We start from the raw sequence: 113373 nt of genomic DNA, 5'->3' as shown, positions 1-113373 counted from the left end.
CCCCCCCGCCCGGCCCCGGCCCCGCACCCCGCCCCATTAACACTGACCGGCCCGACAATGCCCCCCCCCCCCCCCCCCCCCCTCCCCCCCCCCCCCCCCCCCCCCCCGCAAATTCCTCAAATACAGCAACTTATAAACTAAGGATTTATACGCCGCACGAATTGCGGGAGCAGGGCGAGCTGGATACGGCACAGTGGTTTGCCCAGGTAGAAAAAGCCTGGGAGAAACATCGCACGGAGAAGAATGAAAAAATAACGGCAACTAAATACCTCAACTGGCAGAACAAGCTCACCGACCAGGATATGGATGCGCCGTTTGTGGTGCTCTATTCGGCTTCGGGTAAAGATGCCAACGCCTACGCCCTGCGTCGGGCCGATTTGGACCTGCCGTTTTTGGCCGATAATAAATCGTATGTCTTTTCCACTTACAACGAGGAAGAAGCCCAGTATTTGGCAGCATTCCTAAACTCCAACCAGGCAAATGAGGCCATGAAGCCTTTTCAATCGACTGGCTTGTTCGGAGCCCGCGATGTGCACCGCAAAATCCTGGACGTGCCCCTACCCCGCTTCTCGGCCACCAACCCGCAGCACCAGGCCCTGGCGGCACTGGGCCGCGAAGCCGCCGCCGCCGTGGCCGCCTACGTGGCCGGTAGCGGCGTGGCCGGCACCGACTACGCGGTGGGCAAGGTGCGCCGCCACCTGCGCCAGGTGGTGCTGGCCGAGGTGCTACCCCGTATCGATGCGGCGCTGGCGGCCCTGCTACCGCCGCCCGCCGCCTAGCCCGCCCGCCCACCCCGGACCTAGAAAAAGCTACCTCGGAGGTAGCTCTTGCTAGGTCCGGGGTAGCTTTTGCTAGGTTCGAAGCAGCTTTTGCTACCTCCGAGGTAGGGGCTGCTACCCCAGAGGCAGGAGTTGCCAGTCCGGAAGCAGGAATTGCTACCTCGGAGGTAGGAAGAGCTACTTCGGAGGTAGCTTTTGCCACCTCCGAAGCAGGAGCTGCTACCTCGGAGATAGCAAAAGCTACTTCGGAGGTAGCAAAAGCTGCCCTGGAGGTAGCGGCGGCTAGTCGCGGGCGGCCTGGTTGCCCCTGGCGGCAGACCCCACCCCCGGCCCCTCCCCTTCGGGAGAGGGGAGCCTTACGCTCGCTTACGTCTGTTTACGGTCGGCTCCCCTCTCCCGAAGGGGAGGGGCCGGGGGTGGGGTTTGGCGCTAGGCCTTCTTGGCGAGGGCCGCGCTTTTACGGCGGCCGGTGGCAATGGGCAGGCTCTGGCGCATATCGTCGTAGGCGGCCTGGGCGCCGGGGGTGGCATTTTGGGCCAGCATCTTCACGTAGTTGTACACCTGAAGGGCCTCCTGGTAGGCATCGGAGCCGGCCGTCATCAGGGTCGAATCGGTGTCGAGGTCGAGGGCGGCCAGGGCCTGCTGCACGGGGGCTAGCCCGGCCAGGGCATCGGCATCGGCCACGAAGGCATCGAAGTCGAGGTAGGCGGGCCGGAAGGTGGGGTTTTGGGCGGCGTAGCGGCGGGCCTTGGCCACAAAATCGACCGAGGCCGGCCCCATCTTCAGCATGTTCTGGCGCTCGTCGGGGGTGAGGGGCGTGAGGTAGGGTTGCAACAGGGCGGCGGCCTTCTGTACATAATCGAGGGCCTTGGCCAGGTCGGCGGGCGGAATGGCGGCGGCAAACAGGTTTTGCATGAGAAAAGGGTGGTTGAATGAAGAAATGAAATAGAAGGTACGGCCAAATATGCGGCAGCGCTTTCATATTTCTACGTTCAGGCTTTTGCGTGGCTCGTGCTGCCGTCGGCCCGGCGGCCAGCCCCGCGGCAACTACGCCGGGCGCGGGCTTACTTGCCGGCGCGTTCACTCCCCAGCCATGCTTTTTTCTCGACTTCGCCCGCTCGCACTAGCGCTGCTGCTGCCCGGCTGGCCATCCTCGGCCGCTGGCCAAACCATAACGCTGCCGGCCAAGGACCCGGTGTACACCTACGTGGAGCAGATGCCCCAGCTGCCCGGCGGGGGCGGCATGGGCGCCATTATAGCCGCCGTGCAGCAGCGCGTGGCGCTGCCCGCCGGCACGGCGGCGGCCAATAACCGCGTGTTTGTCCGGTTCACGGTGGGCCAGCAGGGGCAGGTGGAGGATGCGGCTATCGTCAAAGGAGCGAGCCCCGTTGTCGATGCCGCCGTGCTGGCGGCCGTGCGGCAGCTGCCCACCTTCGCGCCCGGCCAGCAAAACGGCCGGCTCGTGCGCGTTTCGTTCACGCTGCCCATTAGCCCGCCGGGCTTGGTTGTGACGCCGACGCCAACGGCTACGCCCGAGCCTTCCACCGAAGCTAAAGACGGCAACTGGCTGCAAGACAACGACTGGCTCACCGAAACCCACACGCTGGTGCTGGGCGAGGCCGAGCGCAAGCCCGGCGAGGCCGACAGCACCTTTGCGCGGCGGGTGCTGCCACTCTCGTTTGCCTTGTCCAAGGACTTTTTGGCCGCCGCGTGGCGGCCGAGTGCTTACGGCAAGCAGCTGTTTTTCTCGCTGCCGGGCACGGATGCCAACGAGCAAGGGACCGATTTGCTAGTGCTGGACCCGTTTTCGGAGGACCTCTACGCGGTGCACACCTTCACTATTCCCGCGCTGGCCCGCTTCATTCTTGGCTCGCAGGGGGAGGCTACCACGCTCACGGCCATTTTCTTCGCCGATGTAAACCAGGACGGCCAAAAAGAGCTGCTGGCCCTGAGCAAGGGCGGCCTGGTGGAAGCCGGCGAGTGGCAAACCTATTACCAGACGCAGGTTTTCCGGTACCTGGGCCTTAGCAGCACGGGCCGGCCCCAGTACTACGAAGACACCGCCCCGCGGGCCTACCTCGACGGGCTAGCCACCGTGGCCGACGTGCGGCAGGCCCTGGCCCGGCACCAGCCCCCGCGCAAGCTGCCGGCCTCGCAAGCCGCCAAAACTGCCCGGCCCGCCCAAAAATAGCGGCGCCCCTAGCTAGCCCCCGCCGCGGCCCGGCCCGCCGCCCGCCCCGAAAAAAGGCAGCCGCCCAGAAACGTGCCTTCCAAAGCCCGGTAGCCGTGCAGGCCGCCCCCGCCGAAGCCCGCCACCTCGCCCGCCGCAAACAGGCCCGGCACCGGCTGCCCGCCAGCCCCCAGCACCCGCCCGTGCAAGTCGGTGAGCAGCCCGCCCAGCGTTTTGCGGGTAATGAGGTGCAGCCGCACCGCGATGAGCGGGCCATTGGCCGGGTCGAGCAGCCGGTGCGGCTTGGCCGTGCGGATAAGGCGGTCGCCCAGGTACTTACGGGCGCCTCGCACGGCCGTGAGCTGCTGGTCTTTGCCGAACGGATTGGTGAGCTGGCGGTCGCGGTTCTCGATTTCGGCCTGAAGGCTGGCTAGCTCCAGCAGCGGTTTGGGGGTGAGCGCATTCATGCCCGCCACGAGGTCGGGCAGGTTGTTGCGCACTACAAAATCGGCGCCTTTTTCCAGGAAAGCGCGCAGCGGCGGCGTGCCGCCGCCCCGCACCCGGCCCAGGGTTTGCCACACGCTTTTACCCGTCAGGTCGGGGTTTTGCTCGGAGCCGGAGAGGGCAAATTCCTTCTCGATAATCTTCTGGGTCAGCACAAACCACGAGTAGTCGTGGCCCGTGCGGCGCAGGTGCGCCAGGGTGCCCAGCGTGTCGAAGCCCGGGTAGAGGGGCCCCGGCAGGCGCCGCCCCAGGGCATCAAACCACAGCGACGACGGCCCGGGCAAGATGCGAATGCCGTGCATCGGCCAAATCGGGTCCCAGTTCTGAATGCCCTCGGTGTAGTGCCACATGCGGTCTTGGTTGATGAGCTGGCCGCCGGCCGCCTCGGCAATGCCCAGCATGCGGCCATCTACGTGCGCCGGCACGCCCGAAATGAGGCTTTGGGGCGCCTTGCCCAGCCGGGCGGGCCAGTTTTGGCGCACCAGGTCGTGGTTGCCGCCGATGCCGCCGGCCGTCACAATCACCGCTCCCGCGCTCAATTCAAACTCACCGGCTTTTTCGCGGCTGCTGGGCTGGCCGCGGGCTACCTCGCTGGCTACCAGCACGTCGCCGCGCACGCCGGTCACGGCGCCGTTGGTAAGTACCAGCTCATTCACGCGGTGCCGAAACCGAAATTCGAGCCGCCCGCTAGCCTCGGCCGCGCGGGCCTGGGCCACAAAGGGCGCCACCACGCCGGGCCCGGTGCCCCACGTCACGTGGAAGCGCGGCACCGAGTTGCCGGGCCCGCTAGCCCCGTAGCCGCCGCGCTCGGCCCAGCCCACCACCGGAAAAAACCCGATGCCGCGCTGGCGTAGCCAGGCGCGCTTTTCGGTGGCCGCCCACTGCACGTAGGCTTCGGCCCAATGGCGCGGCCAGTGGTCTTCGGGCCGGTCGAAGCCCGCCGTGGCCTGCCAGTCGGCCCAGGCCAGGTCAAAGCTGTCGCGGATGCCTAGCCGGCGCTGCTCGGGCGAATCAACCAGAAACAGCCCGCCAAACGACCAGAAGGCCTGCCCGCCCAGGCTTTGGGCGGGCTCCTGGTCGAGCACGAGCACTTTTTTGCCGGCGGCAGTGGCTTCGGCGGCGGCTACCAGCCCCGCCAGGCCCGCGCCAATAATAAGAACGTCAGCGGAAAGCGGTGATTTCATACGGCAAGATAGTCGGCGTGCCGACTACTTTTGCGTACACTTTTTTGGGGCTTGGGCTGTTAAGTTTGCGCCTACCCTAGCCGCCCGCCGGGCGCGCCTTTCTTATGATTCACTTTCAGGAATTTACCCTACCCAACGGCCTGCGCTGCTTGGTGCACGAAGACTTTACCACGCCGCTGGCCGTGCTCAATATCCTGTACGATGTGGGCTCGCGCGATGAGAGCCCCGACCAGACGGGCTTCGCACACTTGTTTGAGCACCTGATGTTTAGCGGCTCGGTCAACATCCCAAGCTACGACGAGCCCCTGCAGAAAGTGGGCGGCGAAAACAACGCCTTCACCTCGCAGGACATCACCAACTACTACCTCTCACTGCCGGCGGTCAACATCGAAACCGGCTTCTGGCTCGAAAGCGACCGGATGCTGGACTTGGCCTTCTCCGAAAATGGCCTCGACGTGCAGCGCAAAGTAGTGGTGGAGGAGTTCAAGCAGAATTACCTCAACCAGCCCTACGGCGACGTGTGGCTGAAGCTCAAGCCGCTAGCCTATCAAAACCACCCGTATCAGTGGAATACCATTGGTAAGGAAATCAGCCACATCGAAGATGCGGAAATGGCCGATGTGCGCGCCTTTTTCCGCAGGCACTACGCGCCCCAGAATGCTATTCTGGTAGTGGCCGGCGCCGTGGCCTTCGACGAAGTGAAGCGCCTGGCCGAGAAGTGGTTTGGCCCCATTGCGGGCGGCGAGCGCCCGCCCCGCCAGCTGCCCCAGGAACCCGCCCAAACCGAGGCGCGCCACGCCGAGGTTACGGCTGCCGTGCCCCTGAGCGCCCTTTACAAGGCCTACCACATGCCCGCCCGCCTCGACCCGCGCTACCACGCCGTAGACCTGCTCGGCGATTTGCTGGGCCGGGGTAAAAGCTCGCGCCTGCACCAGCGCTTAGTGAAAGATTTGCAGCTGTTTAACAACATTTCGGCCTCCGTAACGGGTGCCCTCGACCCGGGCCTGCTCGTGGTGAGCGGCAAGCTCAACGCCGGCGTGGCCCTGGCCGAAGCCGACCGCGCCGTGGAGACTGTCGTGGCCGAGCTGTTGCAAGCTGATGTGCCCGCCGACGAACTGCAAAAAGTAAAAAACCAAGCCGAAACGGGCTTGGTTTTCGGCGAGATTGAGCTTCTAAACCGCGCGCTAGCCCTAGCCATCGGCAAGCTGCTCGGCAACGCTAACCTCGTGAACGAGGAGCCCGCCCAGCTGCAAGCCGTGACGCCCACCGACGTGCGCGCCGCCGCCGAGCTGGTGCTGCGTCCCGAAAATTGCAGCACGCTGTATTACCAGGCGGCCGAGTAGCTGGCTAGCAGGCAGGATAAACAAAGTGCCGTGCGCGTCTGGCTAGTGCCAGATGCGCACGGCACTTTGCTTTCCCCAAGAATACTACTTAGGCGTAGCTAGGGTGGTTTTGGTGCGGCCGGCGGGCTTGGGAGCCGGGCCGTCGTAGGAGGGCGTGTTTTTACCGTTATCGGTTACGTTTACGGGCTCGCCGGGGGCAGCGTAGCCGTTGTCGCCCTTGCCGTTATCGTTGGTGCCGCGCAGCGGGTCGGCGGCGCGGGCAGCGGGCGAGGTATTAGGCACCGAGCGCGTAGTGGGCTTGGTGGTAGGCATCCGCTTCACGCGGTGCGTGGGCAGGTGCGTGGTGGGCTGGGTTTGGGCGTGGGCCACCTGCACCTGCAGGACTAGCCCCAGAGCTGCCACGGAGAGCGGGCGCAAGGAAAGCATAGATATTCGGTAAAATGAAGTGAACCGCCGCCACAAAAGCAGCCGCTAGGCCCACCTAGTACGCAAAACGGTCCCGAAAGGCTGGCTTTCGGGACCGTAGCAAAGGCAGAAAAAAGAAGAGAAAAGCCGGCGGCTAGCGCGAAGTGGAGAGAGAGGTGCTGGCTACCTCGTGGCGCAGTGGGCGCCCGTTGTAGTCGGTCGTTACGCCGTGGCCTACTTGGTTGAGGGGCATGCCGGGGGCTACCGATACGTTCATGGTGGGGCGGTGCGGGGCGCCGTTGTCAGCCTGAGGTAGCGGCTCGTTGCTCCAGCCGTTCCAGCTAGTGCTGGCGGTAGCATCGGGCTGGGCCGGGGCCACGGCAGCGGCTTTGGCAGCCGCCGCTTCAGCTTTGGCGGCGGCTTCGGCGGCACGGCGCTCGCGGGCCGTCAGGGCCTTGGGGCGGGCTATCGGGTGGCTGTAGGCGCCGGCCACGGGTTTGGCAGCGGGAACGGTTTGGGCCGACGCCGCCTCAGTGGCGAAGATGGCGACACCTAGCAGCGGAAGGAGGAAACGACGGAACATGGTAAAGAAGGAAAAGGAGTGGGAGATGCTGAATGCTGAAAAGGCTTTTGCAAAGGCGGTGCCAGACTTTGTAAAAGCCGGGAGCTGGCTACCTGGCATTGAGTTGCGATTCTTTATAATCTACTGATTTACAAAGAATTTATTTTATATCAGCCTCGAAATACCCGTCCCTTTTACATAGGCTTGCTGCCCGCCGTACCTTTGTGGGTATCATGCAGGAATCTATTTCGGGCCTAGCCGCCGAGGTGGCCGCCGCCGACGTCAGCACCGCCGCCGCCCTCGACCAGTTTCGCCTTCTCTACCTGGGCCGCAAGGGCCGCCTGGCCGACCTGTTCGACCAGCTCAAAACGGTACCCAACGAGCAGAAGCGGGCCGTGGGCCAGCAGCTCAACGGCCTCAAGCAGCAGGCCCAGGCCCGCTTCGACGAGGCCCAGCAGGCCCTCGAAGAGGCGAGCGCCAACCAGCCCGCCGACGCGGGCTTCGACTACACGCTGCCCACCGTGCCGCACGCGCTAGGCACCCGCCACCCGCTGAGCCTGGTGCGCGAGCAAATGCTGCGCATCTTCAGCCGCATTGGCTTTGCGGTGGCCGAGGGGCCCGAAATCGAGGACGACTGGCATAACTTCACGGCCCTCAACTTTCCCGAAAACCACCCGGCCCGCGATATGCAGGACACGTTTTTCGTGCCCGCCGTGGAAGGCGACGACCAGCCCAGCCTGCTGCGCACCCACACCAGCACCGTGCAGGTGCGGGTGATGGAAAACGAGCCGCTGCCCATCCGCCGCGTGATGCCGGGCCGGGTGTACCGCAACGAGGCCATTTCGGCGCGGGCGCACATGCTGTTTCACCAGGTAGAGGGCCTCTACATTGATGAGAACGTGAGCTTTGCCGACCTCAAGCAGACGATTTACTACTTTGTGCGGGAGCTGTTTGGCGAGGATATCAACATCCGCTTCCGGCCCAGCTACTTCCCCTTCACCGAGCCTAGCGCCGAAATTGACATTACCTGCCTCATCTGCAAGGGCGCGGGCTGCAATATCTGCAAGGGCACCGGTTGGGTCGAGATTGGCGGCAGCGGCATGGTAGACCCCAACGTGCTGGAAAACTGCGGCATCGACTCCGAAAAGTACTCGGGCTATGCCTGGGGCATGGGCATCGAGCGCATTACTATGCTCAAGTATCAGGTCAAGGACCTGCGCCTGTTCACCGAAAACGACGTGCGTTTCCTGCGCCAGTTCGAGGCGTTGTAGCAGCACCTTAGCGGCTAGCCCCAACTCCTAATGGAAACCCTAACTAGCTGAGCCGTGTTGCTCAGCTTCGACTTCGCTTTAAGCTTATCAGCTAATAGGTTAATAATTAAAAAAGGTCGTCATGCTGAACGCAGTGAAGCATCTCGCCCGCTTCGTTGAGCCGATTATTCAATGATGCGAGCGAGATACTTCACTGCGTTCAGCATGACAAACGCGAGAAAATATGAAAGTTAGAACGCTTAAACAAAACAAGGTCAACGTTATAACGCTGGGCTGCTCCAAGAATCTCGTCGATAGCGAGGTACTCATGGGCCAGCTCAAGGCCAACGACTTTTTGGTGACGCACGAGGCGAAGAAGTCGGACGCTAACATCGTCATTATCAATACCTGTGGCTTTATCGACAACGCCAAGCAGGAAAGCATCGACACCATTCTGCGCTACGCAGATGAAAAAGAAGCCGGCAAGCTCGAAAAGCTATACGTAACGGGCTGCCTCTCGCAGCGTTACAAAGACGAGCTGGAGGTCGAGATTCCGCAGGTCGATGCCTATTTCGGCACCCTGGAGCTGCCCCAGATGCTGAAAGTGCTGGAAGCCGACTACAAAAAAGAGCTGGTGGGCGAGCGCCTGCTTACTACGCCCAAGCACTACGCCTATTTCAAAATCGCGGAGGGCTGCAACCGCCCGTGCTCGTTCTGCGCCATCCCGCTGATGCGCGGCAAGCACGTAGACCGGCCCATGGAAGACCTCGTGACCGAGGCCAAGCGCCTGGTCGGCATGGGCACTAAGGAGTTGATTCTCATTGCCCAGGACCTGACCTACTACGGCCTGCAAGCCTACGGCGAGCGCAAGCTGCCCGAATTGCTGGAGCGCCTCAGCGACGTAGCCGGTGTGGAATGGCTGCGCCTGCAATACGCCTACCCCTCGCAGTTTCCGCTAGCGGCGCTGGATGTGATGCGCGAGCGCGACAACATCTGCCGCTACCTCGATATGCCCTTGCAGCACATTTCGGATAACATGCTGAAAACCATGCGCCGGGGCATCACGGGCCGCCGCACCAAGGAACTGGTGCGCGAGATTCGCGACCGGGTGCCGGGTATTGCGCTGCGCACCACACTCATCGCGGGCCACCCTGGCGAAACGGAGGAAGATTTCGCCGAGCTGTGCGAGTTTGTGCAGGAGTCGAAGTTTGAGCGCCTGGGCATCTTCACTTATTCGCACGAAGAGAATACTCATTCGCACACCCTGGTAGACGACGTGCCGGCCGAGGTAAAGCAGGAGCGCGCCGACCGCATCATGGAAATCCAGCAACAGATATCGCTGGATTACAACGAGTCGCGCGTGGGGCAGACGTACAAGGTGCTCTTCGACCGGCTGGAGGGTGGCTACTACGTAGGCCGCACCGAGTTCGACTCGCCCGAGGTAGACAACGAAGTACTGGTGCTGGCTACCAACGACTTGCATATTCCGCCGGGCAGCTTCGCCAACGTGCACATCACCGGCGCGTCGGACTTCGATTTGTACGGCGAGGTGGTGCGCTAGCCGCGTCAATATTGTTGGTCATGCTGACGAAGGAAGCATCTCGCTAGACTGGTAATTTCACTGATTACTACCCTAATAAGATGCTTCCTTCGTCAGCATGACAGCCGTAGTGAGTGTCCTATCGCCAACCTTTCCTGCCTAGCCGGGTTTTGGCCTGAATTCCGCGCTCACTTTTCCCTGCGCTCATGGCCGCTGCCGACTGTATTACCCTGCCCTACGCCGCTACCGGCGCCTTTTCGGGCCTGCTGACTGATTACCTGGCCCAGAAGCCGGCGCTGGCGCCTTTCTACCATCGCTTCCCGGAGTTAGCCAGCTTCGCGGCCCAAATCGAGGAAAAAAAGGCGAACTATTCGCCCGAAGCCCGCCAGCGCCTCGTAGCCGACCTACGCGCCCAATATGCCGAGCTAGGGCCTGAGGTGCCGCCCGCCGTGGCGGCCAACCTCGATTTGCTGGCCCGCGACACTACGTTTACCATCACCACGGGGCACCAGCTCAACCTGTTTACGGGGCCGCTGTACTTTGTGTATAAGATAGTTACGGCCATCAAACTGAGCCAGGAGCTGAAAGCTGCTCATCCGGAATACGACTTCGTGCCGGTGTACTGGCTAGCCACCGAGGACCATGACTTTGCCGAAATCAACCACTTCCAGCTGTTTGGCAAAACGCACAGCTGGGCTGGCCCTGGCGCGGGCGCCAGCCTCGGCGGGCCGGTGGGCCGGCTAGGCCTGCAAGGCCTGCAAGAGGAACTGCTGAGCCAGCTGCCGCCCGAGGTGCCGGCCGCCTTCCGCGCTGCCTACACCGGCAGCCAAACCCTGAGTGAGGCCACCCGCCGGCTAGCCACCAGCCTCTTCGGCAAATACGGCCTGGTGTGCCTCGACGCCGACCGGCCGGCACTGAAGCAAGCGCTTAAGCCTTTGCTGGCGAAGGAGATAAAGGAACAGTTTTCCAATCAGGCAGTGCAGGCTACCAACGCCCGCCTCACGGCCGCCGGCTACAAGCCGCAGGTGTATTCGCGCCCGCTCAACCTGTTTTTCCTCACCGATGCCGGCAAGCGCGAGCGTCTGGAGCCCGACGCCGCTCCCGGCGCCGACTGCACCCAGGTAACGGTGCGCGGCACCGCCCGCTGCCACTCGCAGGCCGAACTGCTGGCCCTGGCCGCCGCTGAGCCCGAGCGCTTTAGCCCCAACGTGGTGCTGCGCCCGGTGTACCAGGAGCTGCTGCTGCCCAACCTCGCCTACATCGGCGGCGGAGCCGAGGTGGCCTATTGGTTTCAACTGAAAGACGTGTTTGCGGCGCTGGGGGTGCCCTACCCCATTGTGCTGCCCCGCAACTCGGCCATGTACCTGAGCCGCGCTAACGCCGGCAAGCTCGCCAAGCTGGGCCTCAGCACCTTCGATATTTTCAAGCCTCTAGCCGAGCTGAAAAAGCAAGTCGGCGCGCAGCTAGGCCAAGAGGAAATTAGTCTGGCTGCGCAGCAGCAGGCGCTGGCCGCTGCCTTCGAGCAGGTGCAGGCCCTAGCCCAACGCCTCGACCCCACGCTGGTAAAAACCGTGGCCGCCGAGGCTCAGAAAGCCGCCGGCAGCCTGGCCGGCCTCGAAAAGCGCCTCAGCAAAGCCGCCGAGGCCAAGCACGAAACGGCCTACGCCCAGCTTACTGCGCTCAAAGACAAGCTCTTCCCCGACGGCGGCTTGCAGGAGCGCACCGACAACGTGCTCAGCATTTTGATTAATAACCCCGGCTTTATCGGGCAGCTGCTAGCCTGCTTCGAGCCGCTGAAGCTGGAGTTTGCGGTGGTGCAAGAGGGGTAGCGTACTTTTAAGGCCTCTCAGTTAATCTGTTCGCTTTGGCCTTTTTTCAGCAGCTTCGCCAACTTTTTACTACCCCAGCCGCGCCAATCTATGACCCCTCTTTTGGCCTGCTTGATGATTTAGGTATCGGGCCAATGTTGCAACAGCAGCAATGGAACCAGTTAGAGGCAGTGGCGGCGAAACTAATGCCCGACGACCTGACGCGGCTTCTGGACGGGCTATGCCTAACTGATACTTATAGCAAAGCCTTAGCTAGCTATAGCCGGTCGGGCGACTCAGACTTTCGTTGCTTGGCAGCGGGGGTACACGCCACTTATGTGGCCTGGCAAATTCGTGGAGGAGCTTATGCCAAGTACGTAGGCAAGCAGCAACTCGAAGGCTTCGCCAAGCATCTGAATACGGCGTATCAGCATCTTACCACCACTTTTAACTCAGCTACTTATCAGGCTGAGGCAGCAGCCCGCACCGTGCGGGTGGCTATGGGGCTAAGCGAGCCCGATTTGGCCCGGGAGGCGTTTACGCGCTGCCTGGCCTTGGCTCCTGCGCACCTGCAAGCGCACTTGTTCTACTTCAATTTCCTCACCCCAAAATGGTTTGGCAGCGAGGAAGTGCTAGAAGAATTTGGGGAGGCTGCCCCTACGCCTGCCTTGGGCCAGTTACTAGAGGCAATGTACCTAACGGAGCTATTTTCTATTCACGACGATAGTTCGGCAGCAGTGCAGCAGCAGTTTCGCAACCATTACGCCCAGCAATTAGCGCAGCTAACCGCGCAAAGCCGCCCGCTAACCGATGGCTCGCTATACGCCGTTTATTTCAACAATTATCTAGCTTGCCTAAACCATCTGCTAGGGCATCTGGCCGCGCGCAATAGCTTTTTGCAAGTCTTGGGCCGCTACATCACGCCTTATCCATGGGCTTATTTTGGCCTGGACTGGGCAGCGGTGCAGAAGCTTGTTTAGCACATCTTGGTAGGCAACTATCAACATGTTCACCGCATCTTCACAGAGCCTGGCGCTGCCCCGGCGCTGGGCTCTTTCTTTGTGGCCATGTTTCGCTCTCTGCTGCTCGCTTCGCTGTTGGTTTTATTGGCTAGGGTCAGTGTGTTGGCGCAGCCCATCAGTGGGCGCGTGACGGATGCCAACACCGGGCAGGCGCTGCCGTTTGTGAATATCGGGGTAGTGGGCAAGGCGCTGGGCACGGTCAGCAACGAGCAGGGGCAGTACGGGCTGGTATTTCAGGATAAGTTAGCCGACGATACCGTGCGGGTGTCGTACCTGGGCTACCGGCCGCAGCTACTCACGCTACGGCAGCTGCGCGCCCGGCCCGCGCTGGCGCTGAGCCCGGCCGCTGTGGCGCTGGGCGAGGTGCGGGTAAAGGGCAAAAGCCGGGGCTGGCGCGACCGCACGCTGGGCTTTAGCGGCAACTCTGAAAACTCGACGCTCAGCCTGGAGCCCAAGGACCTGGGCGCCGAAACGGGCACCGTTATCTACCTCAAGCACAAGCCAACCAAGGTACTGCAAGCCAATTTTAACGTGGCCTACAACCACGTGGGCACCGTGACGCTGCGCGTGAACCTCTACCGCCTCGACGCCAAGGGCCGCCCCACCAGCGAGAAGCTGCTGCGCCGCGAAGTGCTGGTGCGCACGGCCGTCGCGCACGGCCCCCTCACGGTAGACCTGACGCCCGATGACCTGCTGCTGACCGAGAACTTCTTCCTGTCGCTGGAGTGGGTGGGCGGGGCCGATGCCGCTGCGCTGCACAAGGGCCTGGCCTTTTCGGCGGGCATTGGCTACGCCGACAACGACATTTACTTTCGCAGCACCAGCCAGGCTAGCTGGGAGCGGATTTCGGCTGGCGCGGCGCTGGCCGGCATGCAGCCCAAGCTCAGCTTCTACGTCACGGCGCAAGACTAACGCGCTCGTTTTCCTACTGCTACCTTATGCCCGAACCCGCTACACCTTTGGGCCCCGAGGCCGTTGGGATTACGGAACGCACGCTGTTTCTCAAAATTTGGCGTCATCCAACGGCCACGCTAGGCTTCATTCTCGCCAATTGCCCCGGCGCCTACGTCACCCAACTGCTGGTGCTAGGAGGCATTGCCAGGGCCGTCGGCCGCATTAAGCCCTCCCAGGTGCACGATGCCTCATCGGCTGGCAATGCGCTGCTGCTGGCGGCACTGCTGGGCGGGGCCTTCGGCTGGGTTACCTACTATTTCTACGCCTGGGGCCTGAGTTTGTGCGGCCAGTGGATGGGCGGCCGGGCTACCGCCGACACCCTTAAAACGGTGTTGGCCTGGGCGCTGGTGCCCACGATAGTTTCGCTGGCCCCCATGTGCCTGGTTTTGGATATAAGCAGCGGCGATTCGTTTCGCCGCGAAGTCATTGACCTGCCCTTGTCCAACGAAACGCTCCTATATGCTCTGAGCGGCCTCGAGCTAGGGCTGGCAGTTTGGACGTTTTGCATTTTCCTGAGCGGGATTCGGCTGGTACAAGGCTTTGCAGTAGGCCGGGCGGTGCTGAATATGGTGTTGCCGGGGGCTACGCTAGTGCTCTTCGTTGGGGGAATAATGCTGTTGATGAAGGCGCTCGAAACTGCCGTTAATTGAGTTATGCCCATTCTCTCTAAAGCCGCCCTGCGCCGCGCCGCGCTAGCCCGCCGCCAGGCCCTGACGCCGGCCGAAGTGGCCCACCGCAGTACCCAGCTAAGCGCGCAGCTTTTCGCGCATTTTCCGGTGGCGGCGTGGCGCGGGCTACACGTTTTTTTGCCCCTGGCCAGCAAGAACGAGCCCGATACGTGGGCAATAATTCAGCGCATTTGGGCCGAAAAGCTGCCGTTGCGCCTGGCCGTGCCCGTGGTGCAGGCCGATGGCATATCCTTGAAACACTACGAATTAACGGCTATCACCCCGCTACTCGCCAACCGCTGGGGCATTCCCGAACCAATGGCTAGCCTAGCCACGGAGGTGCAGCCCGCGCAGCTCGATGCGGTGCTGGTGCCGCTGCTGGCCTGCGACGCGCAGGGCCAGCGCGTGGGCTACGGCGGAGGGTTTTACGACCGGTTTCTGGCCCAATGCCGGCCCGATGCGTTATTCATCGGCTTGACTATTTTGGATGATGCGCCGGTACCGGCCCTGGCCGATGTGCTGCCTACCGATGTGCCGCTGCACGCCTGCCTTGCGCCGGGCGGAGTGTGGAATTTTCGCTAGGGCAGCATCGAGGAGGGTAGCTGCTACTTGTGGTAGCGCGGCCGGGTGGCGGCGCTGGGTAGCGGCCTCACTCCTACCCCCTTCTCGCATGGCTGCCATCGAACCCTCCGCCCCGAAAACCGGCAAAAAACCGCGCGCCCGCAAGCACAGCTTCCGCCTCGACATGACGCCGATGGTGGACCTGGCTTTTCTGCTGCTCACGTTTTTCATGCTGACGACCACCTTCGCCAAGCCCCGCGTGATGCAGCTGCAAATGCCAGTGAAAGACCCCAACCACACTACCGATGTGCGGCCCGCGCACGCCATGACGATTATTCTGGGCAGTGGGCATCAGGCGTACTATTATTTCGGGCTAGCCCGGCCCGACGACCCTAGCGTGCCGGTGCCCGCGCTGCACACCACCAACTTTGGCCCCAAGGGCATTCGGCAGGCGCTGCTGGCGCGGGGCCGGCAGCAGCCCGCGCCAGTGGTACTCATCAAGGCGGGCCCGCGGGCCAAATACGGCGACATGGTGGATATTCTGGACGAGATGAACATCACCGGCCAGTCGAAATACGCCATCACCGACCTCACGGCCGCCGACCGCCAGCTGCTGCCGCCTAGCGAGCGGCAGTAGACTGCTTGAGCAGCTCAACGCGCTCGATGCGGGCCTGGCCCCAGGGCGCAATGCTGACGCGCACGCGCACGGCCGGGCTGGTTTTGCCGAGGCGCAGGGGGCTGTCGCCGGGCACGTAGTAGCGCTCCAGGTTGTAGCGCAGGCCGAGCGTGTGGTTGTAGACCTCCGTGACCCAGCCGCGCAGCACGGCCTGGCCGGGACTGGGCGTGAGGGTTTTATCGTAGACACCGGCCACGGTGGCGAGGCTGTCGGGGCCGGTGTTGAGCAGCACGTACACCCCTTGCCGGCGCTGCGGGGGGCTAGCCCCCCGCCAGGCCGCCAGGGGCGCTTCGGCGGCGGTGTAGCGCAGGCGCACGAAGCTTTCGTATTGCAGGCCGTGCAAATCGACGGGGCTGGTGGCCAGCCAGATGTGCTGGCCGTAGGCCGTGGTGGCGTAGCCCGCGCCGGCCACGCCCAGCACGTAGAGCACCTGGGCGGCCACCAGCAGTCGCAGCAGCAGGCGGTGAGAGGGAGAAGTGCGCGTGAGCATGGGCTAGGAAGCAGTGGGCGGCGAGCCCGGTGAAGACACGGCGGCCGCGCCCGCCGCCAGGCGCTGGGCGTTGCGCCGGCGCAGGTACCAGCTCAGGCTCAGCAGCAGCACGCCGCCAATCAGGAAAAACAGCGACTTATCCAGAAAAGCCCAGGTGAGCTTGAAGTACGCCACCATCGTGGCCACTACAAAGAGCACGGTGCCTAGTGTGAGCTGCTCGGCCTCGCCCGAGCGGTGGGCGCGGGCCAGCACCGAGCCGGCGTGGGCATACAGCACCACCAGCGTGGCAATGGCCAGCGGCAGCCCGCTAGGCAGGTAAAAGCCCGGCAGCAGCAGCAGCCAGTCGGGCAGCGACACCAAAATGCCCCGTGCCCGCTTGCCGGCCACTGAAAAAGCCAGTACCGCCACCAGCGCGCCCAGGTAGGCCAGCACCGGCGGGCGCAGCCGGTCGGCGTATTGGTCGGTTTCGCCAAATAGCGCCAGGCCGAGGGCAAACAGGTAGGCCGCCACCAGCGAAGGCCCTTGCAGGGCGCGGCCGGCGGCGCGGTTGGGGTGCCAGTCGCCAGCCGCGTAGATGAGCATGGCCGGCACAAAAAACCAGGTGATTTTAGCCTTCGACAGTGCCACCCACAGCGCCACCTGCCACAGCAAGCTCAGGGATAAGATGCTGGCCACCAGCGTATCGGGCCGGCGCCACCAGCGGTAGCCACTGCCCAGCGCCACCAGCCCAATAGTGGCGTAGCTGAACACGCCCAGCGCCTGGGTACAATACGTTTGCACTGCCACGCCAATGATAATTGGCAGCAGCGTGAGCACCTGGCTATCATACAAATAGCTCAGCAGCACGCCCACCACTACCCAGGCTAGCAGGCCGCTCACATCGTAGCCCACCAGTTGGTAGAGCTGGCTAGTGAGGATAATACTGGCCCCAAACAGCACGAGCCCCAGCCCCAGCAGGCCGTGGCCCACCCGGCGGTTGCCGCGCCGCAAAAAGTACTCCCCGCCCGCGTAGGCGGCCAGCAGGCTGCCTAGCAGCAGGCCCAGCCGCACGGCAGTGGGCAGGTTTTGCCAGTTGGCGGCCACCACGCTCAGGGCGCTCAGGCCCACCAAAATGCTGCCCAGCAGCGGCAGCAAACCCACGGCCTGCACGGCATCGGGGGGGTAGCGGGCCAGCAGGCGCTCGCGCTGGGCTTCCGTAATGAGGCCCTCGGCTACCCAGGCGGGCGTTTCGGTTTCTAAGAATTTGCGGCTCATACGGGTTGCGCTGCTACGCTGGCGGGCACGGGCAGGGAGGCCTCCACCAGTTCTTCCACCAGCGCCTCAAGGCCGTGGTACCAGTCGATGTGGGGCGAGGTGACGCCGCAGCCGCCCGGCCGGGGCGGGCAGGTGGTTACGGCCCAGCGGTAGTGGCACTGCGGACAGGTGCCGCCGGTTTCAAACGTGTTCCAGACGTGGCCGCAGCGGCACTGCCAGTGCGCCCCGCCATCGGGCTCCCACTGGCAGGCCGGGCAATAAATTTCGATAGTGGAGTCGGTAGCCATAGCAGAAAATAGAATGTTGAATGAAGTCAGCGTGTGTACTGGTTTTGCTAAAAATAGCCTTTAGGCCGTCATGCTGAGCTTGTCGAAGCATCTCTACCGCTTCAGCCAAACCGTTCAACGAGGCGGTAGAGATGCTTCGACAAGCTCAGCATGACGGCCTTACAAATCCGCAAGCACGCGCTAAGCGGGCTTGCGCGCCCGCGTCATCTCGCGCTTGCCGGGCGGGCCGGGCAGCTTTTCGGTAAGCCAGCCGGCAGCCCGCAGGTTGCGCCTAAACTGGCCCTGGGCGCAGTAGCTCACCAGCACCGCGCCAGGCGCGGCGGCGGCGTAGAGCTTGGTAAATACGTCTTCGGTCCACAGCTCGGGCTGTTTTTCGGGGGCGAAGGCGTCGAAATAGATGAGGTTGTAATAAGAGGCGGGGAGGGTCGCGGCCTGAATAGATTCCTGAATTTTGGTTACAAATCGAACCTCATCAATTACCAGCATTTCATCCCAAGGAGCCGTATGAAGTTGCTCAAACGCAGTTTTAAGGAGTGCATTATTCTGCCATTGCGGTGCTAGAGCAGCAACTATAGCCGGCAATAAAGGAGTAGTTTCATAACCGTCGTAGACAATTATGGCTTGGGCTGCTATGGCCGCCTCTAGCGTCAGCAATAGATTGAGTCCCGTGCCTAAGCCTATTTCTAGAATTCGCACTGGTCCCTCATCCGGCTGCCCCAGCCCCGCCGCCAGCAACGGGGCTAGCCCCGCCTCAATAAACACGTGCCGCGACTCCTGCGCCGCGCCGTGGTGCGAGTGGTAGTGCTCGTCGAGGGCGGGCACGTAGAGCGTGGGCGAACCGTCGGCGGTGGTGCGCACCTCTATTTTTGACTCCGTTCCTAACTGTTCATTGCTCATCTGTTAACTGCTCACTGAATTCATGCCCCGCGTAAAAGTAAGTTTGCCCGAAAGCTTTGGCTTCGCGGTGGAGATTCCCGTCCGCATCACCGACCTCAATTACGGTGCCCACCTCGGCAACGATGCCCTGCTGAGTATCCTGCACGAGGCGCGGGTGCAGTTTCTGGCTAGCCTCGGCGCGGCCGAGTTCGACCAGGCTAGCCAGCTAGGGTTCATCATGGTTGATGTGGCGATAGAGTACAAGGGCGAGGCGTTTCACGGCGACGTGCTGCACTTGGCCCTAGCCGCCAACGACCAGCATAAATACGGCTTCGACATCGTGTACCACGCCACGAACCAAGTCGGCAAGGAGATAGCCCGCGCCAAAACCGGGATGCTGTGCTTCGACTACAACACCCGCAAGCTGCGCGCCCTACCGCCCGAGCTGGCGGCTAAGCTCAGCTAGCCGCGCCGTGTTTCGCCTCGTTGTCATCACTGCGCCCACGGCCTTGTCCGAGGAGCCGCGCCTACTCGCCGCGCTGCTGGCCGCCGGCCTGCAGCGCCTGCACTTGCGCAAACCTGGTTGGCCGGCCGAAGAGCTAGCACAGCTTGTTGAGGCGCTACCGACGCATTTTCACTCGCGCCTGGTGCTGCACGGCCACCCCGCGCTGGTGCGGCGCTACGGGTTGGGTGGCCTGCACCTCACGGCCAGCCAGCGGGCGGCGGCGGCGCGCCGCCCAGCTCTGCTACCCGGCCAAACGCTTTCGACTTCTTTCCACTCGCTGGCCGAAGTCGCTCATGCGCGGCGGCGCTACGACTACGTGTTTCTGAGCCCTATTTTCGACAGCCTAAGCAAAGCAGGGTATGCCAGCAATTTTGACCTGGCTACCGTGCGGACTTTTTTACAAAAACGGGCGGCTAGCCCCACCCGCCAACCGCAGGTCGTGGCGCTAGGAGGCATTGATAGCCAAACTAGTAAGCTGGCGCGAACGGCGGGCTTTGCGGGAGCGGCAGTGCTCGGCGCAATTTGGCAAAGTCCCGACCCAGTAGCCGCGTTTCGGGAGTTGCGCGTGGGGCTGGGCTAGCGACGGGCAAAAGCGACTGGCTCGCTTCCCTGCCCTACCCCCTAGCCGCGACCAAAAAAGCCGTTCGCCCCATCGTTGCCGTATTAGGGGGTGCCAGGTCCCTTGGCGCCAGCACGGCTATTGGCGATTAAGCCAATAACCCCTCTCTACCAATCTCTTATCCCACCCCAATGCAATACGGTATGTGCTTCGATGGCAGCGTGGTGCGCGGCCGCGGCGACGATGGCCGCCCCCTGCGCTTCTCCAACACCCGCGCCACGGGCCACGCCGAGCACGCCGAGTTTCACTACCGCCGGGCGCGCCAAATGGGCCTCACCCTCTTCCGCGACACCATCCTCTGGGACGAAGCTCGCCGCCGGCCCGACTACGTCTGGCTCGACCGCCTGCAAGCCCTCAGCCACGGCCAGATAGAGCTGGTACTGAACCACTACGCCCTGCCCGAGTGGCTGGACGAGGCCAGCTTTTGGGGCGAAGGCGCGGCCGCCGCCATGTACGAGCTGAGCTACCAAGTGGCGCGGCGCTACCCAGGCGCGTTTCGCAGCTACAACCTAGGCGCCGAGCTGGGCATCTGGACCGACTGGATTGCGGCCCCCAACAACCGGCAGTGGCCCTTCGGCAACCGCTCGTGGTGGGATGTGTACCGCCAAACCAGCGCCATTACCATCGCTATCGCCAAGGGCCTCAAGGCCGGCGACCCCACCTGCCGCACCGCCATGAGCGAGCCCTGGGGCTGGGACCCCGCCGTGCCCTGGGCCGACCAGGCCCGGCCCTTCGCCACCATTCTGGGCCAGCCCGATGAGGTGGCGGTGCAAAACAACTGCTTTACCTGGCAGCAGGGCCACGCCGGCCTGCTCGACATTGTGGGCCTCAATATCTACTTCGAGCACGACATCCCCGGCATGCTGGCGGCAGCCCGCCGGTTTTTCCCCGCCCAGCACGTAGTAGTGGCCGAAACCGGCAACCTGCTCCGCCCCGACTGCCATCCGCCCGCCCTTTGGTGGGCCAAATTCGAAGCCCTGACCGAGCCCGACCTGGAAGTGAGCTGGAGCCCCGGCCTCACCATGCTCACCCACGAGCTAGGCGAGCCAATGGCCGGCAACCTGCTCAGCGAGGATGGCACCACGCACTGGCTCCGCCCCGATTTGGTGCCCGCCGCCCGGCAGCCGCGCCGGGCTAGCCCCTATCCAAGCGCCAGCGCCGCGTCCCAATCTTTCCACACCGGCTCGTAGCCCTGGCGGCGCAGCATGGCCGCAATCTCGGCCGGGCTGCGCTCATCGGAAATCTCGAACTGCTCCAACGACTCGGGCGCCACGGCGTAGCCGCCGGGGTTAGTCTTCGAGCCCGCGCTGATACTGGTGATGCCCAGTTTGATAACCTGGTCGCGGAAGACCGGGTTTTCGCGGGTTGAGAGCGACAGCTCCACCTCCTCATTCAGCAGGCGGTAGGCGCAAATGAGCTGCACCAACTCGCGGTCGCTCATTTCCACTTTGGGCTGCAGCAGCCCCTCGGCCGGCCGCAGGCGCGGGAAAGAGAGGCTGTACTTGGTCTGCCAATAAGTCTTTTCGAGGTAGTCGAGGTGCAGGGCGGTGTAAAAGCAGTCGGTGCGCCAGTCTTCCAGCCCAATGAGCACGCCTAGCCCCATTTTGTGAATACCGGCCCGGCCCAGCCGGTCGGGCGTGTCGAGGCGGTAGTGAAAGTTCGACTTTTTGCCCTTGGGGTGGTGCTTTTTGTAGTCCTCCTGGTGGTAAGTTTCCTGGTACACAAGCACCGTATTGAGCCCTTCGGGGATGAGGCGCTCGTAGTCGGCCTGGTCGAGCGGCTGCACTTCCATCGACAAATGCGCGAAGTGCGGACGCAGCGTTTTAAGCGCCTTTTCCAGGTAGTCTACCCCCACCGTCTGGTTGGCCTCGCCCGTCACGAGCAGCACGTGGTCGTAGCCCCAGTTTTTCAAAACCGCCGCTTCGGCCAGCATTTCCACGCTGCTCAGCGTGCGCCGCCTGAGCTTATTATCGAGGCTAAAGCCGCAGTAGGTACAAATATTCTGACACTCATTGCTCAGGTACAGTGGCACATACAGCTGCATAGTATTGCCGAAGCGCTTCCGCGTGAGCCGGTGGCTCAGCTGCGCCATCTGCTCCAGGTAGGGCGCGGCGGCCGGCGAAATCAGCGCCTTAAAATCGTCGAGCGTGCGGCGCGGGGCGGCCAGCGCCCGCTCCACGTCGGCCGCCGTTTTGGCGTAGATGCTAGCCTTGACATCGTCCCACGCGTGGGCTTCAAAAACGGGGCGAAAGCTCATTTTTTGTATTAGTTTCTCTGAGAATGGTCGTCATGCAGAGCGCAGCGAAGCATCTCGCTCGCTGCGTTGGTTTAGTAACCCTAGCGACACGCGCGAGATGCTTCGCTGCGCTCTGCACGACGACCGTTTTCAGACGTTTTACATGTCCAAAAACGCCGTAAGCGGCGAACTCGCCACCGCCTCCGCGTGCGCTACCGGCGCGGCCAGCCGCGCCTCGTAGGCCAGGCGGCCAGCCTCCACGGCCATTCTAAATGCGTGCGCCATCGCTACCGGCTGCCCAGCCACGGCGATGGCCGTGTTCACGAGCACCGCATCGGCGCCCATTTCCAGCGCTGCGGCCGCGTGTGAGGGCGCGCCGATGCCGGCATCGACCACCACCGGCACCTTGCTTTGGCCGATTATTATTTCCAGAAACTCCTTGGTCAGCAAGCCTTTATTGGAACCGATGGGCGAGCCTAGCGGCATTACGGCGGCCACGCCCACCTCCTCCAGGCGCTTGCAAAGCACCGGGTCGGCGTGGATGTAGGGCAGCACCACGAAGCCCAGCTCCACCAGCTCCTCGGCGGCTTTTAGCGTTTCGATGGGGTCGGGCAGCAGGTACTTGGGGTCGGGATGAATTTCGAGCTTGAGCCAGTTGGTTTCGAGCGCCTCGCGGGCTAGCTGGGCGGCGAAAACCGCCTCCTTGGCGGTGCGCACGCCCGAGGTATTAGGCAGCAGGTTGAACTGCGGGTGCCCGAGGTGGCGCAGGATGTCGTCGTTGGCATCGGCCACGTCTACGCGCTTGAGGGCCACCGTCACCAGCTCCGAGCCGGAGGCCAGCAGCGCCTCTTCCATCAGGGCCGACGAACTGAACTTGCCCGTGCCCGTGAACAGACGCGAGGTGAAGGTGCGGCCGGCGATTACCAAAGGCTGGGTTTTCATATCGTTGTTACTAGTTGATTTTTAGCTAATTCTTCCGCAAACTGCGACGCCGCCGCGCCAGGGTCCGCAGCGCCGCCAATGGCGCCCGCCACGGCCACGCCGTGTAGGCCGGTGGCCAGCAGCGCCGCCACATCGGCTAGCTCAATACCCCCAATGCCGACCACTGGCACCGCAAAGCCCGCCGCCCGGCACCGCGCCAGGAGTTCGGCGTAGCCGGCCAGCCCCAGCACCGGGCTCAGCTTTTCCTTGGTGGTGGTGAAGCGAAACGGCCCGAGCCCCACATAATCGACGCCGGCCGCCACCAGCCCTTCGATATCAGCAAAGGTGTTGGCCGTGCCGCCGATGACAAAATCTGACCCGAGCAAAGCGCGGGCTTCGGCCGGTGGCATATCCTGTTTACCTAGATGCACGCCATCGGCTCCAATTTCGAGGGCTAGCGCCGGGTTATCGTTGATAATGAGCGTGGCATCGTGGTGCCGACACACAGCCTGCGTATCCAGGGCGCGCTGCCTCCACTCGGCATAGGGCAGGTTTTTGACCCGCAGCTGCACCCAGCGCACGCCGCCCCGGCAAGCCAGCCCGGCGGCCTGGGCATTGGTAGTGATGTAGTGCAGACGACTGATTTTCATGATACTGTAAGTAAAGAATGGTAGCCTAGCCGCGTGTCATTGCTAGCCAAAAAAGCGGCCGTATAGGTCTTGCCCTGCCAGCAGGCGTCGGGCAGGTCGGCGCCCAGCGCCAGCCGGGCCAGGATGGCGGCCGACAGCACGCAGCCGCTGCCGTGCTTCTCGCCGTGCGGCAGCCGGGGGCTAGCCAGCACGTGCCGCGCTTCGGGCACTAGCAGCACATCGGTGGCAAAGTCGCCGTCGGCGTGGCCGCCCTTCAGCAGCACCGGGCACCAGGCGGCCAACGCTTCGGCGGCGGCCTCGGGGCTAGCGGCGGGCAGCAGGCGCAGCGCCTCGGGCCGATTGGGGGTGAGGAGCGCCAGCTCGCAGCAGATGGCTTGCAGCAGTTCGGCGGCGGGCCGGGCGTGAAACTCGTAGCCGGCTGTGGCCTTCAGCACCGGGTCCCAGATGAGTTGCACAGCTGGGTTATAGGCTTTGAGCCAGCGAATTAGCTCCAGCAGCAGTGGCAAACTTTCGAAAAGGCCAATCTTGATAAACTTGACCGGAAACCGCACCAGCAACAGTTGAACCTGGTCCTGAATATCGGCCAGCGGTACCCAGCTCACGCGCTCAAACGCCACGTCGTTTTGCACCGTGAGGGCGGTGCAGGCGGCTAGCCCATACACGCCGCTAGCCTCCATTGTCTTGACATCGGCCAGCACGCCGGCCCCGGCGCTAGGGTCGAAGCCGGCAATGGTGAGGGCATAGGGGCGCATAGCATTTTAAGTTATTTGGTTGCTGTTCTGGCGCCCTACCTCACCCCCGGCCCCTCTCCTTGGGGAGAGGGGAGCCACGACGGCGCAATCATGAATCGTCAGGCTCCCCTCTCCCCAAGGAGAGGGGCCGGGGGTGAGGTTGAACGGGAGGGTCTCACAGATAAATCTCGCTGCCCTTCTCCACGAACTCCCTGGACTTCTCGCGCAGCCCTTCCGCCAGCACCTGCGCCGCCGTCATTTCCTGGGTGGCGGCGTAGTCGCGCACTTCCTGCGTGATTTTCATGGAGCAGAAGTGCGGGCCGCACATCGAGCAGAAGTGCGCCACCTTGGCGCCCTCGGCGGGCAGCGTTTCGTCGTGGTACTCGCGGGCGGTGTCGGGGTCGAGCGAGAGGTTGAACTGGTCTTCCCAGCGGAACTCAAAGCGGGCCTTGCTCAGGGCGTTGTCGCGGTACTGCGCGCCCGGGTGGCCCTTGGCCAGGTCAGCGGCATGGGCCGCGATTTTATACGCGATTACGCCGTCCTTCACGTCCTGCTTGTTGGGCAGGCCGAGGTGCTCCTTAGGCGTCACGTAGCAGAGCATGGCGGTGCCAAACCAGCCAATCATGGCCGCCCCGATGGCCGAGGTAATGTGGTCGTAGCCCGGGGCAATGTCCGTCGTGAGCGGCCCTAGCGTGTAGAAGGGCGCCTCGTGGCACTCCTTCAGCTGCTTGTCCATGTTCTCCTTGATGAGGTGCATGGGTACGTGGCCGGGGCCTTCTATCATCACCTGCACGTCGTGCTGCCAGGCAATTTTAGTCAGCTCGCCCAGCGTTTCCAGCTCAGCAAACTGCGCCTCGTCGTTGGCGTCGGCGATGGAGCCGGGGCGCAGGCCGTCGCCCAGCGAGAAGGCCACGTCGTAGGCCTTCATAATCTCGCAAATCTCCTCGAAATGCGTGTAGAGGAAGCTCTCCTGGTGGTGGGCCAAACACCACTTGGCCATGATGGAGCCGCCGCGCGACACGATGCCGGTCACGCGCTTGGCTGTCATCGGCACGTAGCGCAGCAGCACGCCGGCGTGGATGGTGAAGTAGTCCACCCCCTGCTCGGCCTGCTCAATTAGTGTGTCGCGGAACAGCTCCCAAGTCAGGTCTTCGGCCTTGCCGTTTACCTTCTCCAATGCTTGATAAATGGGAACGGTACCCACCGGCACCGGGCAGTTGCGAATAATCCACTCGCGGGTTTCGTGGATGTTTTTGCCCGTGCTCAAATCCATCAGCGTATCGCCGCCCCAGCGGCAGCTCCACACGGCCTTATCTACCTCTTCCTCAATGCTTGAAGTCACGGCCGAGTTGCCGATGTTGGTGTTGATTTTCACCAGGAAATTGCGCCCAATAATCATCGGCTCGCTCTCCGGGTGGTTGATATTCGAAGGAATAACGGCCCGGCCAGACGCCACTTCCTGGCGCACAAATTCGGCCGTGATGTGGCCCGCCGGTGTGTTGGCCCCAAAGCTGTGGCCGCGGTGCTGCGTGCGCAGCGGGTCATCGGCGGGCAGCTCGTCGAAGCGCTGGTTTTCACGGATGGCGATGTACTCCATCTCGGGCGTGATGATGCCCTGCTTGGCGTAGTGCATCTGGCTCACGTTGGCGCCGGCCCTGGCGCGCAGCGGGGCCGCAATGTGCTCAAAGCGCAGGTGGTCGAGGCTGGCGTCGGCGGCGCGCTGCTGGCCGTAGGCGGAGGTAGTGCCGGCGAGTTGCTCTACATCGCCGCGCTCCAGAATCCAGCTTTCGCGCAGGCGCGGCAGGCCTTTCTTAAGGTCGATTTCGACGCTGGGGTCCGTGTAGGGGCCGCTGGTGTCGTAGACCGTCACGGGCGGGTTCTGCTCCGACGGAAAGCCGAAATCGAACTTGCGCTCGGTGTCGGCCAGCGCGATTTCGCGCATCGCCACCCGGATGCCGGGGTGCAGCGTGCCGGGCACGTAAATCTTGCGCGAGCCGGTGAGGGGCTGGCGCTCCACCAGCGTCTGCTGGGGGGCTTGGTCTTTTTTCTTCATCTCGATGGGATGGGGTAGGAAAAGAGAGGTCGGCCCGCGCCTACCCCCCCTGGGTGGCGCGAATAAGCAGGATGCGGTCGTGGGGCTGCACAGCGTGGCTGGCCCACTCCGTGCGGGGCACCACCACGTCGTTGACGGCCACGGCGAGGCCGCGCGTCTGGACCTGGCCCAGCGCGGCTAGCAAGTCAGCGAGCGGCTGGTTTTCAGTGGCTTCGTGGGCCGAATTGTTTATGTAGCAAACCATGCAACTAGCACTAGTTGGAACAAGGGAAGTCCATAAACAATAGGCGGCGCCAGCCACGGCCAGCCCCGCAGGGCCGCCGCTAGGCAGTACCAGTACTTTTCCCTTCGCCAGCATTACCTGGTTCAGGTTCGGAGGGTATCGTCTCAGCCTTGCTTGCGCAAAGCACCCCTAAAGTTTATGGTGGCGAAGGTAGGCGGCGAAAGCTGTGCGTCGGCTGAATAAGGCCGCTTTTGCCGGAATTTTATTCAATGCGGCTGAGGATTTTAACAAGTACCTGTTATGACAACCACTAGTGCTGCACCACGATGTGCATTATCGATGATATCTGCATCAGGGTGATATACTTACCCTGGCGTCATCATGAAACTCTTCGCCCTCTGGTTTCTTCTGCTTTATAGCCTAATCAATGGCTACGGTAGCCTAGCAGCGGCTCAAAATAGGTCTGATTGTACTGCATATGATTGCTTTCCTAAAAAGCCGCAGTTAGTGGGCGGGGGTGGAGGCGAAGCTATTTCAGCAACCATAGAAAAATGGCTGTCCTATCCGCCACGTGCGCTACGCGATAAAGTAGAAGGCAGGGTCTTTATTCGTATTGACATACCACCTAGTGGGGTGACGCGAAATATTATGGTAATCAAATCTCTACGACTCGACTGCGATGCGGCTGCCATGCGTGCCGTGCGTCACCTTCCACACTTTGAGCCGCGTCCTCACAGCGCAGATACTGTGCGCTATTATTTACCAATCATGTTTAAGCTGCCAGCTGCTAAGCTGCCTGACAGCAATACTGCTTCGTATCAAACGACGCTAGGCACTATCGTTGACCCAGTTGAGAGAAGTCCAGAACTGTTAAGCGGCGGTGGCGGGGCAGCTATTGTGGCAGCGGTGCAGCAGCGACTCGTTTATCCGCCACAAGCCAAGCGGGTAGGTACAGAGGGGCGGGTATTTGTTGGCTTCACTATCACCCCTGAGGGGCTAGTGAAAGACGCCCACGTTTGGAAGGGCTTCCGACCTGATTGTGATGAGGCTGCTCTACAAGCAGTACGCAAACTCCCTCGTTTTAAACCTTGTTTACAATTCGGCAAACCGGTTACGTGTGGCTACACAGTGCCGGTAAAATTTGCCTTACCTCCTAAACGTAAGCTACTGAAGTAGCTAGCGTTACTGCCAAACGGGAACCCAACGCCTTGGCTGTTTGTATCTTTGCCCTATGTTACTGGAACTCGAACTCGCCCCCGCTAAACGCGACATCCGCAAAACCTCGCCCGACGACCTCAAGGCGTTTATGGTGGAGCACGGTGAAAAGCCGTTTCGCGCCAAGCAAGTGAGCGAGTGGCTGTGGAAAAACACGGCCGGCTCGTTTGAGGAAATGAATAACATCTCGCTGAGCACCCGCGAGTTGCTAGCCCGGCACTTCGTGATAAACGGTGTAGCCGTGCAGAACCAGCAGCTGAGCAACGATGGCACCATCAAGTCGGCCTTCCGGCTGCACGATGGCAACATTGTGGAGGGCGTGCTCATTCCGCACGACACGCGCATGACGGCCTGCATCTCGTCGCAGGTGGGCTGCTCGCTCACGTGTAAGTTTTGCGCTACCGGCTACATGGACCGCAAGCGCAACCTCGACGCGGCCGAGATTTACGACCAGGTGGTGCGCATCCGCGAGCAGTGCGAGGCGCAGTATGGCACGCCGCTCACCAACATCGTGTACATGGGCATGGGCGAGCCGCTGCTCAACTACGCCAATGTGGTGGAAAGCGTGCGCCGCATCACCGCGCCCGACGGCCTCAACATGGCCCCGCGCCGCATTACCATCAGCACGGCCGGCATCGCCAAGATGATAAAGAAGCTGGCCGACGATGATGTAAAAGCCAACCTCGCCCTGAGCCTGCACGCCCCCAACGACACGAAGCGCAACGAGATTATGCCTATCAACGAGGCCAACTCGCTAGCGGCTTTGAAGGACGCCTTGCAGTACTACCACCAGAAAACCGGCCGCAAAGTCACCTACGAATACATTGTATTCGAGAACTTTAACGACGGCCTGGAGGATGCCGCCGAGCTGTACACCATCTCGAAGTGGCTGCCCTGCAAGATTAACCTCATCGAGTACAACCCCATCGAGAACGCGGCTTACCAGAACGCGGAGGCCGACAAAATCACGGCCTTCCACAAGTACTTGGCCGACCGCGGCGTGCAAACCAACATCCGCCGCAGCCGCGGCAAGGACATTGACGCCGCCTGCGGCCAGCTAGCCAACAAGGAGAAGGCCGAGGCGGCCTAGCCTTGCTTTAATTACTTGGTGGGCTTAGCCGCCTTAATGAGCATAATGTACTGCGCGCAGGAGCCCTGGGAGGGCGCGAGCATCCCGATTTTGGTATCCAGCTCGCCGCTGCGCAGCTTCTTATCCAGCTGAGCCTCTCCGTAGTACTTGAGTAGCTGGGGCGTATTCTGCTTGAATGCCTTTTGCAAGGCGGCCATCACCGTTTGCTGACGCTGGCCGGGCGACAGGCTGGCAAACGGCACCTTGGCATCGCCAAGGGCTAGCTGCGTGCACAGCGCGGCGGCAAGGGGCTGGAGTACTTTTTTTTCGGCCGCGCTCATAGCCGCGGTCTGCTGGGCCGCTAGGGCTTGCTGCCCCTGCTCGGTTTGCACCAGCCGGGTAATGAGCGGCAGCGAGGCGGGGCAGCTTTGGCCGAGCGAGATGACGACGTCTTTGCCCAGCAACTGGCCTACCTGCTGCGGCGTAAGGTTTTGACGGGCGCCTTTTTCCATCAGGGCCAGCACCGCCACGCTGTCTTGCTGCATAGCTTCGGTAAAGAGCTGCTGCGTCAGCTGCATGGCCTGCGCCGAGGTCAGGGCGGCAAACTTAGTGGTGTGGTCGTTGGTAAGCCTGGTACACAGCGCCTGGCTGAGCGTATGCACCAAGCGCAGGTGGCCCACCACGGTATCGGCGGGGGTAAGGCTGGCGTTGGCCGGGCTGGTAAAAGCCAGCATGACTATGCTGCAGCAGAGTAAAAAGTGTTTCATGGGGCCAAGATACCGGCCTGCGCTTACTTAGGGCACCATTGCCGGCTACTTGTGGGCCCGGCTGGCGGGCTGCGACCGGGCGGCCCGGGCACGCGGGGCTGGCTCCGGCGGGGCCGGGGCGGCGGCGCGGGCCGAGTCAGCCTTCAGCTGCTGCAAGCCCCGGTCTACGCGCAGGGGGCCGGTGTAGGCGGGGCACTCGTCAAACATCAGCAGGTCAATCTGCTGCCACAGCACGTCGGCCTGCCGGGGGTTGCGCCGCAGCTCGGCGCTGAAAGCGTCGAAGGCAGCCTGATAATACGTAGCCACCGGGGCGCTGTCGGCGGCGCGGTGGTAGGCGGCCAGGCGCTCCTGGGCCGTGCGCTGGCCGAGGGGGCGGGCAGTGTTCTCGGCCGCCAGCTGCTCACACAGGGCGTGGGCCACGCGTTGCAGGGCCTGCTTTTGGGCGGCCGACAGCTGGCTGACATCGACGCCCGCCATCTGGGCGCCCATCTGCGTTAGCAGCTTGCCGGCTACCGGGCAGGCGGTGGCCAGGTCGAGCACTGCCTGGATGGAAGCCCGCTGCAAGGCTGCGCTATTGCCGGGCGATTGGGCCATGAAGGCCTCGAACTCGGCTAGGTTCTGTTGCACCACCCCAATAAGCAGCTCTTGCAGCAGCGCCCGGCCCTGCGAGTTAGTAAGCACGGTGAGGTCCTGGTGCCGGCTTTCGATGGCCACCTGGGCGCAGATGCCGGCCGTGAGCAGGTGCGCAATGCGGGCCTCGCCGCGCACCGTGTCGGCGGGCGCGGGGGCCGGGCGGGGGCTAGCCTGGGCCGGGCGCGCCAGCAGCAAGCAGAGGCTGCCGAGCAGGAGCAAGTGTTTCATGGAGCCAGGATATGGGTGGCCGGCCGGCGCTAGCGCAGCTTTATTTTGCCGAAGCGAAAGGCTACATCCAGGTAAGCCGGGTAAATGCCACCGTTGTTGCGCGAGGTAAAGTACAAGGCCCCCAGGCTGCCGCTGAAGCGCGGCGAGGCGTAGCGCAGGCCCGCTAGCCCGCCAAATCCGCCGTTGCTGTCGAAGTTGGCCAGGTACGTTTCATTTACCAGCGTAAAGAGGCGCGAGAGCCGCACGTTGGCGCCTACCACCCCCACCGGCGAGCGCCCAACCCCATCGCTGGCAAAGCCGTAGCCCAGCCCCAGCGTGAGGTTGGTATCGGCGGTGCCGTAGGTGGCCAGCCCGTAGCCCAGGCCGCCGCTGCCCCCACCACTGCCCGTGGTGAAGCCGTAGAGCACGCCCGCTCCCACGCGCAGCTTATCGCTCACCGGCAGGCTCACTTTGGGCGTTACGGCTACCAGGGGCACGCCCACAAACGGAATAACCGGCACCAGCAGGCCCACCGAGATATTATCGGTCAGGCCGTAGTTAACGCTCGCCAAAAAGATGTCGATAACCTGCGCCTCGCCCTCGCCTTGGTGCAGGTTGCGGGCCGTGGGCGCAAAAAACATGTGCGTGCTGTTGCCCACGTAGTCGAAGCCGCGCCGCGCCTGCTCGGGAGTTTGGTTGGTGAGCTGCCGCACAATAACCCGCTGCACCGTTACCGTGCCCAGCTCCCGGGTTTCAAACGTGAGCGTCTGCTCGGTTGCCTCCCGCAGAATACCGCTGAACTGGGTGCCGCCCATCGTTTCTACGGTATAGGTCTGGCCGATAACCTCGCCGGGATGGCCAATAACGTTGGCCATCGGCAGCTCGGCCGTGCGCATGGGCGGGGGCAGCGGGGTAGCCGGCGGCTGCGGAGCGCCGGGCAGCGCAGGCTGCTGCGCCCGCGCCGCCAAGGCTAGTAAAAGACCCCCACAAAGTAACGGAAAGCGCATAAAAGTGAAGCAGTCGTGAAGTAGCTGGCTGCCGCCGTAAAGATGCTACCCGGCTCAGGTTAAGTTGCAAGTCTTCTTTGCGCAGCATCAGGCGCCAACACGCGCCCTTGCGCCGGCCGGGCTGGCAGCCAACCTTTTCATAAGCAAAGGCTTAAGCTGCCTGCCTAGCGCTTGCTGCCTGACTTTAGCGAGCTGGTTTTGGCCGGGGCTTTTCGGGCGGGGGCGGGCTTGGCCTTGGCCTTGGGCGCCGGGGCCGCGGCGGCCTGCCGTTCGCGGGCCATCTCGTCGCGGCCCACCTCCAAAATGTAGTTGGGGCAGACTTCCAGCATCAGCAGCGCCACTTTTTTGCCGATTTCCTCGCCCTGCGCCTCGTCTTCCATCGCGTCGTCGCCGTACTGCTCCGTTAGGGCCTGCGTGTTGCTGAGCAGCGTGCTTCCCAGCACCTGCTCTATCTGGGCGCTGCGCTGGGCCGGGGTGAGCTTGGCAAACGGCTGCTTGGCATTCTCGGCATCGAGGCGCTGGCAGGCCGCCTGCGTAATGGGCAGCAGCACGCTGCGCTCGGTGGCCGACATCTCGACGTTGCCAGCCATATGGCTGCTCCCGATTTTGGCAATGAGCGGGCCCGCGCCCGGGCAGCGCTGCGCCATTTCGAGCACCGCCTGCTCGCCAATGGTGCCGCCCAGGGCCGAGGCCTCGGCTTTGCCGGCCTTCTCCATCAGGGTGCTGAACTCAGTAAAATTGTCGCCCATCGCCCCCAGCATCAGGCGCTTGAGCAGGGCTTCGCTTTCGGCGCCGGTTAGCTTGGTCAGGTCGGCCTTCTGGCTTTCCTGGGCCAGCCGGGTGCACATGCCCGCGCTCAGCACATGGGTAAAATGGGCCTGGCCGGCCACGGTATCGATGGGCAGGGCCGCCGCCTGTGCGCGCGGGCCCGGCAGTAGCAGGCTGGCAAGTGCTGCTATACCCAGTAGTAGCGCGTGTTTCATGCGCCGAAGGTAAGGGCGGCGGCCTCGCCGTTCATACAGGGGCTAGCCGCGCCAGCTGCCGGTGCTCGGGGGGCGGCCGGTGGCTTTTTCATTTTCCGACTCACCGGCCGGCACCTCCCTTAGCTCGACGCGCACGGCGTAGGAGCGGGGCTGCACCTTCTGGCCGTAGGCATCGGCAAACTCCTGGGTGAACTCGGCGCCGAAGAAAATAATGAGCGAGGAGTAGTAAATCCAGACCAGCAGCACGATGGCCGAGCCCGCCGCCCCAAACGCCGAGCCAGGGTCAGATTTAGATATATAAAAGGAAATCAAATACTTACCCAGGATAAATAACACGGCCGTGATAAAGGCCCCAATGCCCACATCGCGCCACCGGATGATGGCATCGGGCAGGAAGCGGTAAATCATGCCGAAGAGCACGGTGGTCACGGCCAGCGACAGCACGATGTCGACCAGCCGGATGGCAATGAGCCCCACATCGGGCAGCAAGCGCTGCAAATAGCCGGTAAACACACTTAGCAAGGCGCTGATTACGAATGACATCAGCAGCAGCAGGGCCACGCTCAGAATGAGGCCGAACGAGAGCACGCGCTGCCGCAGGTACTGCCCAATACCGATGCCAGTGGTTTTCACCTTCAGGTTCCAGATGTCGTTGATGCTGTCTTGCAGCGTGACGAAGAAGGTGGTGGCCGCAAAAATGAGCGTGCCCACGCCGATGGCCGTGGCTAGCCCGCCTTTTTGCTGCAAGGTGAACTTGGCAATGCTTTCCTGGAGAAAAGCCGCCGCATCGGCGCCCACCAGGCCCTTTATCTGGCCATAAATCTGGCCCGTGAGCGCCTCGCCGCCGTAGATGGCGCTGGCCGTGGTGATGACGATGAGCAACAGCGGCGGCAGCGAAAAAATGGTGTAGTACGACAGAGCCGCCGCGTGCCGGAAGGCGTTGTTGTTGCTGAACTCGGTGGCCGTGGCCTTCACCAGAGCCAGGATATCGGAGAATTGGTAGCGCGCCATGCGGGTAGTGGTTGGGCTGCCCCGCCCGGGCCCGGGGGCCGGCGGGGCAGCAGGTACTAGCCCCAAATACGGGCGGCCCGGCTTTTTGCCCGATAATTTCTGGAATAAATGTGCTAGCCTTCCCGCAAGGTCCAGCTCAGGGTTTGGGTGGGGCCGTAGTTGAGGGCAATGGCCAGCTCGGCATCGTCGCGAAATTGCAGCTGGTGCAACTGCTTGGCTTCCACGGTCACGGTCAATTCTTTACCCGCAAAAGGCCAGGGGCTGACGACCACCGGCGTGCCCGGGCCCTCGGGCTGCCGCACTAGGTGCGCGGCGCGGCGGCCGTGCCCGAGCGGGTCCGGATAAATTTCGACGGCGCGGCCCATCTCGGGCAGCTCGTTGCGGCACAAAATGAGCGAGAGGCGGTCGCACCAGTGCAGCAGGTCGTAGGCCTGGTAGGCCTGGGCCTTGCTCAGGTGCAGCTCTTTCAGCCAGCGCTCCTGGCGGGTGCGCAGCTCGTCGAGGAAGGCCGTGGTTTCGGGCTTGCTGCCGCGCAGCGGCTCATACAGTTTGCTCAGGTGCAGGCTGGTGAGCAGGCTGCGCCAGCGCCCCTGAAAGCGGGCCGCGTGCAACACATTGGTAGCCTGCTCGATGGAAAAAGCCTGCTGCGTGAAATTGGCCGGGGCGCCGGCGGGCGTGAGGCCGTGGTGGCCGCCGCGCCCGTGCCAGGCCACCTGCTCATCGTCGTGCTGGGCGGTGGCCGCCAGCAGCCCCACCCAGCGGTCGGCAGCCAAAAACGGCGGCCAGTGCCAGGCCAGCTGCGTTGCTAAAAGCGCATGGGCTTGTTGGTAGATTATTTGCCAGCCAGTGGGGGTGGGGTTGACTATCATGCGCGGATACCGGGATTTTGTCGCAGTTTTGGGGCCACTTACGCGAAAAGCAGGAAGCTGGACCACGGAGGAAGTATTAGCTGCGCCCTATTATTTCTTTCCTTCCTCCAAATTTTATACGCTAGTTTGATGTACGCCCAGCTGCAGGATATTCTCGACCACCCCTTGCCTTCGCTGGCGGTGGTGGGCAATCTACTCATTATCGAAAGCCTGCTCTCGGTTGATAACGCCGCCGTGCTGGCCACACTGGTGAGTGACCTGCCCCCCGCGCAGCGCAAGCAGGCGCTGCGCTACGGCATTTTTGGGGCGTACCTGTTTCGGGGGCTGTGCCTGGTGTTTGCCTCCTACCTGGTGGGCTTCTGGTACCTGAAGCCGCTGGGTGGGCTGTACCTGCTATATCTGTGCTTCAACTACTTCCGCGCTACCAAGCCCGAAGAGGAGGGCGCGCCCGACAAGCAGAAAAGCTGGCTCTACCGCCGCACCATCGGGCTGCTAGGGCCGTTCTGGGCCACCGTGGCCGTGATTGAGCTTATGGATGTGGCTTTTTCCATCGACAACGTGTTTGCGGTGGTGGCCTTCAGCAACAACCTCATCTTGGTGTGCGCGGGCGTGTTTATCGGCATCCTGGCCATGCGCCTGGTGGCGCAGGCCTTCGTGGGGCTGATGGGCAAGTACCCGTTTCTGGAAACGGCGGCCTTCGTGGTTATCGGCGTGCTGGGGCTCAAGCTGGTGCTCTCGCTGCTCGAGCACTTTGCCCCGGGCCACCCGGTGAGCGATTTTTTGAGCAGCGACGCGGCCGATGCGGGCCTGACGGTGCTCACCATTGCCACGTTTGGGGTGCCGCTGCTTACCTCGCGGCTGCTGGGCTGGCCGCGCCGGCTGGGCGGCTAGTGCCGGGCTAGCCCGCCTAGCGGGCGCGGGCCTGGTCGGGGTGGCGGCCCAGGCGGTAGCTCAGGCCGAAGCGGGCGGCCAGGTTGCTGCCCAGGAACATGCCCGTAAGCCAGCTTTTTTCGCCGCTGCTGACATAGAGCTGGGCGTCGAGGGTGGCCGTGAGCCGCCGCTGGCGCCAGCCCAGCGTCAGGTTGGGCAGCAGCGTGGGGTCGGCATAGGTATCGGCCGAGCGGTCGGTCTGGCTCGGGTAGGCGCTCACGTTGGCGGTGGCCGCTGGTGGCGAGGTAAAGCCCCACACCACGTTGCGCTCCAGCCCCAGCCCCAGCACAAACTGCTGGTCGTGGGCCAGGGGCATCAGGTACCGAATGCCAAGGCGGGCCGTGCCCAGCATCGCCTGGTAGCTGAACGTGGTGTAAGACGCCTCGCCGGTAGTCGAATTGTAGGTGCGCACCACGCCTTTATTTTGAAACCCGCTCAGCGAAAGCTCGCCGTAGATGGCCGTGGTGCGGCTGGGCTGCAACAGCTCGGCGTAGAAGCCGCCGAAGGGATGCAGCTGGCCATCGGTGTGCTCGCCGGCCAGCTGGTAGGCCGCGCTTTCGAGCAGGTGGTAGCGCACCCCGCCCAGCACGCCGGCCTGAAAGGCTGCCCGCCGCCGGGGCTGGGCCAGCGCCAGCCAGCTGCGCACCGGCGCCGCGCCGGGCGCCGCGCAGCCGGCCGCGTAGGCCTGCGCCACGGCCGCCAGCCCGGGGGCCGTGAAGGGCGCCGCCCGGGCCGCCGCCACGGCCGCCGGGCAGCCGCCAAAGTACAGCTCCAGCTGGCCGTGGTAGTTGTTGCCGTCCACTATCTGCAGGCTGCCGGTGGCCGAGCGGCGCAGGTACTGGCGCTCGCTGAGGCTGAGCCAGGGCTGGCCGGGGCGCCGCAGCAGGTAATGCACGGCCCCGGGCCGCACCACGCGCCGCAGCTCGATGGGGCCGGTCAGCAGCACTTCGGCCAGCAGCGAATCGACCTGCACACTGAATATATTGCCCTCTATCAGGTCGCTGAGGTGGGTTTCGGCGGCGTGGTCGATGGGCAGGGCCTCGTAGCGAAAGTAGCGCCCGCCGGTGAAGCTCACTGCCCGCAGCTGGCGGGGCTGCAGCAGCTCGATGGGGCTAGCGGCAGTGGCGCGAAAGCGGATAAACTCGGGCGGAGTCACCCAAAATCCATTCTCAACCTCGCCGCGCAGCGTATCGCCGCTGGCGCGCACCAGCAGGCCGGGCTCGAAAGATTGGGCCAGCGCGGGGCCGGGGCCAAGAAACAACCAGGAAAGCAGAAAAAGTAGGGCTAGCCGCATGAAGAACAGGTAAACTGAGCCACGAAAATAGTGGCCAGTAGGTATTCTCATGCAGCTAGCCCCGGTGGGCCGGCGCGGGGGCTAGGCGGGCACCGGCTCGCGCAGGTGGGCCAGCATGTCGCGGGTCATTTTGGGCAGGTCAAACTCGGGGGCCCAGCCCCAGTCGCGGCGGGCGGCCGAGTCGTCGATGCTGGCCGGCCACGAGTCGGCAATGGCCTGGCGGCCATCGGGCTTATAGGTTACGTGGAAGTCGGGAATCTCCTGCTGAATGGCGGTCGTAATCTCGCGGGGCGAGAAGCTCATGGCGCCCAGGTTGTAGCTGGTGCGCACCTTAATGGCGGCGGCCGGCGCGTGCATGAGGTCGAGCGTAGCCTTGAGGGCGTCGGGCATGTACATCATGGGCAGGTAAGTGTCTTCCTTGAGAAAGCACTCAAAATCCTGCCCGGCCACGGCCTTGTGGTAAATATCCACGGCATAGTCGGTGGTACCGCCGCCGGGCAGGCTCTTGTAGCCGATGAGGCCGGGGTAGCGCAGGCTGCGCACGTCGAGGCCGTGGTGGCGGTGGTACCACTCGCACCACTGCTCGCCGGCCAGCTTGCTGATGCCATACACCGTGTTGGGGTTCATGATGGTGAGCTGCGGCGTGTGCTCGCGCGGGGTGTCGGGCCCGAACACGGCAATGGAGCTGGGCCAGTACACCTGCGGCACCTGGTACTGCACGGCCAGGTTCAGCACGTTCAACAGGCCATCCATGTTGAGCTTCCAGGCAAAGGCCGGGTCTTTCTCGGCCGTGGCCGAGAGCAGGGCGGCGAGGTGGTAAATCTGCACCGGCTGGTACTGCTGCACCAAGGCTTCGAGGCGCGGCTTATCCAGCACATCGAGCAGCTCGAAGGGGCCGCCGGCCAGGGCCTCGGGGTCTTTGGGCGGGCGCACGTCGGCGGCCACTACGGCCTCGGGCGCGTAGCGCTGGCGCAGGGCGGCGGTAAGCTCCAGGCCGAGCTGGCCGCAGGCGCCAATGACGAGGACGTTGCCGGGTGTTCGAGGGGTGGCGGGTTCGCTGGGCGAGGTTTGCATGGGCAGGCTAATCGGGGTGAGGGAGGGGTGGGAAGAGCGGGCCGCAAAGATACGGCCGGGGCCAGGGCCGGGGTTTGGGGCGGGGTGCAACGACCACCGGGCCAGCCGGTATCTTTAGCCGATGCTTACCCGGTTTTTTATACTATGTAGTGCCCTGGCGGCGCTCCTGGGCCCTATTACCCCGGCCGGTGCCCAGGCCCCGGCCGCTAGCCCCTCGCCCTACCGCAACCTGGTGCTGGAGGGCGGGGGCATCCGGGGCATTGCCTACGGCGGCGCCTTGCAGGAGCTGGAAAGCCGGGGCGTGCTGGCCCGCATCGAGCGGGTGGGCGGCACCTCGGCGGGCGCCATTCAGGCGGCGCTGCTGGCCGTGGGCTACTCGCCCGATGAGATTGTGGCCGTGGTGAACGCCACGCCCGTGCAGCGCCTCAACGACGGCCGCTTCATCTTTTTCGGCGGCACGCACCGGCTGGTGAAGCAGTACGGCTGGTACCGCGGCGATGAGTTCAGCGAATACCTCAGCGAGCTGGTGGCCCGCAAAACCCAGCGGCCTAACCTCACGCTGGGCGAGCTGCACGCGCTGGCCCAGGCACAGCCCGGCCGCTACCGCGACCTCTACACCACCGGCACCAACCTCACTACGCAGCGCACGCAAGTTTTCAGCCACGAAACCAACCCCACCATGCGCGTGGCCGACGCTGTGCGCATCAGCATGAGTATTCCGCTCTACTTCCGGGCGGTGCTGCTCGATGGCCAGAACAACGTCATTACCGGCCCGCCCGCGCCCGGCCAGCCCGTGCAGGTGCTCGTGGATGGCGGCTTGCTAGCCAACTACCCCATCGACCTCTTCGACAAGCCCCGCTACCTGCCCGCCAGCCTCGCCGCCACCGCTAGGCCCGATGCCCGCGGCAACGTGTACAACCCCGAAACGCTGGGCTTGCGCCTCGACCGCGCCGACCAGATTGCCTGCGATACCACCGCCACCGGCCGCCAGCAGCTAGCCCCCTACGCCGTCACCGATTTCAACTCCTACGTGGGTGCCCTCTACACCGTGGCCCTCGAAAACCTCAACCCCATGCAGGCGGCCGACTGGCAGCGCACCGTCAGCATCAATTTCTTGGGCTTCAGCCCGAAGATTAAACGCATTTCCAGCGCCCAGAAGCAGCAGCTCATGGCTAGCGGCCGGGCGGGCGTGCAGGCGTTTTTCAGCAAAACGCAGGCGCAGAAGTAGGTATGGCGATTATGACCTTACCCGATGCCCAGCGTGAGCTAGCCCAGGCACACGCGGCACTGGCCGCAGTTTTTGCAAAGTACCCACTGCGAGGCACGGCCGACGGTTGCCCTTGCTGCGTGTCGGCCGCCGACCACGCCGAGTTGCGCAGCGGCAACTTGCGGCGCTACGCCTTCAAAGCCATGACCACCTGGGGCAGCGAGGCAGATTTCAAGCATTTTCTGCCGGCATTGCTCTCGGCGCTTACCCCTGATTTTACTTATTATCCTGGCACTATTCACGAGGGAGCTTGCGACTTGCGGTGCTTTGCCGGCAAGCTGGCTTACGCACACTGGCAAGCCTGGCCGGCTGAGGAGCAGCAAGTCGTACTTGACTGCCTGCGCGCATGGTGGCTAGTGTGCCTGGCGCTTTTGCGAGCGGAGTTTGCGGAGTTTCTGGCGGGCCGCTCGGCCGATGGCTGGGGCAACTCCGCAGGCCCGGCCTACCAGGAGCTAGCAGAAAGTGAGCTACCACCAGCAGCATGGCTTCGGCAGCTCTGGTATGAGGCGCTGCAACCAGCCCCTAGCCAGCCGGTGGCGGCTTACGTCAAATCGCCAGCGTTCCTATTGCTCGTAGATTGGCTACATCACTTTCTCTATCGTGATGAAACCATGCCGGTGGCGGCTGGCTTTAAGCAAGCGGCGCAACGGTATCTCGAAGAAGGCTTTTTTCAATATGCCGACCTAGCACCCAAGCTAGCGCAGCGCCTTTCCGACTTGTTGTACTGTCTGGAAAATTCAACTCCGCCTGCTACTTCCGGCGCGGAGTAATTTTGTTTTACTCATAAAGCCCCACCACCCATGTACGGCACTCTTCAGGCTGACCTTCAGCACCAACTTCAGGAAATAAAAGACGCGGGCCTCTACAAGAAAGAGCGCGTGATAACCTCGCCCCAGGGCGCCGAAATAGACACCCAGGAGGCGGGCGACGTGCTTAACTTCTGCGCCAATAACTACCTGGGCCTCAGCTCGCACCCGGCCGTGATTGAGGCGGCCAAGGCTACCATCGACTCGCACGGCTACGGCATGTCGTCGGTGCGCTTCATCTGCGGCACCCAGGACATTCACAAGGCGCTGGAGGCCAAGCTGGCCGAGTTTCTGGGCACCGAGGATACTATTCTTTACGCGGCGGCTTTCGACGCCAACGGCGGCGTGTTTGAGCCGCTGTTTGACGAGCGCGACGCTATTATTTCCGACGCCCTCAACCACGCCAGCATCATCGACGGCGTGCGCCTGTGCAAGGCCAAGCGCTACCGCTACCTGCACAACGACATGGCCGACCTGGAAAAGCAGCTCCAGGACGCCGTAGCCGCCGGCATGCGCCACCGCATCATCGTCACGGACGGCTCGTTTTCGATGGACGGCACTATCGCGCAATTAGATAAAATCTGCGACCTGGCCGACCAGTACGACGCCCTCGTGATGATAGACGAGTGCCACTCGATGGGCTTTTTGGGCAAAACCGGGCGCGGCACCCACGAGTACCGCGACGTGATGGGCCGCGTCGACATCATCACGGGCACGCTGGGCAAGGCCCTGGGCGGCGCCATGGGCGGCTTCACCTCGGGCCGCAAGGAGATTATCGAAATTCTGCGCCAGCGCTCGCGGCCTTACCTGTTCTCGAACACCCTGGCGCCGGCCATTGTGGGCGCCTCGCTGCGCGTGCTGGAATTGCTGACCGAAAGCACCGCCCTGCGCGACCAGCTGGAGGAGAACACGAAGTATTTCCGCGAAAAGATGACAGCCGCCGGCTTCGACATCACGCCCGGCGAGCACCCCATTGTGCCCGTTATGCTCTACGACGCCAAGCTGGCCCAGGAATTTGCCGCCAAAATGCTTGATGAGGGCATCTACGTGGTGGGCTTCTACTACCCCGTGGTGCCGCAGGGCAAAGCCCGCATTCGGGTGCAGCTGAGCGCCGCCCACACCCAGGCGCAGCTCGACAAGGCCATCGCGGCCTTCACCAAAGTGGGCCACGAGCTGGGCGTGCTGAAATAAGCTCAACTTTATAGCAGCTGGCTACCAATAAATTAGCCATTCGCCCGCCACTTTCGTAGGAGCCCCTATTTAGCATTTGCTGCTATTTTAACCAGTGCCATGAGCCGTATTTTTTTGGTCGACGACCACACCATCGTGCGCGATGGCTTGCGGGCGTTGCTTGCCAACGAGCCCGATATCAGTATTGTAGGCGAGGCCGGCAACGGGCAGGAGCTGCTCGACCGCCTGCCCACCACCCCCACCGACGTGGTGATGCTCGACGCCAACATGCCCGTGCTCGACGGGCTAGCCACCACCCTGCGGCTGCGCACCGAGTATCCGCACATCCGCATCCTCATTCTGAGCATGCTGGCCCATGAGCGCTACATCGGCCAGCTCTTTGATGCGGGCGCGGCGGGCTACGTGCTCAAGAGTGCCGAAAAGGGTGAGATTCTGGTAGCCATCCAGACCATTATTGCCGGGCGCCAGTTTTTGTGCAGCGACCTGGGCCTGAACATGCTGCGCAAAGTGCTGGCCAAAGACGACGAGCCCGAAGAAGCCGCCAAAGCCACTCGCCTCTCGCGCCGCGAGAGCGAGGTGCTGCAATTACTCTCCGAAGGCCTCACTACCAATGAGATAGCCGAAAAGCTTTTCACCAGCAAGCGCACCATCGAAACCCACCGCCAGAACATTCTGGAAAAGACCCAGACCAAAAACACGGCCGCCCTCATTCGCATGGCCGTGACCCAGGGCCTGCTCGACTAGCCCCCACTACCCGCCAAAAGGCCCGGTCCCTTCCGCAGACAGCGGAAAGGGCCGGGCCTTTTGGCGGGGTAGCCGACGGCTTACCGGGCGGCGGCTTACTTGGCAGCTTTGGCCTTGCCTGCGGCCCCGGTAGCGCGGCCAGGGCCCCGGCGGCTGGTGAGGCCGCCTTTGCGGCCGGCCTCGCGGGCCTCGTCGGCCGTCCACTTGTGGCCCTGGCCGCTGGCGTGCGAGGCCTTGCCGCCCTCGCTGGCAATGCGGCGCTGCTCGGCGGGGTCCATGCTGGCAAAGCCCCGGCGGCTGGTGCGGCTACCGTCGCCGATGCGGGCGGCCGGGCGGGTTTTCAGCGTGAGGCCGGTGGGCTGCGAACTCAAAGTTGGTTTCATAGAACAGAAGGAAATAAGTGAGAAAAAGATGACCAGCGGGCTAAGGGCCACGCACGGTGGCCTTGCAACGGCTAAGTAGCCAACCAGGATGAGTATTTTCCTACTAAATCCTTAATTTACAATACAATTACCGACTTATACGGAGCACCTATGCGGGTTATTACGGGAAGAAATTGCGTATAATGACTTGGCGGGCGGGAAAAATACCTAGCCCCCCCGCCGGGAGGAGGGCCAGCCCACAGCCGGCGCGAAAAACCCAAGCATAAAAACAAGTATAACTACGCACGAAAAGAACGTTTTTAGCCGTTGGTAATCAACTGATTTACACCTGTATATTTGCAGCACTCCGCGCGCTTCCTTCCTGCTGCTATGAACGATACCTTTTTTTTACTCATTTTGCCCACGCGCACGCTCACCATTCACCTAGGCAGCCACCGCCAATGCGTGGGCATGAGCCTGCGCGGCAGCTGCTGCAGCGACGCCGATGCCGCCCACCTCGTGCACGGCGTGGAGCAGCTGCTGGAGCGCCACCCCGCTCACGCCTGGATTGACAGCCAGGGCCTGTGCGCCCTAAGCCAGCAGGGCCAGCAGGCCCTGCTGCGCGCCCACACCCATAGCCAGCAGGCGGGCACCCGGCTGCACTGGTGCGGCCTGCCGGCGGCGGTGCTGCACCAGCTGCACCTGAGTGGCCTGGACCAGCAGCTGGACCTGCAGCCCGCCGCCGACTTTGAGGGGCCCAGCTTTTTGCTGCCCGCCCGGCCCGCCGCCCAGCTAGGCCGGCCGGGGGCCCACTAGCAGCCACTCCTGCAGGCGGGCCTTAAGCTCGGCGGCGGCCAGCCCGCGGTGAATTTCGCCGTGGCGCACCAGGCTCATCTGGCCGGTTTCCTCGCTCACCACCAGCACCACGGCATCGGAGGCCTCGGTGAGGCCTAGCGCGGCGCGGTGGCGCAGGCCCAGGGCGGCCGGCACCTCGGGGTTTTGGCTCACGGGCAAGATGCAGCGGGCGGCCACCAGGCGGCCCCGGGCCACTATCACGGCGCCGTCGTGCAGGGGCGAGGTTTTGTTGAAGATGGCCAGCAGCAGGCGCTTGCTAGGCTCGGCATCGAGCCGGTCGCCCGATTCGGCGTAGGAGCTGAGGTCGGAGGTGAGCGTGAAGCAGATGAGCGCCCCGGTTTCCTTGCCGGCCAGGCTGGTGGCCGCCTCCACAAAGGCCGCCACGCTGGGCGCGCCGCTGGGCGGCCCGCTAGGCCGCCGCCACCACCCCAGCGGGCCGCCGCCCTCCATAGTCGCCTTGCCCACATTGAGCAAAAACCGTCGGATTTCCTGCTGAAACAGGATGATGCTGGCCAGCACGCCCACGCTCATAAACTGCCCCAGAATGGCCGAGAGCAGCCCCAGCCCCAGCGCATTTACCACCAAATACACCAGGTACAAGCTCAGCAGCCCGAGCGCGACGTTGAGGGCCACCGAGCCGCGCAGCAGCTTGTAGAGCTGATACAGCAGCCAGGTCACGAGCAGCACGTCGGCCACATCGGCTAGCCCGAGATGCAGGAAGTAAAAGGGAAACGGGAGCGACAAGGAGCGGGCGGTTGGCACCGCAAAGAACGGCCTTTGCGGCGCCTCGGGCAAGGTGGGCCGCTAGTATCTTCCGCCGGCGCTCAGTAGCTCGATGGTTTGGCGGGCCTCGGCCACGTCGTGCACGCGCAGCAGGCGCGCCCCGCCCTGCAAGGCCAGCACGTGCAGGGCCGTGGTGCCGTTGAGGGCCGTTTCGGGGCCTAGCCCCAGGGGCTTGTACACCATGGCCTTGCGCGAGAGGCCCACCAGCAGGCCGTGGCCCAGCGGGGCCAGCTCGGGCAGGCGGCGCAGCAGCTCGTGGTTGTGGGCGGGGGTTTTGGCAAAGCCGAAGCCGGGGTCGAGCAGCACGTCGGGCGGGGCCAGCCCGCCGTTAGCCTGGCGCAATGCCTCGAGCTGGTCGCGGAAAAAGCGCAGCAGCGTCAGCACAATATCCTCGTCGTAGTGGGCCAGCGCGCGCATTGTTTGGGGCGTACCCTTCATGTGCATCAGGCAATAAGGCACTTGCAGGCGGGCCACGGTGGCGAGCATGTTGGCATCGAGGGTGCCGCCGCCGATGTCGTTGATGAGGTCGGCGCCGGCCGCCACGGCCTCGGCCGCCACGCTAGCCCGGAAGGTATCGACCGAAATAAACGCCGCCGGAAACGCGTGGCGCAGGGCGGCCAGGGCGGGCAGCAGGCGGCTTTTTTCCTCGTCGGGGCTGATGTCGTCGGCGCCGGGGCGCGAGCTGTAGCCGCCCACGTCGAGGGCCGCCGCGCCGGCGGCCAGCATAGTCTCGGCGCGGTGCAGCAGGGCCGCTTCGTCGGCGGGGCCTAGCCGCGAGCCGGGGTAAAAAGAATCGGGCGTGACGTTGAGAATACCCATTGCCTGCGGCTGGCGCAGGTCGAGCAGGCGGCCGTGGGGGCTGCGCAACGAGTTGCTGAAAGGCTGATTTTGTGGAGGTTCGAGCAGAACGGGGGGACTGGCAAGCATGGGGTGGGTGGGCGGGGAGGGAAGTGCGAAGGGTTAAATATCCGGCGCTACGGGCGAACTTGCCGGGCCATCTGGCGCGGGCGCCATTTACCGCTGAGGGCGCCGAGGTTCGCGCAGAGGTTCGCAGAGCGCCTATTCATCCCTTCACGCATTCGCTCATTTCCCCTTTGACTACCCCCGAGCACTACGACCAGATTTTGAGCCGCTGCCGCGCGCTGTTTTTGGCTAAGACCCACGACTACGGCACCGCCTGGCGCATCCTGCGCCTGCCCTCGGTCACGGACCAGATTTTTATCAAGGCCAACCGCATCCGCACCATTCAGGAAACGGGCACCCAGAAAATTGCCGATGGCGTGGACGAGGAGTTCGTGGCCATCATCAACTACTGCCTCATTGCCCTCATGCAGCTGCGGCTAGCCCCTGAGGCGCCCCTCGACTTGCCCACCGCCGAGGTAGCCGCCGCCTACGACCGCGAAAATGCCCAGAACCGCGAACTGCTGCTGGCCAAAAACCACGACTACGGCGAGGCCTGGCGCCAGATGCGCGTGAGCAGCATCACCGACCTCATCCTCATGAAGTTGCACCGCATCAAGCAGCTCGAAAATAGTGGGGGCGTCGCCCTGGTGAGCGAAGGCGTGGAGGGCGGCTACCGCGATATGCTGAACTATGCCGTGTTTGCCCTCATTTTGCGGGAGGAAGCGGCCACCGCCGCCCCGCGCCCGTAAGGGGCTAGCCAGGCCGTAACGCCCTTTGCTTATCTGCTTTATGAAGATTTCCCTTCCCCAACCCATGCGCCAGGTTACCCGCTTATGCTGGGCGCTGCTGGGCATATTGTTTATTTTTTCGGGCCTCATCAAGCTCAACGACCCGGTGGGCACGGCCTACAAGCTCGAAGAATATTTTGAGGTGTTCAGCGCCGACGTGCCGGCCCTGAGCTGGCTCTTCGACCCGCTGCACAACGCCAGCCGCTTCCTGAGCGTGGCCCTAAGCTCGCTCGAAGTTATCCTGGGCGCGTCGCTGCTGCTGCGCTTTTTCCTGCGCAAAACGCTGCAGGCGCTGGTAGTGCTGCTGGTGTTTTTTACGTTTCTCACTTTCTATTCGGCTGCCTTCAACAAGGTAACGGATTGCGGCTGCTTCGGCGATTTCATCAAGCTCAAGCCTTGGACTTCGTTCCTGAAAGACCTGTTTTTGCTGGGCCTGTGGGCGGTGGTGTACTTCAACCAGAAGCACTTGCGGCGCGCCTTTGTGCGCGGCACGCCGGGGCTCATGGCCATGACTTTTATCAGTGCCCTGGCCATTGGCATTGGGGTGCGGGCGCTGGGCCACCTGCCGTATTTCGACTTCTTGCCCTATAAAGTGGGCAACAACATCCCGCAGCTGATGAAGCCGGCCCAGGCGCCGCGCTACCAGTACACCTTCGAGCGCAACGGCCAGACGATGCAGGCCGAGCAGTTTCCGACCGACTCGACCTGGAAATACAAGGCCATGACGGTGCTCAACCCGCTGCAATCGACGCCCGTGGTAACCGATTTTGTTATCACCGACCCTGAGGGCAACGACATAACCAAGCAGGTACTTACCGGCAACAAGCTCATTCTCATTGTGCAGAATACCAACAAGGCCGACCGCGACCGCTTCCCCGATTTCAACAAGCTGTTTGAGGCGGCCAGCAAGTCGCGCAAGCACATCGACGTGCTCACCATCACGAGCACGGCGGCGGGCAAGTTCGACTCGTTTCGCCACGATGTAAACCTGGCCACGCCCTACGCCTTTGCCGATGCCACGGTGCTCAAGTCCGTCATTCGCTCGAACCCCGGCCTGCTGGTGCTGCACAACGGCACGGTGGTGGCCAAGTACCACTACCACGATATTCCGGCCTTGTACCAGGTCGAGAAGGCGCTTCAGTAATTGTTAGTTGTTAATGGTCAATTGTTAATGCAGCTTAAGTAGACGAACAAACTGCCATTAGCCATTAACAATTAACCACTAATAATTAACCATTAAAAAACATGCTCTCCTTTCTTCTGCGCCGCCTGGGCCAGGGCCTGCTTGTGCTGGTGGGCGTGGCCTGCACGGTTTTCTTTCTGTTTAACGTGCTGCCCGGCGACCCGGCCGCCCTGCTGGCCGGCCAGCGCACCGACCTGGCCACCAAGGCCGCCATCAACGCCGACCTGGGCCTCGACCAGCCGCTGCCCGCCCGCCTGCTCGGGTACCTCAACGACGCCTCGCCGCTGGGGGTGCACCCGCGCGACTCGGCCGGGGTGGCGCGCTACGGCGGCGTGGCGCTGCTGCCGCTAGGGCACGAGCGCGCCATGGTGCTGAAGTGGCCGTATCTGCGCCGCTCGTTTCAGAGCAACCAGGACGTGCTTAGCCTCTTGCTCGACCGCTTTCCGGGCACCTTGTGGCTGGCGCTGGCGGCCATGCTGCTGGCGGCCGTGGGCGGCATTGCGCTAGGGGTGGCAGCGGCGCTAAAGCCGCAGTCGTGGCTCGATAGGGTATTGGTAACAACCTCGGTACTGGGCATTTCGGTACCGTCGTTTGTGGCGGCTATTCTTATCGCCGTCAGCTTCGGCTTTTACTGGAGCCACTGGACGGGCCTGAGCCTGACGGGCCAACTCTACGAAACCGACCCCTTCACGGCCCAGCGCCACCTAGTGCTGCGCAACCTGCTGCTGCCGGCCGTGGCGCTGGGCGTGCGCCCACTAGCCGTTATCATGCAGCTCACGCGCTCTTCCATGCTCGATGTGCTGAGCCAGGACTACATCCGCACGGCGCGGGCCAAGGGCCTGAGCCCCGGCCGCACGGTGTGGCGCCATGCCCTGCGCAACGCCCTCAACCCGGTGGTAACGGCCGTGTCAGGCTGGCTGGCCTCGCTCATGGCCGGCGCATTTTTTATCGAATATATTTTCAACTGGAAAGGCCTGGGCACCACCACGCTGCGCGCCGTGGAGAACCTCGATTTTCCGGTGGTGATGGGGGCCACGCTCTTCGTGGCCGCCATTTTTGTGCTGGTCAATATCGCCGTCGACATGCTGTATGCGCTGCTCGACCCGCGGGTGAAAGTGGGCTGAACTTGCTTATTGCGGCGCCCGCAATATATTTGGCGCCTTGCGCTGCACTGCGGCCGGCCAGGCTGCCGGGCGGCGCATAAGCCTCTCACCCTCTCTGTTTTAGCCCCATGGACTCGACCATTACGCCCGCTTACCCGGCCGGCGGCGCCTACGACAGCCGCCCGCAGTCGCCCACCGTCTCGGTTGGCGACTGGATTATCACCTACCTTATCATGTGCATTCCCGTAGTGGGGGTGGTGATGTTATTTGTGTGGGCTTTCAGCCGCAGCACGCCGCCCAGCAAAGCCAACTGGGCGAAGGCGGCGCTTTTCGTCACGATTATTTTTATGGTGCTCGGCTTCTTTTTTGCCGGCAGCCTCATTGCGCTGCTGTCCACGATGAGTGGCGGCCACCGGGTTTATTAACTGCCTTGCCATGCCCGACCTCCCGTCGGATATTCTACCCGCCCCGGCCAGCCGGCCCCTAGCCGGGCCGGCTGGCCATTTGTATTTGATTGGGCTGCCGGCCTCGGGCAAAACCACGCTGGGCCGCCAGCTGGCCGCCTACTACGGCCGGGGCTTTCTGGACCTCGACCACCGCATTGTGGCCGACGCGGGCCAGACCATCCCCGAGATTTTTGCCGCCGAGGGCGAAGCCGGCTTCCGGCGGCGCGAGGCAGCGGCGCTGGCGGCCGTGGCTAGCCACCCCGGCCGGCCGCTGGTAGTGGCTACTGGCGGCGGCACACCCTGCTTTTTCGACAACCTAGCCGTGCTGCACGCCTCGGGCTTTGTGCTGTGGCTCGATGTGCCGCTGCGTGAGCTGCAGCGCCGCCTGGCGCGCCGCAACCAGGCCACTACCCGGCCGCTGCTGGCCGGCACGGCCGCCGCAGCCACGCCCCAGCAAGCCCTGGCCGAGTGGCTGGCCCGAACCCTGGAGGCCCGGGCGGGGTTCTATAGCCAGGCGCGGCTGCGCCACCCCGGCGCCCCGGCCGAAGCAATGGCCGCCGCCCTCGAAGCCGCCGGCTTTCAGCCCTAGCTATTGGCAATGGCGAAACCTGCGGAGGCGTAACTTTGTAGACAAGCTGTTTTTTACAGGTAGTAAGTTAAGTTTCAGGCTTTCATTATGGCTAATCTCACCGATACTCCCGTGGCGCCCGCGCCGGTGCGGCCCAAGCACAAGGGCTCGGCCCAACTATTTAAAAACCCCGTACTGGAGCGGCTCTCGCACACGCATATCGCGCTGCCGGTCAGCATCTTTATCGCCACTGCCCTGGTAAGCCTGTACTATGGCATCACGCGGGGCTTTGTAGCCGGCTTTTCGGGACTGGGGCTGTTTTTGGGCGGGCTGCTGCTCTTCACGTTCGTCGAGTATTTGGTGCATCGCTACGTGTACCACATTCCGGCTACCACGCCGGGGCGGGCCAAGTTTCAGTACACCATGCACGGCGTGCACCACGAGTACCCCAAGGACGAAACCCGGCTAGCCATGCCGCCCATTCTGACGGTGTTTGTAGCCTCGCTGTTGTTCTTTATTTTCCGGTTTGCGTTTGGCAACTGGGCCTTCGGCATTCTGGCGGGCTTCACGTTTGGCTACGCCATGTACCTGTTTGTGCACTACGCCATCCATATGTACGCGCCGCCCAAAAACTTTCTCAAAGTGTGGTGGACGCACCACGCCCAGCACCACTACCGCCAGGATGAGGTGGCGTTTGGGGTGAGCAGCACCCTCTGGGACCACATTATCGGCACCATGCCCACCAAGCGCAGCGAGCAGGCCTAGTGCCTGGCAGCTACCAAAAAGGCGCGGCTCCCATCTGGGAGTCGCGCCTTTTTTTATATACGTATGTCGTTGCCAGTCAGCTTTATACCGAAGTGCCGTTGCCGCCGCCGCTGCCGCCGCTCATCTTGCTTACCAGCCACCAGATGATAGCGACTACCAAAAACACGGCAATGGCGCCCACCCAGATGCCACCTTTAAAAATATCGCCGATGGCGGCGCAGCCCGTGAGCGCCGACGCCAGCACGGAGAAGATAAACAACAGGGAAAGACGCGAAGTAGTCATGGGAACCAGCAGATAATGAATGGGATATGAAGCTCAGGCCACGCGGCCAGCTTATGGCTGAGTTGTACTACATCGGGCCAAAAAAGGTTGGCCGACGGCTGCGTACCCGTTTTTTGCTGCTTCCGCTACCCCTGCATCCGAAGAATATCCGCCACTTTTGCGCCTACTTATGACTGCTTCCGCCCTTACCTCCGCTTTTGAGCAGCGCTTTGGCGCCGCCCCCACCCTGCTGCTGCGCGCGCCGGGCCGCATCAACCTCATCGGTGAGCACACCGACTACAACGATGGCCTGGTGCTGCCGGCGGCCATTGACAAGGAAATCCGCTTTGCGCTACGCCTCAACGGCACCGACCGCATCCGGCTGGCGGCCCTCGACTTTGACGATACCTACGAGGTGGCGGTGGCCGACATTGCGCCCATCGGGGGCGGCCACTGGGCCAACTACCAGCTAGGGGTGGTGGCGGGCTTGCTAAAGCGCGGCGCCGAGGTGCCGGGCTTCGACTGCGCCTTCGGGGGCAATATTCCGAGCGGGGCGGGCCTGTCGTCGTCGGCCGCGGCCGAGTGTGGCGTGGCCTGGGGCCTCAATAATTTGCTGGGCCTCAAGCTCGATACTATGACGCTGGCGCACATTTCGCAGATGGCCGAGCACGAGTACGCCAAGGTAATGTGCGGGCTCATGGACCAGTTTGCCAGCCTGTTTGGCCGGGCCGGGCACGTGGTGGAGCTTGACTGCCGCTCGCTCGACTACAAGTATTTTCCGTTTGACACCAGCGCCTGCCGCCTGGTGCTCTGCAACTCGGGCGTGAAGCACGCACTCGGCGACAGCGAGTACAACACCCGCCGCCGGGAGTGCGCCAAGGGCGTCGAGATTCTGCAAAAGCACAACCCGGCCATTAAGTCGCTACGCGATGCTACGCTGGCTGATATTGAGGCGGCTAAGGGCGAAATAGGCGAGGTGGTAGAAAAGCGCTGCCGCTACGTGGTGGAGGAAAACCAGCGCGTGCAGGACCTCACCGCCCGCCTGGCCGAGGGCAAGCCGCTGGCCGAAGTGGGCGAGCTGCTTTACGCCAGCCACGCCGGCCTGCGCGACCTCTACCAGGTAAGCTGCGACGAACTCGACGTGCTCGAAACCCTGGCCCACTCGGCCCCCGGCTGTTACGGCGCCCGCATGATGGGCGGCGGCTTCGGCGGCTGCACCCTCAACCTCGTGGCCACCGACCAGGTAAAGGAATTTCTGACCTACATGAAGCAGGGCTACCACGACCAGCTAGGCCTGAAGCTGGACACCTACGTAACCACGCTGGCCGACGGCGTGGGCGAGCTGCTGAACGAGGAAGGCTAGCCAGGCTACCGCCACCGCGGCCGGCGCGGGGCGGTGCTCCGGGCCGGCGAAGGCCGGCGTTTTTTCATTCCTTTTAACTCCCCACCCCCATGTTTGACTTCACCGAGCAGCCCCACCGCCGCTTCAACCCCCTGCTTGATGAGTGGGTGCTTGTGTCGCCGCACCGCGCCAAGCGCCCCTGGCAGGGCCAGCAGGAAAAGCCGCAGCCCGAAGAGCGCCCGGCCTACGACCCTACCTGCTACCTCTGCCCCGGCAACACGCGCACGAGCGGCATTACCAACCCCAAGTACGAGCACCAGTACGTGTTCGACAATGACTTTGCGGCCTTGCTGCCCGAGGGCGAAACCGGCTCGTTTGAGGAAGGCGGCCTGCTGCGCGCCGAGGCCGAAACGGGCCACTGCCGCGTTATCTGCTTTTCGCCGCGCCACGACCTGACGCTGCCCGAGATGGAAATCGCGGAAATTCGGCGGGTGGTGGACGTGTGGACCGACGAGTTTCGCACGCTAGGGGCCGACCCGAACATCAACTACGTGCAGATTTTCGAGAACAAAGGCTTTGTGATGGGCTGCTCGAACCCGCACCCGCACGGCCAAATCTGGAGCGAGCGCACCGTGCCCGACCTGCCCGCCAAGGAAGCTCGCGCCCAAAAAACCTACTTCGACAAAAACGGCCGCACGCTGCTCAGCGATTACCTCGCTATCGAGGAGAAAACCAAAACCCGCTTCGTAGTCGAAAACGACACCTGGGTGGTGCTGGTACCCTTCTGGGCCGTGTGGCCCTTCGAAACGCTGGTGCTGCCGCGCCGCGCCGTGCAGGACCTCACGCAGCTCAATGACCAAGAGCGCGATGGTCTGGCCGATATTCTGAGCCAACTCACCATCCGGTACGACAACCTGTTCGAAATCAGCTTTCCGTACTCGGCCGGCTTCCACCAGCGCCCCACCGATGGGCAGGACTACCCCGAGTGGCACCTGCACATGCACTTTTTGCCGCCGCTGCTGCGCTCGGCCACCGTCAAGAAATTCATGGTGGGCTACGAGCTGCTGGCCAACGCCCAGCGCGACATCACCCCCGAGCAGGCCGCCGAGCGCCTGCGCGCCCTGCCGGCTGTGCACTACAAGAAGCAGGCCCCCACGCCCGCCCCGGCTGCTCACTAGCCCAGTGCAAATAGCCGCACGCAAAAGTGCCCCGGCTGCCTGGCAGCCGGGGCACTTTTGCGTAGGGGGCGGCGGCTAGGCTCGGCGGCGGTCGCGCAGGCGCTTGAGGCCATAGGCCACGCCCGAGGCCAGCAGCAGCGAAGCGCCCCCATCGATGGGCACCTGCGTGGGGTCGGGGGCGGCACCACCGGGCGTGGGACCGCCCGTGGTGGGCGCCTGGGCCTGGGCCGCGCTACCCAGGGCTAGCAGCAGGGTGGCAGTTAAAGCAAGGTTTTTCATACAGCAAAACAGGGAAGAAGCCGGCCCCACGTCGGGGCCGGCCTGGTGGGAGAAAAGATTACTGAATGACCACGCGCTGGGCGGTGGTCGAGGAGCCGGCTTGCAGGCGCAGCACGTACACGCCGGCCGCCAGCGCGCCGGTGGGCACGCTTAGGCGGGCGCCGGTGGCGGGCAGGGCGGCCGTTTGCGTGCGCACTACCTGGCCCAGCGCGTTGCAGAGCTGGGCCTGCACCTGGCTGGCCCCGGCCACGGCGGGCACCACTACCACGAAGCTTTCGTGCGCCGGGTTGGGGTACACACTTACCTCAGCGGCTAGCAAGGCTGGCGTCGTAGCCAGCGGCGAGGCCGCGCCGAACTGCAAGCTGAAGCGCCCCACAATAGTGGCCTGCGCCTCGGCCGTGCTGGCGCTGAAGGTGTAGCTCGTGCCCGCGCTCAGCCTGGTAAGCTGGCCGGTTTGGGCATCGCGCAGGTAGGCAGCGAGGCCAGCGGGCAGGTTGGCCAGGGCCGGGGCGCGCAGCGCGTAGGTGCCGGCCGCAGGCACGCCCACCGTGAGGGCAATAACCGTGGCGGCCGTGAAGGCCGGGCGGCCGTCGATGGCCAGGCTTTCGCCGCTGGCGGCCAGGCTAGCCAGGTTCAAACCAGTAGGGTTGGGCAGCTTCACGGCGTCGTAGGCAGCGTCGGTGGCAGGGGTGGCACCGGCCTCGGCGTAGGCGTAGAGCACGTCGGCAGGGCCGCTGGCCCCGCGCAGCTCTAGCTGCACCAGGGGGCGCGGGTCGGCGGCGGTGCGGTACACGGCTACCTGATTGGCGAAGGAAGTCAGGCGTTGCGCGTTGCGGAAGGCGATGGTGCCGCTGGTCTGGCCACTGCTCACCCGCACAAAAAAGCCCTGGCTGCTGCCCACGAGCGGATTGCCGCCCAGGCCATTGACGTAGGCCCGGTACTGGCCCACGTACTGGCCACTGCTTTCGAAGACATACATACTGGCATCGAGCCCCACGAGGCCCCCATCGGTGAGGCTGCGGAAATCGATAGGCGCCGGGTAGGGGTTGCCCACCAAGGCCCAGCCCGCGTCGGCGGCCGTGGCCCCGGCGTTGCGGGCCAGGGTCAGCGTTTGATTGCCCGTAGTGAGCGTGCCCGTGAAATCGACGAGCTGCGTGCCATTGATATTCACGGCGTAGCCCCGGCCCACCTCCAGCGGCGTGCTGAGGCTAGCCGGCACAAAGAAGCCCTTGTCGAAGGCCGGGTAGTTACTGCTCACCGTGGCCAGGCGGCCCTGGTCGTAGCCAAACACCGTGGGGAAAGGCGTGGTGGCGCCCGGCGTGGCCGAGGTATTGTAGCTCTGGGTGAGCACCGGCGCAAAACCGGTGGTGGCCAGGTCGGCCACGGTGCTGCCGCTCACCGGCGCGGCGTAGTGGCGGTAGCCCAGGCCCGGGTTCTTGCCAGGGTCGAGGTAGCGCTGCACGGTGGCGGCGCCCTGCACAATGCCCGTGCCCCGGTTTACAACCAGGGCCGTGCCATCTTCGGAAGACAGCAGGGTGAGGGCCTGGCCATTGAGCACGAGGTTGCCGGCCGCGTCCAGCGTCAGCAGCTCGGCCACGCGGGTGGCGGCGGAGAGGACTACCGTGCTGTCGTTGGCGGTACTCAGGTTGCGCACCTGGGCGGGCAGGCCGGTACCTGTGCGTTGGGAAGCCGTGCCATTGTAGACGTAGCTGGCATCCGTGCTGAAGCTGCGTGCGCCGGTGGTTTGCACCGCGCCGGTGGCGCCGCTGCTGCTGATACCGGCCGCGTTGCAGATGCCTAGTGTGCCGCCCGCTGCCAAGGTAAACGTGCCCGCCCCGCTGATAACGGCGCAGCCGTCGTTGAGGGTAGCGCCGGTGTTCACGGTCACGCTGCTGGTCACGGTTACGTTGCCCCCTAGCGTGGCCACGCCGGGACTGTTTACGGTGATAGAGTTGTAGGTGCCCGCCGCGATGGAAGTGGTAGTAGCTACCACGAGGTCGGGATACGTGACAGCAACTGGCGTCAGGGTCACGGAGCTTGCCAGGTTGCGGTCAATCGTGTAGGTAACATCCGTGCTACCAGCCGCCGCAAACGACGAGCCGCCCCCGCCGCCAGCAGCGGTGTTGTTGCCGTAAACGGGGTCGCCGCTGCCGCCGCCGCCGTAGTAGCCACCCCCGCCCCCGGCCCCATCGCTAGGCCCGCCGGTGCCTATGCCATCTCCTCCTACGCTACTCCGGCCGTCATTAACGGGCGAAGCGCTCCCTACCCCGGGGCCGGTTTGCGTGGCCCCACTAGCCGCGCCAACACCCGGCGCGTTCGGAATCCCTGGGTATCCCCCAACAACTGCTCTGGCATTGCCGCCCGAGCCGCCCGCCACTACGAGGGCGTTACGGCTGGCGAGATAGTCGCTGGTGCGCGTCCCTTGTCGGCGCACGTCGGTAGCCCCGCCGCCCCCGCTGGCGTCGCTGCTAAGCGCTCCGCGCCCCCCACCGTTATAGCCACCCAGATGATAATTATTAGGCCTTGGAGCAAAGCTACTCCCACTCTCGCCGGTCCCGCCCACAACCACAGTTAGTACTTCGCCCGGCGTTACGGCCACGGTAGCTTGCACTTTGGCCCCGGGGGCAGATGGCCCTAGTACCAACCCATAAGGATACGTTGTGGCCCGCTGCTCGTAGCCGCCACCCTGGCCGCCGACGGCTACTATTGCCAGGCGCGTGACGCCCGCCGGCACGGTATACGTCTGGGTACCTCCGGTGTAGGTATAGCGCGTCGAAAACGCGGCCGTGTTGGTCGTGTTCAGCAGCACCCCCACCGCGCTCGTGTTGAAGTCAGCCGTCAGCAGGTCGAGCTTGCCGTCGGCATTTACGTCGGCCGCCACAATATCCTGCGGGTGGCTACCCGCCCCAACGCTGAGTTGAGTAACCGGGCCAAAGGTGCCATCGCCGTTGCCCAGCAGCACCCCGGCGGCGTCGCTGCCACGGTTGTCGGCGAGCAGGTCGGGCCTGCCATCGCCGTTCACGTCGGCCACCGCCAGCTTAAAGGGGGCGCTGCCGGTGCCGGTGCCGTAGGGCACAACCGGGCCGAAGGTGCCCGTGCCCGTGCCCAGCAGTACCCCAACCGCCGCGCCGAAATTATTGGCCGTAAGCAGGTCGGGCTGACCATCGCCGTTCACATCGGCCACCACGATGTCGGTGGGCGCGCTGCCCGCCCCGGTGCTGAAAGACGTAGCGGCGCTAAAGGTGTTAAAGCCCAGGTTCAGCAGCACGCCGATGGAATTAGTATTTGCATTGGCCGCCAGCAGGTCGGGCCGGCCATCCCCGTTCACGTCGGCCACCGTTATCTGGTACGGATGGCCGCCGGCGCCGGTGCTGTAAGGCCTTACGGTGCGGAAGCTGTTGCTGCCGGTGCTGCCGGTGCCCAGCAGCAGCCCGGCCGAGTCGCCGTTGCTGTTAGCGGTTACTACGTCCAAATTCCCATCGCCATCCACGTCGGCTACCGCAAGGCCAATGGGCGCGCTATCCGCCCCGGTGCTAAACTCAGTCAGGTAGATGGAGAAGGAGCCGGTGCCGGTGCCCCGCCGCACCCCAACGGTATTCGTGCCCGTACTAACCGTGAGCAGGTCGGGCGCGCCATCGCGGTCTACGTCGGCTACCACAATGCCCCACGGAATGCCGGCGCCGGTGCTGAACGCCGTGACCGGGCCAAAGCTGCCGCTCCCCGTGCCCAGCTGCACGTTAACATTTTTGTTTTGCTGGTCAACCGACAGCAGGTCCAGCTTGCCATCGCCGCTTACGTCGGCTACCGCCAGGCTGATGGGCGCGCTACCCGCCCCGGTGCCGGTGGTGGCTACGGGGGCAAAGGTGGCCGGCGTTTGGGCCAGGGCCGGGCTAGCCAGCAGCCCGCTGGCCCCCAATAGCAGCCAGGCAGGCAACTGCCCGCTTCGGTGGTAGAATTTTGTTCTCATAGGGTAAAGGCGATTGGGATTATGAAAAGGAAAATTTGTTTTTCCTCAGCCACAAAGGACTGCCCCACCTTAACCTTAAAAAGTGAGCAATATCATTATTTTTTTAATCTTTAATTAAACAGGTATTTATACTCAAATCCGTTTTCTTTCTGGTTTTACCGTGGGCCGGCCGCATAAGAAAGCCCCCACTGCCAGGGGCAACGGGGGCTTTTTTATGCGGCCGGCAGGGGCTACTTCCAGCGGGCAAAAAAGGCATCGACGGCCTCGCGGTAGCCGTCGCTCACGGGCAGGGTTTCCTGGCGCACCTGCAGCGTGCCGCGGCCTACGGCGGCCACGTGGTCGAGGCCCACGATGTAGCTGCGGTGGATGCGCATAAATTTGCCGGCGGGCAGCTTTTCCTCCATGCTGCGCAGGCTGGTGAGCGAGAGCAGCGGCCGGGGCTGGCTGGCCAGGTGTACCTTCACGTAGTCCTTGAGGCCTTCCACGTAGAGAATATCGGCCAGCATCACGCGCACGAGCTGATATTCTACTTTGAGGTAGATGTGGTCTTCCACGGGCGGCGGGGCGGGGCTGGCCGGCGCGGCGGCGGCCGGGGCTACCGGCAGCCGGGGCTCGAAGAAGGCCCGCGCCTTGAGGGCCGCCCGCAGAAACTCCTCGTAGTTGAAGGGCTTCAACAGATAATCAAGCGCATCGACCCGGAAGCCTTCCAGCGCATACTGGTTGAAGGCCGTGGTGAAGATGACGCGCTGCCCGCCGCCCTGCAGCACCCTAGCCAGCTCCAGTCCGCTGAGGTCGGGCATCTTGATATCCAGAAACAGAAGCTTGACCTCGGGCTGCTCGTGCAGGGCGCGCAAGGCGGCCACGGCGCTGGCGTAGCGCCCCACGAGCTTCAGAAACGGCGTTTGCTCGATGAAGGAGCACACCAGGCCCAGGGCCAGGGGCTCATCATCGACGGCGATGCAGGAAATGGGCGCGGCTAGGGGCGCAGGTGCAGGCTGAGACATACTTCGTACTCGTGTTGGGTGGTGGGCGCGATGACGCGCAGGGTGTACTGGCCGGGATACAGCAAATCGAGGCGGCGCCGGGTGTTGGCCAGCCCAATGCCGCCGGGCTCATCGGCCTCGGGCTGGTGGTTGACAAAGAGCGTGTTGCGCACGCACATCTCGACCTGCTGCGGCCCCGGCTGGCGCAGCGCTATCGTGATGCGGCTAGGGGACGAGGCGCTGACGCCGTGCTTAAAGGCGTTCTCAACATAGGGCTGAAATAGCATGGGCGCGATAAACGGGTCGGGGCCGACCGCGTCGGCGGCGGGCGTTTCAAAAATAACTTCTACCTGGTCGGTGAGGCGCAGGTGCATCAGCTCGATGTAGTCGCGCAGGAAGCTGACCTCCTGGCTCAGGCGGGTGTGGCCGGCGGGCGTTTCGTAGAGCACGTAGCGCATCATGCGCGAGAGGCGGTGCAGCGCGGCGCGGGCCCGCTCGCCATCCAGCAGCGTGAGGGCGTAGATGTTGTTGAGGGTATTGAAGAAGAAGTGCGGGTTGATTTGGGCCTTCAGCAGCGATAATTCGGTGGCTACCTGGCGGCGCTCCAGCTCCAGGCGGCTTTCGGCGTCGCGCTGGGCCTTTTGCACGGCGGCCAGGCTAGCCGAGAGGCCTAGCACCATGAGCGTGAGCAGCAGCACGCCCGTGTCGAAGAGGGCGCTGCCCTCGGCCTCGGCGGGGCCGGGCGCAAAGTGCGGGCGCGGCGCCGACCACGGGTTGGGCGGGTCGAGCACGGCCTCGCGGCCCCTGGCCACCAGCTCAGGCACGTGCAGGCGGGTTTCGGCCTGCTGATGCAAAAACAGAATGGCTAGCCCGGCCACCACGTTCACGGCCAGGTAGGCGGGCAGGCGGCGGCCGTAGAGCAGGCGCGGGGCGGCCCAGTTCAAATTCAAGTAAAACAAGCCCACCAGCAGGCCAAACACCAGCGCCTGGGTCAGCCAGAACTCGGGAGGCTTGGGGCCGGGGTAATCGGGCTGCTGGGCCCACAGCAGCACCACCACCAGCCCCCACACCAGGGCGTGCAGCAGCAGGGTAGAAGCCGGGCGAAGGAGGCGAAGGGGCACGGGAAAGCGGGCGTTGAAAACACCTGCAAACTACGGCGGCCGCCGCACCGCGCGCCCGCGCCAATCGGCGGGCGCCGCCAACGCATCGGCGGGCGCCGCGCCCGCCCACCCGGCCGACGCTAGCCCCCCAACCGCCGACGCCAGCCCGCCAACCGCCGATTGGCCGGGCGCGCCGCCGGCTTTGCGTGGCAATTTTGAGTACCTCGTTTTCACCCTTTTACCCCCTTTCTTTTTATGCGGACTCCATTTATTTACCTGTGCTTCGGCCTGCTGATTGCCAGCAGCGGCAGCGGCTTCACCGCCTGCAGCAAGCAAGACTGCGCCAAGCCCACGGCCAGCAAGTCGGGCACCTGCACCAAAACGGACACGACCAAGACGACAACCACTACCACCGGCACGGGCGCCAACTAGGGTCGTCGGGCTTTGGCTCGGCGGGTGTCGACCTCACCCCCTAGCCCCCTCTCCTTGGGGAGAGGGGGAACTAGCTTTTAGCTCTATTCTAACTTTATAACAGATTAGTAGCTAAGTCTAAAGCTAAAAACTAGTTCCCCCTCTCCTTAAGGAGAGGGGGCTAGGGGGTGAGGTCCGTGCCCGCCGAGCCTAAACCCGCTGGCCCCCACGGCCCCGCCGCCAGCCCCCTCCCAACCGCTACTCCCATCCATTCTCCATGCCCCTCGGCTACCTCCGCATTTGGCGCCGCTGGCTGCTGCTGGCTAGCCTCCTCCTGACCACGCAGCTGGCCTGGGCCACGCACATTGTGGGCGGCGAGCTTGATTTGCAGCACCAGACGGGCAGCACCTACACGCTTACCCTGACGCTGTATTTTGACGCCATCAATGGCAACGCGGCGGCGCTCGACCAGGCGCTTACGGCCGGGGTTTTTGACAAGGCCACCAACCGCCAGCTGCAAAGCGTGGTGCTGCCGCTCACCAGCAACACCTTCGTGAGCTACACCAACCCGGCCTGCGCCGTGGGCTCGCTCAGCACGCGCAAGCTGGTGTATACCAAGGATATTACCCTCGACGCGGCTACCTACACCGGCGCCAGCGGCTACTACGTGGCCGTGGAGCGCTGCTGCCGCAACCTGGCCATCAGCAACATTATTGCCCCCGGCGCGGCGGCCCAAACCTTTTACCTGGAGTTTCCGGCCGTGGTGCGCAACGGGGCGGCGTTTATCGACTCGACGCCGCGCATCTTCCCGGCGCTGGGTGATTATGCTTGCCTTAACAACCTGTTTTACTACGACTTCGGCGGCCAGGACCCCGACGGCGACTCGCTGGCCTACGACATGGTGACGCCGCTCAACGGCCACGCCACGGCCACTACGCCGGCTCCGCTGCCCGCCGCCGCGCCCTACAGCCTCGTAACCTGGACCGCCGGCCTGAGCACCACCAACCAGATACCCGGCGCCCCCGCCCTGGGCATCGATGCGCACACCGGGCGCCTCACGGTGCGGCCCAGCCGGCTGGGTTTGTTCGTGTTTGGGGTGCGCTGCGCGGAGTACCGCAAGGGCGTGAAAATCGGCGAAACGCGGCGCGATTTTCAGCTCTACGTGCTCAATTGCCCCAGCAACAACCCGCCCGTGGTGACGGTGCAGGCCAACGGCCGCGCCTACCGCCCCGGCCGCGACACGGTGCGCCTGGTGCCCGGCGGCCCGCGCTGCCTCACGCTGCGCTACACCGACCCCGACCCTAATTCGACCCTCACGCTCACAACCCAGCCCGTCAATTTCAGCGATGCGGCCACGGCCCCGAGCTTCACCACCACGGCCAGCGGCACGGTGCGCGCCAGCGGCCAGCCCGATACGCTCTCGGCCACGCTCTGCTTTCCGGAGTGCGCCGACACCAAGGGCAAAGTGTACCTGCTCAATGTGTTGGTAGCTGATAATGGCTGCTCGCTGCCCAAGCGCGATACCGTGCAGGTGGCCTTCATGGCCGCGCCGCCGCCCAGCACCACGCCGGTGCTCACCACCAGCTTTCCGACCGAAGTGCCGGGCGCCGTTACGGTGGTGCGCGTGCCGCTGGGCCAGCCCTACACCGCCACGCTGCTCGGCACCGACGTGGCACCCAACCCGCTAGCCCTCACGGCCACCGGCGAGGGCTTCGACCTGGCCAGCGTGGGCATGACCTTCGTGGCCCAAAACGGGGCGGGCCGGGCCACCGCCACCTTCACCTGGACGCCCGCCTGCGGCGCGGCCTCGGCCAGCCCCGATGGCCTGCTGGTGCACTTTGCCCTGGCCCAGAGCACTACCTGCTCGCCGCACACGCTGGCGCGGCCCATCCGCTTCGTTATCGAGCGGCCCACCGATACGCTGGCCTTCCGCCCGCCCAACATCATCACGCCCAACGGCGACGGCCGCAACGACGTGTTTACCCTGCCCGACCTGCCGCCCGATTTCTGCGACGCCCAGTTTGCCGGCGTGCAAATCTTCTCGCGCTGGGGCCGCCTCATGTACCAGTCGCCCGAGCGCAGCTTTAGCTGGGGCGGCGCGGCGACGGCGGGCACGTATTTTTACCTCATCAGGTACACCGATGGCCGCAAGTATAAGGGTTGGCTTGAGGTACTGCCGTGAGTAGTGCCCACTATTCAATCCGGTTATAAAATTTTATTAAAAACGCCTGTCATTGCGAGCACAGCGCGGCAATCGCATCCGAATGGCTCGTCCTGATGCGATTGCCGCGCTGCGCTCGCAATGACAGACGCTCACTTAGTTACTTATCAAGTAGAACTCTTTGAAACTCAAGCCCAACATTGCCACCAGCGAAGCCGGCTTCGTCTTCAACCCGGCCACCGGCGACTCGTTTGCCGCCAGCCCGCTGGCGGCCGAAATCCTGGCCTTGCTGCGGGCCGGCGAGCCCGAAGCCGTCATTGTGGCTAGCCTGCTCGCCCGCTACGACGTGCCCGAAGCCCAGCTGCGGCGCGACCTCGCCGATTTTATGGCCCAGCTGCGTACTTTTCAACTGCTTGAGCCCGCTGCCTAGCGCCCCACTCTTACCCGTGCCCGCCCCCGCCCGCCCGCCGCTCACCGTGGCTCTCACCGGCCTTAATGCCACCGACAGCCCCGGCGCGGGCGTGGCCGTGGCGCGCGCCCTGCTGGCTAGCCCCGACTACGCCGTGCGCCTCATCGGCCTGAGCTACGAGGCCCTGGAACCAGGCATTTTCCTGCGCGAGCTGTTCGCCAAAACCTACCTGCTGCCCTACCCGGCCGCCGGCTCGGCCGCGCTGCTCGAGCGGCTGGCTTATATAAATGAGCAGGAAAACGTGCAGGTCATCATCCCCAATTTCGACGCCGAACTGCCGCACTTCATTCGCCTCGCGCCGCAGCTGCGGGCGCTGGGCATCTGCGTCTTCCTGCCCACCGCCGCGCAGCTCGATGCCCGCGATAAGCTGAACCTCACTACGTTTGGCGCCGCCCACGCGCTGCCCGTGCCCGCCACCCAGCCCCTGCACCACGCCGCCGAGCTAGCCGCCGCCGGCCAGGCGCTAGGCTGGCCGCTGGTGCTGAAGGGCCGCTGGTACGAGGCCCAGGTGGTGCCCACGCTAGCCCAGGCCGAGGCGGCTTTTGCGGGGCTAGCCGCGCGCTGGGGCCTGCCGCTGCTGGCCCAGCAGTACGTGCAGGGCCAGGAGCTGAACGTGGCCGGCCTTACCGATGGTCGCGGTCACCTGCTCAGCGCGGTGCCCATGCGCAAGCTCACCATCACCGACAAGGGCAAGGCCTGGGCCGGCATTACGATTGAGGATGAGAGCCTTACCGAGCTGGCGCGGCGCTTTGCGGCGGCCAGCCAGTGGCGCGGCGGCTTCGAGCTGGAGCTGCTGCGCACGGCCAGCGGCGAGGTGTTTATCCTCGAAATCAACCCCCGCTTCCCGGCCTGGATATACCTGGCCGCCGCTGCCGGCCACAACCAGCCGGCCGCCCTGCTGCGCCTGGCCCTGGGCGAGGCCGTGGCCGATTTCGGCCCCGTGGCGGCGGGCAAGCTCTTCGTGCGCTACGCCTGGGACTTGATAACTGATTACACTGATTTTCAGCAAATAGCCGGCCTGGGAGAGCTGTAAACACTTACTGATTACTACTTATAAAATTGTCATTGCGAGGAGGCACGACGAAGCAATCCCACCAAGATGAGCCGCTCGATTGCGATTGCTTCGTCGTACCTCCTCGCAATGACAGACAACTTATTTATTGCTGATTGACTGCTGTTTATTAACTACCTAATGCCTAAGCTCCCCTACGCCCCGCCCACGCTGCGCCGCCTCACGGCCGCGCCGCTCTCGAAGTTTGGCCCCCAGGCCGGGCCGCGCCCGGTAGCCGAGCTGGAGGGCGCGCCCGTGCCCGAGCTGCTGGCGCGGTTCGGCTCGCCGCTGTTTGTGCTGAGCGAAAGGCAGTTGCGCCGCAGCTACCAGGCCGCCGTGCGGGCCTTTGGCACGCGCTACCCGCGGGTGCAGCTGGCGTGGTCGTACAAAACGAACTACCTCAACGCCGTGTGCCGCGTCTTTCACCAGGAGGGCGCCTGGGCCGAGGTGGTGAGCGGAATGGAGCTGGAAAAAGCGCTCCAAAACGGTGTGCCTGGCCCGCAGATTATCTTCAACGGCCCCGGCAAAACCACCGCCGACCTGGCCCGCGCCGCCGAGGTCGACGCCCTCATTCACCTCGACAACTTTGACGAGCTGCACCGCCTGCTGGCCGTGGCCGCCGGCCGCCCGCACCGCCCCCGCGTGGCCCTGCGCGTGAACCTCGACGCGGGCATCTTCCCGCAGTGGGACCGCTTTGGCTTCAACCTCGAAAACGGCCAGGCCTGGCAGGCCCTGCAGCAGCTGGCCGAGGCTAGCGACCGGCTGGAGCTAGTGGGCCTGCACTGCCACCTGGGCACCTACATTTTGCAGCCCGCCGCTTACGGCGCGGCGGCCACCAAGCTGGCCGCGCTAGCCCTGCGCGCCCAGCACGAGCTGCGCCTGCCGCCCATCGGCTACCTCGATTTGGGCGGCGGCTTCCCGTCGCAGAACACCTTGAAGGGCAGCTACCTGCCCGGCCCCGACGCCGTGCCGCCCCTCGACGACTACGCCGCCGCCGTGGCCGAGGCGCTGCTCGGCGCGGGCTTCCGGCCCGACGCCCTGCCGCTGCTGGTGCTGGAGGCCGGCCGCGCCCTCGTGGATGAGGCCGGCTACCTGCTAGGCACCGTGCTGGCTACCAAGCGCCTGGCCGACGGCCGCCGCGCCACGGTAGTCGATTTTGGGGTGAATCTGCTGTTCACGTCCTACTGGTACGACCACCATATCAGCCCGGTGCGGGCTAGCCCGGCCCCGCCCGAGCCCACCGTGCTCTACGGCCCGCTGTGCATGAACATCGACGTGCTGCGCGAAAGCGTGGCGCTGCCCCCGCTCGCGGCCGGCGACCAGCTGGTAGTACACCGCGTGGGAGCCTATAACATGAGCCAGTGGCAACAGTTCATCACGCTGCGGCCCAACGTGTTGCTGCTCGACACCCAGGGCCAGCCGCACGTTATCCGCGAGGCCGAAACACTGGAGTACTTACAGCAAAACGAGCGCGTGCCGGCGCATTTAGCAGTCAGCAGCGCGCAATAACTAACATATAAACGTCTGTCATTGCGAGGAGGAACGACGAAGCAATCTTTCCTTTTTTAGTTGGATTAGTACTCCTAGCGATTAGGAAAGATTGCCGCGCTCCACTTCGTTGTGCTCGCAAGGACAGCCAATAGAAATTCATAAACTATTTAGCCGGCATCTATCAGCCACTACAAACTCCTTAAACAATATTCCAATTAATTATAAATTATTTATTATCAAGCAAATGTCATCCTACCTCCGCGCCGTTCTTCATAGCTACAGCATGCTGTTTTTCTCCCAGCACCGGGGGTTGGCGGTGCTGCTGGGGCTAGCCACGCTGGCCAGCCCCTGGGCCGCGGCGGCGGGGCTGGCGGCGGCGAGCCTGGCGGTGGCCGGGGCGCGGCTGGGCGGCTTCCGGCGCGACTACACCGACCTGGGTGCCTACAGCTTCAATGCCCTGCTGGTGGGGCTGGCGCTGCCGCTCTACTTTGCGCCGGCGCCGGCGCTGGCGGGCCTGGTGGTAGTGGGCGCGGGGCTGGCCCTGCTGCTGAGCGTGGCGCTGGGCGGCTGGCTGGGCGGGCGCGGGCTGCCGTTTTTGTCATTGCCCTTTGTGCTCACGATGTGGCTCTTGCTGGCCGCCGGCCGGCAGCTACCGCTGCTGCCCGCCGAGCCCAGTACGCTGTGGCTCAATACGCTGTACGCCGCGGGCGGCCCGCGCTTAGTGGATGGGGCCAGCTGGCTGCACGAGCTGAGCTGGCCGCCCCCGCTAGCCACCTACCTGCGCGCCCTGAGCGCCGTGCTGCTGCAAGACAGTGCCTGGGCGGGGCTGCTGGTGGCGGCGGGGCTGCTGTGGCACTCGCGCATTGCGTTTTCGTTGTCGCTGCTGGCCTTTGGGGGCGCGTGGGGGCTGGCGCACCTGCTGGGCACGCCCGATGCGTATGACCTGGGAGCCAACTACATAATGGCGGCCGTGGCGGTGGGGGCAGTGTTTGCGCTGCCCTCGGCCGGCAGCTACGGCTGGGCTGCGCTGAGCTTGCCGGTGACGGCCGTGGGGCTGGCCGGCCTCACGAGCTGGCTGCGGCCGGCGGGTGGGGTGGGGGCGGCGCTGCCGGTGCTGTCGCTGCCTTATTGCCTCACCGCGCTGCTGTTTTTGTACGTGTGGCTGCTGCGCGAAAATCTCGGTAAATACCTGGTAATCACGCCGGTGCAGCGCTACTCGCCCGAGGCCAACCTCTACGCCCACCTGGCCGGCCAAGACCGCCGGCCCGCCGACCCCACCTACGTGCCGCTGGCCCTGCCCTTCCTGGGCGAGTGGCGCTGCACCCAAGGCTACGCCGACGGCGGCCCCACTCACCAGGGCCCCTGGGGCCAGGCCCTCGACTTTGTGGTGGCCGACCCCGAGGGCCAGACCTACCAAAACGAGGGCCTGCTGCTGAGCGACTACTACTGCTACAACAAGCCCGTGCTGGCCCCCGCCGACGGCGTGGTGGAGGAGGTAATCGAGCACCTGCCCGACAACCCCATCGGCCAGGTCGATACCCGCCAGAACTGGGGCAATACCGTGGTGCTGCGCCACCGGGCGGGGCTCTATACCCAGCTTTCACACCTGCGGGCGCACTCGGTGCGGGTGCGCCCGGGGCAGGCCGTGCGGCGCGGCGAAGTGCTGGCCGCCTGCGGCAGCTCGGGGCGCTCGCCCGAGCCGCATTTGCACTTCCAGGTGCAGGCGGCGCCGGCCATCGGCTCGCCCACGCTGGCCTACCCGCTGGCCGATTTTCTGGTGCAGAAGCCGGCCAGCCGGCGCTTTCCGGTCAAAGCGGCTTTCCCCAATTCCGCGTTTTCGCTTCCTCATTTGCTGAAAACCCACGCCGTGCCCCGCGCTGGCGAGGTGGTGCGCTCGCCCGTGGTGCAGCCCCAGCTGGCGCGGGCGCTGCACCTGCCGCCCGGCCAGGTGCTGGAGGTGCGCCCCGCCGAGGCACCGCCCGGGACGGCCGGCCAGCGCTGGGAGGTTTTCACCGATGCCTATAATGCCCGCTACCTGCGCTGCCAGGCCACGGGCGCAGTGGCGTATTTCGAGCAGGATGGGGCGGTGCTGCAATTCACGGCCTACTACGGGCCGCGGCAGGCGGCGCTCTACTGGCTGTATTTGGCGGCCTACCGGGTGCCGCTGCTGCACCTGCCGCAGCCCGAGGCCGTGGCCCTGCCCCTGAGCGTGGGCCGCCGCTGGGGCCTGAGCTGGCTGCAGGATGCCCTAGCCCCCTTCTTCCGGTTTGTGCAGCCCGGCTTTTCGCTGAGTTGGGCCGATGGCGACCCCGGCCCCACGGCCCGCCACCTGCGGCTGCACAGCCAGGCAGTGGTGGCGTATTTTGGACGTGAGCACCTGGTGCAGCAAGCCGAATTGGTTATCCAGGACGGGCAGCTGGCGGGCCTCAGCGGGCAGCGAGCGGGGCTAGCCGTGAGCTTTACTATTAAGGTCGCGGTATGAAACAACAGCCTGGCTTAGCCCTAGCGTGGCGCCCCACCCCCGGCCCCTCCCCTCCGGGGGAGGGGAGCCTGATGACTACGGCCTTTAGCTTGCGGTCGGCTCCCCTCTCCCGAAGGGGAGGGGCCGGGGGTGGGGCGCCGCGCCTGGGCCTGCTGCTCCTTTTTATTTTCCTGGCTGGCCCGGTCGCCCACGCCCAGCGCCTGCTCGACTTTGCCTACGCCGACAGCCTTACCCAGGCCCTAGCCGCCCAGGGCCGCTGGGCCGCCCTCGACTCGGTGGGCCGGCAGGCCCTGGCGCTGGGCACCGACTACCCAGCCCTGCGCCGCCGGCTGGGGGCGGGCGCGCTGGCCAGCGGCCGCCCGGCCGCCGCGCAGCGCCACTACGGCGTGGCGCTGCGCGCCAACCCGCTCGATAGTGCGGCCCGGGCAGGGCTGGTAGCCAGCTACCTGGCCTTTGGCCAGGTGGGGCCGGCCGCGCTGCTGGCTGCCGGCCTGCCCGACTCGGTGCGGCGCGCCCTGCGGCTGGCGCCGCACCGGGCCATTACGTACATCGAGCTGGAGGGCAGCACCATCCAGACTGATGAGCGGCGGCGCGGGGCGGCGGGCTTTGGGCGGCTAGGGGTGAGCAGCCGCCTCAGCCCCCGCCTGAGCCTAAGCCAGAGCGTGAGCTACTACCACCAGGATATTGAGCTGGCCCGCCACGGCTACCCTGGCCAGGCCGATGCGCGCGATATCAGCCAGAGCCAGTACCAGGCGCTGCTGCTGGCGCAGCTAGCCCCGCGCTGGCAAGTGAAGGCCGGCTACCACTACATCAGCCAGAGCGTCAACCACCTGGGCTACCTGGCGCTGGCCTACGCCCGGCCCGCGCTAGTGGTGCAGGCGGGCCTGTACGCGGGCACCCTCACCGATACCGCCCGGGTGCAGGCCGATGTGCGCCTGACGGTATTTCCGGGCGGGCGGCCGGGCTTCTATGGCTTTGGGCGGGGCAGCGTGGTGGGCTCGGCGGGGCGGGCCTACCCCAATTTTTTGGCGGGCGCGGGCGGGCGGCTGCGGCCCTGGCTGTGGGCCGAGGCCTGGGGCAGCGCCGGCCGGGTGCCCGTGCTGGCCGAGGCCGACGGCACCTACGTGTACAACCTCTTCGACACGCTGGGGCGGCGCGCCGGGGCCAGCCTCCTTATCTTGGGGCCCCAGCGGCTTAGCCTGCGCCTCAGCGGCATTGCCGAACGGCGCTTGCTGGCTGATTATTACCCCACTACCTACACGCTCTACTCCCTCACCGCCCGCCTCGCATGGACCTGGTAAAGCCCGCCCTCGCCACTGCCGCCCTTGCCCTGGCGCTGCTGGCCCCGGCCCGCGCCCGGGCGCAGGCCCCCGACCTGCCCGCCGCCTTTGCCGCCAGCTACGCCGCCGAGGCCAAGGCCGACTATGCCGAGGCCATCGCGGCCCTGCGGCCCGCCTACGCGGGCATGTACGAGCAGAACCTGCGCCTGGGCTGGCTTTACTTTCTGGCCAAAAACTACACGGTATCAACCACTTACTACCAGAAGGCCGTGGACCAGCGGCCCTACGCCATCGAGCCCAAGCTGGGGCTCATCAAGCCGCTCAACGCCCTGGGGCAGGTAGAAAAGATGCTGGGCTTGTACACGGCCATCTTGCAGGTAGACCCGCAGAACACCCAGGCCAACTACTGGGCGGGCGTTATCTACCTCAACCGCAAGCAGTTTGATAAGGCGGCGCGTTACTTCGAGCGGGTGGTGAGCTTGTACCCGTTCGACTACGACACCAATATTTCGCTGGCCTGGACCTACCTCAACCTGGGTAAGAAGGCCGAGGCCCGCGCCCTCTACAACAAGGTGCTGCTCATCAGGCCCAACGATGCCAACGCCCTGGCCGGCCTGCGCCGCCTCTAGGCCCCTAGTTATTGCCCAGCCAGGGGCGCGGGGGCCGGGGACTAGGCGACACTTCCTGCAGCAGGGCGGCGGGGCCCTGGTAGCTACTGGCCGGCAGCACGTGTAGCAGCAGGTGCAGGCCCGTTTCGGCCAGCTGGGCGAGCACGGCCGGCGAGAAGCCGCACCAGTACAGGGTGCAGCCGGCTAGCCGGGCCTGCTGGTGGGCGTTGAAGATGACGCGCTGCGCCTGCCAGCTCAGGAAAGCCAGGTACCGGCAATCGACCCAGATAAAAGGCAAGCCCGTGGCTACCAGCTCCGTAACGGCCTCTTCCAGCTGCTGCGCCGTGGCGGCGCTGCTGCAATAGCCGCGCAGGCTGAGGCCCGCTTTGTTGTGCTGGTTGCTCATGCGCACGGTAAACGGCGTAGCGATTCCCATAGCCTAGGAAAAGAAATAGGTTTTAAGCGCGATTTTGTTAGACAAAGCTACGGGAAAGCTTCTACAAAAAAGCAACGGAAACGCGTATTTCTCTGCGTAAAAAACGCTGATTATCTGCTACGTAGTTTGCCCGCCAGCCCGGGCTAGCCGGGCAGGATGGGCAGCTGCAAAAAGAAGCCCGTGCCCCGGCCGGGCCGCGAGTTGATGGTGAACGTGCCGCCCAGCAGCCCCACCCGGGTGCGAATACCGGCCAGCCCAATGCCGCTGCGGCCGGGCGTATCGGCCTCGAAGCCCACGCCGTCGTCTTCCACGCTGATGTGCAGCTGGTCGTCCTCGCGCGATACCTGCACGAATACCTCGTGGGCCTGGGCGTGCTTCATTACGTTGTTAAGCAGCTCTTGCACAATGCGGTACACTGCCGTGGTGAGCAGCGCCGGCAGCGGCTCGGCCAGGCCGTGCAGGTTGAGGTCGACGGCCAGGCTGGCCGGAATGCGGCTCACCAGCTCTTGCAGCGCCACCTGCAGGCCAAAATCTTCGAGAATGCTGGGGGTAAGCTCGAACGAGATGGTGCGCGTGGCCTCAATGGCATCTTTGAGCAGCTGCTGGCCGGCGCGCACCGGCTCGGAGGAAGCCAGGGCGTCGAGGTGCAGGCGGGTAGCGTAGAGCAGCTGGCCCACGCCATTGTGCAGGGCCTCGGCTATGCGGCGGCGCTCTTCTTCCTGGGTGCTGAGGATGGCCGAGAGCAGGGCCTGCTGCTGGCGCAGCTTGAGGCGGGTGGTTTCTTCCTTGAGGCGCTCCGACTCGGTGATGTCGATGGCAAAAATGACTACTTCCTGCTGCTCCTCATCGAAGAAGCCGAAGCATTGCAGCGCCACCGTTTGCCCGTCGCGCACCACGCTGGCTACGTAGCTGTCGCGCTCGCCGCTCAGTAGGCGCTGAAAGTGGGCCGCGCTCTCGGGCCATACCTCAGCGGCCAGGCGGCCTACCAGCTCGTTTTCGCGCAGGCCCAGGCGGCGCACGGTGCGGCCGGTGTGCTCGCGGTAGCGGCCATCGGGGCCCAGGCGGGCTAGCAGTAGGGGCAGGTTTTGGAGCAGGTTGCCGAGCAGGCGGTTTTTATAGCCCAGCTCTTCTTCCACGGTACGGCGCGGGGTCACGTCGCGCACCAGGCCGGTAAAGCGCTCGGCCTGCCCGGTGTGCTCATCGTAGCTGAAGCGGCCCATGGCGGCCACGTGGCGCACCTCGCCGGTGGGCCGCAGCAGGCGGTGCTCGAGGTCGAAGAGGGCGTGCTCGCGCTCGGCCAGGGCCAGGGCCTGCGCTACGCGGGCCGCATCGGCGGGGTGCAGCGCCTCGTGCAGCCGGCTAAAGGGCACAATGGGGGCCTCGGTGCCCGGCGCCAGGCCCAGTATTTCCTGGGCGCGGGCATCCTGGTAGAGCAGGCCGGTGGCGGGTTCCCAGCCCCACACGCCGGCGCCGGCGGCGGCCAGCGCCATTTGCAGGCGGCTTTCGCTTTCGCTGAGCTGCTGCTCGCTGAGGCGGCGGGCGGTGATGTCGCGCCAGGCCACGTGCAGCAGCGCCTGGCCATTGATGAAGACGGGGTTGAACGACATCTCATCCCACACTTCTTCGCCGGCCGGGCTGTAGCGCATCCACTCGAGGCGGCACCAGCCCCGCACCTGAGCCCGTTGCGTGCACTGGCTCAGCACGTCCAGCGAGCGGCGGCCGTCGGGCTGAAACTCGGGCCAGAACGACGCCAGGGGCCGGCCCAGCGCCGCGCTTTTGCTTTTCACCCCTAGCAGGTGCAGGGCCGCCGCGTTGAGGTCGACCACGTGCAGGCCCTCCAGCAGCACCATGCCATCGCGGGCCTGCTCGAAGGTGGCCCGGAAGCGCGCCTCGCTGGCGGCCAGCGTGTCGGTGGCCTGGCGGCGGGCCGTCACATCCAGCAGCACCAGGCGGCAGCTGGCGGGGGGCAGGCTTTCGTCGTCGCCCTCGGGGGCAGCCAGGCCCTCTAGCTGGGCATAAAACGGCTCTTCCTGGGGCCCGCGCATGGCCAGCTCGATGCTGTGGCGCTGGCTAGGCGCCGCCCACAGCCGGGCCAAAAACTCGGCAAACTCGTGGCGGGCGGCGGGCGCCACAAACAGGGCCAGCCGCCGGCCCAGCAGCTGCTGGCGCTCGCGGCCCAGCAGCTGGCTGGTGCGCAGGTTTAGCTGCAGCAGCGTGCCATTGGCCGCCACGGTGCAGTAGCCCACGGGCGCAAAGTCGTAGAGGTCAAGATATTGCAGGCGGCTTCTTTCGGCCTCGGCCTGGGCTAGCAGCAGTTCCTCATACTGCATTTCCAGCTCTATCTGGTGCACTTGCAACTCCTGCACCAGGCGCTGCACTTCGGGGGCAGCATCGGGCGGCAGGCTTTCCGATACTATGCGGTGGCGCTCGGCCCGCCCGCGCAGGTGCTGCAGGGCGGCGTGCGGGTCGAGGGGGGAGGAGGCAGACGGCGACATAGCGGTAGGTATTCACAGAAAAAGACAAGACCCTGGCGCTTAGCCACTGGCCACTAGCAGCTGGCTTAACGCGAATGCCCGGCGCCAGGATGCTGCGGCCGGGGCGGCCACCCGGCCGGCCGGGTGGGCTAGCCCGCCGCGGGCGGCGTGCGCACGGCCAGCATCAGCTGGCCGGTGGCCTGGCCCTGGTGCAGCAGGCGGCAGCCGTGCAGCACCACCTGCTGCCGGCCCTGGCCCGGCAGGTCGGCCTCCAGGGCTAGGCCATTAAACTCGGCCGTGGGCACATGGGGGTCGAGCAGCAGCCGCAGTTGCTGGTGCAGCACGGGCTGCTGCCACACCCCGCCCAGGCTGGCCAGCGGCTGGCCCAGCAGCGCGGCCGTGGGCTTGCGCACCAGGTCGGCAAAGGCCTGGTTGGCACTCAGAATGCTGAGGCTGGCATCGAGGGCTAGCTGGGGCTCGCGCACGGTGGCCATCATGCTTTCGCAAAAGCGGGCGGTTTCCTGCAAGCGGGCCTCCAGCAGCTTCAAGGCCGTGATGTCGGTGAAGGTGAGCACCGCCCCGTTGATGTAGTTGTCGAGCGAGCGGTAGGGCAGCACGCGCAGGGTGTACCACTCGCCGCGCACAGTCTGGAGGTTGACCTCCACGCTGGTGAGGCGGTCGAGCACCTGCTGCACATCGCGCAGCAGGTGCTCGTAGCGCAGGCTGCTGGTGAAGTGGGCCAGCGGCCGGCCCACATCGCCGGGCAGCAGGCTGATGATGCGGCCCACGGGCGGCGTAAAGCGCTTGATGTTGAGGTCATTATCGAGAAAAATAATGGCTATCTCGGTGGCATCGAGCAGGTTCTTCATGTCGTTGGCCGTTTGGCCCAGCTCCTCGGTTTTGGCCAGGTACTGCATGTTGAGGGTCATCAGCTCCTCGTTGAGGCTCTGCATTTCCTCCTTGTTGGTCATGGCCTCCTCGTTGGTGCTTTGCAGCTCCTCGTTGGCGCTTTGCAGCTCCTCGTTGGTGCTTTTGAGTTCTTCGAGGCTGCTTTCCATCTCCTCCACGGTGGTTTGGAGGCGATGCTTGGTAAACTGCAGCTCCTTGTCGAGGGCGGCCACCACGGCATCGCGGTGCTCGGGGTCTACCTGCGGGTTTTGCTTGGCCAGGCGCACCTTGCGCGGGGTGGGCTGGTCCTCAAACACCACCAGCAGCAGGCCGGCCAGGGCTTCGGGGCCGCCCAGGTGGCGCACGCTCAGGCGCAGCAGCTGCTGGCCGGCCTCGGTTTGCACGCGCACGTTGTCCACGGTCACGTCTTGCTGGGTGTGGGTGGCGCGGTGCACGGCCCCACTTAGCTCAAAGTTGAGCTCCTCGCGGGCCATCTCAAACAGGTTCATGCCGCTGAGGCCGGGGGCGGGCTCAAGGTACTTGCCGGTGCGGCCGTTCACGTACAAAATCTCGCCCTTGGGGTTGATGACCACGGCGGGCGGGGCGTAGGCCAGGAGCAGTTTTTTTTGCACCAGGGCCGCGAAGGTGCTGTTTTGGCGGTGGTTGGAGGCGGAGGGTGACATGAGGGCCGTAGTGGGCGCCGCCGCACGGCGCGCCAAAGCAAATGGAAACTTGATGAGGTGCGGCAGCGACGCCGCCTGGCCGTTGCGCCGCGATAGCTTCCACTTCACATCCAGGGGCTGAAACAGGTCGTGGTAGCCGGTGAGGTTTTCGCTAGGCCCCAGAAACAGCAAGCCCCTGGGGTTGAGCGCGTAGTGAAACACGGGCAGCAGGCTGCGCTGCAGCTCGGCGTTGAGGTAGATGAGCAGGTTGCGGCACACCAGCAGGTCGAGCTTGGTGAAGGGCGCGTCCTTGTTGAGGTTGTGCAGGGCAAACACCACCGTGTCGCGCACCTCTTTGCGAATCTGGTAGCGGCCGTCTTGGTTCCGAAAAAAGCGGGCCAGCCGCTCGGGGCTCACGTCGCCGGCAATATTTTCGCTGTACTGCCCCACGCGGGCCGTGGCAATGCCCTGGGCCGAGATGTCGGTGGCAAAAATCTGGAGCTTGAGGTGGTGGTTGGGGGCTAGCTCATCAAAGCACTCCAGCACGGTGATGGCCAGCGAGTAGGCCTCCTCGCCCGTAGAGCAGCCGGGCGCCCACACCCGCACGGTGCTGTCGGGCGCCTTGTCGGCCAGCAGGGGCCGCAGGTGGTCTTTGAGGCTGGCGAAGGCCTCGGGGTCGCGGAAAAACTTGGTAACGCCAATCAGCAGCTCGTGAAACAGCAGCTCCACCTCGGCGGGGTTTTCCTGCAGGTAGCGCACGTAGTGGGTAAACTCGCCAATCTGGTGCGAGTTCATGCGCCGCTCGATGCGCCGAAACACGGTGTTGCGCTTGTAAAAGCTGAAGTCGTGGCCCGTTTGGTTGCGAATGAGCAGAAATATTTTCTGCAGCGCGTGGGCTGGCTGGCTGGCCGAGTCGCCCGCGGGGCTGCGCAGGGGGCGCACCGGCAGCGGGTGCTCGAAGTAGTCGAGCAGCTGGGCGGGCAGCAGCTCGGGCGGCAGCACAAAATCGACAAACTCGGTGGCCAGCGCGGCGCGCGGCATGGCGTCGAAGGTCGCCGTTTCGGGGGCCTGCACCATCACCATCCCAAAGTTTTCCATGATGAGCTTCAGCCCGATGGTGCCATCGGACCCTAGCCCCGAGCAAATGATGCACACCGCCCGCTCGCCGGCATCCTTGGCCAGGGTTTGCAGAAAAAAATCGATGGGCTGGCGGCGGCCCGCCGGCTGCGTGGGCTTGAGCAAAAACAGGCTGCCGTGCAGCAGGCTCAGGTCGTGGCCCGGCGGAATGACGTAGACGTGGTTGGGACGCACGCGCAGGCCGTCGTGGGCCTCGGCCACGGGCAGCGGCGTAAAGCGCTGCACCACCTGGGTGAGGGCCTCGCCGTGCGCGGGGTCGGGCAGGCGGTGCACCACCACCACGTAGGCGGCCCCGGTTTGGGCGGGCAGGTGGGCAAAAAACTTCTCGAAAGCTTCGAGCGCCCCGGCCGAGCCGCAAAGCGCCACCACCGGAAATTTATCGGCCGGGCGCGGCGGCCCGGTTTCGCGGGGGCTGCCGCCGGGCGCGCCCGGCGCGGGCGTTACCGACCCGGCGGCAATGGGCGCGGCCTCGGGCGGCCCGGCAGCGGGCTGGCCGGCCGGCTCGGCAAGGGGGTTCATACTCAGTATTAAGAAAGCGGCTGCGGGCGCCGGCACCCCGGCCAGCCGGCCGCCGGCCCACGGCGCCCGGCCAGGAGCCCAGCCCAAAAACGATATTAATTCTTGGCTAAATTAAGTCGGCCGGGGTGTTATCCAATTCTGGGCCGGGCGCGTACATTATTGCCCGGCCTAGCCGCCGGGCCAGCACCCTGGTGGCCCTTTTGCCCTGTATGTTTTTTGTTACCCTCCGTGGCTAGCCCTCCGCATCTTATCGTTATTGGTACTTCGGCCGGCGGCATGCCGGCCCTCACGCGCTTGGTGGCGCAGCTGCCGGCCACGCTGCCGGCCGCCGTGCTCGTGGTGCAGCACCTCTCGCCCGACTCGACGGGCGAGCCGCTGGTGGCCCGGCTGGCCAGCCACACCGCCCTGCGCTGCCAGCTAGCCACTCCCGGCGCCGCCATTGAGGCTGGCTACCTGTACCTGGCCCCGCCCGACTACCATCTGCTGGTGAAGGGCCACCACCTGCTGGTAACCAAGGGCCCGCGCGAAAACAGCTTCCGGCCCGCCGCCGACGCCCTGTTTCGCTCGGCGGCCGTCGAGTTCGACTCGCACGTGGTGGGGGTGGTGCTCACGGGGATGCTGCACGACGGCACGGCGGGCCTCGACTTTGTGAAGCGCTGCGGCGGCACCACCGTGGTGCAAAGCCCGGCCGACGCCGAATTTCCGAGCATGCCCGAGAGCGCGCTGCGCCATGTGGCCATCGACCACGTAGTGCCTATCGATGAGATGGGCGCCCTGCTGCTTCGGCTGGTGAGCGCCCCGGCCGGCTCTTTTACCCCTGTGGCGGCCATTCCGGCCGACCTGAAGCTGGAAGCCGCCATTGCCGAGCGCATTGTGGGCAGCACCGAGCAGGCCGCCCAGCTAGGGCACCAGGTGCCCCTCACCTGCCCCGACTGCGGTGGTTCGCTCTGGGAGGTAAACAAAGGCAGCGTGCTGCGCTACCGCTGCCACACCGGCCACGCCTTCACGGCCGAGGCCCTGGCCGAAAGCTCGCAGCACGAGCTGGAAGAAACCCTGTGGGTGGCCCTGCGCATGCTGGAAGAGCGCAAAAACCTGCTCAGCAGCATGGCCAGCCACGACCAGGGGCCCTGGAGCGCGCAGCAGGCCGAGCGCGTGGCCGAGATAAAGCGCCACATCAACCGCCTGCGTGAGTTTATGCTTAATGGTGCCGAGGGCCCCGGGCCGGGCTAGCGGGCGCCGGGCCAGCAAGCGGGGCCAGCAGCACAGGGCTTCGGCGCTGCTTAGCTCGTTGCCCAAGCGGCGGCTTACCCAATTTTACTAAAGCCCCGCTGCTAACCCCGGGCGCTCTGTTAACGGCTAACGGCGGGCGGCCAGCAAACGTGGCACCCGCCAGCTGCGTACTAACCCCGATTGTTCTTTTCGGTATGAAGCATATTGTGTACATCAGCCGAGCGGTGCACCCGCTCAGCGACCAGGAGTTGGAGAGCCTGCTTATGCAGTGCCGCCGCGACAACGAGCGGCACGGCATCACGGGCATCCTGTTTTACAGCCACGGCAACATTGCCCAGCTTTTTGAGGGCGAGCCGGCTATTGCCGACGCCTTGTTTGCGCGCATCGCCCGCGATGGCCGCCACTCGCACGTGCAAAAGCTCATCGACCGGCCCATTACCAGCCGCAGCTTTGCCGAGTGGTCGATGGCGTTTCACCCCCTGGCACCCGAGGGCTTTACCCTACTCCAGGGGTTTTTTCTGCCCCAGCACACGCCGCCCCTGCCCGATACGCTGAGCATTGCCGACACTACGCTGGTCGAGCTGGTGCGGCTGGCCGTCTTCGGCCCCGACCCCACCACGCCCTATCAGCAGGCCTTTGCCGACCGGCCGGTTCACTAGCCTGGCTGCGGCGCCAATTGCGCCCAGGGCTGTATCTTTCTGTTGATTCTCACTCTTTACGTAGTTGCGCTTCCTGGTGAAAGTGCAAGCCTGCATGGCCACCATTCCCTTTCCACAGCTTTTGCGCCAGCTGCCCGCCGGCGTTGCCACCCTGGAAGGCCCCGCACTGCGCTACGGCTTCGTGAACGAAGCCATGCACGCGCTGGTGGGCCCCGAAGCGGCGGGCCAGCGCATTGCCGAGCACGCGGGCAGCCTGCCCCCGGCCCTGCTCGAAGTGCTGGCGCAGGTGTATGCCACCGGCGAGCCTTACGTGGCCAAGGCCTGCGTGTGCGCCCCCGCCCCGGGCGCCGGGTGCGCCGACCCGCGCTACTTCGACCTGGCCCTGGAGCCCTACCGCGACGAGCAGGGGCAGGTAGCCGGCCTGCTGCTGCTGGCCATTGACGTGAGCGAGCAGGAAGACACCCGCCGGCAGGCCCACGAGCTGGCCCTCGTTACGCGGCGCCTCGATGCCCGCCTGCGCGTGCTCACCGAAACGGCCCCGCTCATCACCTACACCCTCGATGCGCAGGGGCGCTGCACCTACGCCAGCCCCCAGTGGTACCGCTTTACGGGCCAGCCGCCCACGGCCGACCTCACGGCCATCTGGCCGCTGCTCATTCACCCCGATGACCGCCTGCGGGTGCTCTACGAGGCCGAAACCGCCCGCCGCACCGGCACCGGCTGGAACTACGAGTACCGCCTGCGCCGCTTCGATGGTCAGTATCGCTGGCTGCTGAGCCGCGCCCTGCCCGAGGTGCACCCCCCCGACCCGCCCGCGTATTGGCACGGCGCCCTTACCGAGGTGCACGACCAGCGCGAGCTGGCCGAGGCCCTGCGCCGGGGCGAGGCCGAGCTGCGCTTCCTGGCCGACAGCATTCCGGAGCTTATCTGGACGGCCACCGCCGAGGGGTTTATCGACTACTACAACCGCTATACCGCCGAGTACTCGGGCCTGAGCAAGGACGAGCTGGGCCCCACCGGCTGGATAAGCCTGCTGCACCCCAGCGAGCAGGCCGAGGCCGCCCGCCGCTGGGTGCAGTGCGTGGCCAGCAGCGCGCCCTACGAGGGCGAGTTTCGGATGCGCCGCCACGACGGCAGCTACCGCTGGCACATCATCAGGGCCCGCAAGCTGGCCGATGGGCTAGCCCTGCGCTGGTTTGGCACCTGCACCGATGTGCACGACCAAAACCTGCTGCGCCAGGTGCTGCAAACCCAGTACGACGAGCTGGCCCGCGCCCACCACGACCTCGACACCTTCGTGTATGCGGCCTCGCACGATTTGCGCCAGCCGGCCCTCAACCTGCGCGGGCTCTTCGACGAGCTGCGGCGCACGGCCACCTTCGCCGACCCCGAGCAGGAGTTGCTGCTGGGCATGGTCGATGGCGCCCTCACCCAATTCGACACCACCCTGCACGACCTGGCCGTGACCGTGCAAACCCAGCGCGCCCAGCAAGACCCCGTGGAGGTGCTCGACCTGGGCCTGATTCTGGAAGAAGTGCTGCTAGGCCTGCGCCCCCAGGCCCAGGCCCGCGACGCCCAGCTCGACATCGACGTGGCCGAGGCGCCGGGCCTGGTCTACGGCCGGGCCAACCTGCGCTCGGTGGTGCACAACCTGGTGAGCAACGCCCTCAAATTCAATCACCCCGACCGGCCGCCGCACATTGTGCTGCGCAGCTACTACACCCCGGCCGGCGAGCCCGTGCTGGAAGTGCGCGACAACGGCCTGGGCATGGAGCTAACCGACCCCCGGACGCCGATATTCCAGCTTTTTGTGCGCCAGCACGCCCACATCGAGGGCACGGGCGTGGGGCTGTACCTGGTGCAGCGCATTGTGCACAGCCACGGCGGCCACGTGGAAGTAGCCAGCACTGTGGGCGAAGGCACCACCTTCACCATCTACTGGACGCTGCCATCGTAGGTATTTTTATTTGATAACCAAGCAATTGATAAGTAGCAAATGCCCTTGCCTGCCCGCCTGCGGCGGGCGGGGCGGCCGGGGCGCAGAAGCGTTGCGTCGATAAAGTCCGCTGGCATCAACTCGCGGCTGCCTGGAGGCGGCCGGGACGCAGAAGCAGCGCGCCGGCCGGCTTCCTGGGTAAGCCAGCGCCCGGGGGCAGCTACGCATCGCGGGGGGGGCCGCAGCTACGCGGGCCGCCCGGCTGGCTCGCCAACCTCCCGGCGGTGAGCCGCCCCTAGCAGGCGCGCCACCAGGGCCTGCCAGTGCCTGCCTACCGTGGCCCAGCTAAAGCAGGCGTGGTGGGCGCGGGCGGCACAGGCCGCCGCGTTGGCGCGGGCTAGCAGCGGCTGCTGCACCAGTTGCAGCAGCCCAGCGGCGAAGGCCGCGGGGTCGGGCTCCTGGCCGGTAAATACTTCGTCGAGAAAGCGGGCGCCCGCCACGGGCACCCAGGCCGGGGCCGTGCCCCAGATTTCGCGCAGGCCGGCGTGGGCCGGCAGCAGCTGGGCGCCGCCTTGCTGGGCGTGCTCAAAGGCAATGAGCCCGAAGCCCTCGCCCAGGGCCGAGCTCACGCCGATTTCGCAGCATTGGTAAAGCGCCGTGAGCTGGGCCTCGGCCCAGGGCCGGGGCAGCTCGTCTTCGGTAAACACCACGTGGGCCCGCAGGCCCAGGCGGTCGCGCTCGCGGCGCAGGTCGAGGCCCGGGCGCTGGGGCGTGCCGTGCAGCAGCAGGGTAGTAGCGGGCGCGGCGGCCACCACCTCGGCAAAGGCCCGCAGCGTCAGCTCGGGGTTTTTGCGCAGGTCGTGGCGGTTGGCGTTCAGCACCCAGGTGTGGGCAGCGTGAGCGGCTAGGCCCGGCAGCAGCTGCGTGCGCACTTGAGGCCGGGGCAGCGGCGCCAGGCCCGCCGCCGGGGTTTCGACGCCGTGGTAGAGCCACGACACCGGGCACCCCGGCCCCAGCGCACCGGCCAGGGCGACGGCGCCCGCGGCGTGGTAGGCCACCACCTCGGTGCAGGCCAGCAGCCCGGCCAGCCGGCTAGGGTCGTGGATGGCGCCCTCTACCGGCACGTAGGCCACGAGCGGGCCCGCGTAGCCATCGCGCCGCAGGCGCGCCGCCTGCCAGGCCGAGAGCGTGCCCACCCCAATCAGCAGCACCGCCTCGGGCGGGGTGGCGCGCACCCACTCGCGCAGGGCACTGGTGCAGGCCATATCAAAGGGGTTTTCGGCCTGCCCCGCCCACGTGTCGCCGGCCTGGGCCAGCCCCACGCCCAGCACCTGCACCCGGTGCCCGGCCTCGGCCAGGGCCGTGGCAATGCCAATGGCCACCCGGCCAAAGCCCGTGGGCCGGGCGGTGTGCGAAACAAGCAGAACGTGCGCCACGCTAAAGGGAAAAAGCAAAGAGCGGGACATCGCCTGAGGCCCCGCTCTTCCTGAAAAAATGGCTGGGCCGGGTGGCTACAGCTTGGCAAACAGCGGCAGCTCGGCCACGCACACGTCGGTTTCGGGGGCGGTGCCGTGGTGCTCGGGGCCCATCACCAGGTGAAAGGCGCCGGGAAACGAGGGATAGTTGGTTTTGCCCACCGCCGACACTTGGTTGGGCCAGCCGGGGTAGCCCGACCAGGTGCGCAGCTTCACGCCGCAGCTATCGAGCCAGGCCAGCGCGTTGGCGCTCAGGGCGTGGGCGTGCTCTGCCGTTACCACCAGCGCCACCCAGAGCTTTTGCTGGCCGGCGGCCTGCTGGGCCCGCTTGAGCAGGGCATCAAAGGCATCGGGGTCGCCGGAGGTATCGCTCTCATCAAATACCACGTTGCCCAGGGCATCGGCTAGCACCAGCCAGTAGAGGGCGTACTGCTGGTGGGCCAGGTCGGGCCGGTGGGCCGGCGCCAGGGTTTGGCTGCCGATAACCATCGACCAGGCGCCCGCACTGGGCTTGTAGGCGCCGGTGCCGCGCGCCACGGTCAGGGAGCTGTAAACCCGGATGCCGGTGTTCAGATACAGTTCCAGGGCATCCGAAAGCGCCTCGCGCTGCGTTAGGGGCGCCACGTTGGTTAGGGGCTGCAGGGTGGTGCCCACCACGGAGGGCCGCGTCTTCAGCGACTCGCTCCAGGCCTGCGCCAGCGGCTGGTAGTTCACCGGCTTGCTCAGGTCCTGGGGCAGCAGCGCGCTGTCGAGGGCCGCGTGGTCGCCGCCCTCGGTGCGGAGGTTGGCCGTGCGGTTGGTCAGCCACTTGTTGTCAATCTTTTTCCACTCGGCTTCGGCTTCGGCCTTGGCCGTAACAAAGGCCGACCTGTACTCCGCCGTCAGGCTGGCTTCCGCTTTCTCGGTCGTCAGCTCGCTAAACGACGAGCTGGTGGTTTCGTAGCGCAGGTTGCCGCCCACCCGCACGCCGGTAATAACGTGGGTGCCGTACTTGTTGAAGAAATCGAAAAACCGCTGCTGGGTAGTGGCGTCGAAAACGGCGGGCAGCTGCTTCAAATCCGCTCCAAACTGCGGGTCAAGGTCCAGGCCCTGCAGCGAGTTGAGGGCTAGCGTCCACTCATCCACGTAGTTGTGCACCAGGCCGTAGGCCGTGACGGCCTGCGTTTTGGTCAGCGACGAGTACGAGGCGTCGAATTTGGCCTTGAAGCCCCAGCCCGTACCCTTCAGGCCTACCTCGCTGGCCATAAACTCACTGTACTCCTCGCGCGAGGAGAAGGCCTTAAATGCCTTCGTGGCCCCGCTGTAGTGCCCATAGCTCACGTTGGGCGGCACCACGTAGGTAATGGCAAACGGGGTCACGTTTGTGCCCGTGCCGGTGCCCAGGTTCACGGCCCGCGTCAGCACGGCGGCGGGCGAGGCGGCGTTCACCAGGTTGATGGTAAAGCCCAGCGACGACGCCCCCGGAATCAGCTCGGGCGCGTTGGGGTTGCCTTGCCCCTCGTTGCCCTCCAGGCGCTCCTCCGTCCAGGCCAGGGCCTTGTCAAACGCCACCCACCCCGCCGACTCGGCAAAGGCGGCCGTGGGCGCAATACCCTGGCGGCTAAGCAGGTGCGGCACCTGGTCGCCGGCATCGGGCAGGGCCAGAAACTGCCCAATGGCCTGCATCTCGCCGCCGGGCGGCAAGGCGCCCGGCACATCGTCGCCCTGCCAGTGCCGCGCCACGTAAAAGTGCGCCTGGTGGCCCAGGCCATCCTGGCTGGTGTGCACCAGGTGCAGCCCGCCCGGCTCCAGGCTCAGGCGGCCTTCGGTTTGGTGCGCCACGGTGCGGGCCAGGGCCTGCCAATCGCTTTCTTCGGGGTGCTTCACGCCGCCAAAAAACTGGGGCATACCCGGGTAGTGGGCATCCTGGGCGCTCTTGATGGGATAATACAGCCACGCCTGTTCGGGGGCGGCGGAGTCATCGAGGGGCCGGTAAAGCACGGCATAGGCACGATTGGCCATAGGAAAAGGGAAGGAAGAACCGGGCTACTGCGTTGTGGCCCGGCCACCCACCCACAAAGCAAGGTGCTGGCCGCCCTGGCCTAACCAGGTATAAATACCTGTTCTGCAAAATCCTTGGTTCGGCCTGGCTCACCAGGCCCGGGGGCTGCCTGCTGTCCCGGCCCCAATCCCGGTTGTAGCCCACTGGCTGCCATTCTGTTGCGCAAGCTATGCGTGCTGCCAGCCGCCGGGCCCGGCTCGCAACGGGGCGGCCCTTGCCAAAAGTTAAGCCGGCATTTAATAAACTCAGCAGCTTGTGCGAGCTGGCCCGCGCAAAAAAGAAAAGGCCGTTTTCACTAGGAAAACGGCCTTTTTAGTAGCGGGGACTGGACTCGAACCAGTGACCTTTGGGTTATGAGCCCAACGAGCTACCAACTGCTCCACCCCGCATTGTTTGGGAGTACAAAGGTAGCTAAAAAACCCGGCCCTGCAAGGCCCGGCCCGGTAAAAGAGCAGGCAACGCGTCTGAACTGCTGATAATCAAGTCTAAATTTTTCAACCGAAGCTGCAATTTTCCGCATTCATGCGCCCGCGCTGCTTTGCGAAGCGGCGGCGGCTAGCCGTTGCTGGCACTAGCCTGCCCGTTGCCGCTGTCCTCTACGGGCACATCGGTGGCCTGCTGGCCCAGGCGCTCCGAGAGCTGGCGGCTGGTGCTGAAGCTGCCGCCGACGCTCGGAAACTGGTTACCGAAGCCGTCAGCATACCGTTGGATGGCCATTGGAAGCAGGAAGGGCTGGGGTGAGGGAAAAAACGTTTTTTTACTTTTCGGTGCGGTATCAGGCTATGGCCGAGCTTCTTACCGGCCTGCCTGGCTGCTGTTTTCACCGGGTACGCGGGCAGGCGGCGTAGCTTGCAAGCCGTATTTTGATGCCTGCACCCTATGTCACCTAAGCGCCCGGCGGCCCTCGCCTTCATTTTCGTCACGATTCTTATCGACGTCATCGGGCTAGGGGTTATTATTCCGGTGATGCCCAAGCTGATTGAGCAGCTCACGGGTGAGGGCGTGAGCCGGGCCTCGCAATACGCGGGCTACCTGACGTTTGCCTACGCGGCGGCACAATTCGCGTTTGCGCCCGTGGTGGGCGGGCTCTCCGACCGCTTTGGGCGGCGGCCGGTGCTGCTGGCCTCGCTGCTGGGGCTGGGGTGCGACTATATTTTCCTGGCCCTGGCCCCGACCATTGCCTGGCTGTTTGTGGGGCGCATCATCGCGGGCATCACGGGGGCTAGCTTCACCACGGCCACGGCTTACATTGCCGACGTGAGCCCGCCCGAAAAGCGCGCCCAAAACTTTGGGCTGGTGGGGGCGGCCTTCGGGCTGGGCTTCATCATCGGGCCGGTGCTAGGGGGGATGTTTGCGCATTTTGGGCCGCGGGTGCCGTTTGTAGTAGCGGCGGCGCTCAGCCTGTGCAACTTCCTCTACGGCTTCTTTTTGGTGCCCGAGTCGCTGCCGGCCGCGCAGCGCCGGCCCTTCGAGTGGGCGCGGGCCAATGCCGTGGCCTCGCTGGCGCGGCTAGGGCACTACCCGCAGATTATCGGCCTGGTGGTGGCCCTGGTGCTGCTGTACCTGGCGGGCTCGGCCACCCAATCGGTCTGGACGTTCTACACCATCCTCAAGTTTCACTTCACCGAAACCCTCATTGGCTGGTCGCTGGGCGCGGTGGGGCTAGGCGCGCTCATTGTGCAGGGCGGGCTGGTGCGGGTGCTTATCCCGAAGCTAGGGGCGGCGCGGGCCGTGCTGGTGGGTATGGCGTTTTACATTCTGGGTTTTGTGCTGTTTGCGTATGCCTCGCAGGGCTGGATGATGTTTGCCTTTACGGGGGTTTTTGCGCTGGGCGGGCTGGCGGGGCCGGCCTTGCAGGGCAGCATTTCGGGCCAGGTACCGCCCAATGAGCAGGGCGAGCTACAGGGCGCCCTCACCTCGCTCATCAGCGCCACCGGCGTGGTGGGGCCGCTGCTGATGACGAGCCTGTTTGCCTATTTCACGCGGCCCCGGGCGCCGCTTTATTTTCCGGGGATGCCGTTTCTGGTAGGGGCAGGGCTTACGCTGCTAGCCCTGCTGGTGGCCGTGGGGCCGCTGCGGCGCCTGCCGGCGGCCACCACGCTGCCGGCGGCCGGGGCACCCAGCGGGCACTGATTTCGTTAGAGTAGCCGAGGCGCTTACCTTGCTTCGCTGCTGTATGCCCGACTCTTCTTCTTTGCCGCCGCTGCTGGAGCTTACCTCGCGCCCCGACCTGGGGGTGCTGCTGGGCCGCTGGCGCTACCAACCCGAGCAGCCGGCCGCCCTGCGCCCCTGCTACCAGGAGCTGGCCGATGTGGCCGTGGCCACCAACTGCCGCTTCTGGCTGCAGGACTTGCGCCGCCGCGCCTCGCCCGACCAGCAAACCAAGCGCTGGCTGCTCGAAGACTATTATCCCGCCGTGGCCCGCCGCCTGGGCCAGCGCCTGTACGTGGCCTACCTCTTCAGCCCCGCCATGCACCGCCAGATTGTGGAGGCCCCCGACTACGCGCCGCCCGAGGCCTACAACGACGCGCCCTATGCCCTCGATTTCTTTGGCGAGGAGGGCGCGGCTATTCGCTGGCTGCAGGCGCACCAGCCCGCCCCCGGCAGTGGCGCCTAGCCAGGCGAGGAGCGTTTTATCAGAAAAAATTTTCAAGTAAAAAAGCGCGTTTTCAGCAAAAATCAGCGCTTTTTGCGGGTTGCAATGTAAAAAGCTATTTGCCAGAGTAAGTTGATTTACGAAATATTCGTACTATTACGAAAATTTCGTAAAACTCTGCAAATGGAACGCCTTACCCAACCCGAGGAGGACGCCCTGCGCGCCCTCTGGCACACCGGCCCGGCCTTTGTGAAGGACGTGCTGGCGCTGCTGCCCACGCCTGCGCCGCCCTACACCACCCTGGCCAGCACGCTGCGCAACCTGGAGCGCAAGCAGTACGTGCAGGCCGAAAAGCTCGGCAACTCGTTTCGCTACGCGGCCTTGGTGAGCGCCGAGGACTATCAGCGGCGCTCGCTGGGGGCACTGGTGCGCGAGCATTTTCGCGACTCGTACAAGGAGCTGGTTTCCTTTTTTGCCAAGGAGGAGAAGGTGAGCGCCGAAGATTTGCAGGAGATTATCCGGCTCATCGAAAACCAAAAGCCCGGGTAGCGATGGAATTCCTTCTTCTCTACTTGCTGAAGGCCAATGTGGTGCTAGCCCTCTTTGCGGCGGCCTATTACGGGCTGCTGCGCCGGCTCACATTTTTCGGGCTCAACCGCGCTTATCTGGCGCTGGCCCTGCTGTTTGCGGCGGTGTATCCGGCCCTGCCGGTGCCGGCGCTACTGCCCGCGCGTGTGGCGCTGCTGCCCACTGCCGTGGTAGCGCCGGGGGCCGGGCTGGCGGCTGGGCGCGCTACCGCCGCAACCGCTGGCCTAAGCTGGCAAGGGCTGGCGCTGGGCTTGTATGCCGCAGGCACGGGGCTGCTGTTGCTGCGCCTGCTGGGCCAGCTTGGCAGCCTGGCGCTGGTGCGGCGGCGCAGCCGGCCCGCCGTGGTGCTGGGGCAGCCGGTGCGGGTGCTGCCGGGCGCGGGCGGGCCGTTCTCGTTTGGCCGCACCATTTACCTGAGCGCGTGCGCCCTGGCCGATGCGGCTAGCCTGCCCGCTGCCCTGCTGCATGAGCAAGCCCATGTGCGCCAGCACCATACGCTGGATGTACTGCTGACCCAGCTGGCCACGGCCCTGGCCTGGCCCAACCCCGCCGCCTGGCTGCTGCGCCGCGCCGTGCTCGACAACCTGGAGTACCTGGCCGACCAGGCGGCTCTGCGCTCCGGCCTCGACCGCCGGGCCTACCAGTACAGCCTGCTGCGCCAGCAGCCGGGCGGCGTGCCGGCCCCGGCCCTGGCATTTCACTTTTCATTTCTCACCCTCAAAAACCGCATTACCATGCTCAATCAACCAGCCTCTACTACTGGCCAGCTAGGCCGCTATTTGCTGGCCGCGCCCCTTTTGGTGGCGCTGGCGCTGGGCTACTCGGGGGCGCGGGCGCAGGCCGGGCCAACGCTGGGCCAGCAGGCGCCCCTCGCCAATGCCTTATACTACCTCGATGGCCAGCCCAGCACGCAGGCGGCTTTTAAAGCTTTGGACCCTAGCAGCATTAGCAGCATCGACGTGGTGAAAGACCCCGCCACGGTGAGCCGGGTTTTCAAGAGCGCCGCGCCCGGCGTGGTAGCCGTCACCACCAAGGCCAACGCCAATGCCCCCGCCGTGCTGGCCCTGGCCGAGCAGGCCAACCTGAGCGCTGCCTACACCTACTCGCCGGCGCAGGTAAACGCGGTGGTGCCCAAGGCGCTGGCCTACATCACGAGCCACTACCCCGATGCGCGCCTGAGCGGCGAGGTGACGGAGGTGAAGCGCAAATCGACGGGCGAGGTCAGGTACCAGGTGCAGCTGGTGCGGGGGCGGCGGCCGTTCTACGTGCTCTTCACGCCGCAGGGCGATTTTGTGGCGCAGTAGGGAAGCTACGCTCTCTTGCCGATAAGCAGTTTGTAAAAACCTCTTTTTCACATTCTTATTTCATGCCTACGCAACCTACCCTTGCTACCAGCCCACTAGGCCGCCTGCTGGCGGCACCCCTGTTGTTGGCGCTCACTTTTGGCAGCGGCTGCTCGCAAAAAGCTGAGCAGCCAGGTCCCGGCAGCACGGCCAATCAGCCACTTAAGGTGTCAAACGCCCTTATTTACATCGACGCGCAGCGCCAGGATTCTATTGCCTTGCACCGGCTCAAGCCGCAGGATATTGCCAGCATTAACGTGCTAAAAGGCGACGAAGCCCGCGACTACGACCCTGGCGCCAGTGCGGCGGGCGTACTGGTTGTGACGACCAAGCAGAACGAGCACCGCCCCGATGTAGTGGCTTTCAATGCCCGCCAGCACCTGGGCAGCACGCCCGATGCCAATGCCCTGGCTCAGCAAGTGGCGAAGCTGCCCGCCAGCGCAGCTTATTTCCTCAACGGCAAAGCGTCGACCCGCGAGGCAGTTGCCGCGCTCGACCCCAAAGCCATTACGCGCATGGATGTGCTGAAGGGCACGCAGGCGGCCGCCTTTGCGCACGATGAAAAAGTGCAGCTCGTCCTAAGCGTGTTTGCAAAGTAGCGGTTTGAAAAGGGCAGTGACCGGCAGGGGCGTCTGCAACGCATCGGCTTTTGCACGGGCTCGCGGCCAACCCAACTCGGCCGCTGACTAATTTGCCGGCCTATGCACTGCTCTTTTTGCGCTGTTTTTAGCCTGCCAAGTAGCGGCCTACTCGCCGGGTTGCTGCTGGCCGGCTGGCTAATGGCGCCCCCGGCCGGAGCGCAAACGGCCCCGGCTACCGGCCTCACCATTCAGGATTCGGCCAAAGCTTGGCCTAATTCGCGGCGCATTACCCTGGATGGACCCCGGCCCAGCGGCCTCAGGTCGGTAATTTACCTCGATGGCCGGCGCCTCGACTCTACCCGGCTGGCTAGCCTCAACCCCGGCGATATTGCCAGCATAGAGGTGCTGAAAGCGCCCGTGGCCCGGCAGCTAGGCCCCGACGAGGCCCGCCTGGGCGTGCTCGCCATCACCACCAAAGCCGGCCAGCACGGCCGGGCCGTGCGCCGCTTCGGCCGGCGCCTGGCCCGGCTAAAGCGGGGCCCGGCGGCCGGCCCGGCGGCCCGCTAGCCTGCCCGTTGGGCGCCCGGTGGCCTGAAAGCGGACCCGGCTGCCTGGCTACCGAACCAGAAGGCCCCGCGCCATCGTTGGCCGGGCGGGTGTAACTTGTTGCGGCGCGGGCCCCGATGAGGTTCGCCCTCCCTTTAGCCTATGACGATGGTAGCGGACCGGCCGGCTTCGGCCGCCGGGGTTTCTTCGACTGATTTTCCGGCTCTGGCCCAGGTGCGGGCCGAGCTGGCTGCCTACAAGCGCAAGTTTTACCTGAGCCTGCTGGTGCGCGGCGGGCTGGTAGCGGCGGCCCTGCTGCTGAGCCTGTTCGTGGTATTTAATACCCTCGAATACTTCCTGTACCTGCCCACGGCGGTGCGGGCGGGGCTGCTGTTCAGCTTTTTAGCCCTGGCCGTGTATGCGGCGGGGCGCTGGCTGTGGCAGCCCCTGGCGGCGCTGGCCAACCTGCGCCGCCTGCTCAGCGACGAGCAGGCCGCCCGGCAGGTGGGCGAGCTGTTTCCGCAGGTGCAGGACCGCCTGCTGAACGCCTTGCAGCTGCAAGGCCAGGCTAGGGGCAACGAGCTGCTACTGGCCAGCCTCGAGCAGCGCGCTGCGCAGCTGCAAGGCGTGTCGTTTGCGCAGGGCATTGATATTCAACAGCAAAGCCGCCCGTTGTGGAAGTACGTGCTGCCGCCGCTGGCCGTGCTGCTACTGGCGCTGGCGTTTTTTCCGGGCTTCATCACCCAGAGTACCAGTCGCATCTGGCACTATAAGCGCCACTACTCGCGGCCCGCGCCGTTTAGTTTTGTGGTGAAGAACCGGGAGCTGAAAGTATTTAAGGGTGAGAGCTTTACCCTTGAGGTGGCCGTGGCTGGCAAAGCCCTGCCCGCCAGCCTCAGCCTGCTGACCACCGATGGCGCCGAGCGCCCCCTAGCCAAAGTGCCCGGCCACCAGGATGCGTTTCGCTACACCTTCGAGCAGCCAGCCCAGGACGTCACGTTTCAGCTCAGCGGCGCGGGTTTTGTGTCGGATGAGTACCACCTGACGGTGCTGGAGCGGCCCGATTTGCGCGACTTTACGGTGCGCGTAAGCTACCCCGCCTACACCGGCCGGCCGGCCGAAACCATCCGCAACGGCGGCAACCTCACCGTGCCCGAGGGCAGCCAGCTGCGCTGGGAGTTCAGCACGGCCGCCACCGAGGCGCTGGCCCTGCGCTTTGACAACCCCGCCGAGATGGTGCAGGCCAGCCAGCAGGGCGAGAGCTTTGTGGCCGAGCGCCGGGCGCTACGCTCGCAGCCCTACCTCGTGCTGCTGCGCAACGCGGCCGCTACCAATGCCAACCCCATTGCCTACCAACTCACGGTGCTGCCCGATGCCCCGCCCAGCCTCACGGTGGAGGCGTTTTCGGACACGACTTCGCTGCGCTACCTGGCCCTGGGCGGCACGGCTACCGATGATTATGGTCTCACGGCCCTGCGCCTGCACTACCGCCTGCACCGCGGCAGCTCGAAGGCCGGCGGCAGCTATGCCAGCCGGGCGCTGGCCCTGCCCGGCGGCGCGGGCGGCACCTATTCCTACACCTGGAACCTGGCGCCGCTGGCCCTGCAGCCCGGCGACCGCCTTGAATATTTTGTGGAAGCCGTGGACAACGACGGCGTGCACGGCCCGAAAAGCACCCGCTCGCGGCCGCTGGAGTTTCGGCTGCCCAGCCGGCGCGAGCTGGACAAACAGCTGGCCTCGCAGGCCAATTCGGTGGCTAGCCAGCTCAGTTCGGCCGCCAAGCAAAGCAAGCAGCTGGAGCGCGAGCTGGCCCGCAGCCAGGACAAGCTCAAAACCAAGCGCGACCTAAGCCGCCAGGACCGCAAGCAGCTCGAAGACATGCTGGAGCAGAAGCAGCAGCTCGACCAGCAGGTGCAGGCCATGCAGCAGCAGTTTGAGCAGCTGCAAAAGCAGCAGGACCAGCTCAGCCCCAAAAGCGAGGAGCTGGCCCAGAAGGCCGAGGAGCTGAAAAAGCTCATGAGCGACCTGCTCGACCCCGAAACCAAGAAGCTCTACGACAAGCTGCAAAAGCTGCTCGACCAGCAAAAGCAGCCCGACCCGGAAATGCAAAAGCTGCTGCAACAGCTCGAAAACAAGGAAAATACCTTGCAGAAAGAGCTGGACCGCGCCCTCGAAATGTTCAAGCAGATGCAGTTTGAGCAGAAGGCCGAGCAGACCGCCGACCGCCTCGACCAGCTAGCCAAGGAAGAGGAAAAGCTGGCCGAGAAAACGGCTGAAAACGACAAGAATAACCCCGACAACAAGCAGAGCGCCGAGCAGCAAAAAGCCCAAAACCAGCAGCTGCAGCAGGAGCAGGCCCAGAAGCGCCAGGAGTTTGAGGAGCTGAAAAAAGACCTCGCCGACCTCAAGCAGCAGGACAAGGAAATGGGCGACCAGAACGACATGGACGAGCAAAAGCCCGACCAGCAGCAAACCGACCAGGACATGCAGGACGGCGAGCAGCAGCTCAGCAAAAACCAGAACCAGAAGGCTAGCCAGAGCCAGAAGGCCGCCGCCCAGCGCATGAAAAAAATGGCCCAGAAGATGAAGGACCAGATGAGCGACGACGAGCAGCAGAAGGCCCAGCAAAACGTGGACGACCTGCGCGACATTCTGGATAACTTGGTTACGCTCAGCTTCGACCAGGAGAAATTGATGAAGGATTTCCGGGCCGTGGACCAGAGCGACCCGCGCTTTGTGCAGCTAGGCCAGACGCAGCGCAAGCTGCGCGACGACGCCCAGATAATCCAGGACTCGCTGTATGCCCTGGCCAAGCGCGAGCCCAAGATTCAGAGCTTCGTGACCCGCGAGGTGGGCGAGATGAATGGCCGCATGGACGAGAGCCTGACGCACATCAAGCAGCGCGACGTGGGCCGTGCCACCACCACCCAGCAGCAGGCCATGACCAGCATTAATAACCTGGCCCTCATGCTCTCCGATGCCCTCAACCAGATGCAGCAGGCCCTGCAGCAGATGAAAGGCCAGGGCCAGGGCCCGCCCCAGCCCGGCAGCGGCAAGGGCAAGAAAAAGGGCAAAGGCAACTCGCCCGGCCCCGGCAGCCTGGGCAAGATGCAGCAGCAGCTCAACGACCAGATTCAGCAATTGCAGCAAAGCGGAAAAACCGGCCGCGCGCTCTCGCAGGAGCTGGCCAGGCTAGCCGGCCAGCAGCAGATGCTGCGCCAGGCCATGCAGCAAATGGGCAATATGCAGCCCGGCGGCAGCAAGCCGGGTGGCAAAGAAGCCGGCAAGGACGGCAAAGGCAATAAGCCCGGCCAGGAAAAAGAGGGCCAGGGCGGGGGCGGCAACGCCGCCGAAATGAAGAAAATGATGGAGCAGACCGAAACCGACCTCGTAAACAAGCGCCTCACCGAAGAAACCATCCGGCGCCAGCGCCAGATACTGACGCGCCTGCTCGAAGCCGAAAAATCGGCCCGCGAGCGCGACCAGGATACCAAGCGCGAGGCCCAGGCCGCCCAAAACCATCCGCCGGTGTTCCCGCCGGCTTTCGACAAGTACAAAGCGGCGGCTCCGGACCGCCAAACGGAAATTTTACGTCAGCAGCAACCAACTTTAACTCCTTACTATCAGCAGAAAGTGAGCGAGTATTTCCAAAAAAATCGCTAGCATACTAGCAACCCAGCCAACATCGTTACGTAGAGGCGGGTTGCTACCGATAAAATTCAGGCTGTGCGGCGCCAAGTGGCCGAAAACCACGGTGCTACGGCGCGGCCTGTTTTTTTGCCCATAGTTTTCTACTTTTGCCCTCCCGTTTGCCGCGCTGCCCTTTCTATTCCTTCGCTACCCCTTATGAAGCAGGTTAAAATTCAGATTCCGTCGCTGGTGGAAAATATCCGCGTGGTGGAGAGCTTCATTGATAATTCTAAGGACACGTTCCAGATTGAGGACGACATCTACGGGAATATCATGGTGGCCGTCACGGAAGCTGTAAACAATGCTATCCGCCACGGCAACAAGTTTGACAAAGACAAGAACGTCTACCTCTCGCTCTACGTCAATCCGAATCAGCTGAAATTTGAGATTGAGGACGAAGGCACGGGCTTCGACTTCAACAACCTCGACGACCCCACGGCCCCCGAAAACCTCGAAAATCCCGGTGGGCGCGGTATTTTCCTCATTCGCCACCTCGCCGATGAGGTCGAGTTCAGCAAGGATGGCCGCCGCCTGGAGCTAACGTTTGCGCTGCACCCCGGCACCCCCGAAACCGCTGAGCACGCCGCCGCATGAGCGTACCCGCCGCCGCCGGCGTGCGCTACTTTGAGGCGCCCGGCATCGAATTCGTAGTAGAGGATGTGCCCGAATTTGGCCTGCACGATGCCGAAGACCTGGTGGCTTGGATTGAGCGCATTGCGGCGGTGCACGAGTATCGCATCGCGCAGCTCACGTTCATCTTTTGCACCGACGAGTACCTGCACAAGCTGAACGTAGAGTACCTCAACCACGACACGCTTACCGACATTATCACCTTCGATAATGCCGACGATGCGGAGGTGCTGGAAGGCGACATCTTCATTAGCGTGGAGCGCGTGGCCGACAACGCCAAGGACCTGAATGTCAGCTTTCGCGACGAGCTGCACCGCGTCATGATTCACGGCGTGCTGCACCTGCTAGGCTACCACGACAAGGATTTGCTGAGCCAGACGGCCATGCGCCGCAAGGAAGATTACTGCCTCTCGCTGCGCACGTTTTAAGGCTAGCCACGTTTTGGGGGTATGAGTGTTGCGCTGTCCCGCCTGCCCGGCGATTTCCTGGATTACTACCTCGCCCAGGGCTACTACCGCATGGGGCAGAATCTGTTCACCTGCAACTTCCTGCCCCTCGATACCGGCGTGTACACCACGCACTGGCTGCGCCTGGCGGTGGCCAGGGCCGACTACGGCCCCAAGCAGCGCCAGCTGTTTCGGCTCAATGGGCAGTTTACGGTAGCCGTGCGGCCGTTTCGGCTCACGCCGGAATACGAGGCGCTGTATGCGCTTTATTATCAGTCAATTGATTTTGACGCCAACCCCTCGCTAGGGGACCTCTTGCTGGAAGGAAGCCCGCACAACATCTTCGACACCCACGTGCTGGAAGTGCGCGACGGCGAGCGCCTTATCGCCGCCGGCGTCCTCGACCACGGGACGGACAGCATCGCCGGCATTGTCAATTTTTATGACCCTGCCTATCGCAAGCACAGCCTGGGCAAGTACCTGATGCTCTTGAAGCTGGAGCACGCCCGCCGCCACGGGCTAGCCTACTACTACCCCGGCTACCTGGTACACAACTACCCTAAGTTCGACTACAAGCTGTGGGCCTGCCCGGCTGCTACCGAGGTTTTTAATGCCCGTACCCACCAGTGGCGGCCCTTCAGCTGGGAGGAAGTGAACCGGGAGGCTGCTAGGCTGCTGGCCGAGCGGCAGGCCAAGGACCTGGCAGAGGAAGACGAGTAGCACCGGGCGAATGGCCTGCGCCATATTTTATTGGCTGGTAGAAATATAAAGGCGAAAATCCTGATTTTTGCGCCGCATTCTGCTTATCACCCTACCATGCTTCGCCTCGTCCGCACTACCTCCGAGAACCCCGATTTCCGCACCCTGGTGCAGCTGCTCGACCGTGAGCTGGCTGCGCGCGACGGCGCCGAAGCGACATTCTACGCCCAGTACAATAAGATTGACCTCATCCGGCACGCCGTGGTAGCCTATCAGGCCGACCAGCCGGTGGGCTGCGGCGCCTTCAAAGAATACGCGGCCGATTTGGTTGAAATCAAGCGCATGTTTGTGCAGCCCGCGCAGCGGCAGCAGGGCGTGGCTAGGGCCGTGCTGGCCGAGCTGGAGCGCTGGGCCGGCGAGCTGGGCTACGCGAGCTGCGTACTCGAAACCGGCCGGCGACAGCCCGAGGCCATTGCCCTTTATCAGCGCTGCGGCTACGCGCTCACCCCCAACTATGGGCAGTACGTGGGCATAGCGAACAGCGTGTGCATGCGGAAAGAGCTGGGAGCATAAGCCTTAGTTGACCTTGTAGGGCTAGCCCCCTTGCCGGTAGTTGGCTGAGATTGAAGTATTTTTGCAGTCTGCTAATGGCTTGGTGGCTGCGCCGCCGAACTATTTACGGCAAGCTATAGCTTACCCTACTATGTTTCAGCAAGAAGAATACGACCTCATCGTAGTGGGCGCGGGCCACGCCGGCTGCGAAGCCGCCGCCGCCGCCGCCAACCTCGGCTCGAAGGTGCTGCTGGTGACGATGAACATGAACACCATCGCCCAGATGTCGTGCAACCCCGCCATGGGCGGCGTAGCCAAGGGCCAGATAGTGCGCGAGATAGACGCGCTGGGCGGCCAGTCGGGCCTCATCACCGACCGCACCATGATTCAGTTTCGAATGCTGAACCGCTCGAAGGGCCCCGCCATGTGGAGCCCGCGCGCCCAAAGCGACCGCATGCGCTTTGCCGAAGAGTGGCGCCTGACCTTGGAGCGGATTCCGAACGTGGACTTCTGGCAGGAAGCCGTGACGGGTTTGCTGGTAGAGAACGATACCTGCGTGGGTATTACCACTGCGCTGGGCATCGAATTTCGCAGCAAAACGGTGGTGCTCACCAACGGTACGTTCCTCAACGGCCTGATTCACATTGGCGAAAAGAATTTTGGCGGTGGCCGGGCCGCCGAGAAAAACAGCCGCGGCCTCACCGAGCAATTGGTAGAGCTGGGCTTTGAGGCCGGGCGCATGAAAACCGGCACCCCGCCCCGCGTGGACGGCCGTTCGCTCGACTACTCGAAGATGGAAGTGCAGGATGGCGACGCCACCCCTAGCCGCTTCTCGTACCTCGACACGCCGCGCCTCACCGGGCAGCGGCCGTGCTATATCACGTACACCAACGAGCGGGTGCACGAGATTTTGAAGGAAGGCTTCGAGAAGTCGCCCATGTTTCAGGGGCGCATCAAGGGCCTGGGGCCGCGCTACTGCCCGAGCGTGGAAGACAAAATCAACCGCTTTGCCGACAAGGACCGCCACCAGATTTTTGTGGAGCCCGAAGGCTGGAGCACCGTGGAATGCTACATCAACGGCTTCAGCAGCTCGCTGCCCGAGGACGTGCAGTACCGCGCCCTGCGCGAAATCGCAGGCTTCGAGAAGGCCAAGATGTTCCGGCCCGGCTACGCCATCGAGTACGACTTCTTTCCGCCTACGCAGCTTACTAATGCGCTCGAAACCAAGCCGGTGCGCAACCTCTGGCTAGCCGGCCAGATTAATGGCACCACCGGCTACGAGGAAGCGGCCTGCCAGGGCCTGATGGCCGGCATCAACGCCCACCAGCGCGCCGTCGGCAAGGAGCCCTTCACGCTACGGCGCGACGAGGCCTACATCGGCGTGCTCATCGACGACCTCATCAACAAGGGCACCGACGAGCCGTACCGCATGTTTACGAGCCGCGCCGAGCACCGCATTTTGCTGCGCCAGGACAACGCCGACCTGCGCCTGACGCCCCTGGGCCACGCCCTGGGCCTGGCCAGCGACGAGCGCCTGGCCCGCGTGCACCAAAAGGAGGCCGACACGGCCGCCGTGCTGGCCGTGCTGGAGAAATTCGCCATCGAGCCGACCGCGATAAACGGCTTTCTGACTGAGCACGGCTCGGCCGAAATCCACGAGAAAACCCGGGCGCTCAACTTATTGCGCCGGCCCAATATTGAGCTGCCCGACCTGGCGGCCTTCCTACCCGAGCTGGCCGAAAAGCTGGCCGCGTTCAGCGAAGAAGCGCAGGAGCAGGCCATTATCCAAACCAAGTACGAGACGTACTTGCAGAAGGAACAGCAGCAAGCCCAGCGCATGCGCGAGCTGGAAGACTTCCACATTCGGGGCCGCCTCAACTACGGCGCCATGCCCGCCCTCAGCCACGAGGCCCGCGAAAAACTGCTCAAGATTCAGCCCGAAACCCTGGGGCAGGCTAGCCGCATCAGCGGCGTGAGCCCGGCCGACGTGTCGGTGCTGATGGTGTACCTGGGGCGGTAGATGGAGGCGCCGGCAAAACCATCCCGGCGGCCGTGGTGCGGGCCGCTGGGATGGCTATCTTTTGCTGCGTTGGGGCTAGTAGCCTGGTTTTGGGGGGCTGCCTGGCTGTGGCACTTTCACGAGCATTTCTATTACAGTGGCTACTGGTTTTTATGGATGCCCTTATCGTGGCTATTACTAGCAGGACTGGGGGTATTGGCGCTGGGGCTAGCCGTTAAGAACTTACTGCAAGGCCGGGGCTGGCGAACGTTCGGCTGGTTTTTAGTGATGAGCTTTGCGGTGGCTAACTGCCTTGTTGGCCTTCTGCCACTAGCCGTTTCGCTGGGTTTAGGCACTACTACCGAAGTACCGAAAGAAGACTAGCGTAACAGCGTTGTTCAACCCGTTACTCGACGCATGTAGTTACTTTCTTGCCCAACTTTGCAGCCTTTTATCGAGTCTGAGTTATTTCCGCCTGTGCCTACCGAATTACTAGCCAATTGCCCGGTGTGCGGCAGCCCCGACCTCCACGACAAGCTGCAGGTGCAGGACAAGTCGGTGAGCCAAGAAACCTTCACCATTCAGCAGTGCGCGGCCTGCGGCTTTCAGTTTACCAACCCCCGGCCCGACGCGGCCAACATTGGGAAATACTACGAGTCAGACGCTTACGTGTCGCACAACTCGGCCGCCCAGGGCCTGGTGAACCGGGTGTATAAGGTGGCGCGCTACTTCACGGTGCGCCGCAAGGTAGCGCTCATTAATCGGCTGAATGGGGGCCGCCCGGGCCAACTGCTCGACTACGGCTGCGGCACCGGCCACTTTTTGGCGGGTGCCAAGCGCGGCGGCTGGCAGGTAACGGGCCTGGAGCCCAACGCCCGCGCCCGCCACGATGCCACGGCCCGCGTGGGCCAGCCCATCTTGGAAGCCTCGGCGCTGGCCGGGCTAGCCCCCGGCAGCTTCGATATCATCAGCCTGTGGCACGTGCTGGAGCACGTGCACGCGCTGCACGATACCCTGGCTCAGCTCATTCGCAAGCTCAGGCCCGGCGGCAAGCTGCTCGTTGCCGTGCCCAATGCCGAGAGCCTCGACGCCCAGCACTACCGACAGAATTGGGCGGCCTACGACGTGCCGCGCCACCTCTACCACTTTGCGCCGGCCCCCATGCGCCAGCTGCTGGCCCGCCACGGCCTGCGCCTGGTGCAAACCCTGCCGCTGCCGCTCGATGCCTACTACATCAGTATGCTGAGCGAGCGCCACCTGGCGCCCGAGCGGGCGGGTGGGCCGCTGGCCGTGCTCAAGGCGGGCTATAAATCAAACCAGTACGCGGCGCAGCACGGCGGGCACTATTCGAGCGTGCTGTACGTAGCCGAGCGGGCCGCGCCCGGCCGCTAGCCCTGCGCCCGCCCGGCGGGGTACTTTTGCACACGTTTTTCCGCCGTTTTTTCTGATGGGTGTTCGCGCTGCGTTTCAATTTGTAGAGAGTTTTCGGGCTCCGGAGTGGGCTAGCCGGCCGGGCCGGGGCGCCGGGGCGGGCCTGGCGCTGGCGGGCCTGCTGGCGCTGGGCAGCTGCGCGGCCATCAGCTCGCCGCAGGGCGGGCCGCGCGATAAAACGCCGCCGCGCCTCATTGCCACCTCGCCCGACAGCGCGGCCCGCAACGTGAAGCAGCAGTTCATTCGCCTCAAGTTTTCGGAGCCCATTCAGCTCAAGGAGCTGTCGAAAAACCTGCTCATTACCCCGCAGCTGCCGGCTGATAACTCGTATTCGGTGCTGGCCGACCGCGACTTTATTACCCTCACGTTTAAGAAGCCGCTGGAGGCAAATACCACTTACTCGTTCAACTTCCGCAAGGCTATTGTGGATGCCAACGAGAGCCTGCCCGCCAAGTACCAGGCCCTGAGCTTCAGCACCGGCGCCACCCTCGACTCGGGCCGGGTGCGCGGCACGGTGCGCGACTTTTTCACCACCCGCCCCGCCGCCGATATCCTGGTGGGCCTCTACCGCACCACCGATACCGTGACGGTGCGCCGCGGCCAGCCCTACTACCTGGCCCGCACCGATGACAAGGGGCAGTTTCAGCTCAATTTTGTGCGGGTGGCCGCGTACAATCTCTACGCCTGGGCCGACAAAAACAACAACAACCGCTTCGACGATGGCGAGAAAATCGGCTACCTGCCCGCGCCGGTGTTCGTGAGCGATACCACCGCGCCGCGCACGCTGCTGCTGGTGCGCCCCGACCGCCTGCCGCCGCGCCGCACCGGCATCGAGGCCACCGCGGCGCAGGTGCGCGTTACCTTCAACGAAGGCTTGCAAGCCGCCACGCTAGCCCCGCTGGCCGCCGACGCGGCAACCCAGGCCGCCGTGCAAAGCGCTACCGAGCTTGCCGACCAGGGCCGCAGCGTGCTGATTTACAAGACCCCGGCGGTGGGCGATGGCCGCTACCTGCTGGCCGCCACCGACAGCGTGGGCAACCAACGCCGCGACACCATCAGCGTGCGCTTTCCGGTGCCCAACGCGGCCGGCAAAAAGGCGCCCGCGCCGGCTGGCACCGCCGTGGTGGGCAACCCGCGCAGCGTGTACCGCCAGGGCCAGGTGAAATTCCGCTTCCCGGTGCCCGTGCAGCTGGTGGCGGGCAAAAGCCCCGGCACCCTCACCGAAGACTCGCTGCGCACCCACGCCCTGCGCGTGCCGGCCGAGGCTAGCCTCAGCGCTACTCGCACCGAACTCACGGTGAACCTCGACACCAAGGCGCTGAAGAACGTGGAAATTCGGCTCGACAGCACGGCTATTCTGGCCGTTACGGGGCAGTCGCTGTATTTGCGGCGGCCGCTGCGCCTGCCCGTGGTAGATCAGGACCCGAGCGGGCAGCTCACGGGCACCCTCAAAACGGCGTATAAGTCCTTCGATTTGCAGCTGCTCGATGAGAAGTACCAGGTGCTGGCCCAGCTGCACAACCCGCGCGGCACCTACCGCTTCAACTACCTGGCGCCCGGCAAGTACCGCCTGCGCGTGCTCATCGACCAGGATGGCGATGGCCGCTGGCGCGGCGCCGACCCCAACCTGCGCCTGGCCCCCGAGCCGGTGTACCTCTACCCCAAGCTGCTGGAGGTGCGCGCCGGCTTCGAAATTGAGGAGCCGCTGAGCTTTTAGGCTCTTCCCCGCGGCTAGCCCGCGTTCATCTTTCCCGGGCGCCAATTGTGCATAAGCGGCCGTCAACCCTGGTTGGCGGCCGCTTTCTTTTGCCCACGGTGGATAACTAAGCTGCGTTTCCAGTTACTGAGCGCAGCTTTTGGCATTTATGCACGAGTTATCCACTATGTTATCCACTGGTGTGGGCCAGGCGGGCGTTTTCTGTGGAAAACTGTGGGGAAAGGTGTGGGCAACCTGTGGATAGAATGCGCACAAGTTTTTTTGGTGGTTCGCCCCCGCTAGCAGCTCGGCGGGCGTGTGGATAACCGTGGATAACTTCCGGGGCCCACGCACACTATCCACACCGGGCCTACCCTGTGAATAGTGGATAAGTGGATAACCCCTGTGAATAGTGGATAACCCAGGTAAGTTCTTGATAAATACCGCCATGATATGCACATTGGCTGTGGATAGCCGGTGCATAAGCCCATAGTTACCCACTGGTTATCCACGCTGTGGACAACTCGCGGCGGTTATCAACTTATCCACTGCCCTGATGGATGGGAATGAAAGAAGATTTTTTAAAAAAGAAATTAATTCACAATTTGGGTTTGTGGAAAACCTCGGTTCGTGGAAAACCCTGCGGGCCGGGGCTAGCGGGCCAACCCTGGCCCGGCGCTGGCCGTTGTGCACAAAAGGCGGGCACTGCCTGTGGATAAGTGCCGCCCGCGCCCGCTAGCCATGCCCTTCGATTACACCTTGGATTTTGCCACCGTCGATTTTCGCCAGCACCCCGAGCTTTACCGCGTGGGCAAGGGCGAGCAGGGCGTGCTGCTGGTGCAGCCCTACAAGGGCGAAATCCTGCCCCACTGGCGCTTCAAGGATGCGGCGGCGGCCCGGGAGTCATCGGCGGCTATCTGGGGCCTGCTGGAGGCTTATTTGAAGCAGCACGACTTTGTGGGGGCCGACATGGCCCGCAAGTTTTTGCAGATGGGCTACACCCGCGCCCGGCGCTATGCCAACCACGCGGGCGGCAAAAAATACGCGGGGCCCGTGCCCGCCGACAAAAAAGGCCAGAGCGGCGCCCACGGCCGCGCCGAATTGCCGCGTAATGCACATCCCGATGTGGATAAAGTAGAAGCCGCCGCTATTTTCAAGCAGAAGTGGGATGAGGCCCGCGCCCTGCCCGAATACCAGAAGCAAAAAGCCGCCTTCGAGGAGCGCTACGGCAAGTAGCCCGGCAGTTATGCACCGGAGTAATCCACAGGCTGTGGAAAACTTAGTGCCTAGCCAGCCGGGTATTACCCAGCCAGAAGCGCTTCAGTGGTTATTCACCCGGCTACCTTTGTTATCAACTTCAACAACCCCTTTCCCCATGAGCACCACCGCCACCACCCCTAGCAGCATCGAGGAAAACGAAATTATCCTGGGCACCGGCATGGGCCCGCTGCGCTTCGGCACCACCATGGACGAGGTGCGCACCCTAGTGGGCGAGCCCGAAGAAATCGACGAGTCGGAAGACGAGGACGAGTTCGAGCACCAGGCCTGGAACTACTACGAGGAAGACCACCTGCTTTCGCTGTACTTCGACCGCGAGGACGATTTCCGCCTGAGCTGCATCGAAACCGACAACCCCAACCTGCGCCTGTTTGGCGAGGTTATCCACGGCCAGCCGCTCGATAAGATTAAGGCCCTCATGCAGCGCCACGGCCAGGCCGCGCCCGAAATTGAAACCATGGAGGGCGGCGAAGTGCGCCTGAGCTACGAGAAATCGATGATAGACCTCTATTTTGAGGAAGGCCTGCTGCAATTCGTCAACTTCGGCGTCTTCATCAACGACGACCTGGAGGTGCAGTGGCCCAAGTAGGGCTGAGCAGTTGACAACCTGAAAGTTCCCCGGATTAGCCGGTGTTTACTCCCGGCTCAGAAAAGTTATCCACAAAAACGCCACTTTTTAGTGTGGATAAGTGGATAACTCGGTGAAGCTGGGATTATTCCCAGGTTACCGGCTTTTGTTTTGGCCAAGCACCCTAGCAAAAAAGCCAACCCTAACCGGGTTGGCTTTTTTGTGTGCAGGCGAATACAGAAGGCCAGTTGCGGCGCCGGCGGCCTAGCCACTGATGGAGCGGAAGAGCAGAAACAGGCCGCCGGCCAGCACCATCGTTACGGGCAGGGTGAGCACCCAGGCCAGGGCAATGCTGCGCACCATTTCGGGGTTGATGTTCTTGACGCCCCGGCTCGCCACCATGCTGCCCGCAATGCTCGACGTGAGCACGTGCGTGGTGGAGGTAGGCAAGCCCGACTGCGTGCTCAGGCCAATCATGGCGGCGGCCACCAGCTCGGAGCTGGCGCCCTGCGCGTAGGTGAGGTGCTCTTTGCCGATGCGCTCGCCGATGGTCTTCACGATGCGCTGCCAGCCGATGGTGGTGCCGCAGGCCAGCGACAGGCTCACCATCAGCAGCACCTGCCAGGGCGCGTAGTCGGTGAAGGTTTTCATAATATCCACGGCCTTGGTGTAGGTTTCGCGGTCGGCGGTGCTAAGGCTCACCTGCTCGGAGCCGATGAGCTTCTTGCCCCGGTTGGCGAGCAGCAGAATATCGCGCCGAATCTCGAAGCGCGCTTCTTTCGGCAGGTCTTCCACCTTGGTTTTGCCGGCAAATACGCGGTCGAGGTCGGCCGTCTGGGTGCGTACCTGGGCTAGCAGCTGCTGGTCGGTAGCGCTCATCTCGGCCGGGTTGAGGCGGTTGATAACGTACTCGACCTTGGTGAGCGACTCGCGCAGGTCGAGCGGATTCTTGCTGTTGTCGAGGGCAAAATGTACGGGCACGATGCCAATCAGAATCAGCATAATAAGGCCCACACCCTTCTGGCCGTCGTTGGAGCCGTGAAAAAAGCTCACCAGCGTGCAGGTGGTAATGAGGGTGAGGCGAATGAAGAGCGGCGGCGGGCGGCGCTTGCGCGGTTCCTTAAACAAGGCTTTGCTACCAAAGCGCTTGAGTACGAACATCATGAGAATGGTGAAGGTGAAGCCCAGAATGGGGCTCAGCAGCAGGGCTAGCCCGCTTTCGCCGGCCTTGCTCCAGTTCACGGCCGCGCCCTTGCCGCCGGGCAGCAGCGAAAACGCAATGCCCACGCCCAGAATGGACCCAATGAGCGCGTGCGACGACGACGAGGGGATGCCGTAGTACCAGGTGCCCACGTTCCAGATGATGGCCGCCACGATGAGCGCGCCCACCATGGCAATGCCGTGGTACACATTCTGGTCTACGAGGCTCTCGACGGGCAGCAGGTACACAATGCCCATGGCCACGCCAATGCCCCCGGCAAACACGCCGATGAAGTTCCAGAAGGCCGACCAGACCACCGCCACCCAGGGCCGTAGGGTATTGGTGTAGATAACGGTGGCCACGGCGTTGGCCGTGTCGTGAAAGCCGTTAACGAATTCAAAAGCGCAGGCGGCTAGCAAACAGACGGCCAGCAGCAGCAAAACATGGGGTTCGAGTCCGAACATATAAGGGAGCCGGAGTGGGTAGCCGGCCCGCAAAATTAACCCGGCATGAAGCTAGCGGCATGTTACCGAATCGTGACCACCGATTCAATCCGTTAAATCCGGTTGAATCTGCGGTGTTGAAGCTAAGGCGTAGTTTTGTAGCTTATGAGCAAGCCTACTACGCCCGCCGAAAGCGCCCAGCTAAAAGATATCGTGGCCCACGCCAAGGAATATGGTTTCGTATTCCAGTCCTCCGAAATCTACGATGGCCTAGCCGCCGTGTACGACTACGGCCCCAACGGCGTGGAGCTGAAAAACAACCTCAAGCGCCTGTGGTGGGAAACCATGACCCAGCTGCACGGCAACGTGGTGGGCATCGACGCGGCCATTTTCATGGCCCCCCAAACCTGGGAGGCCAGCGGCCACGTGGCGGGCTTCAACGACCCGCTCATCGATAACCTCGACAGCAAGAAGCGCTACCGTGCCGATGTGCTCATCGAAGAAAAAGCGGCCGAGTACGAAAACGCCGGCGACCCGGCCCGCGGCGCCGCCCTCACGGCCGAAATGGGCCGCCTGCTCACCGCCAACGACCTGGCCGGCGTGCGCCAGCTCATTATTGACGAGAAAATCCTGTGCCCCGTGTCGGGCACCGGCAACTGGACGGAGGTGCGCCAGTTCAACCTGATGTTCTCGACCCAGGGCTCGGCCGTAGACTCGGAGGCGCCGCCCGTGTACCTGCGCCCCGAAACGGCCCAGGGCATCTTCGTGAACTTCCTGAACGTGCAGAAATCGGCGCGGATGAAAATCCCGTTCGGCATTGCCCAAATCGGGAAGGCCTTCCGCAACGAGATTGTGGCCCGTCAGTTCATCTTCCGGATGCGCGAGTTTGAGCAGATGGAGATGCAATTCTTCGTGCGCCCCGGCACGGAAGGCGAATGGTACGACACCTGGAAGGCCGCCCGCCGCCGCTTCCACGAGGCGCTGGGCCTGCCGGCCGCCAAGCTGCGCTTTCACGACCACGACAAGCTGGCCCACTACGCCAAGGCGGCCGTGGATATCGAGTACGAGTTCCCTTTCGGCTTCAAGGAAATGGAGGGCATCCACTCGCGCGGCGACTTCGACCTGACCCAGCACCAGAACCTGAGCCGCAAAAAGCAGCAGTACTTCGACAACGACCTCGATCCCGCCACCGGCAAGCCCTACGGCAACTACGTGCCCTACGTGGTGGAAACGTCGGTCGGGGCCGACCGCTTGTTTCTGGCCACGCTCTGCGAGGCGTTCCAGGAAGAAACCATCACCGAAGGCGAGGGCGACGCCCAAACCACCAAGCAGCGCACCTTCCTGAAGCTGCACCCGGCGGTGGCACCCATCAAGGCGGCCATTTTTCCGCTGGTGCGCAAGGACGGTATGCCCGAAAAAGCGCAGCAGATTTTCGACGAGCTGCGCTTCGATTTCCGCTTGGTAATCGAGGACAAAGACGCCATCGGCAAGCGCTACACGCGCCAGGACCTAATCGGGACGCCTTTTTGTATTGTGGTAGACGGCCAAACGCTGGAAGACGACACCGTGACGGTGCGCCACCGCGACACCCGCGAGCAAACCCGGATGCCCATCGGCGCGTTGCGGGCGTACATCGGCGAAGCCGTGAGCTTTAAAACGGTGTTTGCGAAGCTCTAGGACGCACCTTTTGAGGGGTATAATTCGTTACTTATCCTCGCTAAACTTTCAAGGCTATGACTCCTGCTGACACATACATTTTCGAGCGCATCACTGTAAATCCGGACCGTTGCAATGGTCGCCCAACTATTCGGGGAACGCGGCTTACGGTGGCTAACATTCTGGATTTTCTAGGCGCGGGCGACTCGGTAGATGATATGCTTGATGAATATCCGCAACTAGAGCGTGAGGATGTACTTGCCTGCATTCGGTTTGCCCTTGCCACTGTGCGCGAGAAATACGAGTCGCAACTGGTGCTTTGAGTGTATCAGAGAGAGGTTTTTAGGCAAGCGTAGACCACTTCTCTCAAACCAGACGCGTTTAGCTGTCAGGGTATGGCACCTTTGCAGCATGACACCTCGCTTTTTACTTGATGCTAATATCTCGTCACGTTCGCGGCATTGGCAACAGCCAGAATTTGAATCAGCTCCCGACCACTGGGATGACTACACCGTATGGCAATACGCTGCTGAGCACAACTTAATTATCGTAACTAAAGAGGTAGATTTTGAGGACCGAGCCCTGCGCTACGCGCCGCCACAAGTGGTGCGGTTTTGTATAGGTAACATGCGACGTCAGGTTTTTCGTGCTTTCCTAGCCGAAAAATGGGAGCACATTCTGGCCGCGCTAGCCCAACCGCAGGTGCGGTTAGTACGGGTGTATGCTGACCGCTTGGAAACGGCTTGAAGCCGAAAATTTATAGTTAAACCCGAATCCTATGTGGGGACATATCGCCCTGTTTATCATTAAGTTCCGGCGGATTCTGCTGTTGCTTATTGCCGTTTCGACCCTAGGTATGGCCTACGTGGCGCGCAATGTGGAAATGACCTACGACTTTGCCCAGGTCGTGAGCCCGAAGGACCCCGACATGGTGTACTTCCAGCAGTTCAAAAAAACCTTTGGCGAGGATGGCAACATCCTCGTGCTAGGGATGCAGGACAGCGCCGTGTACAAGCTGCCGCAGTTTCGGCTCTACGACCAGCTTGCCAATGACTTGGTGAAAGTACCGGGCGTGTCGGGCGTGCTAGGCCTGCCCAAGCTGATTCAGATTCAGAAGGATACGGTAAACAACAGCTTCGTGACGGCGCCCGTTTTTGCGAAGCCGCCCACCAGCCAGGCCCAGCTCGACTCGCTGATGCGGGTGGTGAACAGCATTGAGTTTTACAAGGGCCAGGTAGTGGCGCCGCGCACCGGCGCCACGCTGCTAGCCGTGACGCTCGACCCCAAGTGGCTGAACTCGGACCGGCGCAAAGAGGTGATGAACAACATCTTGAACCTGAGCACCAAGTTTGAGAAGGATGCCAAAATCAAGCTGCACTACGCGGGCCTGCCCTACGTGCGCTCGACCATGACGAGCAAGGTATCGGCCGAGATGAAGTTCTTTGCCGGGCTGATGGTGGTGGTGATGGCCATCATTTTGTTCGTGTTTTTCCGCACGTGGTCGGCGGTGGTGGTGCCGCTGCTGGTCGTCATTATCGTGATGATATGGTGCGTGGCCAGCATTGTGTTGCTCGGGTTTAAAATCAACCTGCTCACGGGCCTGATACCGTCTATCCTGGTGGTTATCAGCGTGCCCAACTGTACATACCTGCTCTCGCGCTACCACTACGACTACCGCAAATCGGGCAATCAGGTGCTGGCCATGACGCGCGTAATTCGTAAAATCGGCCTCATTACGCTGGTGAATAATACGACCACGGCCATCGGCTTTTTCGTGTTCACCTTCACCGATATTGCCATTCTGTACCAGTTTGGGCTAGTGGCCACGATTAATATTTTCGTGGCCTTCATCATCAGCTTCATCATGATTCCGGCGGTATTTACCTACCTGCCCGGCCCCACCGATAAGCAGCTGGAGCACCTCGATTCGAAGCCGCTGGTGGGCATTATTCACTTTCTCGACTTCATTGTGCTGCGGCGTCGGCGCACCATTTACCTCACGGCGGCGCTGCTGGTGGGGCTAGCCTCCATTGGTATTTCGCGCATCGAGGCCGTGTCGTTTATGGTCGACGACCTGCCCAAGCAAAGCTCCGTGAACGAGGACCTGAGCTTCTTCGAGGCGCGCTTCGGCGGGGTAATGCCCCTGGAGTTTGTGGTAGATACCAAGCAGCCCAAGGGCCTGCTAAAACTACCCAACCTGCAGAAAATCGACCAGTTCGACAAGTTTTTGCAAGCGCAGCCCGAGCTATCCACGCCCATCAGCATGGTTACGTTTTTGAAAGCCGCCAAGCAAGCCTTCTACAACGGCAACCCAGAGTTTTACAAGCTGCCGGATAAGGACGATAAGAGCTTCATTCTGAGCTACCTGGCCAATTCGCAAGGCAAGGGAGCCAACTCGACGAGTAAGCTGCTCAAAACCTTCATGGACAGCACGCAGCAGCGGGCGCGCATCAGCGTAAAAATTGCCGACATTGGTTCGCACAAGCTTGATACGCTGGTGAATAAGCGCATTGAGCCGGCCATCAAGCGAATTTTTGCGGGCACCGATATGGAAGTGCGCCGCACCGGCACAACGGTCATTTTTACCAAGGGCAACGAGTACGTTATCGGTACGCTGGGCGAAAGCCTGATGTGGGCCTTTGGGCTGGTGGCGCTGGTAGTGCTGCTACTGTTTCACTCGGTACGCACCATTTTCTACGCCTTAATACCCAATATTTTAACGCTGACCCTGACGGCCGGCGTGATGGGTTATTTTGGCATTGCGCTGAAACCGGCCACGGCCCTGATTTACGTGATAGCGCTGGGCATCGACGGCGATAATTCAATTCACCTGCTAGCCAAGTTTCGGCAAGAGATGGCCATGCCCGGCAAGAGCGTGAGCGAGGCCATCACCAACACGCTGAGCGAGGCTGGGTCGAGCATGTTCTACACCAGTATCGTGCTCTTTATCGGGTTCAGTATCTACGGCTTCAGCGAGTTTGGCGGCACCAAGGCGCTCGGGGTGCTCATGGGCGCTTCGCTGCTCATTACCAACTTCTCAAACCTGATTTTCCTGCCGGCGCTGCTGGTTACTTTCGAGCGCGGCGGCAGCTGGAAAACGCCTAAAGCGGCCTTGGTGCACCACTACGATGAGAGCTACCACGAGGAAGACGACGACATTGACCTGAATTTGCAGCGCCTCAGCGTGGAGCAGGGCAATGCTGTAAAAACGACTTAACTGGTTTGTCATGCTGAGCGGAGCGCAGCGGAGTCGAAGCATCTCTACCGCTTCGTTGCGGGCGTTAGAAGTTAGTATTGAGGTAGAGATGCTTCGACTTCGCTACGCTACGCTCAGCATGACAGACGATTTTTAGAAAAGCTAACAGCCAGCGGCCAAAAGCCAATAGCTAGTAATACAATGACTTACCCCGAATACAAGCAGCCGCTCGACTACGCCAAGCTCGCCACCGACGTGCGGGCCTACTGGGACGCCAACGGCATCTTTGAGAAGAGCGTGAGCAGCCGCGAGGGCCAGCCCACGTTCGTGTTTTACGAGGGCCCGCCCTCGGCCAACGGCCAGCCCGGCATTCACCACGTGATGGCGCGGGCGGTGAAGGATATCTTCTGCCGCTACCAGACGCTGCTGGGCAAGCAGGTGCCCCGCAAGGGCGGCTGGGACACCCACGGCCTGCCCATCGAGCTGCAAGTGGAGAAGGAGCTGGGTATCACAAAAGAGGATATCGGCCACAAAATCAGCGTCGAAGACTATAACCAGCGCTGCCGCGAAACCGTGATGCGCTTCAAGGCGCAGTGGGACGAGCTGACCCAGCAAATGGGCTACTGGGTGGACCTTGACGACCCCTACATCACCTTCGAGCCCGAGTATATCGAGAGCTGCTGGGCCCTGCTCAAGAAGCTCTACGACAAGGGTTTTCTGTACAAAGGCTACACCATTCAGCCCTACTCGCCAGCCGCCGGCACGGGTCTCAGCTCGCACGAGCTGAACCAGCCCGGCACGTATAAGGACGTGAAGGACACGACCATCGTGGCCCAGTTTAAGGTGGTGCGCGATGAGAAGTCGGAGAGGCTGTTTACTGGTGTTGATAACTCTAACTTGAGAGATATAGACCGAGCTGAAACCTATATTTTAGCTTGGACAACTACGCCGTGGACACTTCCCGCTAATACTGCACTGGCAGTTGGAAAGAACATTAAATATGTTCTTGTTCGGACGTTTAATCCTTATACTTTACGTCCGATACAGATTGTTTTGGCTAAGGATTTACTTAAAAAATACTTTCCAAATCCTGAAGAAACTGTTTTCACAGAATTTGATTCTACTTATTTTCTGGAAAGTATCCCCAGATGGTTAGACCAGGGTAATCCTTTGTCAGTTAGTGGTGTTCTGCGGGATTATCCTGAAATCTTCACAAGCGTAGCTGTTAAAAGGAACAATATTCCTTACCGAGTTATCCGTGAGTTCACGGGCGCCGACCTAGTCGGCATCCACTACGAGCGCCTATTCAACACCGAAGCTGGCTTCCCGCACTTTGAGGGCGAGGAAAACGCCTTCCGCGTCATCCCCGGCGACTTCGTGACCACGGAGGATGGTACGGGCATCGTGCACATCTCGCCCACGTTTGGCGCCGACGACTTCCGGGTAGCGCAACTCAATGGCATCCCCGCGCTGATGGTGGCCGACGACCAGGGCAAGCTCGGCCCCATCGTGGACCGCACGGGCCGCTACGTGGCCCAAATGGGCGAGTTTGGCGGCCGCTGGGTGAAGAACTACGATGGCCACGACCAGAGTGGCGCCGACTATAAAACGCTGGACGAGAGCATCGCCATCCGGATGCGGACCAACGGCACGGCCTTCAAAACCGAGAAGTACGAGCACACCTACCCGCACTGCTGGCGCACCGATAAGCCGGTGCTCTACTACCCGCTCGACTCGTGGTTTATCAAGACCACGGCGGTGAAAGACCGCCTCATCGAGCTGAATAAAACCATCAACTGGAAGCCCGAAAGCACCGGCACCGGCCGCTTCGGCAACTGGCTCGAAAACCTGGTGGACTGGAACCTCAGCCGCTCGCGCTACTGGGGCACGCCGCTGCCCATCTGGCGCACCCAGGACCGTACCGAGGAAATCTGCATCGGCAGCATCGCCGAGCTGAAGGCGGAGATTGACAAGGCCGTGGCGGCCGAAATCATGACCCACAACCCCTACGCCAACGGCGAGAAAATCGACCTGCACCGCCCGTATGTGGACGATATTTTCCTGGTGAGCCCTAGCGGCCAGCCCATGTACCGCGAGCCCGACCTTATCGACGTGTGGTTTGACTCGGGCGCGGTGCCGTATGCGCAGTGGCATTATCCGTTTGAAAATCAAGAGGTTTTCGCCAAGAACTTCCCCGCCGACTTCATCGCCGAAGGCGTAGACCAAACGCGCGGCTGGTTCTTCACGCTGCACGCCCTAGCCGTGATGCTGGAAGATTCGGTAGCCTTTAAAAACGTGATTGCCAACGGCCTGGTGCTGGATAAAAACGGCAACAAGATGAGCAAGCGCCTCGGCAACGCCGTGGACCCGTTTGCGACCATCGCGCAGTTCGGCCCCGACGCCACGCGCTGGTATATGATTGCCAACTCGCCGCCGTGGGACAACCTCAAGTTTGACCAGGCGGGCGTAACGGAGGTGCAGCGCAAGTTTTTCGGCACGCTGTTCAACACGTACTCATTTTTTGCGCTCTACGCCAACCTGGACGGCTTCCAGACCCGCGAGTTCGACCGCGTGCCGCTGGCCGACCTGAGTGAGCTGGACCGCTGGATTCTGAGCAAATTGCACACGCTGATAGGGGAGGTGCGCGGCCACCTCGACAACTACGACCCCACCAAGGCCGCCCGCGCCATCCAGGAGTTCGTGACCGACCAGCTCTCTAACTGGTACGTGCGCCTCTCGCGCCGCCGCTTCTGGAAGGGCGAGCTGACGACCGATAAGCGCGCCGCCTACGAAACCTTGCAGCAATGCCTGGTGGTGGTGGCCCAACTGATGTCGCCCATCGCGCCGTTCTTCGGCGACTGGCTCTACAAAAACATGACGGATGGCATGCGCGCCGAGGCCGTGGCCAACAACACGCCGCTAGCCCCGGAATCAGTTCATCTCACCTTGTTTGCCGAGTCTGATAGCTCACTCATCGACAAGGCTTTGGAAGAGCGAATGGAACTGGCCCAGCGCATCAGCTCGCTCACGCACTCCTTGCGCAAGAAGTCGGTGCTGAAGGTGCGGCAGCCCTTGCAGCGTATTCTGGTGCCGGTGCTCAATGAGTTTACCAAAGAGCAGGTTGGTCTGGTCGAAGACCTGATTTGCGCGGAGGTGAACGTGAAGCACATCGAGTTTCTCGACGATACGAGCGGCGTGCTGGTGAAGTCGGTGAAGCCTAATTTCAAGCGGCTGGGCCAGGTGTACGGCCCGCGCCTGAAGGCCGTGGGCGCCCGCATCCAGACCCTGAGCAGCGACGAGCTAAACCGGCTTGAAAAGCAAGGCGAGCTGGCCGTAGAAGTTGAGGGCGAAACCCTCACGCTGCACCTCGACGAGGTCGAAATCCGCACCCAGGACCTGCCCGGCTGGCTCGTGGCTACCGACGGCCCGCTTACCGTGGCCCTCGACGTGACGCTCACCGACGAGCTGCGCCAGGAGGGGCTGGCCCGCGAGCTGGTCAACCGCCTCCAGAACCTGCGCAAAGATTCGGGCCTCGAAGTGCAGGACCGCATCCAGGTTGCCCTAGCTGGCAGCGCGCCGGCCGAGCTGCAAGCCGCCGTGCAAGCGTTTGGCGACTACATCCGCGAGGAAGTGCAGGCCCAGCGCCTCGACTTTGTGCCGGGCCTGGCCGACGGCGCAGTGCTGGAGTTTGATGACTTCTCGGTGCCGGCCAAAATTGAAGTCGTAACTGCCTGACTATGAATAACACGACCGCGCCTGAAAACGCGGCCGGGTTTTCCCGCGCACAATACCTTTCTTTCGCCGTTTTTAAAGGTTCTGAAACCTCGTAATTCGGTATAAAACAGTACAAAGTAACCCAAGTTTCACCTGTGCCGACCGACTTGCCCGTAGATACTTATTCCCAGCCCCAGCGCTACCCGGCGCGGCGCGGCAGCGTGCTGCCCTTCTTTCTGTTGGCGCTGTTTGTGATTGTGCTAGACCAGCTTTCCAAATACTTGGTGCACAAGCACATGCAGCCAGGGCTGCCGGGCGAGATTCCGCTCATTGGCAATTGGTTTAAGCTGCACTACACGCTGAACCCCGGCATGGCCTTTGGGGTAGAGTTGCTGCCGCCGCCCTACGGTAAGCTCGTGCTCACGGCTTTTCGGCTGCTGGCGGCCGGGGGCATCAGCTACTACATTGTGCGGCTGTGGCGGCAGCGGGCGGCAGCGGGCTTTGTTGCCTGCATGGCGCTCATTCTGGGTGGGGCCGTGGGCAACGTGATAGATTCGCTTTTTTACGGCGTCATCTACCACAATGCGCCGTTTGGCTCGCCTACGCCGTGGTTTTTCGGACAGGTTATCGACATGCTTTACGTCGATATCTACGAAGGGTTTTTGCCGGCCTCCTGGCCCATCTTTGGTGGTAAGTACGTGTCGCTCTGGCCAATTTTCAACCTGGCCGATTCTTCCATCTTTATCGGCGTGGCGCTTATTCTGCTGCTGCAAGGCCGCTTCTTTACCCAAACCGAGCAAAACACGGCACAGGCTACGGCCGGGCCGCCGGCTTCGGAACCTGTCTAGTAAACTTGCGGCGCGGCTTTTCTCCGCGCCGTTTTTGTGATTGCCCATGCCGCTGCTTTCCGTTGAGAACCTGACCGTCGATTTTCAGTCGCAGCGCGGCAGCACCCGCGCCGTGGCCGGCATTTCGTTTGCGGTGAGTAGGGGAGAGGTAGTGGCGATTGTGGGCGAGTCGGGCTCGGGCAAGTCGGTAACGTCGCTAGCCCTGCTCGGCCTGTTGGCTAAGCCCGCCGCGCGAATTGAGAGCGGCACGGCCCGCTTCGAGTCGGAGAAGCTGGGCGCGGTCGATTTGCTGCAACTTGGCGAAACGCAATTGCAGCAGGTGCGCGGCAACGACATCAGCATGATTTTTCAGGAGCCCATGACTTCCCTGAACCCGGTGCTGACCTGCGGCTACCAGGTGGTGGAGGCCCTGCTGCTGCATACCTCGCTCAGCAAGCAGGAGGCCGAGGCGCGCACCATCGCACTGTTTACCGAGGCGCAGCTGCCGCGCCCGGCCCAGATTTTCAAAGCTTACCCGCACGAGATAAGCGGCGGCCAGAAGCAGCGCGTGATGATTGCGATGGCCATGGCCTGCCGCCCGGCGCTGCTCATCGCCGATGAGCCCACCACGGCGCTCGACGTGACGGTGCAGGCGCGCATCTTGCAGCTCATCCGCGACCTGCGGCGCGAGCACGGCACGGCCGTGCTGTTCATCACCCACGACCTGGGCGTGGTGGCCGAAATTGCCGACCGCATTCTGGTGATGTACCGGGGCAAGGTAGTGGAGCAGGGTACGGTGCTCGACATTTTTACCCGGCCCCAGCACCCTTACACGCAGGGGCTGCTAGCCTGCCGCCCGCGCCTGTCGATTGGGAAGCCGCGCCTGCCGGTGGTGGCCGACTTTATGCAGACCGACGCCGCCGGCAACCTGGTGGCGCACGCCAGCGGGCTAGGGCAGCAGGTGCTGCAAACGGGCTTCGCGGAGTTACGAAGCAATGTTGAAAGCGCCAAAACGTTCCCCGTGGAACAAAAAACGCGTTCCACGGCCGAAAAACCGCTGTTGCAGGTCGAGAGCCTGCGCGTGTACTTCCCGGTTCGCAAGGGCTTTTTTTCACGCACCACCGACTTTGTGCGGGCGGTAGATGAGGTGAGCTTTACCATTTATCCCGGCGAAACGGTAGGGCTGGTGGGCGAGTCGGGCTGCGGCAAAACCACGTTGGGCCGGGCGTTGCTTCGCCTCACGGAACCAACGGCCGGCCGCATCCTGTTTGAAGGCACAGACCTGGCGGCGCTGCCTGCTGGCGAATTGCGCCACCGGCGGCGCGAGTTTCAATTGGTATTTCAGGACCCTTACGCCGCCCTGAACCCCATGCTCACGGTGGGCGAGGCGATTCTGGAACCCCTGCGGGTGCACGGGGTAGGCGGCAGCCGCGCCGAGCAAAAGGCCCGGGTGCGCGAGCTGCTGCGTACCGTGGGCCTGAGCGACGACGCCGAGCAGCGCTACCCGCACGAGTTCAGCGGCGGGCAGCGGCAGCGCATCTGCATTGCGCGGGCACTAGCCCTGCGGCCCAAGCTCATTGTGTGCGACGAGTCGGTGTCGGCGCTCGATGTGAGCGTGCAGGCACAGGTGCTCAACCTGCTCAACGACCTTAAGCGCGAGCTGGGCATCACCTACCTGTTCATTACCCATGACCTATCGGTGGCCCGCTTCATGAGCGACCGCCTGCTGGTAATGAGCCAGGGCAAAATTGTGGAAAGCGGCCCGGCGGCCGAAGTCTACGCCAACCCCCGGCACCCGTACACACAGCAGCTGCTAGCCGCCATTCCCAGCGACGACCCGGCGCGAATTGCGGCCCGCGTCAACTCCTAGCCTATGCACCTTGTTTATCCTTGCCTGCCTTACCGGCCCCGCACCATTGACCCCCTGTGGGAGCCGGAGTACGAGTGGGCGCGGGCGCAGGGGCTGGCAACGGGGCTAGTCGACCTGGAGGAAAACAAAGCCTGGGTACCAGCGCTGGCTGCGGCTGCCCAGCCGCAAGTAGTTTACCGGGGGTGGATGCTAACGGGCGCCGAGTACC

103 protein-coding genes, 1 tRNA gene and 1 riboswitch (1 of these 105 cut by a window edge) are annotated in these 113373 nt (G+C 63.8%); of the genes, 66 read left to right on the top strand and 38 right to left on the bottom strand.

Annotation, left to right across the window (positions count from 1 at the left end; all coding sequences use genetic code 11):
* The first annotated feature begins 161 nt into the window (after positions 1 to 161).
* Positions 162 to 779 (top strand): hypothetical protein, encoded by a 618-nt coding sequence (locus Q5H89_RS06290; protein ID WP_305018453.1) that lies wholly within the window; start codon positions 162 to 164, stop codon positions 777 to 779.
* A 429-nt stretch (positions 780 to 1208) separates the two neighbouring features.
* Here the strand turns inward: Q5H89_RS06290 and Q5H89_RS06285 are convergent, their stop codons facing one another.
* On the bottom strand, positions 1209 to 1694 hold the full coding sequence (locus Q5H89_RS06285) for a hypothetical protein (protein WP_305018452.1): 486 nt from the start codon (positions 1692 to 1694) through the stop codon (positions 1209 to 1211).
* A gap of 178 nt (positions 1695 to 1872) precedes the next feature.
* On the opposite strand from Q5H89_RS06285, the gene Q5H89_RS06280 reads away from it, so the two are divergent.
* A complete protein-coding gene (locus Q5H89_RS06280) occupies positions 1873 to 2970 on the top strand; it encodes a TonB family protein (protein ID WP_305018451.1) in 1098 nt (365 codons plus the stop codon).
* 8 nt (positions 2971 to 2978) lie between these two features.
* On the opposite strand, the gene Q5H89_RS06275 is transcribed toward Q5H89_RS06280, so the two are convergent.
* Complete coding sequence (locus Q5H89_RS06275) at positions 2979 to 4637, bottom strand: FAD-binding dehydrogenase (protein ID WP_305018450.1); 1659 nt, start codon at positions 4635 to 4637, stop codon at positions 2979 to 2981.
* Positions 4638 to 4741: 104 nt separating this feature from the next.
* On the opposite strand from Q5H89_RS06275, the gene Q5H89_RS06270 reads away from it, so the two are divergent.
* Entirely contained in the window at positions 4742 to 5980 is a 1239-nt protein-coding gene (locus tag Q5H89_RS06270; RefSeq protein ID WP_305018449.1) for a M16 family metallopeptidase, read from the top strand.
* An 84-nt stretch (positions 5981 to 6064) separates the two neighbouring features.
* On the opposite strand, the gene Q5H89_RS06265 is transcribed toward Q5H89_RS06270, so the two are convergent.
* Both Q5H89_RS06265 and Q5H89_RS06260 read right to left on the bottom strand, forming a co-directional pair.
* On the bottom strand, positions 6065 to 6406 hold the full coding sequence (locus Q5H89_RS06265) for a hypothetical protein (protein ID WP_305018448.1): 342 nt from the start codon (positions 6404 to 6406) through the stop codon (positions 6065 to 6067).
* A 133-nt stretch (positions 6407 to 6539) separates the two neighbouring features.
* The gene (locus tag Q5H89_RS06260; protein WP_305018447.1) at positions 6540 to 6968 is read right to left on the bottom strand and encodes a hypothetical protein; all 429 of its coding nucleotides are present in this window, start codon (positions 6966 to 6968) and stop codon (positions 6540 to 6542) included.
* Between the two features lie 212 nt (positions 6969 to 7180).
* Between Q5H89_RS06260 and pheS the strand changes: the two genes are divergently transcribed.
* The 8 genes from pheS (at position 7181) to Q5H89_RS06220 (ending at position 15387) form a co-directional block, all read left to right on the top strand.
* Positions 7181 to 8218, top strand: a complete 1038-nt coding sequence (pheS, locus tag Q5H89_RS06255) for a phenylalanine--tRNA ligase subunit alpha (RefSeq protein WP_305018446.1) — start codon at positions 7181 to 7183, stop codon at positions 8216 to 8218.
* Positions 8219 to 8441: 223 nt separating this feature from the next.
* Positions 8442 to 9758 (top strand): 30S ribosomal protein S12 methylthiotransferase RimO, encoded by a 1317-nt coding sequence (gene rimO / locus Q5H89_RS06250; RefSeq protein WP_305018445.1) that lies wholly within the window; start codon positions 8442 to 8444, stop codon positions 9756 to 9758.
* Between the two features lie 185 nt (positions 9759 to 9943).
* Positions 9944 to 11566 carry a bacillithiol biosynthesis cysteine-adding enzyme BshC gene (gene bshC / locus Q5H89_RS06245; RefSeq protein WP_305018444.1) on the top strand — a complete coding sequence of 541 codons (1623 nt, stop codon included), beginning with the start codon at positions 9944 to 9946 and terminating at the stop codon, positions 11564 to 11566.
* 35 nt (positions 11567 to 11601) lie between these two features.
* Entirely contained in the window at positions 11602 to 12525 is a 924-nt protein-coding gene (locus Q5H89_RS06240) for a hypothetical protein (protein WP_305018443.1), read from the top strand.
* Between the two features lie 87 nt (positions 12526 to 12612).
* A complete protein-coding gene (locus Q5H89_RS06235; RefSeq protein ID WP_305018442.1) occupies positions 12613 to 13479 on the top strand; it encodes a carboxypeptidase-like regulatory domain-containing protein in 867 nt (288 codons plus the stop codon).
* 26 nt (positions 13480 to 13505) lie between these two features.
* Positions 13506 to 14171, top strand: coding sequence for a YIP1 family protein (locus Q5H89_RS06230; protein WP_305018441.1), 666 nt, complete (start codon positions 13506 to 13508; stop codon positions 14169 to 14171).
* Between the two features lie 3 nt (positions 14172 to 14174).
* Complete coding sequence (locus Q5H89_RS06225) at positions 14175 to 14771, top strand: 5-formyltetrahydrofolate cyclo-ligase (RefSeq protein ID WP_305018440.1); 597 nt, start codon at positions 14175 to 14177, stop codon at positions 14769 to 14771.
* Positions 14772 to 14859: 88 nt separating this feature from the next.
* Entirely contained in the window at positions 14860 to 15387 is a 528-nt protein-coding gene (locus Q5H89_RS06220) for an ExbD/TolR family protein (RefSeq protein WP_305018439.1), read from the top strand.
* Here Q5H89_RS06220 and Q5H89_RS06215 read toward each other — a convergent pair.
* The 4 genes from Q5H89_RS06215 to mnmD form a co-directional block, all read right to left on the bottom strand.
* Positions 15371 to 15916, bottom strand: a complete 546-nt coding sequence (locus tag Q5H89_RS06215) for a GDYXXLXY domain-containing protein (protein WP_305018438.1) — start codon at positions 15914 to 15916, stop codon at positions 15371 to 15373. The genes Q5H89_RS06220 and Q5H89_RS06215 overlap by 17 nt on opposite strands.
* A gap of 3 nt (positions 15917 to 15919) precedes the next feature.
* Positions 15920 to 17170, bottom strand: a complete 1251-nt coding sequence (locus tag Q5H89_RS06210; protein WP_305018437.1) for a DUF2157 domain-containing protein — start codon at positions 17168 to 17170, stop codon at positions 15920 to 15922.
* A complete protein-coding gene (locus Q5H89_RS06205) occupies positions 17167 to 17457 on the bottom strand; it encodes a hypothetical protein (protein WP_305018436.1) in 291 nt (96 codons plus the stop codon). Before Q5H89_RS06205 ends, Q5H89_RS06210 begins: the two co-directional genes overlap by 4 nt.
* 180 nt (positions 17458 to 17637) lie before the next feature.
* Positions 17638 to 18354 (bottom strand): tRNA (5-methylaminomethyl-2-thiouridine)(34)-methyltransferase MnmD, encoded by a 717-nt coding sequence (gene mnmD / locus Q5H89_RS06200; RefSeq protein ID WP_305018435.1) that lies wholly within the window; start codon positions 18352 to 18354, stop codon positions 17638 to 17640.
* Positions 18355 to 18376: 22 nt separating this feature from the next.
* Between mnmD and Q5H89_RS06195 the strand changes: the two genes are divergently transcribed.
* The 3 genes from Q5H89_RS06195 to Q5H89_RS06185 all read left to right on the top strand — a co-directional run bounded on the left by Q5H89_RS06195 (position 18377) and on the right by Q5H89_RS06185 (position 20647).
* Positions 18377 to 18799: a thioesterase family protein gene (locus tag Q5H89_RS06195; protein WP_305018434.1), complete on the top strand. Its 423-nt coding sequence runs from the start codon at positions 18377 to 18379 to the stop codon at positions 18797 to 18799.
* Between the two features lie 7 nt (positions 18800 to 18806).
* Entirely contained in the window at positions 18807 to 19418 is a 612-nt protein-coding gene (locus Q5H89_RS06190; protein WP_305018433.1) for a thiamine phosphate synthase, read from the top strand.
* 170 nt (positions 19419 to 19588) lie between these two features.
* Positions 19589 to 20647 (top strand): hypothetical protein, encoded by a 1059-nt coding sequence (locus tag Q5H89_RS06185; RefSeq protein ID WP_305018432.1) that lies wholly within the window; start codon positions 19589 to 19591, stop codon positions 20645 to 20647.
* On the opposite strand, the gene thiH is transcribed toward Q5H89_RS06185, so the two are convergent.
* The 6 genes from thiH to thiS all read right to left on the bottom strand — a co-directional run bounded on the left by thiH (position 20599) and on the right by thiS (position 26292).
* Positions 20599 to 21714: a 2-iminoacetate synthase ThiH gene (thiH, locus tag Q5H89_RS06180; protein WP_305018431.1), complete on the bottom strand. Its 1116-nt coding sequence runs from the start codon at positions 21712 to 21714 to the stop codon at positions 20599 to 20601. The two genes, Q5H89_RS06185 and thiH, sit on opposite strands and share 49 nt — an antisense overlap.
* A 138-nt stretch (positions 21715 to 21852) precedes the next feature.
* Positions 21853 to 22635 (bottom strand): thiazole synthase, encoded by a 783-nt coding sequence (locus Q5H89_RS06175; RefSeq protein ID WP_305018430.1) that lies wholly within the window; start codon positions 22633 to 22635, stop codon positions 21853 to 21855.
* Positions 22632 to 23264: a thiamine phosphate synthase gene (locus Q5H89_RS06170; RefSeq protein ID WP_305018429.1), complete on the bottom strand. Its 633-nt coding sequence runs from the start codon at positions 23262 to 23264 to the stop codon at positions 22632 to 22634. Before Q5H89_RS06170 ends, Q5H89_RS06175 begins: the two co-directional genes overlap by 4 nt.
* Positions 23261 to 24016, bottom strand: a complete 756-nt coding sequence (thiD, locus tag Q5H89_RS06165; protein ID WP_305018428.1) for a bifunctional hydroxymethylpyrimidine kinase/phosphomethylpyrimidine kinase — start codon at positions 24014 to 24016, stop codon at positions 23261 to 23263. Before thiD ends, Q5H89_RS06170 begins: the two co-directional genes overlap by 4 nt.
* A 154-nt stretch (positions 24017 to 24170) precedes the next feature.
* Positions 24171 to 26048, bottom strand: coding sequence for a phosphomethylpyrimidine synthase ThiC (gene thiC, locus Q5H89_RS06160; RefSeq protein WP_305018427.1), 1878 nt, complete (start codon positions 26046 to 26048; stop codon positions 24171 to 24173).
* A 40-nt stretch (positions 26049 to 26088) separates the two neighbouring features.
* The gene (gene thiS, locus Q5H89_RS06155; RefSeq protein ID WP_305018426.1) at positions 26089 to 26292 is read right to left on the bottom strand and encodes a sulfur carrier protein ThiS; all 204 of its coding nucleotides are present in this window, start codon (positions 26290 to 26292) and stop codon (positions 26089 to 26091) included.
* An 82-nt stretch (positions 26293 to 26374) separates the two neighbouring features.
* A riboswitch (TPP riboswitch) is annotated at positions 26375 to 26472 on the bottom strand.
* Positions 26473 to 26652: 180 nt separating this feature from the next.
* Here thiS and Q5H89_RS06150 point away from each other — a divergent pair.
* Both Q5H89_RS06150 and rlmN read left to right on the top strand, forming a co-directional pair.
* On the top strand, positions 26653 to 27447 hold the full coding sequence (locus Q5H89_RS06150) for an energy transducer TonB (protein ID WP_305018425.1): 795 nt from the start codon (positions 26653 to 26655) through the stop codon (positions 27445 to 27447).
* A gap of 55 nt (positions 27448 to 27502) precedes the next feature.
* A complete protein-coding gene (gene rlmN / locus Q5H89_RS06145) occupies positions 27503 to 28576 on the top strand; it encodes a 23S rRNA (adenine(2503)-C(2))-methyltransferase RlmN (RefSeq protein WP_305018424.1) in 1074 nt (357 codons plus the stop codon).
* 11 nt (positions 28577 to 28587) lie between these two features.
* Here the strand turns inward: rlmN and Q5H89_RS06140 are convergent, their stop codons facing one another.
* From Q5H89_RS06140 to Q5H89_RS06115, 6 genes are all read right to left on the bottom strand, one after another.
* Positions 28588 to 29289 (bottom strand): hypothetical protein, encoded by a 702-nt coding sequence (locus tag Q5H89_RS06140; protein ID WP_305018423.1) that lies wholly within the window; start codon positions 29287 to 29289, stop codon positions 28588 to 28590.
* Positions 29290 to 29367: 78 nt separating this feature from the next.
* Entirely contained in the window at positions 29368 to 30183 is an 816-nt protein-coding gene (locus Q5H89_RS06135) for a hypothetical protein (protein WP_305018422.1), read from the bottom strand.
* A 29-nt stretch (positions 30184 to 30212) separates the two neighbouring features.
* On the bottom strand, positions 30213 to 31169 hold the full coding sequence (locus Q5H89_RS06130) for a hypothetical protein (RefSeq protein WP_305018421.1): 957 nt from the start codon (positions 31167 to 31169) through the stop codon (positions 30213 to 30215).
* Positions 31170 to 31333: 164 nt separating this feature from the next.
* A complete protein-coding gene (locus Q5H89_RS06125) occupies positions 31334 to 32152 on the bottom strand; it encodes a hypothetical protein (protein WP_305018420.1) in 819 nt (272 codons plus the stop codon).
* A gap of 42 nt (positions 32153 to 32194) precedes the next feature.
* Entirely contained in the window at positions 32195 to 33163 is a 969-nt protein-coding gene (locus Q5H89_RS06120) for a YihY/virulence factor BrkB family protein (RefSeq protein ID WP_305018419.1), read from the bottom strand.
* Between the two features lie 113 nt (positions 33164 to 33276).
* Positions 33277 to 34032: a DUF3891 family protein gene (locus Q5H89_RS06115; protein WP_305018418.1), complete on the bottom strand. Its 756-nt coding sequence runs from the start codon at positions 34030 to 34032 to the stop codon at positions 33277 to 33279.
* A 129-nt stretch (positions 34033 to 34161) separates the two neighbouring features.
* Here Q5H89_RS06115 and Q5H89_RS06110 point away from each other — a divergent pair, with 129 nt between their 5' ends.
* Entirely contained in the window at positions 34162 to 34923 is a 762-nt protein-coding gene (locus Q5H89_RS06110; RefSeq protein WP_305018417.1) for a TerC family protein, read from the top strand.
* Positions 34924 to 34939: 16 nt separating this feature from the next.
* On the opposite strand, the gene Q5H89_RS06105 is transcribed toward Q5H89_RS06110, so the two are convergent.
* Positions 34940 to 36307: a hypothetical protein gene (locus Q5H89_RS06105; RefSeq protein WP_305018416.1), complete on the bottom strand. Its 1368-nt coding sequence runs from the start codon at positions 36305 to 36307 to the stop codon at positions 34940 to 34942.
* Positions 36308 to 36337: 30 nt separating this feature from the next.
* Positions 36338 to 37330: an NAD-dependent epimerase/dehydratase family protein gene (locus Q5H89_RS06100; RefSeq protein WP_305018415.1), complete on the bottom strand. Its 993-nt coding sequence runs from the start codon at positions 37328 to 37330 to the stop codon at positions 36338 to 36340.
* A 121-nt stretch (positions 37331 to 37451) separates the two neighbouring features.
* Between Q5H89_RS06100 and Q5H89_RS06095 the strand changes: the two genes are divergently transcribed.
* From Q5H89_RS06095 to Q5H89_RS06080, 4 genes are all read left to right on the top strand, one after another.
* Positions 37452 to 38558 carry a patatin-like phospholipase family protein gene (locus Q5H89_RS06095; protein ID WP_305018414.1) on the top strand — a complete coding sequence of 369 codons (1107 nt, stop codon included), beginning with the start codon at positions 37452 to 37454 and terminating at the stop codon, positions 38556 to 38558.
* Positions 38559 to 38677: 119 nt separating this feature from the next.
* On the top strand, positions 38678 to 39367 hold the full coding sequence (locus tag Q5H89_RS06090; RefSeq protein ID WP_305018413.1) for a hypothetical protein: 690 nt from the start codon (positions 38678 to 38680) through the stop codon (positions 39365 to 39367).
* A gap of 30 nt (positions 39368 to 39397) precedes the next feature.
* The gene (kbl, locus tag Q5H89_RS06085; RefSeq protein ID WP_305018412.1) at positions 39398 to 40594 is read left to right on the top strand and encodes a glycine C-acetyltransferase; all 1197 of its coding nucleotides are present in this window, start codon (positions 39398 to 39400) and stop codon (positions 40592 to 40594) included.
* Positions 40595 to 40693: 99 nt separating this feature from the next.
* A complete protein-coding gene (locus Q5H89_RS06080) occupies positions 40694 to 41338 on the top strand; it encodes a response regulator (RefSeq protein WP_305018411.1) in 645 nt (214 codons plus the stop codon).
* A gap of 95 nt (positions 41339 to 41433) precedes the next feature.
* Here the strand turns inward: Q5H89_RS06080 and Q5H89_RS06075 are convergent, their stop codons facing one another.
* A complete protein-coding gene (locus Q5H89_RS06075; RefSeq protein WP_305018410.1) occupies positions 41434 to 41721 on the bottom strand; it encodes a KGG domain-containing protein in 288 nt (95 codons plus the stop codon).
* 369 nt (positions 41722 to 42090) lie between these two features.
* Here Q5H89_RS06075 and Q5H89_RS06070 point away from each other — a divergent pair, with 369 nt between their 5' ends.
* The gene (locus tag Q5H89_RS06070) at positions 42091 to 42516 is read left to right on the top strand and encodes an STAS domain-containing protein (RefSeq protein WP_305018409.1); all 426 of its coding nucleotides are present in this window, start codon (positions 42091 to 42093) and stop codon (positions 42514 to 42516) included.
* Here the strand turns inward: Q5H89_RS06070 and cdaA are convergent.
* Together cdaA and folP are read right to left on the bottom strand one after the other, a co-directional pair.
* Positions 42493 to 43299 carry a diadenylate cyclase CdaA gene (gene cdaA / locus Q5H89_RS06065; RefSeq protein ID WP_305018408.1) on the bottom strand — a complete coding sequence of 269 codons (807 nt, stop codon included), beginning with the start codon at positions 43297 to 43299 and terminating at the stop codon, positions 42493 to 42495. The genes Q5H89_RS06070 and cdaA overlap by 24 nt on opposite strands.
* A gap of 60 nt (positions 43300 to 43359) precedes the next feature.
* On the bottom strand, positions 43360 to 44265 hold the full coding sequence (gene folP / locus Q5H89_RS06060) for a dihydropteroate synthase (protein ID WP_305018407.1): 906 nt from the start codon (positions 44263 to 44265) through the stop codon (positions 43360 to 43362).
* Positions 44266 to 44432: 167 nt separating this feature from the next.
* Here folP and Q5H89_RS06055 point away from each other — a divergent pair, with 167 nt between their 5' ends.
* The 6 genes from Q5H89_RS06055 (at position 44433) to Q5H89_RS06030 (ending at position 49094) form a co-directional block, all read left to right on the top strand.
* Positions 44433 to 44990, top strand: coding sequence for a DUF1599 domain-containing protein (locus Q5H89_RS06055; protein ID WP_305018406.1), 558 nt, complete (start codon positions 44433 to 44435; stop codon positions 44988 to 44990).
* A gap of 40 nt (positions 44991 to 45030) precedes the next feature.
* Positions 45031 to 46173 carry a BT_3928 family protein gene (locus tag Q5H89_RS06050; RefSeq protein ID WP_305018405.1) on the top strand — a complete coding sequence of 381 codons (1143 nt, stop codon included), beginning with the start codon at positions 45031 to 45033 and terminating at the stop codon, positions 46171 to 46173.
* A 101-nt stretch (positions 46174 to 46274) separates the two neighbouring features.
* A complete protein-coding gene (locus tag Q5H89_RS06045; protein WP_305018404.1) occupies positions 46275 to 47336 on the top strand; it encodes an ABC transporter permease in 1062 nt (353 codons plus the stop codon).
* A 107-nt stretch (positions 47337 to 47443) separates the two neighbouring features.
* The gene (locus Q5H89_RS06040; protein WP_305018403.1) at positions 47444 to 47740 is read left to right on the top strand and encodes a hypothetical protein; all 297 of its coding nucleotides are present in this window, start codon (positions 47444 to 47446) and stop codon (positions 47738 to 47740) included.
* A 10-nt stretch (positions 47741 to 47750) separates the two neighbouring features.
* A complete protein-coding gene (locus tag Q5H89_RS06035) occupies positions 47751 to 48350 on the top strand; it encodes a shikimate kinase (RefSeq protein WP_305018402.1) in 600 nt (199 codons plus the stop codon).
* 87 nt (positions 48351 to 48437) lie between these two features.
* Positions 48438 to 49094 carry a sterol desaturase family protein gene (locus tag Q5H89_RS06030; protein WP_305018401.1) on the top strand — a complete coding sequence of 219 codons (657 nt, stop codon included), beginning with the start codon at positions 48438 to 48440 and terminating at the stop codon, positions 49092 to 49094.
* An 82-nt stretch (positions 49095 to 49176) separates the two neighbouring features.
* Here Q5H89_RS06030 and Q5H89_RS06025 read toward each other — a convergent pair whose 3' ends face one another.
* Complete coding sequence (locus Q5H89_RS06025) at positions 49177 to 49377, bottom strand: hypothetical protein (RefSeq protein WP_305018400.1); 201 nt, start codon at positions 49375 to 49377, stop codon at positions 49177 to 49179.
* 169 nt (positions 49378 to 49546) lie between these two features.
* On the opposite strand from Q5H89_RS06025, the gene galK reads away from it, so the two are divergent.
* Both galK and Q5H89_RS06015 read left to right on the top strand, forming a co-directional pair.
* Entirely contained in the window at positions 49547 to 50719 is a 1173-nt protein-coding gene (gene galK, locus Q5H89_RS06020) for a galactokinase (protein ID WP_305018399.1), read from the top strand.
* Between the two features lie 89 nt (positions 50720 to 50808).
* The gene (locus Q5H89_RS06015; RefSeq protein WP_305018398.1) at positions 50809 to 51876 is read left to right on the top strand and encodes a UDP-glucose--hexose-1-phosphate uridylyltransferase; all 1068 of its coding nucleotides are present in this window, start codon (positions 50809 to 50811) and stop codon (positions 51874 to 51876) included.
* 75 nt (positions 51877 to 51951) lie between these two features.
* Here Q5H89_RS06015 and Q5H89_RS06010 read toward each other — a convergent pair whose 3' ends face one another.
* The 4 genes from Q5H89_RS06010 to Q5H89_RS05995 form a co-directional block, all read right to left on the bottom strand.
* A complete protein-coding gene (locus tag Q5H89_RS06010) occupies positions 51952 to 52155 on the bottom strand; it encodes a PID-CTERM protein-sorting domain-containing protein (protein ID WP_305018397.1) in 204 nt (67 codons plus the stop codon).
* Between the two features lie 58 nt (positions 52156 to 52213).
* On the bottom strand, positions 52214 to 56122 hold the full coding sequence (locus Q5H89_RS06005) for an FG-GAP-like repeat-containing protein (protein WP_305018396.1): 3909 nt from the start codon (positions 56120 to 56122) through the stop codon (positions 52214 to 52216).
* 230 nt (positions 56123 to 56352) lie between these two features.
* Positions 56353 to 57126, bottom strand: coding sequence for a LytR/AlgR family response regulator transcription factor (locus tag Q5H89_RS06000; RefSeq protein ID WP_305018395.1), 774 nt, complete (start codon positions 57124 to 57126; stop codon positions 56353 to 56355).
* A complete protein-coding gene (locus tag Q5H89_RS05995; protein WP_305018394.1) occupies positions 57099 to 58226 on the bottom strand; it encodes a sensor histidine kinase in 1128 nt (375 codons plus the stop codon). Before Q5H89_RS05995 ends, Q5H89_RS06000 begins: the two co-directional genes overlap by 28 nt.
* A 234-nt stretch (positions 58227 to 58460) precedes the next feature.
* Here Q5H89_RS05995 and Q5H89_RS05990 point away from each other — a divergent pair, with 234 nt between their 5' ends.
* The 8 genes from Q5H89_RS05990 (at position 58461) to Q5H89_RS05955 (ending at position 68179) form a co-directional block, all read left to right on the top strand.
* Positions 58461 to 58637, top strand: coding sequence for a hypothetical protein (locus Q5H89_RS05990; protein WP_305018393.1), 177 nt, complete (start codon positions 58461 to 58463; stop codon positions 58635 to 58637).
* A 256-nt stretch (positions 58638 to 58893) separates the two neighbouring features.
* Positions 58894 to 60798: a gliding motility-associated C-terminal domain-containing protein gene (locus tag Q5H89_RS05985; protein WP_305018392.1), complete on the top strand. Its 1905-nt coding sequence runs from the start codon at positions 58894 to 58896 to the stop codon at positions 60796 to 60798.
* A 160-nt stretch (positions 60799 to 60958) separates the two neighbouring features.
* Positions 60959 to 61207: an HPr-rel-A system PqqD family peptide chaperone gene (locus tag Q5H89_RS05980; protein ID WP_305018391.1), complete on the top strand. Its 249-nt coding sequence runs from the start codon at positions 60959 to 60961 to the stop codon at positions 61205 to 61207.
* Positions 61208 to 61223: 16 nt separating this feature from the next.
* Positions 61224 to 62279, top strand: coding sequence for an ATP-grasp domain-containing protein (locus Q5H89_RS05975; protein ID WP_305018390.1), 1056 nt, complete (start codon positions 61224 to 61226; stop codon positions 62277 to 62279).
* A 159-nt stretch (positions 62280 to 62438) separates the two neighbouring features.
* Complete coding sequence (locus Q5H89_RS05970; protein ID WP_305018389.1) at positions 62439 to 63806, top strand: alanine racemase; 1368 nt, start codon at positions 62439 to 62441, stop codon at positions 63804 to 63806.
* Positions 63807 to 64032: 226 nt separating this feature from the next.
* Complete coding sequence (locus tag Q5H89_RS05965; RefSeq protein ID WP_305018388.1) at positions 64033 to 66270, top strand: urea transporter; 2238 nt, start codon at positions 64033 to 64035, stop codon at positions 66268 to 66270.
* Positions 66267 to 67571 (top strand): hypothetical protein, encoded by a 1305-nt coding sequence (locus tag Q5H89_RS05960; protein WP_305018387.1) that lies wholly within the window; start codon positions 66267 to 66269, stop codon positions 67569 to 67571. Before Q5H89_RS05965 ends, Q5H89_RS05960 begins: the two co-directional genes overlap by 4 nt.
* Positions 67559 to 68179, top strand: coding sequence for a tetratricopeptide repeat protein (locus Q5H89_RS05955; RefSeq protein WP_305018386.1), 621 nt, complete (start codon positions 67559 to 67561; stop codon positions 68177 to 68179). The genes Q5H89_RS05960 and Q5H89_RS05955 overlap by 13 nt, the downstream gene beginning before the upstream one ends.
* A 4-nt stretch (positions 68180 to 68183) precedes the next feature.
* Here the strand turns inward: Q5H89_RS05955 and Q5H89_RS05950 are convergent, their stop codons facing one another.
* The 3 genes from Q5H89_RS05950 to Q5H89_RS05940 all read right to left on the bottom strand — a co-directional run bounded on the left by Q5H89_RS05950 (position 68184) and on the right by Q5H89_RS05940 (position 74274).
* Positions 68184 to 68594 carry an STAS domain-containing protein gene (locus Q5H89_RS05950; RefSeq protein ID WP_305018385.1) on the bottom strand — a complete coding sequence of 137 codons (411 nt, stop codon included), beginning with the start codon at positions 68592 to 68594 and terminating at the stop codon, positions 68184 to 68186.
* 143 nt (positions 68595 to 68737) lie between these two features.
* Positions 68738 to 71089: a PAS domain S-box protein gene (locus Q5H89_RS05945; protein ID WP_305018384.1), complete on the bottom strand. Its 2352-nt coding sequence runs from the start codon at positions 71087 to 71089 to the stop codon at positions 68738 to 68740.
* 128 nt (positions 71090 to 71217) lie between these two features.
* The gene (locus tag Q5H89_RS05940) at positions 71218 to 74274 is read right to left on the bottom strand and encodes a CheR family methyltransferase (protein ID WP_305018383.1); all 3057 of its coding nucleotides are present in this window, start codon (positions 74272 to 74274) and stop codon (positions 71218 to 71220) included.
* Between the two features lie 216 nt (positions 74275 to 74490).
* On the opposite strand from Q5H89_RS05940, the gene Q5H89_RS05935 reads away from it, so the two are divergent.
* The 3 genes from Q5H89_RS05935 to Q5H89_RS05925 all read left to right on the top strand — a co-directional run bounded on the left by Q5H89_RS05935 (position 74491) and on the right by Q5H89_RS05925 (position 78120).
* Entirely contained in the window at positions 74491 to 75504 is a 1014-nt protein-coding gene (locus Q5H89_RS05935; RefSeq protein WP_305018382.1) for a chemotaxis protein CheB, read from the top strand.
* Between the two features lie 194 nt (positions 75505 to 75698).
* A complete protein-coding gene (locus tag Q5H89_RS05930) occupies positions 75699 to 76163 on the top strand; it encodes a BLUF domain-containing protein (RefSeq protein ID WP_305018381.1) in 465 nt (154 codons plus the stop codon).
* A 94-nt stretch (positions 76164 to 76257) separates the two neighbouring features.
* Complete coding sequence (locus tag Q5H89_RS05925) at positions 76258 to 78120, top strand: PAS domain-containing sensor histidine kinase (protein WP_305018380.1); 1863 nt, start codon at positions 76258 to 76260, stop codon at positions 78118 to 78120.
* Positions 78121 to 78344: 224 nt separating this feature from the next.
* Here the strand turns inward: Q5H89_RS05925 and Q5H89_RS05920 are convergent, their stop codons facing one another.
* The 4 genes from Q5H89_RS05920 to Q5H89_RS05905 form a co-directional block, all read right to left on the bottom strand.
* Entirely contained in the window at positions 78345 to 79535 is a 1191-nt protein-coding gene (locus tag Q5H89_RS05920; RefSeq protein ID WP_305018379.1) for a glycosyltransferase, read from the bottom strand.
* Between the two features lie 75 nt (positions 79536 to 79610).
* Positions 79611 to 81575 carry an MAC/perforin domain-containing protein gene (locus Q5H89_RS05915; protein WP_305018378.1) on the bottom strand — a complete coding sequence of 655 codons (1965 nt, stop codon included), beginning with the start codon at positions 81573 to 81575 and terminating at the stop codon, positions 79611 to 79613.
* A gap of 356 nt (positions 81576 to 81931) precedes the next feature.
* Positions 81932 to 82004 (bottom strand) — tRNA-Met (locus Q5H89_RS05910).
* 166 nt (positions 82005 to 82170) lie between these two features.
* Positions 82171 to 82332 carry a hypothetical protein gene (locus tag Q5H89_RS05905; RefSeq protein WP_305018377.1) on the bottom strand — a complete coding sequence of 54 codons (162 nt, stop codon included), beginning with the start codon at positions 82330 to 82332 and terminating at the stop codon, positions 82171 to 82173.
* Positions 82333 to 82494: 162 nt separating this feature from the next.
* Here Q5H89_RS05905 and Q5H89_RS05900 point away from each other — a divergent pair, with 162 nt between their 5' ends.
* From Q5H89_RS05900 to Q5H89_RS05820, 17 genes are all read left to right on the top strand, one after another.
* The gene (locus tag Q5H89_RS05900; RefSeq protein WP_305018376.1) at positions 82495 to 83748 is read left to right on the top strand and encodes a TCR/Tet family MFS transporter; all 1254 of its coding nucleotides are present in this window, start codon (positions 82495 to 82497) and stop codon (positions 83746 to 83748) included.
* Positions 83749 to 83791: 43 nt separating this feature from the next.
* Positions 83792 to 84232, top strand: a complete 441-nt coding sequence (locus Q5H89_RS05895; protein ID WP_305018375.1) for a hypothetical protein — start codon at positions 83792 to 83794, stop codon at positions 84230 to 84232.
* 162 nt (positions 84233 to 84394) lie between these two features.
* A complete protein-coding gene (locus Q5H89_RS05890; protein ID WP_305018374.1) occupies positions 84395 to 84760 on the top strand; it encodes a BlaI/MecI/CopY family transcriptional regulator in 366 nt (121 codons plus the stop codon).
* Between the two features lie 2 nt (positions 84761 to 84762).
* A complete protein-coding gene (locus Q5H89_RS05885) occupies positions 84763 to 86103 on the top strand; it encodes a M56 family metallopeptidase (RefSeq protein ID WP_305018373.1) in 1341 nt (446 codons plus the stop codon).
* A gap of 62 nt (positions 86104 to 86165) precedes the next feature.
* Entirely contained in the window at positions 86166 to 86741 is a 576-nt protein-coding gene (locus tag Q5H89_RS05880; RefSeq protein WP_305018372.1) for a hypothetical protein, read from the top strand.
* 180 nt (positions 86742 to 86921) lie between these two features.
* Entirely contained in the window at positions 86922 to 87290 is a 369-nt protein-coding gene (locus Q5H89_RS05875; RefSeq protein ID WP_305018371.1) for a TonB-dependent receptor plug domain-containing protein, read from the top strand.
* 141 nt (positions 87291 to 87431) lie between these two features.
* Positions 87432 to 90932, top strand: coding sequence for a DUF4175 family protein (locus Q5H89_RS05870; RefSeq protein WP_305018370.1), 3501 nt, complete (start codon positions 87432 to 87434; stop codon positions 90930 to 90932).
* Between the two features lie 183 nt (positions 90933 to 91115).
* Positions 91116 to 91553, top strand: a complete 438-nt coding sequence (locus tag Q5H89_RS05865) for an ATP-binding protein (protein WP_305018369.1) — start codon at positions 91116 to 91118, stop codon at positions 91551 to 91553.
* Entirely contained in the window at positions 91550 to 92017 is a 468-nt protein-coding gene (ybeY, locus tag Q5H89_RS05860) for an rRNA maturation RNase YbeY (RefSeq protein ID WP_305018368.1), read from the top strand. Before Q5H89_RS05865 ends, ybeY begins: the two co-directional genes overlap by 4 nt.
* Positions 92018 to 92038: 21 nt before the next feature.
* Positions 92039 to 92755 (top strand): GNAT family N-acetyltransferase, encoded by a 717-nt coding sequence (locus Q5H89_RS05855; protein WP_305018367.1) that lies wholly within the window; start codon positions 92039 to 92041, stop codon positions 92753 to 92755.
* Between the two features lie 96 nt (positions 92756 to 92851).
* Positions 92852 to 93307 carry a GNAT family N-acetyltransferase gene (locus Q5H89_RS05850; protein WP_305018366.1) on the top strand — a complete coding sequence of 152 codons (456 nt, stop codon included), beginning with the start codon at positions 92852 to 92854 and terminating at the stop codon, positions 93305 to 93307.
* Between the two features lie 130 nt (positions 93308 to 93437).
* Positions 93438 to 95306, top strand: a complete 1869-nt coding sequence (mnmG, locus tag Q5H89_RS05845) for a tRNA uridine-5-carboxymethylaminomethyl(34) synthesis enzyme MnmG (protein ID WP_305018365.1) — start codon at positions 93438 to 93440, stop codon at positions 95304 to 95306.
* Between the two features lie 456 nt (positions 95307 to 95762).
* The gene (locus Q5H89_RS05840) at positions 95763 to 96677 is read left to right on the top strand and encodes a methyltransferase domain-containing protein (RefSeq protein WP_305018364.1); all 915 of its coding nucleotides are present in this window, start codon (positions 95763 to 95765) and stop codon (positions 96675 to 96677) included.
* A 55-nt stretch (positions 96678 to 96732) separates the two neighbouring features.
* Positions 96733 to 98433 (top strand): Ig-like domain-containing domain, encoded by a 1701-nt coding sequence (locus tag Q5H89_RS05835; protein ID WP_305018363.1) that lies wholly within the window; start codon positions 96733 to 96735, stop codon positions 98431 to 98433.
* A 592-nt stretch (positions 98434 to 99025) separates the two neighbouring features.
* Positions 99026 to 99151: a hypothetical protein gene (locus Q5H89_RS05830; protein WP_305018362.1), complete on the top strand. Its 126-nt coding sequence runs from the start codon at positions 99026 to 99028 to the stop codon at positions 99149 to 99151.
* A gap of 2 nt (positions 99152 to 99153) precedes the next feature.
* The gene (locus tag Q5H89_RS05825) at positions 99154 to 99648 is read left to right on the top strand and encodes a DUF4385 domain-containing protein (RefSeq protein ID WP_305018361.1); all 495 of its coding nucleotides are present in this window, start codon (positions 99154 to 99156) and stop codon (positions 99646 to 99648) included.
* 139 nt (positions 99649 to 99787) lie between these two features.
* Positions 99788 to 100279 (top strand): hypothetical protein, encoded by a 492-nt coding sequence (locus Q5H89_RS05820; protein ID WP_305018360.1) that lies wholly within the window; start codon positions 99788 to 99790, stop codon positions 100277 to 100279.
* Positions 100280 to 100522: 243 nt separating this feature from the next.
* On the opposite strand, the gene Q5H89_RS05815 is transcribed toward Q5H89_RS05820, so the two are convergent.
* Positions 100523 to 101923 (bottom strand): inorganic phosphate transporter, encoded by a 1401-nt coding sequence (locus tag Q5H89_RS05815; protein ID WP_305018359.1) that lies wholly within the window; start codon positions 101921 to 101923, stop codon positions 100523 to 100525.
* A 144-nt stretch (positions 101924 to 102067) separates the two neighbouring features.
* On the opposite strand from Q5H89_RS05815, the gene Q5H89_RS05810 reads away from it, so the two are divergent.
* The 8 genes from Q5H89_RS05810 to Q5H89_RS05775 form a co-directional block, all read left to right on the top strand.
* The gene (locus Q5H89_RS05810; RefSeq protein ID WP_305018358.1) at positions 102068 to 103579 is read left to right on the top strand and encodes a glycine--tRNA ligase; all 1512 of its coding nucleotides are present in this window, start codon (positions 102068 to 102070) and stop codon (positions 103577 to 103579) included.
* A gap of 56 nt (positions 103580 to 103635) precedes the next feature.
* Positions 103636 to 103881, top strand: coding sequence for a DUF433 domain-containing protein (locus tag Q5H89_RS05805; protein WP_305018357.1), 246 nt, complete (start codon positions 103636 to 103638; stop codon positions 103879 to 103881).
* 88 nt (positions 103882 to 103969) lie between these two features.
* A complete protein-coding gene (locus Q5H89_RS05800) occupies positions 103970 to 104305 on the top strand; it encodes a DUF5615 family PIN-like protein (RefSeq protein WP_305018356.1) in 336 nt (111 codons plus the stop codon).
* Positions 104306 to 104336: 31 nt separating this feature from the next.
* Entirely contained in the window at positions 104337 to 106775 is a 2439-nt protein-coding gene (locus tag Q5H89_RS05795) for an efflux RND transporter permease subunit (protein WP_305018355.1), read from the top strand.
* Positions 106776 to 106955: 180 nt separating this feature from the next.
* A complete protein-coding gene (ileS, locus tag Q5H89_RS05790; protein ID WP_305018354.1) occupies positions 106956 to 110489 on the top strand; it encodes an isoleucine--tRNA ligase in 3534 nt (1177 codons plus the stop codon).
* A gap of 134 nt (positions 110490 to 110623) precedes the next feature.
* Positions 110624 to 111316, top strand: a complete 693-nt coding sequence (locus tag Q5H89_RS05785; RefSeq protein ID WP_369810640.1) for a lipoprotein signal peptidase — start codon at positions 110624 to 110626, stop codon at positions 111314 to 111316.
* A gap of 46 nt (positions 111317 to 111362) precedes the next feature.
* Entirely contained in the window at positions 111363 to 113165 is a 1803-nt protein-coding gene (locus Q5H89_RS05780; RefSeq protein ID WP_305018353.1) for an ABC transporter ATP-binding protein, read from the top strand.
* A gap of 3 nt (positions 113166 to 113168) precedes the next feature.
* A protein-coding gene (locus tag Q5H89_RS05775; RefSeq protein WP_305018352.1) for an ATP-grasp domain-containing protein crosses the window boundary here: on the top strand, positions 113169 to 113373 show its beginning. Its footprint extends 557 nt past the window's final position; 205 of the gene's 762 nt are visible here — the first part of the coding sequence; it begins with the start codon at positions 113169 to 113171; its stop codon lies beyond the right edge, outside the window.

Origin of the sequence: Hymenobacter cheonanensis, assembly GCF_030581075.1 — a bacterium.
Lineage (GTDB): Bacteria > Bacteroidota > Bacteroidia > Cytophagales > Hymenobacteraceae > Hymenobacter.
Note: the sequence above shows the minus strand (reverse complement) of the source record. Positions and strands in the feature narration are given on the sequence as shown.

Bases quoted from the DNA above. Each gene is read 5' to 3' on its own strand.
- Q5H89_RS06285 (WP_305018452.1), bottom strand. From the start codon at position 1,694: ATGCAAAACCTGTTTGCCGCCGCCATTCCGCCCGCCGACCTGGCCAAG.
- Q5H89_RS06280 (WP_305018451.1), top strand. From the start codon at position 1,873: ATGCTTTTTTCTCGACTTCGCCCGCTCGCACTAGCGCTGCTGCTGCCC.
- Q5H89_RS06275 (WP_305018450.1), bottom strand. From the start codon at position 4,637: ATGAAATCACCGCTTTCCGCTGACGTTCTTATTATTGGCGCGGGCCTG.
- Q5H89_RS06270 (WP_305018449.1), top strand. From the start codon at position 4,742: ATGATTCACTTTCAGGAATTTACCCTACCCAACGGCCTGCGCTGCTTG.
- Q5H89_RS06265 (WP_305018448.1), bottom strand. From the start codon at position 6,406: ATGCTTTCCTTGCGCCCGCTCTCCGTGGCAGCTCTGGGGCTAGTCCTG.
- Q5H89_RS06260 (WP_305018447.1), bottom strand. From the start codon at position 6,968: ATGTTCCGTCGTTTCCTCCTTCCGCTGCTAGGTGTCGCCATCTTCGCC.
- pheS (WP_305018446.1), top strand. From the start codon at position 7,181: ATGCAGGAATCTATTTCGGGCCTAGCCGCCGAGGTGGCCGCCGCCGAC.
- rimO (WP_305018445.1), top strand. From the start codon at position 8,442: ATGAAAGTTAGAACGCTTAAACAAAACAAGGTCAACGTTATAACGCTG.
- bshC (WP_305018444.1), top strand. From the start codon at position 9,944: ATGGCCGCTGCCGACTGTATTACCCTGCCCTACGCCGCTACCGGCGCC.
- Q5H89_RS06235 (WP_305018442.1), top strand. From the start codon at position 12,613: ATGTTTCGCTCTCTGCTGCTCGCTTCGCTGTTGGTTTTATTGGCTAGG.
- Q5H89_RS06230 (WP_305018441.1), top strand. From the start codon at position 13,506: ATGCCCGAACCCGCTACACCTTTGGGCCCCGAGGCCGTTGGGATTACG.
- Q5H89_RS06225 (WP_305018440.1), top strand. From the start codon at position 14,175: ATGCCCATTCTCTCTAAAGCCGCCCTGCGCCGCGCCGCGCTAGCCCGC.
- Q5H89_RS06220 (WP_305018439.1), top strand. From the start codon at position 14,860: ATGGCTGCCATCGAACCCTCCGCCCCGAAAACCGGCAAAAAACCGCGC.
- Q5H89_RS06215 (WP_305018438.1), bottom strand. From the start codon at position 15,916: ATGCTCACGCGCACTTCTCCCTCTCACCGCCTGCTGCTGCGACTGCTG.
- Q5H89_RS06210 (WP_305018437.1), bottom strand. From the start codon at position 17,170: ATGAGCCGCAAATTCTTAGAAACCGAAACGCCCGCCTGGGTAGCCGAG.
- Q5H89_RS06205 (WP_305018436.1), bottom strand. From the start codon at position 17,457: ATGGCTACCGACTCCACTATCGAAATTTATTGCCCGGCCTGCCAGTGG.
- mnmD (WP_305018435.1), bottom strand. From the start codon at position 18,354: ATGAGCAATGAACAGTTAGGAACGGAGTCAAAAATAGAGGTGCGCACC.
- Q5H89_RS06195 (WP_305018434.1), top strand. From the start codon at position 18,377: ATGCCCCGCGTAAAAGTAAGTTTGCCCGAAAGCTTTGGCTTCGCGGTG.
- Q5H89_RS06185 (WP_305018432.1), top strand. From the start codon at position 19,589: ATGCAATACGGTATGTGCTTCGATGGCAGCGTGGTGCGCGGCCGCGGC.
- thiH (WP_305018431.1), bottom strand. From the start codon at position 21,714: ATGAGCTTTCGCCCCGTTTTTGAAGCCCACGCGTGGGACGATGTCAAG.
- Q5H89_RS06175 (WP_305018430.1), bottom strand. From the start codon at position 22,635: ATGAAAACCCAGCCTTTGGTAATCGCCGGCCGCACCTTCACCTCGCGT.
- Q5H89_RS06170 (WP_305018429.1), bottom strand. From the start codon at position 23,264: ATGAAAATCAGTCGTCTGCACTACATCACTACCAATGCCCAGGCCGCC.
- thiD (WP_305018428.1), bottom strand. From the start codon at position 24,016: ATGCGCCCCTATGCCCTCACCATTGCCGGCTTCGACCCTAGCGCCGGG.
- thiC (WP_305018427.1), bottom strand. From the start codon at position 26,048: ATGAAGAAAAAAGACCAAGCCCCCCAGCAGACGCTGGTGGAGCGCCAG.
- thiS (WP_305018426.1), bottom strand. From the start codon at position 26,292: ATGGTTTGCTACATAAACAATTCGGCCCACGAAGCCACTGAAAACCAG.
- Q5H89_RS06150 (WP_305018425.1), top strand. From the start codon at position 26,653: ATGAAACTCTTCGCCCTCTGGTTTCTTCTGCTTTATAGCCTAATCAAT.
- rlmN (WP_305018424.1), top strand. From the start codon at position 27,503: ATGTTACTGGAACTCGAACTCGCCCCCGCTAAACGCGACATCCGCAAA.
- Q5H89_RS06140 (WP_305018423.1), bottom strand. From the start codon at position 29,289: ATGCTGGCTTTTACCAGCCCGGCCAACGCCAGCCTTACCCCCGCCGAT.
- Q5H89_RS06135 (WP_305018422.1), bottom strand. From the start codon at position 30,183: ATGAAACACTTGCTCCTGCTCGGCAGCCTCTGCTTGCTGCTGGCGCGC.
- Q5H89_RS06130 (WP_305018421.1), bottom strand. From the start codon at position 31,169: ATGCGCTTTCCGTTACTTTGTGGGGGTCTTTTACTAGCCTTGGCGGCG.
- Q5H89_RS06125 (WP_305018420.1), bottom strand. From the start codon at position 32,152: ATGAAACACGCGCTACTACTGGGTATAGCAGCACTTGCCAGCCTGCTA.
- Q5H89_RS06120 (WP_305018419.1), bottom strand. From the start codon at position 33,163: ATGGCGCGCTACCAATTCTCCGATATCCTGGCTCTGGTGAAGGCCACG.
- Q5H89_RS06115 (WP_305018418.1), bottom strand. From the start codon at position 34,032: ATGATAGTCAACCCCACCCCCACTGGCTGGCAAATAATCTACCAACAA.
- Q5H89_RS06110 (WP_305018417.1), top strand. From the start codon at position 34,162: ATGTACGCCCAGCTGCAGGATATTCTCGACCACCCCTTGCCTTCGCTG.
- Q5H89_RS06105 (WP_305018416.1), bottom strand. From the start codon at position 36,307: ATGAGAATACCTACTGGCCACTATTTTCGTGGCTCAGTTTACCTGTTC.
- Q5H89_RS06100 (WP_305018415.1), bottom strand. From the start codon at position 37,330: ATGCAAACCTCGCCCAGCGAACCCGCCACCCCTCGAACACCCGGCAAC.
- Q5H89_RS06095 (WP_305018414.1), top strand. From the start codon at position 37,452: ATGCTTACCCGGTTTTTTATACTATGTAGTGCCCTGGCGGCGCTCCTG.
- kbl (WP_305018412.1), top strand. From the start codon at position 39,398: ATGTACGGCACTCTTCAGGCTGACCTTCAGCACCAACTTCAGGAAATA.
- Q5H89_RS06080 (WP_305018411.1), top strand. From the start codon at position 40,694: ATGAGCCGTATTTTTTTGGTCGACGACCACACCATCGTGCGCGATGGC.
- Q5H89_RS06075 (WP_305018410.1), bottom strand. From the start codon at position 41,721: ATGAAACCAACTTTGAGTTCGCAGCCCACCGGCCTCACGCTGAAAACC.
- Q5H89_RS06070 (WP_305018409.1), top strand. From the start codon at position 42,091: ATGAACGATACCTTTTTTTTACTCATTTTGCCCACGCGCACGCTCACC.
- folP (WP_305018407.1), bottom strand. From the start codon at position 44,265: ATGCTTGCCAGTCCCCCCGTTCTGCTCGAACCTCCACAAAATCAGCCT.
- Q5H89_RS06050 (WP_305018405.1), top strand. From the start codon at position 45,031: ATGAAGATTTCCCTTCCCCAACCCATGCGCCAGGTTACCCGCTTATGC.
- Q5H89_RS06045 (WP_305018404.1), top strand. From the start codon at position 46,275: ATGCTCTCCTTTCTTCTGCGCCGCCTGGGCCAGGGCCTGCTTGTGCTG.
- Q5H89_RS06040 (WP_305018403.1), top strand. From the start codon at position 47,444: ATGGACTCGACCATTACGCCCGCTTACCCGGCCGGCGGCGCCTACGAC.
- Q5H89_RS06035 (WP_305018402.1), top strand. From the start codon at position 47,751: ATGCCCGACCTCCCGTCGGATATTCTACCCGCCCCGGCCAGCCGGCCC.
- Q5H89_RS06030 (WP_305018401.1), top strand. From the start codon at position 48,438: ATGGCTAATCTCACCGATACTCCCGTGGCGCCCGCGCCGGTGCGGCCC.
- Q5H89_RS06025 (WP_305018400.1), bottom strand. From the start codon at position 49,377: ATGACTACTTCGCGTCTTTCCCTGTTGTTTATCTTCTCCGTGCTGGCG.
- galK (WP_305018399.1), top strand. From the start codon at position 49,547: ATGACTGCTTCCGCCCTTACCTCCGCTTTTGAGCAGCGCTTTGGCGCC.
- Q5H89_RS06015 (WP_305018398.1), top strand. From the start codon at position 50,809: ATGTTTGACTTCACCGAGCAGCCCCACCGCCGCTTCAACCCCCTGCTT.
- Q5H89_RS06010 (WP_305018397.1), bottom strand. From the start codon at position 52,155: ATGAAAAACCTTGCTTTAACTGCCACCCTGCTGCTAGCCCTGGGTAGC.
- Q5H89_RS06005 (WP_305018396.1), bottom strand. From the start codon at position 56,122: ATGAGAACAAAATTCTACCACCGAAGCGGGCAGTTGCCTGCCTGGCTG.
- Q5H89_RS06000 (WP_305018395.1), bottom strand. From the start codon at position 57,126: ATGTCTCAGCCTGCACCTGCGCCCCTAGCCGCGCCCATTTCCTGCATC.
- Q5H89_RS05990 (WP_305018393.1), top strand. From the start codon at position 58,461: ATGCGGACTCCATTTATTTACCTGTGCTTCGGCCTGCTGATTGCCAGC.
- Q5H89_RS05985 (WP_305018392.1), top strand. From the start codon at position 58,894: ATGCCCCTCGGCTACCTCCGCATTTGGCGCCGCTGGCTGCTGCTGGCT.
- Q5H89_RS05970 (WP_305018389.1), top strand. From the start codon at position 62,439: ATGCCTAAGCTCCCCTACGCCCCGCCCACGCTGCGCCGCCTCACGGCC.
- Q5H89_RS05965 (WP_305018388.1), top strand. From the start codon at position 64,033: ATGTCATCCTACCTCCGCGCCGTTCTTCATAGCTACAGCATGCTGTTT.
- Q5H89_RS05960 (WP_305018387.1), top strand. From the start codon at position 66,267: ATGAAACAACAGCCTGGCTTAGCCCTAGCGTGGCGCCCCACCCCCGGC.
- Q5H89_RS05955 (WP_305018386.1), top strand. From the start codon at position 67,559: ATGGACCTGGTAAAGCCCGCCCTCGCCACTGCCGCCCTTGCCCTGGCG.
- Q5H89_RS05950 (WP_305018385.1), bottom strand. From the start codon at position 68,594: ATGGGAATCGCTACGCCGTTTACCGTGCGCATGAGCAACCAGCACAAC.
- Q5H89_RS05945 (WP_305018384.1), bottom strand. From the start codon at position 71,089: ATGTCGCCGTCTGCCTCCTCCCCCCTCGACCCGCACGCCGCCCTGCAG.
- Q5H89_RS05940 (WP_305018383.1), bottom strand. From the start codon at position 74,274: ATGAACCCCCTTGCCGAGCCGGCCGGCCAGCCCGCTGCCGGGCCGCCC.
- Q5H89_RS05930 (WP_305018381.1), top strand. From the start codon at position 75,699: ATGAAGCATATTGTGTACATCAGCCGAGCGGTGCACCCGCTCAGCGAC.
- Q5H89_RS05925 (WP_305018380.1), top strand. From the start codon at position 76,258: ATGGCCACCATTCCCTTTCCACAGCTTTTGCGCCAGCTGCCCGCCGGC.
- Q5H89_RS05915 (WP_305018378.1), bottom strand. From the start codon at position 81,575: ATGGCCAATCGTGCCTATGCCGTGCTTTACCGGCCCCTCGATGACTCC.
- Q5H89_RS05905 (WP_305018377.1), bottom strand. From the start codon at position 82,332: ATGGCCATCCAACGGTATGCTGACGGCTTCGGTAACCAGTTTCCGAGC.
- Q5H89_RS05900 (WP_305018376.1), top strand. From the start codon at position 82,495: ATGTCACCTAAGCGCCCGGCGGCCCTCGCCTTCATTTTCGTCACGATT.
- Q5H89_RS05895 (WP_305018375.1), top strand. From the start codon at position 83,792: ATGCCCGACTCTTCTTCTTTGCCGCCGCTGCTGGAGCTTACCTCGCGC.
- Q5H89_RS05890 (WP_305018374.1), top strand. From the start codon at position 84,395: ATGGAACGCCTTACCCAACCCGAGGAGGACGCCCTGCGCGCCCTCTGG.
- Q5H89_RS05885 (WP_305018373.1), top strand. From the start codon at position 84,763: ATGGAATTCCTTCTTCTCTACTTGCTGAAGGCCAATGTGGTGCTAGCC.
- Q5H89_RS05880 (WP_305018372.1), top strand. From the start codon at position 86,166: ATGCCTACGCAACCTACCCTTGCTACCAGCCCACTAGGCCGCCTGCTG.
- Q5H89_RS05875 (WP_305018371.1), top strand. From the start codon at position 86,922: ATGGCGCCCCCGGCCGGAGCGCAAACGGCCCCGGCTACCGGCCTCACC.
- Q5H89_RS05870 (WP_305018370.1), top strand. From the start codon at position 87,432: ATGACGATGGTAGCGGACCGGCCGGCTTCGGCCGCCGGGGTTTCTTCG.
- Q5H89_RS05865 (WP_305018369.1), top strand. From the start codon at position 91,116: ATGAAGCAGGTTAAAATTCAGATTCCGTCGCTGGTGGAAAATATCCGC.
- ybeY (WP_305018368.1), top strand. From the start codon at position 91,550: ATGAGCGTACCCGCCGCCGCCGGCGTGCGCTACTTTGAGGCGCCCGGC.
- Q5H89_RS05855 (WP_305018367.1), top strand. From the start codon at position 92,039: ATGAGTGTTGCGCTGTCCCGCCTGCCCGGCGATTTCCTGGATTACTAC.
- Q5H89_RS05850 (WP_305018366.1), top strand. From the start codon at position 92,852: ATGCTTCGCCTCGTCCGCACTACCTCCGAGAACCCCGATTTCCGCACC.
- mnmG (WP_305018365.1), top strand. From the start codon at position 93,438: ATGTTTCAGCAAGAAGAATACGACCTCATCGTAGTGGGCGCGGGCCAC.
- Q5H89_RS05835 (WP_305018363.1), top strand. From the start codon at position 96,733: ATGGGTGTTCGCGCTGCGTTTCAATTTGTAGAGAGTTTTCGGGCTCCG.
- Q5H89_RS05825 (WP_305018361.1), top strand. From the start codon at position 99,154: ATGCCCTTCGATTACACCTTGGATTTTGCCACCGTCGATTTTCGCCAG.
- Q5H89_RS05820 (WP_305018360.1), top strand. From the start codon at position 99,788: ATGAGCACCACCGCCACCACCCCTAGCAGCATCGAGGAAAACGAAATT.
- Q5H89_RS05815 (WP_305018359.1), bottom strand. From the start codon at position 101,923: ATGTTCGGACTCGAACCCCATGTTTTGCTGCTGCTGGCCGTCTGTTTG.
- Q5H89_RS05810 (WP_305018358.1), top strand. From the start codon at position 102,068: ATGAGCAAGCCTACTACGCCCGCCGAAAGCGCCCAGCTAAAAGATATC.
- Q5H89_RS05805 (WP_305018357.1), top strand. From the start codon at position 103,636: ATGACTCCTGCTGACACATACATTTTCGAGCGCATCACTGTAAATCCG.
- Q5H89_RS05800 (WP_305018356.1), top strand. From the start codon at position 103,970: ATGACACCTCGCTTTTTACTTGATGCTAATATCTCGTCACGTTCGCGG.
- Q5H89_RS05795 (WP_305018355.1), top strand. From the start codon at position 104,337: ATGTGGGGACATATCGCCCTGTTTATCATTAAGTTCCGGCGGATTCTG.
- ileS (WP_305018354.1), top strand. From the start codon at position 106,956: ATGACTTACCCCGAATACAAGCAGCCGCTCGACTACGCCAAGCTCGCC.
- Q5H89_RS05780 (WP_305018353.1), top strand. From the start codon at position 111,363: ATGCCGCTGCTTTCCGTTGAGAACCTGACCGTCGATTTTCAGTCGCAG.